The organism is Methanoculleus caldifontis (genome assembly GCF_032842345.1).
Classification (GTDB): Archaea; Halobacteriota; Methanomicrobia; order Methanomicrobiales; family Methanoculleaceae; genus Methanoculleus; species Methanoculleus caldifontis.
In genome coordinates this window covers 226,152-339,335 of record NZ_WBKO01000002.1, presented here as the reverse complement: position 1 = coordinate 339,335, position 113,184 = coordinate 226,152, and the positions used below count along the sequence as shown (strand labels likewise).

At 63.6% G+C, this 113,184-nt stretch carries 107 protein-coding genes, 1 tRNA gene, 1 other RNA gene and 1 pseudogene (2 of these 110 running past the window's edge); 60 read left to right on the top strand and 50 right to left on the bottom strand.

Features of this window, described 5'->3' with window-relative positions; translation table 11 throughout:
- Window positions 1-84 (top strand) — tRNA-Leu (locus F8E02_RS10475); it begins 1 nt to the left of the window's first position.
- Between the two features lie 121 nt (window positions 85-205).
- Here F8E02_RS10475 and F8E02_RS10470 read toward each other — a convergent pair.
- On the bottom strand, window positions 206-460 hold the full coding sequence (locus tag F8E02_RS10470) for a DUF2795 domain-containing protein (RefSeq protein ID WP_317065495.1): 255 nt from the start codon (window positions 458-460) through the stop codon (window positions 206-208).
- A 475-nt stretch (window positions 461-935) separates the two neighbouring features.
- The gene (locus F8E02_RS10465; RefSeq protein WP_317065493.1) at window positions 936-1,196 is read right to left on the bottom strand and encodes an RNA recognition motif domain-containing protein; all 261 of its coding nucleotides are present in this window, start codon (window positions 1,194-1,196) and stop codon (window positions 936-938) included.
- Between the two features lie 304 nt (window positions 1,197-1,500).
- Between F8E02_RS10465 and eif1A the strand changes: the two genes are divergently transcribed.
- Window positions 1,501-1,818 (top strand): translation initiation factor eIF-1A, encoded by a 318-nt coding sequence (gene eif1A, locus F8E02_RS10460; protein ID WP_317065770.1) that lies wholly within the window; start codon window positions 1,501-1,503, stop codon window positions 1,816-1,818.
- Window positions 1,819-1,893: 75 nt separating this feature from the next.
- Here eif1A and F8E02_RS10455 read toward each other — a convergent pair whose 3' ends face one another.
- Complete coding sequence (locus F8E02_RS10455) at window positions 1,894-2,466, bottom strand: MJ0548 connectase family domain-containing protein (RefSeq protein ID WP_317065491.1); 573 nt, start codon at window positions 2,464-2,466, stop codon at window positions 1,894-1,896.
- A gap of 383 nt (window positions 2,467-2,849) precedes the next feature.
- Here F8E02_RS10455 and F8E02_RS10450 point away from each other — a divergent pair, with 383 nt between their 5' ends.
- The 3 genes from F8E02_RS10450 (at window position 2,850) to F8E02_RS10440 (ending at window position 4,595) form a co-directional block, all read left to right on the top strand.
- On the top strand, window positions 2,850-3,278 hold the full coding sequence (locus F8E02_RS10450) for a HAMP domain-containing protein (protein WP_317065489.1): 429 nt from the start codon (window positions 2,850-2,852) through the stop codon (window positions 3,276-3,278).
- A gap of 96 nt (window positions 3,279-3,374) precedes the next feature.
- Complete coding sequence (locus tag F8E02_RS10445; RefSeq protein ID WP_317065487.1) at window positions 3,375-4,109, top strand: roadblock/LC7 domain-containing protein; 735 nt, start codon at window positions 3,375-3,377, stop codon at window positions 4,107-4,109.
- A gap of 186 nt (window positions 4,110-4,295) precedes the next feature.
- On the top strand, window positions 4,296-4,595 hold the full coding sequence (locus tag F8E02_RS10440) for a hypothetical protein (protein WP_317065485.1): 300 nt from the start codon (window positions 4,296-4,298) through the stop codon (window positions 4,593-4,595).
- Between the two features lie 12 nt (window positions 4,596-4,607).
- Here F8E02_RS10440 and glgP read toward each other — a convergent pair whose 3' ends face one another.
- From glgP to F8E02_RS10410, 6 genes are all read right to left on the bottom strand, one after another.
- Complete coding sequence (gene glgP / locus F8E02_RS10435) at window positions 4,608-6,845, bottom strand: alpha-glucan family phosphorylase (protein WP_317065483.1); 2,238 nt, start codon at window positions 6,843-6,845, stop codon at window positions 4,608-4,610.
- A 284-nt stretch (window positions 6,846-7,129) separates the two neighbouring features.
- A complete protein-coding gene (gene malQ / locus F8E02_RS10430) occupies window positions 7,130-8,626 on the bottom strand; it encodes a 4-alpha-glucanotransferase (RefSeq protein ID WP_317065481.1) in 1,497 nt (498 codons plus the stop codon).
- 13 nt (window positions 8,627-8,639) lie between these two features.
- Window positions 8,640-11,018, bottom strand: coding sequence for a DUF3536 domain-containing protein (locus F8E02_RS10425; RefSeq protein WP_317065480.1), 2,379 nt, complete (start codon window positions 11,016-11,018; stop codon window positions 8,640-8,642).
- Between the two features lie 3 nt (window positions 11,019-11,021).
- Entirely contained in the window at window positions 11,022-12,953 is a 1,932-nt protein-coding gene (glgB, locus tag F8E02_RS10420) for a 1,4-alpha-glucan branching protein GlgB (protein ID WP_317065478.1), read from the bottom strand.
- A gap of 23 nt (window positions 12,954-12,976) precedes the next feature.
- On the bottom strand, window positions 12,977-14,134 hold the full coding sequence (locus tag F8E02_RS10415) for a glycosyltransferase family 4 protein (protein ID WP_317065477.1): 1,158 nt from the start codon (window positions 14,132-14,134) through the stop codon (window positions 12,977-12,979).
- On the bottom strand, window positions 14,116-15,570 hold the full coding sequence (locus F8E02_RS10410; RefSeq protein WP_394357929.1) for an alpha-amylase: 1,455 nt from the start codon (window positions 15,568-15,570) through the stop codon (window positions 14,116-14,118). Before F8E02_RS10410 ends, F8E02_RS10415 begins: the two co-directional genes overlap by 19 nt.
- 181 nt (window positions 15,571-15,751) lie before the next feature.
- Here F8E02_RS10410 and F8E02_RS10405 point away from each other — a divergent pair, with 181 nt between their 5' ends.
- On the top strand, window positions 15,752-18,229 hold the full coding sequence (locus tag F8E02_RS10405) for an Orn/Lys/Arg family decarboxylase (protein ID WP_317065473.1): 2,478 nt from the start codon (window positions 15,752-15,754) through the stop codon (window positions 18,227-18,229).
- A gap of 297 nt (window positions 18,230-18,526) precedes the next feature.
- On the opposite strand, the pseudogene F8E02_RS10400 reads toward F8E02_RS10405, so the two are convergent.
- Window positions 18,527-18,901: pseudogene (locus tag F8E02_RS10400) on the bottom strand (MFS transporter); the annotation flags it as partial.
- A gap of 492 nt (window positions 18,902-19,393) precedes the next feature.
- Here F8E02_RS10400 and F8E02_RS10395 point away from each other — a divergent pair.
- Together F8E02_RS10395 and F8E02_RS10390 are read left to right on the top strand one after the other, a co-directional pair.
- A complete protein-coding gene (locus F8E02_RS10395) occupies window positions 19,394-19,828 on the top strand; it encodes a peptidase domain-containing protein (protein WP_317065472.1) in 435 nt (144 codons plus the stop codon).
- A gap of 83 nt (window positions 19,829-19,911) precedes the next feature.
- On the top strand, window positions 19,912-20,685 hold the full coding sequence (locus F8E02_RS10390) for a winged helix-turn-helix transcriptional regulator (protein WP_317065471.1): 774 nt from the start codon (window positions 19,912-19,914) through the stop codon (window positions 20,683-20,685).
- 104 nt (window positions 20,686-20,789) lie between these two features.
- Here F8E02_RS10390 and F8E02_RS10385 read toward each other — a convergent pair whose 3' ends face one another.
- Entirely contained in the window at window positions 20,790-21,482 is a 693-nt protein-coding gene (locus F8E02_RS10385) for a hypothetical protein (protein ID WP_317065470.1), read from the bottom strand.
- A 490-nt stretch (window positions 21,483-21,972) separates the two neighbouring features.
- Here F8E02_RS10385 and F8E02_RS10380 point away from each other — a divergent pair, with 490 nt between their 5' ends.
- Both F8E02_RS10380 and F8E02_RS10375 read left to right on the top strand, forming a co-directional pair.
- Entirely contained in the window at window positions 21,973-22,767 is a 795-nt protein-coding gene (locus F8E02_RS10380; RefSeq protein ID WP_317065469.1) for a hypothetical protein, read from the top strand.
- Window positions 22,768-23,174: 407 nt separating this feature from the next.
- Window positions 23,175-23,543: a hypothetical protein gene (locus F8E02_RS10375; RefSeq protein ID WP_317065467.1), complete on the top strand. Its 369-nt coding sequence runs from the start codon at window positions 23,175-23,177 to the stop codon at window positions 23,541-23,543.
- A gap of 270 nt (window positions 23,544-23,813) precedes the next feature.
- Here F8E02_RS10375 and gltA read toward each other — a convergent pair whose 3' ends face one another.
- Together gltA and F8E02_RS10365 are read right to left on the bottom strand one after the other, a co-directional pair.
- Complete coding sequence (gene gltA / locus F8E02_RS10370; protein WP_317065465.1) at window positions 23,814-25,157, bottom strand: NADPH-dependent glutamate synthase; 1,344 nt, start codon at window positions 25,155-25,157, stop codon at window positions 23,814-23,816.
- Window positions 25,150-26,010 (bottom strand): sulfide/dihydroorotate dehydrogenase-like FAD/NAD-binding protein, encoded by an 861-nt coding sequence (locus F8E02_RS10365; protein WP_317065463.1) that lies wholly within the window; start codon window positions 26,008-26,010, stop codon window positions 25,150-25,152. The genes gltA and F8E02_RS10365 overlap by 8 nt, the downstream gene beginning before the upstream one ends.
- Window positions 26,011-26,210: 200 nt before the next feature.
- Here F8E02_RS10365 and F8E02_RS10360 point away from each other — a divergent pair, with 200 nt between their 5' ends.
- Both F8E02_RS10360 and F8E02_RS10355 read left to right on the top strand, forming a co-directional pair.
- Window positions 26,211-26,387, top strand: a complete 177-nt coding sequence (locus F8E02_RS10360; RefSeq protein ID WP_317065462.1) for a hypothetical protein — start codon at window positions 26,211-26,213, stop codon at window positions 26,385-26,387.
- 3 nt (window positions 26,388-26,390) lie between these two features.
- Entirely contained in the window at window positions 26,391-26,714 is a 324-nt protein-coding gene (locus F8E02_RS10355; RefSeq protein WP_317065460.1) for a YbjQ family protein, read from the top strand.
- A 293-nt stretch (window positions 26,715-27,007) separates the two neighbouring features.
- Here F8E02_RS10355 and arcS read toward each other — a convergent pair whose 3' ends face one another.
- The 4 genes from arcS to F8E02_RS10335 are packed head-to-tail and all read right to left on the bottom strand — an operon-like array spanning window position 27,008 to window position 31,275.
- Window positions 27,008-28,645: an archaeosine synthase subunit alpha gene (gene arcS, locus F8E02_RS10350; protein WP_317065459.1), complete on the bottom strand. Its 1,638-nt coding sequence runs from the start codon at window positions 28,643-28,645 to the stop codon at window positions 27,008-27,010.
- Window positions 28,632-30,083 (bottom strand): tRNA guanosine(15) transglycosylase TgtA, encoded by a 1,452-nt coding sequence (tgtA, locus tag F8E02_RS10345; protein ID WP_317065458.1) that lies wholly within the window; start codon window positions 30,081-30,083, stop codon window positions 28,632-28,634. Before tgtA ends, arcS begins: the two co-directional genes overlap by 14 nt.
- A gap of 5 nt (window positions 30,084-30,088) precedes the next feature.
- Window positions 30,089-30,655, bottom strand: coding sequence for a TIGR00296 family protein (locus F8E02_RS10340; RefSeq protein ID WP_317065457.1), 567 nt, complete (start codon window positions 30,653-30,655; stop codon window positions 30,089-30,091).
- A 29-nt stretch (window positions 30,656-30,684) separates the two neighbouring features.
- Entirely contained in the window at window positions 30,685-31,275 is a 591-nt protein-coding gene (locus F8E02_RS10335; protein ID WP_317065456.1) for a hypothetical protein, read from the bottom strand.
- Window positions 31,276-31,450: 175 nt separating this feature from the next.
- On the opposite strand from F8E02_RS10335, the gene rnpB reads away from it, so the two are divergent.
- Window positions 31,451-31,793: RNase P RNA component (gene rnpB / locus F8E02_RS10330), an RNA gene on the top strand.
- Window positions 31,794-31,839: 46 nt separating this feature from the next.
- Here rnpB and F8E02_RS10325 read toward each other — a convergent pair.
- A complete protein-coding gene (locus tag F8E02_RS10325; protein ID WP_317065455.1) occupies window positions 31,840-32,103 on the bottom strand; it encodes a hypothetical protein in 264 nt (87 codons plus the stop codon).
- Between the two features lie 86 nt (window positions 32,104-32,189).
- Here F8E02_RS10325 and F8E02_RS10320 point away from each other — a divergent pair, with 86 nt between their 5' ends.
- Complete coding sequence (locus F8E02_RS10320) at window positions 32,190-32,744, top strand: CBS domain-containing protein (RefSeq protein WP_317065454.1); 555 nt, start codon at window positions 32,190-32,192, stop codon at window positions 32,742-32,744.
- A 197-nt stretch (window positions 32,745-32,941) separates the two neighbouring features.
- On the opposite strand, the gene tpiA is transcribed toward F8E02_RS10320, so the two are convergent.
- Both tpiA and F8E02_RS10310 read right to left on the bottom strand, forming a co-directional pair.
- Window positions 32,942-33,610 carry a triose-phosphate isomerase gene (gene tpiA / locus F8E02_RS10315; protein ID WP_317065453.1) on the bottom strand — a complete coding sequence of 223 codons (669 nt, stop codon included), beginning with the start codon at window positions 33,608-33,610 and terminating at the stop codon, window positions 32,942-32,944.
- A 100-nt stretch (window positions 33,611-33,710) separates the two neighbouring features.
- A complete protein-coding gene (locus tag F8E02_RS10310; RefSeq protein ID WP_317065451.1) occupies window positions 33,711-36,242 on the bottom strand; it encodes a DUF3656 domain-containing U32 family peptidase in 2,532 nt (843 codons plus the stop codon).
- 98 nt (window positions 36,243-36,340) lie between these two features.
- On the opposite strand from F8E02_RS10310, the gene F8E02_RS10305 reads away from it, so the two are divergent.
- The 3 genes from F8E02_RS10305 (at window position 36,341) to F8E02_RS10295 (ending at window position 38,423) form a co-directional block, all read left to right on the top strand.
- Window positions 36,341-37,141, top strand: coding sequence for a pyrroline-5-carboxylate reductase family protein (locus F8E02_RS10305; RefSeq protein ID WP_317065450.1), 801 nt, complete (start codon window positions 36,341-36,343; stop codon window positions 37,139-37,141).
- Window positions 37,142-37,194: 53 nt separating this feature from the next.
- Window positions 37,195-37,824, top strand: a complete 630-nt coding sequence (locus F8E02_RS10300; RefSeq protein ID WP_317065449.1) for a type I 3-dehydroquinate dehydratase — start codon at window positions 37,195-37,197, stop codon at window positions 37,822-37,824.
- Between the two features lie 185 nt (window positions 37,825-38,009).
- Window positions 38,010-38,423, top strand: a complete 414-nt coding sequence (locus tag F8E02_RS10295) for a type II toxin-antitoxin system VapC family toxin (RefSeq protein WP_317065448.1) — start codon at window positions 38,010-38,012, stop codon at window positions 38,421-38,423.
- A 201-nt stretch (window positions 38,424-38,624) separates the two neighbouring features.
- On the opposite strand, the gene F8E02_RS10290 is transcribed toward F8E02_RS10295, so the two are convergent.
- The 9 genes from F8E02_RS10290 to F8E02_RS10250 all read right to left on the bottom strand — a co-directional run bounded on the left by F8E02_RS10290 (window position 38,625) and on the right by F8E02_RS10250 (window position 47,324).
- Complete coding sequence (locus F8E02_RS10290; protein ID WP_317065447.1) at window positions 38,625-39,629, bottom strand: chorismate synthase; 1,005 nt, start codon at window positions 39,627-39,629, stop codon at window positions 38,625-38,627.
- Window positions 39,626-41,074: a shikimate dehydrogenase gene (gene aroE / locus F8E02_RS10285; protein ID WP_317065446.1), complete on the bottom strand. Its 1,449-nt coding sequence runs from the start codon at window positions 41,072-41,074 to the stop codon at window positions 39,626-39,628. The genes F8E02_RS10290 and aroE overlap by 4 nt, the downstream gene beginning before the upstream one ends.
- Window positions 41,071-42,339, bottom strand: coding sequence for a 3-phosphoshikimate 1-carboxyvinyltransferase (gene aroA, locus F8E02_RS10280; RefSeq protein ID WP_317065445.1), 1,269 nt, complete (start codon window positions 42,337-42,339; stop codon window positions 41,071-41,073). The genes aroE and aroA overlap by 4 nt, the downstream gene beginning before the upstream one ends.
- On the bottom strand, window positions 42,336-43,130 hold the full coding sequence (locus F8E02_RS10275; RefSeq protein WP_317065444.1) for a prephenate dehydratase: 795 nt from the start codon (window positions 43,128-43,130) through the stop codon (window positions 42,336-42,338). The genes aroA and F8E02_RS10275 overlap by 4 nt, the downstream gene beginning before the upstream one ends.
- On the bottom strand, window positions 43,127-43,951 hold the full coding sequence (locus F8E02_RS10270; protein WP_317065443.1) for a prephenate dehydrogenase/arogenate dehydrogenase family protein: 825 nt from the start codon (window positions 43,949-43,951) through the stop codon (window positions 43,127-43,129). The genes F8E02_RS10275 and F8E02_RS10270 overlap by 4 nt, the downstream gene beginning before the upstream one ends.
- Window positions 43,952-43,956: 5 nt before the next feature.
- Window positions 43,957-44,943, bottom strand: coding sequence for a 3-dehydroquinate synthase II (locus F8E02_RS10265; RefSeq protein ID WP_317065442.1), 987 nt, complete (start codon window positions 44,941-44,943; stop codon window positions 43,957-43,959).
- On the bottom strand, window positions 44,940-45,725 hold the full coding sequence (locus F8E02_RS10260) for a 2-amino-3,7-dideoxy-D-threo-hept-6-ulosonate synthase (protein ID WP_317065441.1): 786 nt from the start codon (window positions 45,723-45,725) through the stop codon (window positions 44,940-44,942). The genes F8E02_RS10265 and F8E02_RS10260 overlap by 4 nt, the downstream gene beginning before the upstream one ends.
- 4 nt (window positions 45,726-45,729) lie before the next feature.
- Window positions 45,730-46,521 (bottom strand): 2-amino-3,7-dideoxy-D-threo-hept-6-ulosonate synthase, encoded by a 792-nt coding sequence (locus tag F8E02_RS10255; protein ID WP_317065440.1) that lies wholly within the window; start codon window positions 46,519-46,521, stop codon window positions 45,730-45,732.
- Window positions 46,522-46,832: 311 nt separating this feature from the next.
- Window positions 46,833-47,324: a multiprotein bridging factor aMBF1 gene (locus F8E02_RS10250; protein WP_317065439.1), complete on the bottom strand. Its 492-nt coding sequence runs from the start codon at window positions 47,322-47,324 to the stop codon at window positions 46,833-46,835.
- Between the two features lie 57 nt (window positions 47,325-47,381).
- Between F8E02_RS10250 and F8E02_RS10245 the strand changes: the two genes are divergently transcribed.
- Window positions 47,382-48,620: a proteasome-activating nucleotidase gene (locus tag F8E02_RS10245; RefSeq protein ID WP_317065438.1), complete on the top strand. Its 1,239-nt coding sequence runs from the start codon at window positions 47,382-47,384 to the stop codon at window positions 48,618-48,620.
- A gap of 214 nt (window positions 48,621-48,834) precedes the next feature.
- On the opposite strand, the gene preA is transcribed toward F8E02_RS10245, so the two are convergent.
- From preA to F8E02_RS10230, 3 genes are all read right to left on the bottom strand, one after another.
- Window positions 48,835-50,034 carry an NAD-dependent dihydropyrimidine dehydrogenase subunit PreA gene (gene preA, locus F8E02_RS10240; RefSeq protein ID WP_317065437.1) on the bottom strand — a complete coding sequence of 400 codons (1,200 nt, stop codon included), beginning with the start codon at window positions 50,032-50,034 and terminating at the stop codon, window positions 48,835-48,837.
- A gap of 180 nt (window positions 50,035-50,214) precedes the next feature.
- Window positions 50,215-50,658, bottom strand: coding sequence for a DUF5804 family protein (locus F8E02_RS10235; protein ID WP_317065436.1), 444 nt, complete (start codon window positions 50,656-50,658; stop codon window positions 50,215-50,217).
- Between the two features lie 85 nt (window positions 50,659-50,743).
- Window positions 50,744-51,922 (bottom strand): proteasome-activating nucleotidase, encoded by a 1,179-nt coding sequence (locus F8E02_RS10230; protein ID WP_317065435.1) that lies wholly within the window; start codon window positions 51,920-51,922, stop codon window positions 50,744-50,746.
- 43 nt (window positions 51,923-51,965) lie between these two features.
- Here F8E02_RS10230 and F8E02_RS10225 point away from each other — a divergent pair, with 43 nt between their 5' ends.
- The 4 genes from F8E02_RS10225 to F8E02_RS10210 all read left to right on the top strand — a co-directional run bounded on the left by F8E02_RS10225 (window position 51,966) and on the right by F8E02_RS10210 (window position 54,757).
- Window positions 51,966-52,364 (top strand): DUF126 domain-containing protein, encoded by a 399-nt coding sequence (locus F8E02_RS10225; protein ID WP_317065434.1) that lies wholly within the window; start codon window positions 51,966-51,968, stop codon window positions 52,362-52,364.
- Window positions 52,364-52,801 (top strand): J domain-containing protein, encoded by a 438-nt coding sequence (locus tag F8E02_RS10220; protein ID WP_317065433.1) that lies wholly within the window; start codon window positions 52,364-52,366, stop codon window positions 52,799-52,801. The genes F8E02_RS10225 and F8E02_RS10220 overlap by 1 nt, the downstream gene beginning before the upstream one ends.
- Window positions 52,802-52,909: 108 nt before the next feature.
- Window positions 52,910-53,296 (top strand): rubredoxin, encoded by a 387-nt coding sequence (locus F8E02_RS10215; protein WP_317065432.1) that lies wholly within the window; start codon window positions 52,910-52,912, stop codon window positions 53,294-53,296.
- A gap of 357 nt (window positions 53,297-53,653) precedes the next feature.
- Window positions 53,654-54,757 carry an inositol-3-phosphate synthase gene (locus F8E02_RS10210; RefSeq protein ID WP_317065431.1) on the top strand — a complete coding sequence of 368 codons (1,104 nt, stop codon included), beginning with the start codon at window positions 53,654-53,656 and terminating at the stop codon, window positions 54,755-54,757.
- A gap of 11 nt (window positions 54,758-54,768) precedes the next feature.
- On the opposite strand, the gene F8E02_RS10205 is transcribed toward F8E02_RS10210, so the two are convergent.
- The 7 genes from F8E02_RS10205 to F8E02_RS10175 form a co-directional block, all read right to left on the bottom strand.
- Window positions 54,769-55,416 (bottom strand): DUF2284 domain-containing protein, encoded by a 648-nt coding sequence (locus F8E02_RS10205; protein ID WP_317065429.1) that lies wholly within the window; start codon window positions 55,414-55,416, stop codon window positions 54,769-54,771.
- A gap of 449 nt (window positions 55,417-55,865) precedes the next feature.
- Entirely contained in the window at window positions 55,866-56,993 is a 1,128-nt protein-coding gene (locus F8E02_RS10200; protein ID WP_317065428.1) for a sugar-specific transcriptional regulator TrmB, read from the bottom strand.
- On the bottom strand, window positions 56,977-57,963 hold the full coding sequence (locus F8E02_RS10195; RefSeq protein WP_317065769.1) for a homoserine dehydrogenase: 987 nt from the start codon (window positions 57,961-57,963) through the stop codon (window positions 56,977-56,979). The genes F8E02_RS10200 and F8E02_RS10195 overlap by 17 nt, the downstream gene beginning before the upstream one ends.
- Window positions 57,963-58,451 (bottom strand): ACT domain-containing protein, encoded by a 489-nt coding sequence (locus F8E02_RS10190; RefSeq protein ID WP_317065427.1) that lies wholly within the window; start codon window positions 58,449-58,451, stop codon window positions 57,963-57,965. The genes F8E02_RS10195 and F8E02_RS10190 overlap by 1 nt, the downstream gene beginning before the upstream one ends.
- A gap of 121 nt (window positions 58,452-58,572) precedes the next feature.
- Entirely contained in the window at window positions 58,573-59,289 is a 717-nt protein-coding gene (locus F8E02_RS10185; protein ID WP_317065426.1) for a DUF169 domain-containing protein, read from the bottom strand.
- A gap of 64 nt (window positions 59,290-59,353) precedes the next feature.
- Window positions 59,354-60,166 (bottom strand): NAD(+)/NADH kinase, encoded by an 813-nt coding sequence (locus tag F8E02_RS10180; RefSeq protein WP_317065425.1) that lies wholly within the window; start codon window positions 60,164-60,166, stop codon window positions 59,354-59,356.
- Window positions 60,167-60,172: 6 nt separating this feature from the next.
- Window positions 60,173-60,949: a bifunctional fructose-bisphosphatase/inositol-phosphate phosphatase gene (locus tag F8E02_RS10175; protein WP_317065424.1), complete on the bottom strand. Its 777-nt coding sequence runs from the start codon at window positions 60,947-60,949 to the stop codon at window positions 60,173-60,175.
- An 89-nt stretch (window positions 60,950-61,038) separates the two neighbouring features.
- On the opposite strand from F8E02_RS10175, the gene F8E02_RS10170 reads away from it, so the two are divergent.
- From F8E02_RS10170 to F8E02_RS10115, 12 genes are all read left to right on the top strand, one after another.
- Entirely contained in the window at window positions 61,039-61,416 is a 378-nt protein-coding gene (locus F8E02_RS10170; RefSeq protein ID WP_317065423.1) for a translation initiation factor IF-5A, read from the top strand.
- Window position 61,417: 1 nt separating this feature from the next.
- Complete coding sequence (speB, locus tag F8E02_RS10165; protein ID WP_317065767.1) at window positions 61,418-62,293, top strand: agmatinase; 876 nt, start codon at window positions 61,418-61,420, stop codon at window positions 62,291-62,293.
- 571 nt (window positions 62,294-62,864) lie between these two features.
- Window positions 62,865-63,326, top strand: coding sequence for a Na+/H+ antiporter subunit E (locus tag F8E02_RS10160; RefSeq protein ID WP_317065422.1), 462 nt, complete (start codon window positions 62,865-62,867; stop codon window positions 63,324-63,326).
- The gene (locus tag F8E02_RS10155) at window positions 63,319-63,582 is read left to right on the top strand and encodes a monovalent cation/H+ antiporter complex subunit F (RefSeq protein ID WP_317065421.1); all 264 of its coding nucleotides are present in this window, start codon (window positions 63,319-63,321) and stop codon (window positions 63,580-63,582) included. The genes F8E02_RS10160 and F8E02_RS10155 overlap by 8 nt, the downstream gene beginning before the upstream one ends.
- Window positions 63,570-63,884: a monovalent cation/H(+) antiporter subunit G gene (gene mnhG, locus F8E02_RS10150; RefSeq protein ID WP_317065420.1), complete on the top strand. Its 315-nt coding sequence runs from the start codon at window positions 63,570-63,572 to the stop codon at window positions 63,882-63,884. Before F8E02_RS10155 ends, mnhG begins: the two co-directional genes overlap by 13 nt.
- On the top strand, window positions 63,881-64,126 hold the full coding sequence (locus tag F8E02_RS10145; protein ID WP_317065419.1) for a hydrogenase subunit MbhD domain-containing protein: 246 nt from the start codon (window positions 63,881-63,883) through the stop codon (window positions 64,124-64,126). Before mnhG ends, F8E02_RS10145 begins: the two co-directional genes overlap by 4 nt.
- Window positions 64,123-64,398, top strand: a complete 276-nt coding sequence (mbhE, locus tag F8E02_RS10140; RefSeq protein WP_317065418.1) for a hydrogen gas-evolving membrane-bound hydrogenase subunit E — start codon at window positions 64,123-64,125, stop codon at window positions 64,396-64,398. Before F8E02_RS10145 ends, mbhE begins: the two co-directional genes overlap by 4 nt.
- The gene (locus F8E02_RS10135) at window positions 64,395-64,826 is read left to right on the top strand and encodes an MnhB domain-containing protein (RefSeq protein WP_317065417.1); all 432 of its coding nucleotides are present in this window, start codon (window positions 64,395-64,397) and stop codon (window positions 64,824-64,826) included. Before mbhE ends, F8E02_RS10135 begins: the two co-directional genes overlap by 4 nt.
- Window positions 64,823-65,200, top strand: a complete 378-nt coding sequence (locus tag F8E02_RS10130) for a cation:proton antiporter subunit C (RefSeq protein ID WP_317065416.1) — start codon at window positions 64,823-64,825, stop codon at window positions 65,198-65,200. Before F8E02_RS10135 ends, F8E02_RS10130 begins: the two co-directional genes overlap by 4 nt.
- Window positions 65,197-66,687 carry a monovalent cation/H+ antiporter subunit D family protein gene (locus F8E02_RS10125; RefSeq protein WP_317065415.1) on the top strand — a complete coding sequence of 497 codons (1,491 nt, stop codon included), beginning with the start codon at window positions 65,197-65,199 and terminating at the stop codon, window positions 66,685-66,687. The genes F8E02_RS10130 and F8E02_RS10125 overlap by 4 nt, the downstream gene beginning before the upstream one ends.
- Before the next feature lies 1 nt (window position 66,688).
- Window positions 66,689-68,173: a proton-conducting transporter transmembrane domain-containing protein gene (locus F8E02_RS10120; protein WP_317065414.1), complete on the top strand. Its 1,485-nt coding sequence runs from the start codon at window positions 66,689-66,691 to the stop codon at window positions 68,171-68,173.
- Entirely contained in the window at window positions 68,170-69,969 is a 1,800-nt protein-coding gene (locus F8E02_RS10115; RefSeq protein ID WP_317065413.1) for a proton-conducting transporter transmembrane domain-containing protein, read from the top strand. The genes F8E02_RS10120 and F8E02_RS10115 overlap by 4 nt, the downstream gene beginning before the upstream one ends.
- A 414-nt stretch (window positions 69,970-70,383) precedes the next feature.
- Here the strand turns inward: F8E02_RS10115 and F8E02_RS10110 are convergent, their stop codons facing one another.
- Entirely contained in the window at window positions 70,384-71,055 is a 672-nt protein-coding gene (locus F8E02_RS10110) for a hypothetical protein (protein ID WP_317065412.1), read from the bottom strand.
- Window positions 71,056-71,417: 362 nt separating this feature from the next.
- Between F8E02_RS10110 and F8E02_RS10105 the strand changes: the two genes are divergently transcribed.
- The 17 genes from F8E02_RS10105 to F8E02_RS10025 all read left to right on the top strand — a co-directional run bounded on the left by F8E02_RS10105 (window position 71,418) and on the right by F8E02_RS10025 (window position 87,353).
- Window positions 71,418-72,002: an archaellin/type IV pilin N-terminal domain-containing protein gene (locus tag F8E02_RS10105; protein ID WP_317065410.1), complete on the top strand. Its 585-nt coding sequence runs from the start codon at window positions 71,418-71,420 to the stop codon at window positions 72,000-72,002.
- A gap of 13 nt (window positions 72,003-72,015) precedes the next feature.
- The gene (locus F8E02_RS10100; RefSeq protein ID WP_317065409.1) at window positions 72,016-72,579 is read left to right on the top strand and encodes an archaellin/type IV pilin N-terminal domain-containing protein; all 564 of its coding nucleotides are present in this window, start codon (window positions 72,016-72,018) and stop codon (window positions 72,577-72,579) included.
- Window positions 72,580-72,594: 15 nt separating this feature from the next.
- Window positions 72,595-73,179, top strand: coding sequence for an archaellin/type IV pilin N-terminal domain-containing protein (locus F8E02_RS10095; RefSeq protein WP_317065408.1), 585 nt, complete (start codon window positions 72,595-72,597; stop codon window positions 73,177-73,179).
- Window positions 73,180-73,731: 552 nt separating this feature from the next.
- Window positions 73,732-74,499, top strand: a complete 768-nt coding sequence (locus F8E02_RS10090; protein ID WP_317065407.1) for a hypothetical protein — start codon at window positions 73,732-73,734, stop codon at window positions 74,497-74,499.
- 3 nt (window positions 74,500-74,502) lie between these two features.
- Window positions 74,503-75,006 carry a flagellin gene (locus F8E02_RS10085; RefSeq protein WP_317065406.1) on the top strand — a complete coding sequence of 168 codons (504 nt, stop codon included), beginning with the start codon at window positions 74,503-74,505 and terminating at the stop codon, window positions 75,004-75,006.
- A complete protein-coding gene (locus tag F8E02_RS10080) occupies window positions 75,003-75,476 on the top strand; it encodes a flagellar protein FlaF (RefSeq protein ID WP_317065405.1) in 474 nt (157 codons plus the stop codon). Before F8E02_RS10085 ends, F8E02_RS10080 begins: the two co-directional genes overlap by 4 nt.
- 3 nt (window positions 75,477-75,479) lie before the next feature.
- Window positions 75,480-76,223: an ATPase domain-containing protein gene (locus F8E02_RS10075; RefSeq protein WP_317065404.1), complete on the top strand. Its 744-nt coding sequence runs from the start codon at window positions 75,480-75,482 to the stop codon at window positions 76,221-76,223.
- A 6-nt stretch (window positions 76,224-76,229) separates the two neighbouring features.
- Window positions 76,230-78,083: a type II/IV secretion system ATPase subunit gene (locus tag F8E02_RS10070; RefSeq protein ID WP_317065403.1), complete on the top strand. Its 1,854-nt coding sequence runs from the start codon at window positions 76,230-76,232 to the stop codon at window positions 78,081-78,083.
- A 2-nt stretch (window positions 78,084-78,085) separates the two neighbouring features.
- The gene (flaJ, locus tag F8E02_RS10065) at window positions 78,086-79,687 is read left to right on the top strand and encodes an archaellar assembly protein FlaJ (RefSeq protein WP_317065402.1); all 1,602 of its coding nucleotides are present in this window, start codon (window positions 78,086-78,088) and stop codon (window positions 79,685-79,687) included.
- Window positions 79,684-80,784: a hypothetical protein gene (locus F8E02_RS10060; RefSeq protein WP_317065401.1), complete on the top strand. Its 1,101-nt coding sequence runs from the start codon at window positions 79,684-79,686 to the stop codon at window positions 80,782-80,784. Before flaJ ends, F8E02_RS10060 begins: the two co-directional genes overlap by 4 nt.
- 49 nt (window positions 80,785-80,833) lie before the next feature.
- Complete coding sequence (locus F8E02_RS10055) at window positions 80,834-81,640, top strand: CheF family chemotaxis protein (protein ID WP_317065766.1); 807 nt, start codon at window positions 80,834-80,836, stop codon at window positions 81,638-81,640.
- Between the two features lie 69 nt (window positions 81,641-81,709).
- Window positions 81,710-82,072, top strand: a complete 363-nt coding sequence (locus tag F8E02_RS10050; RefSeq protein WP_317065400.1) for a response regulator — start codon at window positions 81,710-81,712, stop codon at window positions 82,070-82,072.
- Between the two features lie 2 nt (window positions 82,073-82,074).
- Window positions 82,075-83,094, top strand: coding sequence for a chemotaxis-specific protein-glutamate methyltransferase CheB (gene cheB / locus F8E02_RS10045; RefSeq protein ID WP_317065399.1), 1,020 nt, complete (start codon window positions 82,075-82,077; stop codon window positions 83,092-83,094).
- A gap of 10 nt (window positions 83,095-83,104) precedes the next feature.
- Window positions 83,105-85,063, top strand: coding sequence for a chemotaxis protein CheA (locus F8E02_RS10040; RefSeq protein ID WP_317065398.1), 1,959 nt, complete (start codon window positions 83,105-83,107; stop codon window positions 85,061-85,063).
- A gap of 12 nt (window positions 85,064-85,075) precedes the next feature.
- Entirely contained in the window at window positions 85,076-85,690 is a 615-nt protein-coding gene (locus F8E02_RS10035; RefSeq protein ID WP_317065397.1) for a chemotaxis protein CheC, read from the top strand.
- Between the two features lie 17 nt (window positions 85,691-85,707).
- Window positions 85,708-86,193 carry a chemotaxis protein CheD gene (locus F8E02_RS10030; RefSeq protein WP_317065396.1) on the top strand — a complete coding sequence of 162 codons (486 nt, stop codon included), beginning with the start codon at window positions 85,708-85,710 and terminating at the stop codon, window positions 86,191-86,193.
- Window positions 86,178-87,353, top strand: a complete 1,176-nt coding sequence (locus F8E02_RS10025; protein ID WP_317065395.1) for a ligand-binding sensor domain-containing protein — start codon at window positions 86,178-86,180, stop codon at window positions 87,351-87,353. Before F8E02_RS10030 ends, F8E02_RS10025 begins: the two co-directional genes overlap by 16 nt.
- Window positions 87,354-87,731: 378 nt before the next feature.
- On the opposite strand, the gene F8E02_RS10020 is transcribed toward F8E02_RS10025, so the two are convergent.
- Both F8E02_RS10020 and F8E02_RS10015 read right to left on the bottom strand, forming a co-directional pair.
- Window positions 87,732-89,504 (bottom strand): ribosome biogenesis/translation initiation ATPase RLI, encoded by a 1,773-nt coding sequence (locus F8E02_RS10020; protein WP_317065394.1) that lies wholly within the window; start codon window positions 89,502-89,504, stop codon window positions 87,732-87,734.
- Window positions 89,505-89,510: 6 nt separating this feature from the next.
- Entirely contained in the window at window positions 89,511-89,873 is a 363-nt protein-coding gene (locus tag F8E02_RS10015) for an EMC6-like membrane protein (protein ID WP_317065393.1), read from the bottom strand.
- 364 nt (window positions 89,874-90,237) lie between these two features.
- Here F8E02_RS10015 and F8E02_RS10010 point away from each other — a divergent pair, with 364 nt between their 5' ends.
- Window positions 90,238-92,568 (top strand): methyl-accepting chemotaxis protein, encoded by a 2,331-nt coding sequence (locus F8E02_RS10010; RefSeq protein ID WP_317065392.1) that lies wholly within the window; start codon window positions 90,238-90,240, stop codon window positions 92,566-92,568.
- Between the two features lie 13 nt (window positions 92,569-92,581).
- On the opposite strand, the gene F8E02_RS10005 is transcribed toward F8E02_RS10010, so the two are convergent.
- From F8E02_RS10005 to F8E02_RS09995, 3 genes are all read right to left on the bottom strand, one after another.
- Entirely contained in the window at window positions 92,582-93,607 is a 1,026-nt protein-coding gene (locus F8E02_RS10005) for an mRNA surveillance protein pelota (RefSeq protein ID WP_317065391.1), read from the bottom strand.
- A complete protein-coding gene (gene rqcH, locus F8E02_RS10000) occupies window positions 93,604-95,508 on the bottom strand; it encodes a ribosome rescue protein RqcH (RefSeq protein ID WP_317065390.1) in 1,905 nt (634 codons plus the stop codon). Before rqcH ends, F8E02_RS10005 begins: the two co-directional genes overlap by 4 nt.
- Window positions 95,509-96,160: 652 nt before the next feature.
- A complete protein-coding gene (locus tag F8E02_RS09995; RefSeq protein ID WP_317065389.1) occupies window positions 96,161-96,889 on the bottom strand; it encodes an FKBP-type peptidyl-prolyl cis-trans isomerase in 729 nt (242 codons plus the stop codon).
- A 286-nt stretch (window positions 96,890-97,175) separates the two neighbouring features.
- On the opposite strand from F8E02_RS09995, the gene F8E02_RS09990 reads away from it, so the two are divergent.
- Window positions 97,176-98,648 (top strand): ATP-binding protein, encoded by a 1,473-nt coding sequence (locus tag F8E02_RS09990; RefSeq protein WP_317065388.1) that lies wholly within the window; start codon window positions 97,176-97,178, stop codon window positions 98,646-98,648.
- 42 nt (window positions 98,649-98,690) lie between these two features.
- Complete coding sequence (gene cyaB, locus F8E02_RS09985; protein ID WP_317065387.1) at window positions 98,691-99,221, top strand: class IV adenylate cyclase; 531 nt, start codon at window positions 98,691-98,693, stop codon at window positions 99,219-99,221.
- On the opposite strand, the gene F8E02_RS09980 is transcribed toward cyaB, so the two are convergent.
- Together F8E02_RS09980 and F8E02_RS09975 are read right to left on the bottom strand one after the other, a co-directional pair.
- Window positions 99,208-99,849, bottom strand: a complete 642-nt coding sequence (locus F8E02_RS09980; RefSeq protein WP_317065386.1) for a metallophosphoesterase family protein — start codon at window positions 99,847-99,849, stop codon at window positions 99,208-99,210. The two genes, cyaB and F8E02_RS09980, sit on opposite strands and share 14 nt — an antisense overlap.
- Window positions 99,850-99,852: 3 nt before the next feature.
- On the bottom strand, window positions 99,853-100,962 hold the full coding sequence (locus F8E02_RS09975) for a TIGR04013 family B12-binding domain/radical SAM domain-containing protein (RefSeq protein WP_317065385.1): 1,110 nt from the start codon (window positions 100,960-100,962) through the stop codon (window positions 99,853-99,855).
- Window positions 100,963-101,097: 135 nt separating this feature from the next.
- On the opposite strand from F8E02_RS09975, the gene F8E02_RS09970 reads away from it, so the two are divergent.
- Complete coding sequence (locus F8E02_RS09970) at window positions 101,098-101,847, top strand: helix-turn-helix transcriptional regulator (protein ID WP_317065384.1); 750 nt, start codon at window positions 101,098-101,100, stop codon at window positions 101,845-101,847.
- On the opposite strand, the gene F8E02_RS09965 is transcribed toward F8E02_RS09970, so the two are convergent.
- On the bottom strand, window positions 101,817-102,587 hold the full coding sequence (locus tag F8E02_RS09965) for a UbiA prenyltransferase family protein (protein WP_317065383.1): 771 nt from the start codon (window positions 102,585-102,587) through the stop codon (window positions 101,817-101,819). The genes F8E02_RS09970 and F8E02_RS09965 overlap by 31 nt on opposite strands.
- Before the next feature lie 194 nt (window positions 102,588-102,781).
- Between F8E02_RS09965 and F8E02_RS09960 the strand changes: the two genes are divergently transcribed.
- The 5 genes from F8E02_RS09960 (at window position 102,782) to uvrB (ending at window position 111,679) form a co-directional block, all read left to right on the top strand.
- Complete coding sequence (locus F8E02_RS09960) at window positions 102,782-103,966, top strand: PAS domain-containing protein (protein WP_317065382.1); 1,185 nt, start codon at window positions 102,782-102,784, stop codon at window positions 103,964-103,966.
- A gap of 324 nt (window positions 103,967-104,290) precedes the next feature.
- Window positions 104,291-104,680 (top strand): PRC-barrel domain-containing protein, encoded by a 390-nt coding sequence (locus F8E02_RS09955; protein WP_317065381.1) that lies wholly within the window; start codon window positions 104,291-104,293, stop codon window positions 104,678-104,680.
- Between the two features lie 496 nt (window positions 104,681-105,176).
- The gene (gene uvrA, locus F8E02_RS09950; RefSeq protein ID WP_317065380.1) at window positions 105,177-107,987 is read left to right on the top strand and encodes an excinuclease ABC subunit UvrA; all 2,811 of its coding nucleotides are present in this window, start codon (window positions 105,177-105,179) and stop codon (window positions 107,985-107,987) included.
- Window positions 107,988-108,200: 213 nt separating this feature from the next.
- On the top strand, window positions 108,201-109,754 hold the full coding sequence (uvrC, locus tag F8E02_RS09945) for an excinuclease ABC subunit UvrC (RefSeq protein WP_317065379.1): 1,554 nt from the start codon (window positions 108,201-108,203) through the stop codon (window positions 109,752-109,754).
- Entirely contained in the window at window positions 109,751-111,679 is a 1,929-nt protein-coding gene (gene uvrB, locus F8E02_RS09940) for an excinuclease ABC subunit UvrB (RefSeq protein WP_317065378.1), read from the top strand. The genes uvrC and uvrB overlap by 4 nt, the downstream gene beginning before the upstream one ends.
- Window positions 111,680-111,817: 138 nt before the next feature.
- Here the strand turns inward: uvrB and F8E02_RS09935 are convergent, their stop codons facing one another.
- A complete protein-coding gene (locus F8E02_RS09935; RefSeq protein ID WP_317065377.1) occupies window positions 111,818-112,042 on the bottom strand; it encodes a PspC domain-containing protein in 225 nt (74 codons plus the stop codon).
- A gap of 80 nt (window positions 112,043-112,122) precedes the next feature.
- Window positions 112,123-113,184: the 3' portion of a RecQ family ATP-dependent DNA helicase gene (locus F8E02_RS09930; RefSeq protein WP_317065376.1), read on the bottom strand. Its footprint extends 210 nt past the window's final position; the window shows 1,062 of its 1,272 coding nt (coding positions 211-1,272); its start codon lies off the right edge, out of view — the gene reads right to left on this strand; the stop codon is at window positions 112,123-112,125.

Below are 113,184 nucleotides of genomic sequence, written 5' to 3'. Positions count from 1 at the left end.
CGAGGGTTGCCAAGCCAGGTCAAAGGCGCTGGATTCAGGGTCCAGTCTCGAAGGGGTTCGAGCGTTCAAATCGCTCCCCTCGCATCATCACTTATTCTGTTGTTACGACGTATCTCGCCGCGATACGGTCGTCGTTCGTGTATCCTGGGATAGCGCGACGGCAGGTCCCGCGGAAGGCGTGCTCTTGGTTCTAAAAAAGTTGGGGTTATTTAACCCTGCCGAACTCCTGGCTCACATCTGCCGCGGAGTGGAAGGTCTTGTCCTGAAACATCTCAAGGACCTGGATCACCGCGTCGGGCGCGTTGTTCTTTCTGGCGTGGCTGATCAGGTCCTGCTTTCCGGCAGGATAGTCCATGCCTCCGAGGAACTTCTGGAATGCGGATGCACTCAGCTCCTCAACGGAGGCACTCTGCGCTGCGGATGCCATTCCGCCTCTGACCGAGGGTCTCTCTTCTGCCATGGTTCTCATCACCTTCTTGACTTGCGTCCCACATGCGGGGCACAAGCCCGCCACATAGCTCACGTTGGATAAAAATGTTGCTGTGCCCTTAGGCCAAAAGGGCTGTAATCTAAGAATGGATCAATGCGCGCAGAGGATGATGCCGGCTGCGGTCGGGAGGTGCATCCGTCCGATCGATCTCTTAAGGTGCCGCTTGCCGGGAAGCGTTCCGGCCGGTAATGTCTCCGGCAGCCCCGCGCGCCCTTCACGGGTCGTTCGGCGGCAGAGCTGCAGGGCCCGGAGGAAGTCCGGGTACCTGAAAGTCCCCGTCACAGCGGTCGACGTCGTCGGGCCCTCGTGAAGCCGGGCCTCCTTTCGTCGGATACCATGGGCGTCTTCGGACGACGGGCCTTACCGGCCAGTCCGGAGATGAGGCTCTCTCGAACCTCTGTAAAAATAAGAAGATATTCTGGTTGCTGACCTTCCGCGTAAGGTATTAATACCGGCGGAAGTCGCTTCTCGGTCTCGGGGGCCGTGCCTCGTCGATCTTTAAGGTGCGGCCTTCGAATACGGTGTCGTTCAGGCCTTCTTTTGCCTGCTCAGCCTCTTCGGGGCTGGACATCTCAACAAACCCGAACCCTTTGCGCTCAATGACTCTGACGTCAGTCACCGTCCCGTACCGGGCAAACAATTCTTTCAACTGCTCTTCATTTACCGAGTAGGTGAGGTTTCCGACGTACAGCTTGCTGCTTTCCATTCAAAGGTCCTCGTCACACATGTACGCTCAAACTTTAACTATGCTTCGGCGGTGGCCCGGGGCGGCGGTCGGGGGCATCTCGCCCGGATGCCGGGGGAAAGCCGCCGTACCGTCTCCAGTGTCTCGTCGATGCGGCCCCCTCTTCGGGGGGGCCGGCGCCCGGGGTGCCCGGGCTCCCCGCTGGATTCTGCGGTCGGCAGGTCTTCCCATGACAGATACATTAATAGTGACCCGAAGCCTTTGTATACACGCCAGGCGAGAGTCGCAGGTGTATCCCATCCCCACCTGTCATGGAGTTGATTAACTGACGAATACACGAGGAACCCAGAACAACGAAAGTGAAGAGATCGTACGGGTACGGCTGCCGAAGAAGCGGAACCAGGAAATATTTGCCAGAGCCGACCTGATGCTCGGGGCAAACCACATCCGCGTCCGCTGCGAGGACGGCGTCACGCGTACCGGCCGGATCAAGGGCAAGATCAAGAAGCGGCTCTGGATACGCGAGGGTGACCTATTAATCGTCGTTCCCTGGAGTTTCCAGGACGAGAAGTGCGATATCGTCTATCGCTACATCAAGCCTCAGGTTGACTGGCTCAAGAGGCATAACTACCTCAGCCAGTAATAACCCACGTGCGTTTTCTGTGCTGCGGCCGAAGCGCCATTGCCGGCCGCCGGCAGGCTCCGTATCAAGGAGGTATCACCCCTCACGGCTGACGGCATCAGCGAGGTTGGCCGCGAGATCGGTGTGTACCAGTACGAATGTCCTGCTCACCGACGCCGTCATGCCGGCCGCCGCCTGCATGATGAACATGATGATCCGTATGGCGTCCTGGAGCGTTCCCCCCTCCCACGCCCCCTGGATAAACTCGTTGGCGACCCTCTTTGTGACCTCGTTCCCGAGCACCACGAAGTTGCCTGACATGCCCTTCTGCATCACCCGCTGCCGGGAGTCGACCACCTCCGCGATTGCATAGCTCCCTCTCGTGGCGTACAGCCTCTTCTTTGCGATCTTCAAACCCTCAGACTCGGTAACCTCGCCGATGAGGACCCCGTTCTGCTGGGTCACCTTGACCTTATCGTCCCTGACCCTGATCGTCACGCCGATCTCTTCGGCCCGTCTCTGCAGGTCGTCGTCGGTTGTGATCGAGCCGCTGTAGAGTTCGCGTTCGAGCTCCTCGATGCGGGCGTCATCGCCCTGGAACGCGATCTCCCGCATATCCCCTGCCATTACGGCGCCCTTGTTGCCGATGAATGCGATCACGAGAGTCATCTCTCCCTCCGTATCCGGTTGCACGAGCGTGACGGTATGCTCACCCCCACTCCTCCGCACGCAGTATCAATCTGTCGATGCCTCTAGGATGCCTCTGCCGCGCCGGGAGACGGGCCTCCGGGGGCTCCTCCCGGCGGGCTGTCCGGGTGAATAATAATCATATTCTGCAGCAGGCCCGTGAATGTTTGTGATGCAGGGTTTTTATCCGGCCCTTCGCTGTAAATGACATCCCGTTTATCTGGGTAAATTATTTTGAAATTTGGATAAAATGTGCTTTAATGAGGATAATAGGGTTTCTTCTCGAGCAAAAAGTGATATAATCTATACTAATCGTGATTCGATAAAGAATAGTTTGATATACTTGGATTTAATAATAATCTCTCATGGCTGAAATCTTCCCCCAGGAGGTCGGGATACGGCGGGACGGGCTCGTCATCCAGATTCCGATTTTCTACAAACTTATGGTGAGCATGCTCACCGTCGCAGTCATCCCGGTCTTCCTGCTCGGGATCGTCTCGGCGGGGGACGCCGGGAGCGTCATCGCCACGCTTGGTCTGCAGAACGGGATCATCATCCTGACGCTGCTCACGCTCTCCGTGATCCTGATGTGGAGCTTCTACCTCGCAAAGAGCATCACGGCCCCCATCGAGCAGCTCTCGGAGGTTGCGACCCGGGTGAGCCAGGGCAACCTCGCGAATACCGAGATCACGGTGACGAGCAACGACGAGATCGGCGAGCTTGCAGTCGCATTCGACCGCCTGATCAACTCGTACAGGATCCTCGATACGCTTGCGAAGGACGATGCCGAGTAGGAGGGACGGCACGGTGAGAACCGTTCTCTCCGATATCCCTTCTCTCCCGTCTGCAGGAGATGAGGGGCGGGGACGAGAGCAGCAGGAGACCGGATGATGGAGAGATTACCTGAGGGAAAGGCCATCGGGGAGATGCAGGCATCGCTCCAGTGGATCTTCACCCACACGTCCCGCTTTGCCGGGGCGGTGCGGATCACGGCACAGGACGGCGAAGGCTTCCTGCTGGTGCAGAAGGGGGAGCCGCTCGCTGCCTACTTCAAGCACCCGTTGAAGTCCCTCGCCGGGCCGCCTGCGCTGAAGTACTTCGGGAGTCAGCCCATCCTCGACTTCGGTCTCCGGAAGTACGGGCCGGAGGAGTTGCAGGAGGCTCTCGCCGTCTCGAGAGAACTGCAGGCCCTCCTCCAGCCCGGTTGCGACTCCCCGGCGGCCGGTCCTTCCGGCGAGGAGAGCGGCAGGAGCAACGGCACGGGCACGCCCCTCCCCGCCGGCAACGCCCCTCCCCGGCAGGAATCCGGCCCGCTCGCGGCGGTGCTGCAACAGCCGGGAGTGACTGCAGTGGCCTGCTTCGCCGACGGCCTCTGCGTCTCTTCCGCCGGAGCGATCGACGCCGAATACACCGTCGTCTTTGCCGAAGAACTGCTCCGGTGGGCAGAGAGCCTGCAGTCGGCCACGCCGGCATCGGGAGCGTTCATGCAGATGACGATCTTTTATCGCGGCGGAAACGTCATCATCGCCCCCCGCGGAGACGAGTATCTCTGTATCTTCACCACGCCGGACGTGCAGTTCGGCCAGGTCCGGCGGATGATCCGGGACCTGCAGGAAGGGGCGTGAACGGCGCCGGCGGCCCGGCACATCCCGTTCTCCGGTTGCGTCCCGCTGCTCCGGGACGGGGCCGGCATTCTGCAAACATTTATCTTATTCTGCGCTGGTGTCCGGTGTCGCGGGGATAGGGGGCGGCGTAAGCCGGGCGTGAGCGCGCGTCCGGCAGGACGCCCGCTGTCGCCGGAGGGTCGGAGCATGGCCGGAGAGAAGAAGAAGGCGGGGCGCGGTCTCGCCGCCGCAGACGAAGCGACCCGGAAGCGTGTCGCGAGGACCGGCGGTCTCGCCCCGCACGCAGAACGAGGGCTCCAGGCGGCTTCCCGCGAGACCCGGCGCCGGGTCGCGAGGGCCGGGGGCAGGGCGCCGCACGGGGCGAGGGGTCTGCAGGCAGCGAGCGCCGAGACCCGGAAACGTGTGGCGCAAGCGGGCGGACGGTCTCCGCACAGCGGGCGTGGTCTTCAGGCGGCGCCCGACGAGGGCCGGCAGGAGCAGGAGTGAGGGAAGCGGCCCTCAGGCGCCCTCTTCCCGGGTCTTCTCCTGCGTCCGCGGATTCCAGGCCTGCTTCCGGGGTTTTGCTGCGGCCCCGGTCCGGGCAAACTCCCCGCCGGCACCCTTCAGGAGGGACGGGTAATACCGGGTGACATACTCTTTCACCATCCGGCGGGCCGAGAACCGGGGACCGTTGCTCTTGATCGACTCCTTCATCATCCTCACCCACCCGTGGGGGACGTCGTCGATGGAGCGGTCGTAGTAGAGCGGGACGACCTCCTTCTCGAGCAGGTCGTAGATCGCCGAGGCGTCGGCGCGGTCTCTCCCCTCGCAGCCGGTCTCCTCGTTGCCGAACGCCCAGCCGTTCCTGCCGTTGTAACCCTCGATCCACCAGCCGTCGAGGATGGAGAGGTTTAAGACGCCGTTCAGCGCGGCCTTCATCCCGCTCGTGCCGCTCGCCTCCATCGGGGGGAGGGGGTTGTTCAACCAGACATCGACGCCGTGCACCAGGTACTGGGCCACCTGCTCGCCGTAGTCCTCGACGAAGGCGATCCTTCCAGCGAACTCGGGCTGCTGCGCGTAGCGGTAGATCTTCTGGAGCACCCGTTTCCCTCCGTCGTCGGCCGGATGGGCCTTGCCGGCGAAGACGATCTGGACGGGGTACCAGGGGTTGTTCAGGATCCTCTTCAGGCGTTCCGGGTCCTCGAAGATGAGCTGCGCCCGCTTGTAGGTCGAGAACCGGCGGGCGAACCCGATCGTCAGGACCGAGGGGTTGAGGAACGCTCCTCCTGCCGCCCGGTCCGCTCTGCCGCCGCTGTGAACTGTCCACCTGACCCGCTCCCGCTCCCGGAGCCGGGAGATCAGTTTTGCCTTCAGGTGGAGGTGGAGGCGCCAGAGTTCGTCGTCGGGGATCTCGTCGATGAGCTCCCAGACCGCCGGGTCGTCGTGCTCCGAGAGCCAGCCGGGAGAGATGGGCCCGATGTAGCGGTCGTAGAGGTTCTTCATGCGGGGGTTCAGCCAGGTCGGCACGTGGACGCCGTTCGTGACGTGGTCGATGGGCACCGTCGCCCCTGCCGTCCCCGGCCAGAGGCAGCTCCACATCTTCCGCGTGACGGTCCCGTTCGCCCGCGAGACCCCGTTGTGGTGTGCCGAGGCGCGCAGGGCGAACGCGGTCATGTTGAACCCTGCGCCGGGGCTCTCTGGATGGACGCCGAGCTGGAGGAACCGGGTCCGGTCGATGCCGAGCGCCGGGTAGTAGGTCTTGAAGTAGCGGTCGATGAGGTCGGCGGGGAAGACGTCGTGGCCCGCCGGGACGGGCGTGTGCGTGGTGAAGACCGACGTCGCCTGCACCTCGCCGAGTGCCGCATCAAAGTCTATCCCCCGCTCGACCCGCTCGCGGATCCGCTCGAGGAGGGCGAATGCCGGGTGGCCTTCGTTTAAGTGCACCGCCGAGTACTCGATGCCGAGCGAGTGAAGCACCTTTCTCCCCCCGATCCCGAGGACGATCTCCTGGCGGAGACGCTGCTCCTGGTCTCCCGTATAGAGCCGGGACGAGATCTCCCTGTTGCCGGGGCTGTTGCAGGCGACGTTCGTATCGAGGAGATAGAGCGGGATCCGGCCGACCCGGACCTTCCAGACGGCGACGTAGATGGGCGGGTCGATGTGCGGGACGCGGACCACCAGGTCTTCGCCGGCAGCGTCGAGCACCCGGGTGATCGGGGCCGCGTCGCGGTCGACCGGTTCGGTGATCCCCTCCTGCCAGCCGTCGGGGTTGACGTGCTGGTGCAGGTAGCCCTGGGAGTACATGAACCCGACGGCGACCATCGGGAGGCCGAGATCGCTCGCTTCCTTGAGGTGGTCGCCGGCGAGGAACCCGAGTCCTCCCGCGTAGAAGGGAAGCGAGTGGTGGAGCCCGTACTCGGCCGAGAAGTAGGCGATGGAGAGCGGAGGGCGGCCGGGGTACTCCTCGGAGAACCAGGTCCCGGTGGCGTCCATGTACTTCCTGAACCGGTGCATGATGACGTCGTAGCGGTGCAGGTACGCGGGGTTCTCCGCCGCCCGCTGCAGGAACTCCGCCGGTATCGCGCGGAGCATCCGGACCGGGTTGTGGACGCTCTCCTTCCACGCCTGCCGGTTCAACTGCTTGAAGAGTATCCGGGCCTCCGGATTCCAGCTCCACCAGAGGTTGTAGGCGAGGTCGACGAGCCCGGAGATCCGTTCCGGGATGTGGGTAAACTGATCGCGTGGTAAATCCCGCATGAATTCTGTCCCCTTTTAAGTGGTGTACTGTCCGTGTTTATTATTATATATGTCTACGGATTTTTGATTTACTTGGATATATTAAAAAAATTCGCCAAATAATGGGTTTTCCCGGTGGCGAGACTACTGAGAAACAGATACGGCGCACAGCATGCCGGGCGCCCGGCAGATGCCCCGAACCGGAGAGTTCCATCCTCTTCCGGGACCGGGAGCCTCCCGGACTGCTGCTGCAGGGGTGCCGGCGCGACGGCGGTCGGTGCGGTGGAAACGAGGGGTGCGCCCCCTCACCTCCTCCCGTAGATCCCCGTCACCTCGGCGAACTCCCGCGTGACCTCCTCTCCTGTCTGCTCCGGCCGGAGCCGCCACTCCCAGTTCCCCTCCGTCGTTCCCGGCCGGTTCATCCGCGCCTCCTCGCCGAGGCCGAGGATGTCCTGCATCGGGACGATGACGGTGTCGGCGGGGGAGAGCATCGCGAGACGGATCAGGATCCGGTGTATCTGGTCGGCGCTCACCGGCCCCCCGATATAGCGGAAGACGAGGTCCTTCTGGTCGCTGGAGGTCTCGTGCTCGAACCATCCCCGGACCGTGTTGTTGTCGTGCGTCCCCGTATAGGCGACGCAGCTCTTCGTGATGTTGTGGGGCGCGTGGGGATTTGTTGCGACGTCGCCGTAGAAGCCGAAGGTCAGGATCTTCATCCCCGGAAACCCGAAGTGGCCCATCAGCTCGTGGACGTCGGAGGTGATGTAGCCGAGATCCTCGGCGATGAACGGGAGGCACGACCTGCTCCGGGTAAGCATGGTGAAGAGCTCCCAGCCGGGCGCGTCGACCCAGCGCCCGTTCCGTGCGGTCTCCTCGCCGGCCGGGACCTCCCAGAACTGCGCGAACCCCCGGAAATGGTCGAGGCGCAGCCGGTCGACGAGGGTGAGGGTGCGGTCGATCCGGCTCTCCCACCACGCAAACCCACTCTCCCGGTGCGCATCCCAGTTGTAGACCGGGTTTCCCCAGAGCTGCCCGGTCTCGCTGAACGCATCCGGGGGAACCCCCGAGATGGCCGCCGGCTTCTTCTGGTCGTCGAGTTTGAAGAGCCCCGGGTTCGCCCAGACGTCGACGCTGTCGTAGGTGAGGTAGATCGGGATATCCCCGATGATCTGGAGATGGCGGGCGCGGCAGTGGCCTTTCAGCGCCCGCCACTGGCGGTCGAAGACGTGCTGGAGGAACTTCTCCCGGAGGATCCGGTCGGCAAGCTCGGCACCGTACTTCCGGAGCGCCTCCTCGTGCCGGTCCCGGATCCCGGCCGGCCAGTCGCCCCAGGCCTTCCCCGAGAACTCCGCCTTGAGGGCGACGAAGATGGCGTAGTCGTTGAGCCACGACGTATTCTCGGCTGCGAACTCCCTGTAGCGGAAATCCGGGCCGTCCTCTTTGAACCGCTCAAACGCCTTATCGAAGAGGCCGTTCTTGTAGTCGAGGACCGCCTGGTAATCGACCCGGTCCTCCGGGAACTCCGGCGGGTTCGCGATCTCCTCCGGGGCGAGGAGATCGTCTGCGACCATCTGCTCGGGGCTGATGAGCCAGGTGTTTCCGGCAAACGCCGAGGTGCTCTGGTAGGGCGAGTTGCCGAACGCCGGGCATGTCGGGTTGAAGGGAAGGATCTGCCAGTAGCGCTGTCCGGCATGGCTGAGAAGATCCGCGAACCGGTGCGCCGCGGGTCCCAGGTCGCCGATCCCGTATGCCGACGGCAGGGACGTGATGTGCAGGAGAACCCCGCTGCCCCGCCTGTTCATGCCCCACCCCTCCTTACGTCACCCTCACGCCAAGACATGCCGCCGCTCTCCTGAAGGCTTCCGCCCATCGCTCCGCATTCCGGTCACCCCGGCCAGCCTGCTCCTGCATCCCGGCATACCGCCCGCGCATCGCGATGCAGAGGTTCTGGCTCTCCCATAAGGTGAGCGGGAGCGCAAATACCTTTGCACACCGAAAAACACGGACGATCTCCTCAAGCGGCTCCGGGTCCTCCGGTCGGGCGGCCGCTTCGCGGAGAGAGCCTTCGATCCGCCTGCTCGCCGCCTCACCGAGGGCCACCGGATCCGGTCTCCCCCCCTCCGCCCGTATCTCCCCTGCGAGCGCCAGGAAGCGGTCCGGGTCGGGGCACCCGCGATCGAGCATCGAGAGCAGCCGCACCGTGTCGGCGTGTTCTCCGAGGAGCGCGGCGCTCCCCGGCACGGGGATCCGGAGATCCTCAAGCACCCCGATCAGCGCTGCCACATCGCGGTAGACGGCGCAGACGGCCGACCCGATGGAGGGAGCGAGCGCTCGTGCGATCGCCCACCGCTCCTCGTCGGAGAGGTCTGCTGCCGTGTAGACCCGTGAAAAAGTTCCAGTCGGGTCGGCGTCCACCATCGTCTCCCACACCGCCCGGAGCCCCTCCTCGCCGTGGGATTCGCGGATGCCGAAGGCAACCCGGTCCATCCCGGCAAAGGACGCGGTCGCGTCGAAGAGCGCCTCCTCCCCGGTCGCCCGGCACCGCACCCGGACGGTCCCGAGAAGGCTCCGCCGGCCATCGGTCTCCGACCGGTACTGCCAGTCGCCGCGGACGGCATACATCCCCGACGCGGCCGCAGGGTGCTCGAGGTCGAAGAGGGCGTAGAGGGCGGCCCCGGCCCCGATCCGTGCGAGGTCGGCCGCCGCCGGCCGGACAAAGGTCTCATAAGCGTCCGCGCCGGTCGGATACGCCGGATCGTTCGGCTGCGCACGGCGGAGGATGGCGATGAACGCCGGCTCGAGGTCGAGGCCGAGCGCCTGCCGGGCAAGGTCCATCGTGCGGGACGCGTGCCGCATCACCTGGACGCTCCCCGGCTCCGTGATGTCGTCGAAGAACCAGCCGCAGCTCGTCTGCATCAGCATCATCTGCCGCTCCATCTCGAGGAGCGAGAGGAGCCGCCGTTGCTCTTCGGGGGCGATGCCGGCCCTCGCATGCCGCGCGAAGAACGCCGCCGCGGCCTCGTCGGACCACCGGGAAAGGACGAGGCCGACAGCGTCCTCGTGGGCCGCTCCGGGGTCACGGACGAGGGCCGCGAGCGCCTCCGCGGACCGGGGAGCGAGGGCGTCGCGGACCATGACGACCGCCTCCCGGAGCGGCTCGCGCCACGCCTGCGACCAGTCCGGGTGCGTTCCGCTTCTGCACCCGCACTCCCCCCGCCAGCGCTCGAGGCCGTGGAGGCAGCTCCACGACGTTCCCTCCGGGACGGCGGCCTCGTGCGTGGGCGGGTGGGCGTCGAGGTACTCGCCGTAGACCGTGAGTCGGACGTCCTGGCGTGCCTCGACGGCGCGGAGGCAGTAGGCAAGCGCCATCTCCCCGAACTTCCGGTGGTGGCCGTAGGTCTCCCCATCGGTCGCGATGTGCACGAGTTCAGGGCGCTCCTCTCCCGGGGAGAACGCTCCGGTCAGCCGTTCGGCGAAGCGCCGCCCGTCGGCGAGGAGGTCGCCGAACGCGACGTCGCGGGCGATAGCCCCGTCGTAGAAGAAGACTGCGATGCTCCGCCCGGAGGGGAGGCGGCAGAGGTAGGGTGAGGTCGTATCGACCCGGCCGCCGGAGACGTCCGTCCAGGCTCCTCCCCCGATCGCCCGCACCCGGCCCGCCTGGTGGGGGGCGAGGACCGTGAACCGGATCCCTGCCTCCGCCATCAGGTCCAGGGACTCGATATCGACCGCCGTCTCCGGGAGCCACATCCCCTCGGGCTCCCGGCCGAACCGCGCCGCAAAGTCGCGGACTCCCCAGGCGACCTGAATCCGCTTCTCCTCGCGGGTCGCAAACGGCATGATGAGGTGGTTGTAGCAGCAGGCGATCGCCGATCCGTGGCCGGCGTAGCGTACCCGGCTCTCCCGGTCTGCATCGAGGATCGCGCGGTAGACCGCCGGGCGGTGTTGCTCCAGCCAGGCAAGGAGCGTCGGCGCGGCGGTGAAGCTGATCCGTGAATAGGTGTTCACGACCTCCTCGATCAGCCCCTCCGGGTCAAGGATGCGTGCGGCGGTGTTCGGTCCGTAACATTCCGCGGCCACCCGCTCATTCCAGTCGTGATCCGGCGCCACGGACCGCTGGACCTCGACCTCCCCGGTCCAGGGGTTCTCCCGCGGCGGCTGGTAGAAGTGGCCGTGGATGCAGACGGCGCGCCTCATCGGTCACGCCCCCTCGGGAAGAAGGATGACCGTCCCGAGCGGGGGCAGGGTGAGCGGGAGCGACCACGGCCGGCCGTGGGCCGGGACCTGCTCCGCCTCCACCCCGCCGAGGTTCCCGACGCCGCTCCCGCCGTACTCGGTCGCGTCGCTGTTGAGCGCCTCCTTCCAGAACCCGCCGAACGGGACGCCGACCCGGTAGCCGTAGCGCGGCACCGGGGTGCAGTTGCAGGCGACCAGGACGACCTCGTCGGCCGACCGCCCCCGCCGCAGGTAACTGACGATGCTCTTCTCGACGTCGGAGAAGTCGACCCACTCGAACCCCTCCTGCTCGGCGTCCCGCTCGTGGAGGGCGGGCTCCCGCCGGTAGAGGTGGTTTAAGTCGGCGACCCACCGGAAGATCCCCTGGTGGGAAGGATGCCGCAGGAGGTGCCACTCCAGCCCGGCGTCGTGGCTCCACTCCGACCGCTGCCCGAACTCCCCGCCCATGAAGAGGAGTTTCTTCCCCGGGTGCGTGAACATATACCCGTACAGGAGGCGGAGGTTCGCCCGTTTCCGCCAGTCGTCACCGGGCATCTTCCCGATGAGCGAACCCTTCTCGTGGACGACCTCGTCGTGGGAGAGGGGGAGGACGTAGCGCTCGGAGAACGCGTACCATATGCTGAACGTCAGGAAGTCGGGCCGATACTTCCGGAAGACCGGGTCGAGCACGAAGTAGTCGAGCGTATCGTGCATCCAGCCCATGTTCCACTTCAGGTCGAACCCGAGCCCCCCGGTCGCGGTCGGCGCGGTCACCCCCGGCCAGGAGGTCGCCTCCTCGGCGATGACGAGGACGTCGGGGTAGTTCGCGTGGACCGTCTCGTTCACCTTCCGGAGGAACCCCACCGCCTCGAGATTCTCCCTCCCGCCGTGGACGTTCGGCGTCCACTCCCCCGCACTCCGCGCATAGTCGAGGTAGAGCATCGAGGAGACCGCATCGACTCTGAGGCCGTCCGCATGATACCGCTCGAGCCAGAAGATGGCGCTGCTCGTGAGGAACGACCGGACCTCGTTTCTTCCCAGGTTGAAGACGTAACTCTTCCACTCCGGGTGGTAGCGCCTGCCGGGGAGGGCGTGCTCGTAGAGGTAGGTGCCGTCGAAGTAGGAGAGGCCGTAGCCGTCGGAGGGGAAGTGCGACGGCACCCAGTCGAGGATCACTCCTATCCCGCGCTGGTGGAGGCGCTCGACGAGGTGCATGAAGTCCTGGGGGGTGCCGTACCTGCTCGTAGGGGCGAAGTAGCCGAGCGTCTGGTAGCCCCAGGAAGCGTAGAACGGGTGCTCCATGACGGGGAGGAACTCGACGTGCGTGAACCCCGTCTCGATCAGGTAGTCGGCGAGTTCGGCCGCGAGCTCTCTGTAGTTCAGGGACCGGTTCTCCTCCGCCGGCACCTTCCGCCACGACCCTGCGTGCACCTCGTAGACCGATATCGGGGCGTCGGGGGTGTTTGCCTCTTCCCGGCACCGTATCCAGGCCCGGTCCCGCCAGGCGTATGAGAGGTCCCAGACGACCGACGCGGTCTTTGGAGGGACCTCCCAGGTGTACGCGAACGGGTCGCCCTTCTCCACGCGGTAGTCACCGTACCTGCTCCTGATGTGGTACTTGTAGATCGTCCCGTGGCCGATCTCCGGGATGAATCCTTCCCAGATCCCGGAGTCGTCGCTCCGGATCGAGAGGGGGTGGTTGCCTGCCTTCCACTCGTTGAAATCCCCGACGACCGAGACCTCCGCCGCGTTTGGCGCCCAGACCGCGAAGTACGTCCCCCGGATGCCGTCGGCGATCGCGGGGTGCGACCCCAGCCTCTCGTACAGGCGGGCGTGGTTCCCCTGCCGGAAGAGGTAGACGTCGTACTCGGTGAGGAGGCTCCCGGTCTTCGTGATGTCGGGTAAGGTCTGTTGCACGCTCTCATCCCTCCCGGGCGCCGTCACCGCGGGCCGCCGGAGAGAAGTTTCTCGTAGACGCCGAGCATCCGTTCGGTGACGACGCTCCACCTGAACTTCTCCAGAACCTTTCTCCGGCCGGCTCTTCCCAGCCTCTGCATGTAGGCAGGGTCGTCGATGAGGTGGCAGATCCCCCAGGCGATCGAGTCCGGCCGGACGGGGACCTTGATCCCGTTCACGTAGTTGTCGATGTTCTCGGCAAGTCCCCCGACTTCGGTCGCGACGACGCAACGCTCCGCGCTCCAGGCCTCCGTCAGGACGAGCCCGAACGGCTCGTTCCGGCTCGGGATGACGACGAGGTCGCAGGCGTTCAGGAGCCGGTTATGCTCCTCGTCCGCGACGTAGCCGAGGAACTGCACGGGAAGACCGTTTGCCGCACTCTCCAGGTAGCCGCGCATGTCGCCGGTGCCCGCGAAGAGAAACTGCACGTCCCAGCGTTTGGCGAGGATCCGGGGTATGGCCTGGAGCAGGAGGTCGGCCCCCTTCTGGTAGGTGAGGCGCCCGACGAAGAGGACGACGGGTGCAAGGGGATGGATGCCGTAGTGTTTCTTCACCTCGCCGGGGTCGACCGGGATGCGGTAGGCGTCGGGGTCGATCCCGTTCGGGATGACGGTTACTTTCCACCCGGGGACGTTGTAGAGCCACATCACCTCCGTCTTCGTCGAGTTCGAGACCGTCGTGACCGCTTTCGCGATGTAGCCCCCGTACCACTCCTTGCCAGAGATCTCCTGGAACTCCCACCAGCCGCCGAAGTTCCCTCCGTGCCGCCCGTACTCGGTGGAGTGATAGGAGAGGACGGTGTTTTTGTCGCGGAGGAGGTGCATCGCCTCGACGAGGTGCCAGTCGTGGAAGTGGAGGATATCGAACGGCGGGGTGTCGTGAGCGCGGAAGGCGTCCACGAGCATGTTGCTCATGGTCCTGCAGTAATCGACGATATTGTCGCCGAACGGCAGGCAGTAGTGGTAGTGGACGCCGTCGATCAGGGCATCGCCGGGCCCGTCTCCTCGCGTGAAGAAATGGACCTCGTGCCCCTTCCGGGCCATATTCTCGGCGAGGTGGGTCGTCGCCGGGGCGAGACCGCCCACCTTGAACGTGGAGCCAAGCGACTCCCAGCAGAAGAATGCTATCTTAAGCGTTTCCATAGTTTGTCGATCCTTTTCTGTATCGTCGAGCGGAGTTCGTTGCGGTCGGAGGTGCCCTGAATCTTCCCGGCAAGTTTCGTATCGCCGATGACGAGATCGATCCAGCGGGAGAAGTCCTCGCGCTCGACGTGGTAGCGGATGACGTCGTCGGGGGCGAACTCGAGCATGTTCACGAGCTCCTGCAGGCTGTGGGCGGCGTATCCGGCGGGCCGCTCGTGCGACGAGAAGTAGAACGCCTTCTCGGGCGGGACGCAGCGGAGCGAGAGGACGGCTTTCGGGGACCGTGCGCTGGTCGCGGACCGCTCCTCGAAGTCCGAGAGGATCCGCATGAAGGAGGCGAAGTGGTCGTGGGTCGCCTGGTGGCTGACGGCGTGGAGCGGCCTCCCGCACGAGGCCGAGCGCATGGCCATCCGGCGGATGTGGTCCGTCTCGAGAAGGCAGCGCCAGGTATCCCGGTCTGTAACCAGGCCGCCGGCTCCCTCGAGCGCCTCGAGGGCGGACTGCTGCATGATGGTCCTCTGCAGGGCCTCGGGGCCCGGGGTTCTGTCACCCACCTCGATCTCCCCGTGCGGCGGGAGTGCCGCGGCATCCGCCGGGCGGACGGTCTCTATCCCCTGCCCGGCGAGGGCGGACGGGAGCGTCCGCAGGAACTCGAGGATACCGGTCTCGGGGCCGATGGCGTCCCCGAAGACGCGGTAGTCGAGGAAGAGGGTGATGCAGTCGCCGGGGGATACGGAGAGCCACTCCGCGTACCGGTCGGCCATCAGCGGCCATTTGTCCCACCCTCTCCAGGGGAACCGCACGGCGATGTCGTCGGCGAGGTCGCAGTGGGTGACGAGGACCGGGAGGCCGAGGTAGGTGTAGACGTGGTTTTGCTCGATCTCTGCAGCGATACCGTTGCTCCCCTCGACGACGGCCGCCCGGATCCCGGATTCCATGAGCATCTCCGCGGTGGCGGGGGTGATGGGGTAATCGGTATGTGCAAACGTCGTCGGCACGACTGAGAAGTGCTCTTTCATCAGGTCGCGGTGCATGAGGAGTTCGGCCTCGAACTCCTGCAGGTCCGTAAACTGCCCGGCAACGCTGTGATAGTAGGTCTGGGCGAGGACCTCGGCGTTCCGGTGAGTGGCCGCACGGGAGAGAAGTCCGAGCGTCTCGGGGTACCACTCCTCAAGGTGCTCCACGACCGCCCCGGAGATGCTGAAGGAACAGGCAAGCCCGCCGTCGAGGAGGTCGAGGAGGATCTCCGTCGCCGGCGTAAAGGAGCGCTCGATGACCCCTCCGAGATCTTCCTTCATATGCGGGTTGAAGTAACTGTCTCTTACGTTTCGCTTTCCCTTTACCATACCTGGCCTGAACCCGGGATTGAGATAACAGGGATAGTGAATATCGAATCCCAGGCAGACCTTTGGTGGATTTGAGCCCTCGCCTGTCATCCGTGGTAGATGGCCGTTCCCGTATATAAATGTCGTCAACGCGGAGTATCTGGCGACCTTGAACGGCTCAAAAGTGCCTGTTCTACCTTCAACCCCCGGAATGCGACTCCGGTGACGATCGCGGCGATCCCGGTGCGGAAGGGAGCGTTCCGCCGTCGTCGCGCTCGCCCGCCGGTGCAGCATGGTCCCGGTCTTTGAGACGGCGCGGATCTGCACGAAGACCGTTCCCGGACCGTCACCCGGCGGGATCTTCGGGGTGACGCCGTTTGAGTCCGGCCGAGAGGTTCGCATCCTGCTCCCGGACCGCAAGTTACAAGAGGGACGTCCGGGAGATCTCCTTCTGGAGGGGCGTGGCCGCATGGATCATCTGGACGAGTTTCCTGTCATCATCATCGACGACGAGCTGCACTCGGATACCGCAGAGGGCCGGGCGTCGCGGGAGATAGTGAAAGAACTAAAAGGTGACGATTTTTCCGTCATCGAGGCGCTGACCGCCCGCGACGGCGTTCACGCGTTCCTCTCGCACCCGCATGCGAGCTGCATCATCATCGACTGGGAACTCACGCCGGAGGCCGCGGACGGGATGCGGACTGCCGCAGACGTCATCACCCTCATCAGGGAACGGAACCCCAAAATCCCGATCTTTCTGAATACGGAGAAACTGGCGATCTCCGCGATACCCCTCGGCGTCATATCCCGGATCGACGGCTACATCTGGAAGCTCGAGGACACCCCCGGTTTCATCGCCGGCCATATCAAGCGCGCGGCGCAGGACTACCTCGCCGACGTCCTTCCGCCGTTCTTCAGGGGGATGATGGACTACGTCGAGGAGTACCGCTACTCCTGGCACACGCCGGGGCATATGGGCGGCGTCGCCTTCCTCAAGAGCGCCGCCGGCCGGATCTTCTACAACTTCTTCGGCGAGAACGCGCTCAGGGCCGATCTCTCTGTCTCGGTGCCGGAACTCGGTTCGCTCCTCGACCACTCCGGTGTCGTCGGCGAGGCGGAGCGGAAGGCCGCGGAGGTCTTCGGGGCGAACCGGACCTACTTCGTCACCGGCGGCACCTCGGCCGCGAACAAGATTGTCTGGCTCGGGACGGTCACTCCCGGCGACATCGTCCTCGTGGACCGGAACTGCCATGCGTCCGTGATGCACGCGATCATCATGACCGGCGCCGTCCCCGTCTACCTCATCCCGTCCCGGAACGGGTACGGGATCATCGGCCCCATCATGAGCCGCGAACTCCGCCCGGAGGTGATCGCGGAGAAGATCCGGGCATGCCCGCTCGTTCCGGACCCTGCGTCGCAGGCGGTCCGGATGGCCGCGATCACGAACTCCACGTATGACGGGATCTGCTACAGCACCGAGATGGTCGAGGAGCACCTCCGCGGCCGTGTCCCGTACCTCCACTACGACGAGGCCTGGTTCGGCTACGCCCGGTTCCACCCGCTCTATGCCGGCCGGTTCGGGATGCACGCAAGAGACGAGGTCGGCCCGACGGTCTTTGCCACCCAGTCGACCCATAAGGTCCTCGCCGCCTTCTCGCAGGGCTCGATGCTTCACGTCAGGCAGGGCCGGGGGCCCGTCGACCACCCGCGGTTCAACGAGGCGTTCATGATGCTCACCTCGACCTCCCCCCAGTACACCATCGTGGCCTCGCTCGACGTCGCGACCAAGATGATGGCCGGGCATTCGGGGAGGTTCCTGGTCGAGGAGGCGATCGAGGAGGCGATCGTCTTCAGAAAGAAGATGGTGGCGGTGGCGGAGGAGATCCGGGCCGGTTCCCCGTCCGGGGAGGACTGCTGGTGGTTCACGGTCTGGCAGCCCGACTGCATCACGGACCGGGAGACCGAGATGTCTCCAGAGGAGGCGGACGACCGGCTCCTCCTCGACAACGCCGGCTGCTGGCTCCTGGACCCCCACGATGCGTGGCACGGTTTTTGCGGCATCGAGGAGGGTTACGCCATGCTCGACCCCATCAAGGTGACGATCCTCACCCCCGGCATCAGCCCGGGGGGTGGGATGGAGGAGTGGGGGATACCGGCGGCCGTCGTCACGAAGTACCTCCGGGAGAACGGGATCGTCGTCGAGAAGACCGGGTACTACTCGTTTCTGGTCCTCTTCACGCTCGGTATCACGAAAGGTAAATCCGGCACGCTGCTCGCGGAGCTCTTCCGGTTCAAGGCGCTCTACGACGGCAACAGCCCGCTCGAGGAGGTCTTCCCCGATCTCGTGCGGGAGCACCCCGCCCGGTATGCCGGGCGGGGCATCGCCGACCTCTGCCGGGAGATGCACGATTATCTCCGGGAACGGCCGATCGCAGACGTCATGCGGAAGATCTGCGCGGCGCTGCCGGAACCGGTGATGACGCCGGCGGAGGCCTACCGCCGCCTGGTGCGGGGCGAGGTGACGCCGGTGCCCGCGGGCGAGCTCGAGGGGAAGACCGTCGCGGTGATGGTCGTGCCCTACCCGCCCGGTATTCCCGTCATCATGCCGGGGGAGCGGTGCGGGCCGGCCACGCGGGGGATCGTCGAGTTCCTCGTCTCCCTGCAGGAGTTCGACAACCTCTTTCCGGGATTCGAGAACGAGGTGCACGGGACGGACGTCGTGACGAGGGACGGGCGCCGGGTATACTACGTCTACTGTGTTCTGGAGTGACGGCCGGCCGTCGCCCGTGCACCCTGCCGCGGACGAGCGAGGCGAAAATCTCCCGGTACAGAGGGCGGCCGGGTTGGAGAAGGCGAACGCCCGGTTCGACGCGAGGAGTCGGGCGTTCAGGACGGCAAGGAGCATCGCGCCGTAGAAGACCGAACCGACGAGATCGAACCGCTCCTCGCATGCGTCGACCCACTCCCCGGCAAGGTGGCGGCGGATCAGGTAGACGATATAGATGTCGAGCGGGATGTTGGTGAGGAAGATGTTCCGCCAGGTGGGGGAGCCGCCGAGGAGCGGCCTGACGGAGAGGCCGATGTAGACGGCGGTGACGTTGATCCCGAGCGCCCGCCCCCGCTCCTCGGGCGGGAAGACCGACGTGATCATGGCGATCCCGGTGCCGTAGATCATGGTGCCTCCGATGCCCTCGATGAACCGGAAGAGGATGAGCACGGGCCCCGACGTCGCGAGCGCGGAGAGCAGGGCCGATGCGGTGAAGACCGCGACCCCGAGGGTGAAGATCCGTTTGCGCCCGTAGATGTCGGCGCACCGCCCGAGTGGGACGAGGAAGATCGCGGTCGCGATGAGGTACGAGGAGGCCACGTAACTGAGCGAGACGGCGTCGAGAGCGAACTCGGCGGCGATGGACGGGAGCGCGATGTTCACCGCCGAGCCCATGAACGGGGTGAGGAACGCGGCGAGTGCAGGGTGGTTGGGATGATGCCGGATCACCTGCCGGGGGGGTACGGTGCCGGGCAGGAACCTGCCCGGGAGAGAACAATGAAGAGGAGAGGAGCGGGTTAGCCGGTGGTACTCTTTAGATTAACCGACAACAGATGCAAATTATTTACACGTCCGGGTTGTGTTGGAGAAAGAACCCTGGTTCCGTCGTGAATAATCTCTTGCTTCAACGGTTATCTTTCGGAAAAACCCCTTGAGGCGGGGTTTATTATTCCGCGCAACATCTTTCCCGCATTGTGCTTGTCCTTCAGAAAGGTGCAGAGTGAACGATTCCCGGCGAAATGCCCGTGATCCTGCGTGCTATTCCGGAGACGCTCGGGGATCCCTCACGCGCCGAGATCGACGTACTGCTTGCGTATATAAAACGTGTAAAGAAATTGGACAGAATTTTTATACGGAGGTCTTCCGATGTCTCATCGGTGGATTCTGATGAAGATCAGTCACATTATAGGACTTCTGGCTGCCGTCGCCTTCATCGTGCCGATGGTTTCAGCTGCAGGTATCGGAAACGAAAATGACGGAGTCGCGGGACTTCTCTCGCAGGCGGACTGGTATGAAACCCGTGAGTATTTTACGATCACACAAGGGGAGACTGATACTCATCTGCTCAATGTACCAGCCGGTATGTCCTTACTGAATGTTTACTTAAACTGGTTTACCCCGGACCACTCCCTGAGATTGGAGATCTACAGACCGGATGGGAGCCTGTATGGTTCGTACCGTGACAATTATGGCGGACGTCTGGATGGACAGATTCGCATAGATATAAGCAGCCCTGCATCAGGTACCTGGAGACTTAAAGTGTATGGCGAGAGTGTGACAGGAACCATTCCGTATATTTTGAATTGCAATGCTTATGCTTAAATGATGACCTCTCACACGCTTTCAACAAAGCCGAACACCTACCAAACCAAACCTTTTTACTGATACCGGTTTTATATAAATCCATGGTCACGCGGGTGCGGATTGCCGGAATCGCTCTGGCCATCTTCTGCCTCGCACTGCTGCCGTCTGCCGCATGTGCTACTGCCGTTCAGGACGCATATCCGGAGAGGGTGCCTTTGGATCCGATGCCGGTGTACGTCTGGAATATCCCCCTGGATATTGTTATTCTCGGACTCGTATCCGTATTTGTTCCGGTGCTCTTTGTCCCGATGCAACTTGTATTCTCGCTGCTCGCATGGCTGCATTTCGGCCATAAGAGGATCCTGCGCAATAACGTCCTTGAGAACGAAACCCGGAATGCAACGTACCTGTGCATACGCGATAATCCGGGAATCAATACAAGCTCTCTCTCCCGGTTGCTCGGGATGAATATCGGAACCCTCCGCTACCACGTAGAGATGTTATGCAGGATGGGAACGGTCGTCCCCGAGCCGAACTGCAGAGGCATGAGATATTACGTCAACACGGGCGCCTGTCCCGGTCTGGAACGAAAGGTGGCGGGATATCTCAACGAGCAGTCAAAGAGTCGGATACTCAATATCGTTTTGCAATACCCGGGAAGCACGAGAAAAGAGATCGCGTCCCGGCTCATAATGTCGGGTGCGAACGTCACCTGGCATATGAAACCGCTGCTCCGGGATGGTATTGTCAGAGACGAGAAGAAAGGACGGTTCGTACGCTACTACCTCTGCGCCGATGCGAAAGAGTGTGTACAAGCCCACGGATCGTGGAAGCCCGCGATCGCCGGGGGGCGTGTGTCCGGCACCGGTATCTGATTGCCGTTCGGCAGTTCTCCATAACTACACCGTTTGCCCCTTTTCCCGGATCACCCCGTGGCTTATCGAGGATGCATTCAGAGTCTCCGGGCGCCGCCTGCACGTCATGCGTGGACGACGGAGTCGGCCCGGGCGATCTCCTGTTCGGGGAAGAGGATGATGCGATCCGATATGCTCTCTGCGGTCGTAATCTCGCCCGACTGCCCGATCTCCGGAAAGATCTCGATCATATGCCGGGAGGCTTCGGAAGAGAACGTGGCCTCCTTCAGGGGACGAAGCGATCCGTCCGCGAAGGCGTACAGGTCGCCGTTGGTTTTGTTGTAGGTCATTGGACCGTCGTGTTTGAACGTCGTGAGCGTTATGTTGTATTCTCCGTGAGTGAGATCGTCAAACTCGATCCTGTCGACCTCGCGTAATATGGCGAGGGGATGTACCCCCTGCATGGGGAAGTCAAATATCTGGTCGTTATAATATACGTTGCCGCTCTGGTGGACATATACCTCGTACGCGTGCTCCTCCCCGTCTACGTAGCCGATCCAGTGGAGTTCGGTGCACTGCACCGTTCCGTCTTTGTCGATATACTGGTTCAGCTGGATGAGCACGGCCGACTCGTTCGAAAACGCCTGCTCCTGTACAAGCGTATTCCAGAGGTCAACCAGGTCGGGTCGGCACTCCCGGGAGTCGAAAGAGATATGCATCTCTCCCCTGGTGACCTTGGGCTGCTCGGGCATGTAGAAATAGTGCACGAAGACGAGAGCGATGAGGACGCTCCAGATGACAATCTGGCTCTTTTTCATGGGACCTCCGGACAGGAGCTTTCTGGTTTCGACGGGTTTTTGTACAGGTTGAAGGTACTGTCGCTCATGGCTGATACGGTTTACGCAATCGGCCGGCAGGCCTGCCTGTCCATCGACAGAACCCAATAGTTCGGGTGCAGGGCGCGCGCAAGTGCGGCAGTCAGAGGCTGCTGCGTCCTGTACGGCATATACCACCTTGAGAATAGGTTCTCTCCTGTGCCTTCGTCTTCCGGGGAGGGTTCTCTCCGTTCACTTTCGGCAAATATCTGCGAACGTGTAAATGAATCTGACAGAATTTCTAAATAGATCGCCGCTCATGTCACTGTGTGGATGCTTCAGAGCGGCGTCCGCAAAAGATGTGGGGCTGCCCATCCCTGGTTGACGACCGGATGACGCGCCCTGCATGCCCGGAGGCAAAGGGAGCGTATGCGTTCTACATACTTAAATGTGTGTCTCTTTTGCCTCCGGGTCACCACTGGAGGAAAGAAAAATGAATGGAAAGAACAGGACAAGAAACGTGGGTCAAACAGTTGGAATCCTAATAACATTGTGCATATTTGGCGCAATGCTTGTTCCTATGGCAAGTGCACATGGTAATGGTGAATATGCCGCCTTGGACACATCTGATCTATCAGAGGAAGATTATTACAGGGAGTTAATCTCCAACCTTGTTGGGAAAGATATCACTTACGCGGAATTCTACGAAGCAGTCTATCCCGGTGAGATGGAGAAACTCACAGAAGATCTTCAGAAACTCTATAAGTCCAGTAAAATTCAATGGACTGCTCCCGGAGAACAAATGCCAGAACCTCTCACAGAAGAGGCGATGAGTGAGATCAGGTCGAGGGCATCTGATTCGAAATCCAGTCTCAGCAAAGTCCCGTCTGCGGAAGAAGGTGTTGTAGTTCTTCAAAATGTAATGAACAATAATAATAGCGCATCGAGGGATAGCGATTTAGGCGTTGCTGGGTTATCATGGGCTTTTCATGGAAACAGGGTTGTCGACTATTATTCTTCAAGTCAGGCACAGCCTGCTATATCAATACCCTACATGTCGACGAAAACACGATTATTCATGTTCATCGAGCCAGCGTGGGTGGAGATCGCAAACAAGGAGAAAATTGGGATTCTTGTTACATCCCAGACCGTAATGGGGCAAAAATCCGTAGATGGAGGCTATTATTACCAGGTGCTTGGTGACCACTATTGTGTCCCGCCTCTAGGTTATGTTGTAGTAGGGCCTAATCCGGCGTATAGCACGAGCCAAGTATTTTACGTTAGTTGATAATGAACTGTTGGACAGAAAACCGATTTCTTTTTTGAACAAGTCTTTCTCAGGTCAGTGGGAACTTTAGAGAACATATAGTTAGTGAATTATGATGAAACTATAAATCATAACTCTTAGCGCTACTCTTTTGGATTTTGAGGACCCTCAGCAGTCATGGGTTGGGCATGAACAGATCGTGTTCATGAAGCACGCTTCTAATTCTGTCTTGAAAAACGGATCAAACAGTACAAGGAGCCACCTGAGGTGATGCCACACCCTCCGTTTATCCATCGTGTATATGGGAGTAAGCATCGTCAAAGGCAGCAGATGCTGTCGGCAGGTTGAGGACCTTCAAGGTTCCAAAGAGTAGCGCCAAGAACTATATATCCGAGAATTTAAGTAATGAAGAAGTAAGTGTATACATAATGGTACATAGAACATTACCCCACCTTTCAGTTATATCAGTTACATTCATCCTCATTTTAACATTGCTCTCAAGCGGTTGCACTGATACAGGAAAAATCGATGAAGAGACCGTCATCGGAACAGTCGTACACGTCGAAAACGACAGTGGAGTATATATCATACAGGCGGAAAACGGAACCTGTTACGCTCCTGTTAATCTGGACGAAGCCTATCGGGTAGATGGCATGATGGTAGGCTTCCGGGGGGTCATTCCGGAGAATGATGGTGTGCCAGAATCGCCGTGTATTCCTATCGAAATTCACTATATCGGCACATACGTTCCGCCCGGAGCAAACGCCACATTCACACTTGAGAAGCTTTTGCCGTAAGGCGAACCCGTATCCGTCAACCCGAGTGAGAGATTCCCCTGCATGAATTATTCTTTTGTAGGAGAATGCGTCCCTCACTCAGGTATGTCCGCGCTCCTTCCGGCTCAAGAGGGAGCATCCTGCCCAAAGATCTGTGTCCCTTCCGAGCTCCGTCCTGCGGAGAGTTAACTCGCATACATGGTGCTCACGCTCCGACGGCACATCTGAAGAATCGGTTGGACCCGGTCTTGTCCCGGCAGAATTCCGGGCCAACCCTTGGAAAAAGAGTGATTATTCTCCCTTCAGCATCGCGTCGATCGCCGCCGCCGCCTTCTTCGCCGAGCCCATCGCCTCGATCACCGTCGCCGCGCCGGTGGCGATGTCGCCGCCCGCGTAGACGTGGGGGATCGAGGTCCGGCCGTTCTCGTCGACGACGACGTTGCCCTTCCGCCCGCGCTCGAGGCCCGGGATCAGGGAGACGAGGAGCGGGTTCGGGCTCGTGCCGATCGCCTGGATCACCATGTCCACGTCGAGGGTGAACTCGCTCCCCTCGATCGGCTCCGGCGACCTGCGGCCGCTCGCGTCAAGGCCGCAGAGGGACATCTTCACGCACTCGACGCCGGTGACGCACTGCTCGCCGAGGATCTGCGTCGGGTTCGTGCAGGTGTAAAACTCGATCCCTTCCTCCTTTGCGTGGACGACCTCGGCCCTCCGTGCCGGCATCTCCTCCTCGCCTCTCCGGTAGATCAGCGAGACCTTCGCGCCCAGGCGGCGGGCCACCCGTGCGGAGTCCATCGCGACGTTGCCGCCGCCGATCACCGCGACGCGGGCCCCGTGCAGGACCGGCGTGTCGTACTCGGGAAACGCGTCGCCGTGCATCAGGTTCACCCTTGTGAGGAACTCATTTGCCGAGTAGACGCCGTTCTTGTTCTCGCCGGGGATGCCCATGAACGCGGGGAGCCCCGCGCCGGTCGCGAGGAAGACCGCGTCGTAGCCGAGGAGTTCGTCGGCGCTGACGCTTCTCCCCACGAGGTGGTTCTTCTTCAGCCGGACGCCGAGGGCGAGCACCTGGTCGATCTCCGCTTTGACGACATCCTTCGGGAGCCGGAACGCGGGGATGCCGTAGGTCAGGACCCCGCCCGCTTCGTGGAGCGACTCGAAGATCGTGACGGCGTGGCCGGCGCGGGCGAGCTCTGCCGCGGCAGTCAGTCCCGCGGGGCCGGAACCCACGACCGCCACGCGCTTCCCGGTCGGCTTTGCCACGTCGGGGAGGCTCGGGTCGTTCGCCCGCTCCCAGTCGGCCACGAACCGCTCGATCGCGCCGATCCGGATCGGGGTCTCCTTGTTGCCGAGGACGCAGACGCCCTCGCACTGGGTCTCCTGCGGGCAGACCCGTCCGCAGATGGCGGGGAGCATGTTCTGCTCCTTGAGCGCCCGTGCGGCTTCGGGGAAGTTGCCTTCCGCGACATGCCCGATGAAGGCGGGGATGTCGATGCAGACCGGGCAGCCCCTGACGCAGAGCGGCTTCTTGCACTGGAGACAGCGCTCCGCCTCGGCGATCGCCTCGCCGGGGGTGATGCCGGAGTCGACCTCCCTGAAGTCCTTGACCCGGACGTCGACGGCCCGGTCACTCATGGTGGTGACCCCCTTCGCCGCACCGGCACCGGTGCTCCGCGAACCGCTCGAGCGAGGCCTTCTCCTGGCCGGTGTAGATCCGCTGCCGCTGCATCAGTTCGGCAAAGTCGACCTGGTGGGCGTCGAACTCGGGACCGTCGACGCAGGCAAACTTCGTCTCTCCCCCGACGGTGACCCGGCAGGAGCCGCACATCCCCGTCCCGTCGACCATGATCGGGTTGAGGCTCACGTAGGTCTTGACGCCGTAGGGCACCGTCGCGCCGGAGGTGACCTTCATCATGATGGCGGGGCCGATGATCCAGACCCGGTCGATCTTTCGCTCTGCGAGCAGTTTCTTCAGGACGTCGGCTGCAAAACCGTGGACGCCCTTGCTCCCGTCGTCGGTCGTGACGTAGAGCTCGTTGCAGGCCTCCCGCATCTCGTCCTCGAGGATGAGGAGATCGGCGTTGCGCGCCCCGATGATCCCGATGACGTGGTTGCCCGCTTCCCTGAGTTCTTTGACGATGAGGGGGGTGCTCGCGATCCCGACACCGCCGCCGATGACGCAGCAGGTGCCGTAGTTCTCAATCTCGCTCGGTTTTCCGAGCGGGCCCACGACGTCGCTGATGCTGTCGCCGGCCCGGAGGGTCGCCAGCTCCTCGGTCGTCTTGCCGACGGCCATGAAGATCACCCTGACGGCGTCTCCCCTGACGGCCGAGATGGTGAGCGGTATCCGCTCGCCTTTTTCGTGCAGGCGCAGGATGACAAACTGGCCTGCGCGTGCGTGCTGCGCCACCTGCGGCGCACGTATCCAGTATTCATAAACCCGGTCGGCGAGTTTATTCGCCGTTTCCACCTTATACAACCGCTTCACTCCTGATGATGTTGGTCGATCTGAACGTCAAAAGGTATCCAACGTTTCATACCTATTGTGGCTCCAGCCTCTTTAGTGCAGCTATCGCAGACCGGATCCTGCGCGCCGGCGCCGGGTGATTTCCCGTATACCCGCGAGGTGAACCGGGATCCGGGGCGAGAATCCGAACGGTTATCCCCGACTCCGTCGCAGGGATAAGTATGCGGAGCCAGGTCCTCTGGGGGATCGTCCTGACCGCCCTTGGCGCGGTGATCGCGGCCATAGCGATAGCAGGGCCCGTTTTTCTCCTCATATACGCCCTCCCGCTCATCCTGATCGGCCTCGCGCTGATCGTCTGGCGGAGGCGCGAGGAGACCATTGAAGCAATCAGGGAGTGAAGAATGATACTGACGACGACTCAGGAAGTGCCGGGCTACGCCGTGGGAGAAGTCCTCGGCGTGGTCTTCGGGAACACCGTACGGACGAAGAACGTAGGAAAAGACGTCATGGCGGGCTTAAAGAGCCTCGTCGGCGGCGAACTCGAGGAGTACACCTCGATGCTCGCAGACGCCCGGACCGAGGCGACCAACCGGATGATCAACTCGGCGCGCGACCTTAAGGCCGACGCCGTGCTGAACGTCCGGTTCACGACGTCTCAGACGATGACGACGGCAGCGGAGCTCCTCGCCTACGGGACGGCGGTGAAGCTCGTTCCGAAGAAGTAGGGTTTGGGTTTTAGGGGCAGGAGATTCTGCCTTTCTTTTTTATTTGGGCTCGCGTTGCCTGCTTCCCATCGTGTCCGTCCCGCTTTTGCGTGAGGATAGGTCATAGCCCCTCACTCTGCCTCACGCGAAGTCGCGAAAGACGCGAAGAGAAGTAGTCAAGAGTCATACAAGCTTCGCGCTCTTCGCGGCTTCGCGCGAAATTCGTTTGCTGTTATTGGCAGTCCCCTTTACGTCTTTGTGTGAGACTGCGTCACCGCCCGAGCGCCGCAGGGCACGAGCCCGGGGAGGACCGCTCACTCCCCGAGCTTCTTTACCTTCCGCACCCGGATCGCCACGCCGCGCTTCGACCGGAGCATCTCGTCCGCACCCATCAGCGCCTTCCCGGTGGCGATCGCGAGCGGCCCTTCCACGAGCACCTCGTCGCCCTCCCGTATCCGGGGGTCGCAGGCGGTGATCCCCGGCGCGAGGACGTCGCCCTGCGGCACGAAGGCGTCGATCCTGACCCGGTAGCCCTCGGGTATCAGGTCCCAGCCCTCGAACGTCGGGCGGAAGAGCCCGGTCCCGGCGTCGATGCTGAAGAGTTGCTGCTTCCCGCGCAGAACCGCCATCTGCATGCTCCTGCCCCGGATCTGGAGGCCCTTGGAACTGATCTCCGTTCCGAACTGCCAGGATACCGTTCCCCGGACGATGTCGGTCTGCACCCGGCGCTCGCCCTCGAGGGCGGCGTTCAGGGCACGCAGAGACCCCGGCGCCGTCGGGTGGCCCTGGCAGGTCACCTCGAGGTCGATCCCGCAGGCTTCCGCCGCCATCTCCGCGACGGTGAGCGCTCCGCCCTCGAGGTGGGCGATAACCCGGCGGTAGGGGTGCGCCGCGAAGTAGCGGGTGAGGATATCGGCGATGAAGGCGCACTCCTCGCGGTCCCAGTAGCCCGTCACCGGCACATCGTAGTGGCCGGCCGGGTAGATCCGCTCGAGTTCGCGGGGGACGAGGCCGAGGGGCGAGGTGACGATCAGTTCGTGCGCCCGCCGGTCGACCGTGTTCATGAAGAGCTTGTGGCTCCTTGAGAGCGAGTAGGGTTTCCGCGCCGAGCAGGGGAGGAGGACCGCGACGTCGGTCCGGGTCGGGACGAACCGCTCGATCACCCGGTCGGCGAACCGCCGGATCTCGGCCCGGTTCTGTGACTCGGCGGTGTTCGCCCGCATCGGCACCGCCCGGACAACCGGGAGGAAGCGCTCCATGAGGGCGTAGTTCCGGTCGAGGAACCGGAGGATGCCCACCTGCGCGGCGTCTGCGCGGCACCGGGACTCCATCAGTTCACGGAGCCGCCCGGCCTCGATGTAGTGCCGGACGAGGGCGATCTCGCGGTCGAGTGCGAGACGGTTGTGCCGGACGAGGTTCCCCTCCCGGCAGCCCTCGCACCCGCAGGCCCCGGTCTCCATCAGCGAGGCGGGGAACTCGCCTTCGGGGAGACAGAACTTCTTCTGCGCCGAGGCGAGGTCGACGGCCCGGTAGTCGAAGAGGTCGAAGCCCGAGTAAATGAGGAGGCAGGCGGTCGAGGGGAGCGCCGACGCCGGGGCGTACCACGCGGTGTCCGGGGGGACGCTCTCTTTTAAGGCCGCAAGCCATCCCGTGTAGTTCCGGGGGTTCCTGAGTGCCGTATGCCAGTTCGCGACCAGGGCGCAGTCGCCCGACTCCGCCTTCGGCTCTGCGAGCGGGTGGACGGCGACCGGCTGCCCTTCGCCGGGGGAGAAGTAGTCGCGGACGAACCCCTCGTCCGCCGAGAGGGGGACGTTCGAGAGCAGACGCTCGCGGAGCGTGGGGAAGACATCGTCCGTATCGAGGGCGGCGGGGAGGGAGACGCTCGTCCCTTCGTGCTCGAAGGCGCCGATCCGTGCGAGGCCGTCGTGCTTCTGCGTCTCATACCTGCTCACGGTACACCTCCGCGTCGGGGACCTCTTCAAGGACGAGGCGCACCCACTCTTCGCCGCACCGGACGGCAAACCGGCTCTCCGGGTGGGCCTCCATAAGGGCCCGGATCCCGGCGCACCCCGACCGGACCATATCGTCGTCCCATTCCGGGACCTCGCTCTGGCCCACCGGGAAGGTCTCCGCGAGTTCCGTCGGGTACGGCCCGAAGGGGGGCTTGAAGTTCAGGACGGTATCGAATCCCGGAACCTCCCGGCCGTCGAATGAGACCAGCACCCGCTCCCCAAGGGGGATGCGGGGGATGACCTCCTGGTAGCGGATAACCTCCGTCCTCCGGCAGCTCTCCGAGCCCCGGTAGAAGAACCGGCGCTTGGAGACAGGGTCGTCGCGTTCGAGTTCGGCCGCGTGGGCCAGAAGTTCCCGGTAGCCGTCGAGCAGGCGCGGGTGGCTCCGGCACCGCTCGTCGACGAGTTCCCAGAGGGTCCCGTCCTGGATCGCCTGCCGGATACGGGCGATCTCCGCGAGGGTGACGTGGAGGTTGTGGAGCGCGAGCAGCCGCTCCCGGTCCTTTGACTGCCGGAGTTCCTCGGCGGTCATCGAGCGGCAGACCCGGCAGGCGCAGGGGAGTTCCGCGAGCTCGTCGATCTTGAGGCTCCCGTGCGTGGTGATGTAGCGCCCTTCACGGGCGAAGAGGGCGTATGCGGCCGAGTCGAAGAGGTCGCAGCCCATCGCGACGGCGAGGGCGAACATCGACGGGTGGCCCGCACCGAAGAGGTGGACGGCGGTCGCCGGGGAGAGGCCGCGTTTGGCCGCGAGGACGACCTGAACGAGGTCTTTGTAGCGGTAACTCTCCATCAGCGGCACCACGGCCCCGACCGGGCAGAAGGTGAACCCGAACTCCTGGACGGCCCGTCCGGCCTCCTCGCGGAGGTCGGTGAAGATGCCGCCCTGCACCGGACCGACGAGGTTCGCGTCGGGGAAGAGTTCGCGGGCTTCGTGGATCCGGTCCATCGTGACCACGAGTTCACGCTCGGCCCTCTCCCTTCCGGCGTCCGGCGGGGTGGGGATGTCCAGGGGGACGATGATATCGCTCCCGATCGCCTGCTGGAACTCGATCGTCTCCTGGTTGCTCACCTCGACCTCGCCGTAGACGGAGAGCTGGAACGAGCCGGAGTCGGTCATGATCGCGCCGTCGAAGTCGAGGACCTTATGAAGCCCCTCTGAAAGTGCCCGGTCGCGGTACTCCGTGCTCCGCCTGAAGATGTAGGCGTTCGTGATCAGGGCCTCGACGCCCATCTCCCGCATCTCGCGGGGGGTTACCAGGGGGAGGTGAGGGTTGACGACGGGGAGGAGTGCGGGCGTCCTGACTGTTCTGTCATTCACCCTGAGTTTCCCGACCCTTCCCGCGATATCTTTGTGGATGACTTCAAACGTAATTGCCATTCGGGTTAAACCGCCTTTTCTTCGAATATCTGACCCTCGAACGTCAGTACGGCGACGTCTTTACGCTTCCAGCAGCCGGGCGAAAGCCCGGCCTTGACGCAGGTCTGGTCGAGGAACTCCCGGCTGCTCCAGCCGTACTCGGCCGGGACCTGCGGGAGGAGGAGGCCCCCGGTCCCGAGGCCGGTGACGATCAGGCCGTGCCGCCCGACCTCGACGCAGCCGGGACGTTCTTCCGGCGGGCAGTCGAGCGGTCGGGGCTGTGTCAGCACCGTCACCTCGAGATCGAGGTCGGCGAGCTCCGACCGCGAGACCGGCGGGAACCGCGGGTCCTCGAGGGCTGCCGATGCGGCCGCTTCGACGAGCGCCTCGCCGAGCGGTTTTACCGGGTACGGGAGGCCGATGCAGCCGCGAAGATGCCCCTGCCGCTTGATCGTGACGAAGACGCCGCGCTTCTCGCGAAAGATCGCCGGGAGATCGGGCAGCGCCGCCCGTTCGCCGTTGAGGGTTTTCTCGATGGCGCTCCGTGCCAGACGAACTGCCGTTCTGCCTTCTTCCGGGGTCAGCATTTCCATCAAAATGGGTCGTAGGATGTTGAATACTTTTAGTCTTCCGGAGAAGAGGAGACAGCGGTGCCGGCGACGGTATCGACGCCGGCGGTCCGGGCCTGCGCCGTGATCGTGCAGGGCCTGTCGCCTGCAAGGCGCACCCTGACGGTCAGAGGCTCCCCGGCAGGTACCGGGCGGTCAAGGCGGATCCGGACCGTGCACTCCTCTCCTGCCCGGAGGGGTATACTCCCGTCGTCGTTCCGGGGCAACGACGCCGTCCAGGTGCCTGCCGGATAAAGTGTGTCGGACCGCCTGAGAATCTTGAGATAGTCCCCCGCCGCCACCGTCACGGTGGCCCGGGAGAGGTCGACGGCCCCGTCCTCCCCGGTGTTGACGACGGCGAAGGTCAGGATGTCAACCAGAACGCCGGAGAACTCCGGGACCGACGAATGGCCGGCGATCCCCCCGACCGGTGCAAGGTGTGGCTCGCCCGCGGCGAGGACCGGATACGTGCCCGTACCGGTCGCGACCCCGCCTCCCATAGCGCTTGCCCCGATCGAGACAAACGAAAAGAGCGTTGTGATGGCGACGAACCCGACGAAGATTGCCGCCAGCTCTAACTGTGTCGATACCTCACTTCCCCCCATGGTAATAACGCCACTGGTAAGACCAGTGACCCGGTATATAAATCTATCCGGTATCCGGGGGGTATGCGCGGCCGGCCCGGGGGCCTCCGCGGAAGCCCGCAGCGCCGGGTGGCGGCAGGGCCGCCCGGGCGGGTACCCGTACTGATTTATATTCTTAGAGGCGGATATTATATAGGAGAGGGAGAGTGCGGCCGACGGTGGCACTTTATGTGCTGCTGAGGAAAGTCCTCCCACCTGCCAGACACGCAGCCGCATGCAAGTGCGGGTGGCGAGAGTCACGGCAATGACACAGAAACGACACGGCCCGCCGTCAGTGATGAAACGACCGAGCCTCCTCTTCGGGGGCGAGTCGCGCGGGTTTCCGCGCACCTCGTTGAACGTAACGGCGGGATACGATGAAACGGTGAATCCCTGCGGGTGCAAGCCAGAATAGGGCAGATGGATAGTCTGGTATCCGCCCAGGTATGGCGCTCAGCTGAATGCCGCACAGAACAGAAGGAGGCTTACTCCTCCCACTCCTGCTATCGGAACGCTCTTCTCGCTAAAATTCCTCCTGTCGCGACCTCAGGCCTTCCCCCGCGGCTGGAGTTCGATCTCTTCAAACGTCACGACATGCGAGTCGAAGACCTCGCCCCGTTCGTTCACGGAGAGCTGGACGAAGACCTCCGCAGGCGCATTCTCCATGGAGACGACGTCTGCGTGCTCCGCCCGGACCTCGAAACCGAGATTCTCCAGTTCGCTCTGGACGGCGTCCTGAGTGTGGTAGGTCGAGAGGATATCCCTGACCTTCGCGAGGACGCTCTGCTGCAGATCATTGTTCGCGGCCATACTCCCCGATACGCCCCGGCCTATATTAATCTCTCCGGGGGAGGCGGGGCAAACGTATAAGTGAAAAAATTACTTATAGTAATAATATGGAGATCCCCACCCCGGCCGAACTGCGGGAGAAACGGATTCGCATGGGCTTAAAGCAGGCAGATGTAGCCCGTATGGCTGGAATCAGTCAATCTATGGTCGCGCGGATCGAGGCGGGCAGCGTGGACCCGAGGGTGAGTACGCTCGCAAAGATCGTGGAAGTCCTGCAGGCCGCGGAGCACTCGGGCGTAACGGCCGCGGACGTGATGAGCGCTCCCGTCCTCTCTGTCGCCCCGGATGATCCCGTCGGCCGGGCCGTCGAGATCATGGGCCAGAACGGGATCTCTCAACTGCCGGTGCTCGAGAACGGGATCCCCATAGGATGCATATCCGAATCCGCGATCATGAACGCCATGGAGACGGGGGGGCTTCACCAGACGCACCGGAAACTGGTGAAGGATTATATGGAGCCGGGCTTCCCGACCGTTCCCCCGACGGCGTCTGTCGACACGGTCGTCCGCCTCCTGCACCACAACCACGCCATCATCGTGATCGAGAAAGGGAAGGTGCAGGGTGTCATCACCAAGCACAACCTGATATCGCTGATCACCTGACACCCCCTTCGCGATCTTCGCGGCTTCGCGTGAGGGCTGGTTTGTATATCTGTACCGCCACCTCACGCGAAGCCGCGAAAAGACGCGAAGTCCAATAAATGCTTCTTTTGTCTTCTCTTCAGGGTCTTTGTACTTCCGTGCGAGGCCATGTGCCTCAGGTTTCTGTTTGAGGGTGTACACCTGCGCCTGGGGGTCTTCTAGATCAGGGAGACGAGATCCCGGAGGACGGCTTCGGGGTTCTCGGCCTTGACGACGCTTGAAGCCAGAAGGACGCCGCAGGTGCCGAGGTCGACGGCGATCCTGACGCATTCGCCTGACTGGATGCCCGCCCCGGTCAGGACCTTCACGTCCGGGTTCACCGCCCTGACGGCGTTGACGGACCGCTCGATGATCCCCGGGTCGGCCTTCGAGACCGAGACCCCGCTCCCGATCAGCTCCGGGGGCTCGATCGCCACGTAATCGGGCTTGAGGGCAGCGGCGGCGGCGCTGGTGGCGTCGTTGTTCGTGCAGACGACCGACTCGAGGTGGAGCCTCCGTGCGGCCTCGACGCAGGCGCCGATATCGGCGAGAGTGAGGCGGCGTTCTGAGTGGTTGATCAGGGTGCCGCGTGCGCCCGCCGACCTGACCGCCTCGGGAAGGATATGGCCGGTGTGGGCGCCGGGGGTGATCGCGTCGATGTGCTGGGCAAAGACCGGTATCGCGTAGTGGTGGCTCATCGGGTGGAGTTCGGTGAAGGCCGGGGCGATGCCGATGACGGCCCCGCTCTCTCTTGCCACGGTCTCGGCCGCAGCGGCGATCCGGTGGGCGTTGCTGCCCATACCTTCCTTGTAGGTCTTGAGGTTGACCAGAATAAAGGGTGAAACCATATTCCTCACGTCCGCCTGATAGGTTGCCCCTCCTGATATTAACTCTGATGGCGGGGGCAGGGAATCGGGGACGGCAGCCGGGACTAATACCGGCCCGGGCTCATTCCTCAAGTCCCCTGACGAAATGCCCGCCGGTGATGCCGCCGAGCGCTCGCCGCTTCACCTCTTCTTTGAGCGCGGCGAGGGTGCGGGAGTCTCCCCGGCCCGCGGCGTCGATCCCCTCCCGGTAGAGCCGGGCCATCTCCCCGGCGTAATGCGGCCCCCGCCCCCGTGCATCGATGGCGACGGCGTCGATGCCCATCCCGGCGATCCGGGGCAGCCGGTCGACGAGGCAGGTCTCGACGGCGTTCGCGATGTAGGTCCGCCCCTCGCCGTCGTGCCTGAGCGGGAAGACGCGGTTGCGCTGGTCTGCGAGCCCGAGGAACCGGTCGCCGGGTTCCTTGCCGGAGACCGCCGCCACCAGCCGGTCTTCGGTCACGAGCGCCTCGATGTTCCCCTGCACGAGGACCTCGAGTTCGGGAGCCTCCCCGGCCGCTTCTGCGAGCCGGGCAAGATCGGCGGCCGGGAGTTCGGGGGAGGCCGTGCACCGCAGGAAGAGCGGTGCAAGTTCCCGGGCGGTCCTGTGGTTCCAGAGGTTCAGCCCGGCGGCGCCGTAGAGCGCCATCCGGGGCTCGGCCTGCCTGACCGCATCCGCGACCCCCATCCCGCTCACCATGACACCGCGGACGCCCGCGTCGTAGAGTGAGGGGAGGAGGGGCGCCGCCGCATCGAGGAACCCGCGCCGGGTGATCGACGGCCACTTCCAGACGAGGTCGGCACCCCCCTCCCGACAGACGGCGGCGGCCTCCGCGAGGATACCGGTGGCCGGGGGTTCGAGGTAGACAGTCCGTGCGCCGCTCCGGGCCGCGGCCGCCGCTTCGTCAAGGGTGCCGGCGTAGACCGAGACCGGGAGAGGGCGAGGTGCGCGGCGTTGTTCTGTGGAACATTCCATCCCGGCGATCGCCGCCTCGACCCTCTCGCGGGCGGCATCTACCGCATCCTGCCCCGGGCGCCGGGCGGCGAGGACGGCCTCCCCGACCCGCTCTAAGAATGTCCGCCGGACCCGGTTCAGCTCGCTTGCCGGCGCAAAGAGCCCGCCGGGGTACCGCAGATCCATTCTCCGGACCATAAACGGCGTCCCCCCGGTCTTCCCGAACTGCTCGGCGATCTGCTCCGCGGCGAGCGGCCGGCTCCGTGCTGGCTCCATCACGAGGTCGGAGCGGTAGCGCACCAGGAGCGGCTCGCCGCCGTCCACCGGGACCGTCGCCTCCAGGCAGGGCACCCCGTCCTCCCAGGCGGCCGAGATGTCGATGGGGATCTGCGGCAGGGGTTTTGTCATGATCCGCTTCGCCCGCTCCTCGAGATCCGCGCTCTTCGTCAGGAAGACCCGGGCGCCCTCCCGTACCTGCGCGGGGACGGAGAGGCGCACCGTCCCGCTCCTCGCGGTCGGGGTGCCTCTGACGACCGCGCCCGTATCCTCCTCCGGATCGTCCGTGCAGAATGCGAGTCCGTCGCCGGAGCGGGGTAAGAGGTCGCCGGCGAGGCGGACGGCCGCCTCCCCTCTCCGCGGGTCGTAGCCGGTGACCGTGCCGAGCAGGATGCCCCGGTTTCCGGGCCGGTCGCGGGCCATGATATCGCGGGCGCCGAGGATGTAGCCCTCCGTGAACTCCCGGTTGAACGCGAGGGCGAGGTCCCGCATCTCTTCCTTCGAGGGCGACCAGGGGTTGCCGGCGGCGATCGCGTCGAGGGCGCGCCGGTAGATGCTCGTCACCGTGGCGACGTACTCCGGGGAGCGCATCCTCCCCTCGATCTTGAGCGACGCCACCGGCGTACGCGCGAGCCGATCGAGATGCGGGTATACCGCGAGGTCCCGGGTCGAGAGGAGGTAATGGTCCTCCGCGGGCACCTCGCAGAGCTCCTTCGGGCGCCCGTACCCGTCCTTCTCGCCTGTCACCAGCCGGTAGGGCTTCCTGCACGGCTGGGCGCACATCCCCCGGTTCCCGCTCCGCCCCCCGATGACCGAGGAGAGGAGGCACTGGCCCGAGTAGCAGTAGCAGAGCGCCCCGTGGGCGAAGACCTCGATGCCGATCCCCCGTGCCGCTGCCTCCTCTCCGATCCCCTCGATCTCGGCGAGGGTGAGTTCCCGTGCCAGCACCACGCGCGAGAACCCCTCCCGCGCCGCCCGGCCCACGCCCTCGCGGTTGTGGACCGTCATCTGGGTCGAGGCGTGGAGGAGGAGGTCCGGCACGGCCTCGCGGGCGAGCGAGGCCACCCCGGCATCCTGCACCAGGACGGCGTCGACCCCCGTCTCGTAGAGCCAGAGGAGGTAGCGGGCCACATCGGCGAGTTCGTCGTCCCGGACGAGGGTATTCACGGTGACGTAGACCCTGACGCCTCGGAGGTGCGCGTAATCGACGGCGGCGCGAAGTTCCTCGTCGGAGAAGTTCGCCGCGTAGTGCCGGGCCCCAAAGCGCCTCCCGGCAAGGTAGACGGCGTCCGCGCCGGCGGCGACCGCTGCGGCCAGGGCCTCCGGCGACCCGGCCGGCGCAAGCAGTTCCGGCGACCCGGATACCTGATGGTGATTGTGCGGCATCTGCTTCGTACCGTTCGCCCCGCCGGACTATATACTCACCCGCGTGGTGCGGGTACTCTTTTTGGGAGAGAGAGCGATGTGGTGAGAAGGACTGGATTATGGACCGGGTAGGAGTTATCGGCTACGGGCACATGGGCAGCATGCTGGTGAAGGGTTTCCTCGCGTCCGGCGTGCTCGCCCCCGGCGAGGTCGTGGTGGCATCGAGGAGCCGGGGGAACCTGGACGCCTGCGCCGCCGCATGGCCGGGGATAGCGATCGCCGCGACGAACGCGGACCTCGCCCGGCGGTGCCGCACGATCGTCATCGCCGTCAGGCCGCAGGAGACGATGGGAGTCCTCCGGGAGATCGTGCCGGTGATGGACGGGAGCGAGCATCTCGTCTCGCTTGCCGCCGGGATCGGCCTCCATGACCTCGAGGAGATGTATGCAGGCCCGGTCAGCCGGGTCGTGCCCACGGCCACCTCCGCGGTCGGGGAGGGGACGACGCTGGTCTGCCACGGGCAGTGGGTCGGCACGGACGAGGCTCTCATGGTCGAGAACCTCTTCTCTGCCGTCGGGAGCGTGATGCCCGTCGGGGAGGAGGACCTTGCGGCCGCAACGCTGCTCTCGAGCTGCGGGCCGGCGTTGCTCGCCGCCATCATCGGTGAACTTGCCGGGGCCGCGGCCCGTGCGAGCAGCCTCCCGCCGGACCGGGCGTTGGTGCTCGCGACGGATCTGCTCACGGCCACGGCCGCCTACCTCCGGGAGACCGGCAGGACGCCGGAAGACCTGATAGGAGAGGTCGCGACCCGCGGCGGCGTCACCGAGGTCGGCGTGCAGGGATTCCGCGATCGGCTGCCGGGGGTCTTTGACGGGGTATTCGCGGCCATGCTGGAACGCTACGGGGGGTTGAGGAAGTGATGGAGAGAGCGGGCAGACTTTTAAGTGGTGCAGGGATGATACCTCCGGCAGGTATGAAGATCGTCGTCTCTGTGGAGGATGTCGGGGTTATCGATGCGGTGATGGAGTACAACCCGACGTTCATCGAGATCCGGCTCGACCGGATGGAGGGGGACCTGCAGGAGCAGGTCCGCGCGATCCGCGAGAAGACCGCCGTCCCCCTGATTGCTACCCTGAGAAGCCGGGAGGAAGGAGGCAGGTTCGTCGGCGATGCCGACCTCTGGGTCCGGATCGTCGGGCCGATCGCACGGTATGTCGACTTCGTGGACGTGGAGGCCCGTTACCGGGACCAGGCGCCGTTCATCAAGAGCCAGGGCGTCCAGATCCTCGCATCCCTCCACACGAACGAGATGCCCACGCAGCCTGAACTGGGGAGGATCGAGGAGATGCTCCGGTCCTACGGCGACATCCCCAAGATCGTCGTGAAACCCCGGACCCGCGACGACCTCTTTACACTCATCGCGTTCACCCACCACGCCCAGAAACCCATCTGCACGAGCATCATGGGCGCGGAGTTCCGTTACGCCCGTGCCATCCTGCCGCTCGTGGGGTCGGAGTTCACCTTCTGCCACGCCGGGACCCCGACGGCTGAAGGGCAGTACCATATCAGGGAGATGCGGCAGCTCGCGGATCTGTTGAAGTAATGAGGGTCTCATGATCCTCTTCACCAATGGTCAGGACGATCCCGCATGGCGGGACCGAGGTTCGCACCTCCATCAGCAGTCGGTAAGGAGAAGACGCAAGACCCGGCTCCTGGAACGGGCACGGGAAGTCCATCGCTCGCTGGGCGAAGGGGCCCCTGCCGCAGACCTGATCCGGGAGGATCGCGATGCCCGATAGCGTTGTGCTGGACTCGTGCATCATCGCAGCGATCTTCTTCCCGGAGGGGATCACGGAGAGAGCAATCGAGATCGTGGAGAGCCACGATTGTACCACAGTTGATCTCGCATACGTCGAGGTTGCAAATGTTGCCTGGAAGCGGGTCCCCCCTTTTGGCCAGGACCAAGGCATCATCAGATCCGGGCTGGCCGACTCTCAGGCATTTATCCGGGAGACCTGCCATGTGGTGCCGGCCCGTGACCTGATGCCCGCGGCGTACGATCTGGCATGCAGCCACGGGATCACGGTCTACGACGCTCTCTTTCTTGCCGCCACGGTCCGATGCGGGACCAGCCTGGTGACCGGCGACGGCAGGCTCCACGACGCGGCAAAGAAGGTGGTGACCGCGCAACTGGTTCGTTGAGCACCGGGCCGGGGAGTCCGTCCGGGAGGAAGAGCCGCGAGGTCGGTATCATACATGCGCGACCATAACCTTCCTTTCGCGTGAGACCATGTTGCTCCTGCGCTATGCCTCACGCGAAGCCACGAAGCCGCGAAGCCGCGAAGAATGACGGACGGGACGTCCGGAGTTCGAGCACCGAGAGGTGCGAAGTGCGACGGCCCTTCAGCCCGTCGCACCCAGCCCCCGGTACTTCGCCTGCTCGAGCATCGCATCCATGATCACAAGCGCGAGCATGCACTCCGCGACCGGGACAATCCGCGGCGCGATGCAAGGGTCGTGCCTCCCCCCGACCGAGATCTCCTGCTCCTCTCCGGCGATATCGATGGTCTGCTGGACCCGGCGTATCGAGGGCGTCGGCTTGACGGCAAGCCGGACGACGATCTCCTGGCCGGTGCTGATCCCGCCGAGGACGCCGCCCGCATGGTTGCTTGCAAACCCGGCCTCGCCGATAGGATCGTTCATCTCGCTCCCGAAGAGCCGGGCGGCAGCGAAGCCCTCGCCGATCTCGACGCCCTTCACCGCGCCGATCCCCATCATCGCCCCGGCGATCGCGGCATCGAGTTTCCCGAAGACCGGGTCACCGAGGCCTGCCGGGCATCCGACGGCCCTCACCTCGACGATCCCGCCCACGGAGTCGCCGGCATCGCGGGCGGCGATGATTTCCTCCTCCATCGCTGCCGGCTCCGTCGCGCCGTGGATCTCGACGACCTTCCCCCGGATACTGATGCCGTAAGGCGCAAGGCAGCGAATTGCGACGGCGCCTGCCGCGACCCGCGCAAGGGTCTCCCGGCCAGAACTCCGCCCGCCGCCCCGGTGGTCGCGGAGCCCGTACTTCGCCTGCCAGGTGTAGTCCGCGTGCCCCGGCCGGAAGACGTCCCGGAGAGCGTCGTAGTCCCCCGACCGGACGTCCCGATTCGAGACGACGAGCGCGATCGGGGCGCCGGTCGTCTTCCCCTCGAATGTCCCCGAGAGGATCTCCACCCGGTCGGCTTCCTGCCTCCCGGACTCGAGCGGGCTCTTTCCCGGCCGCCTCCGGTCGAGGTAGGGCTGAATATCCGCCTCCGCGAGGGCGACCCCCGGCGGGCAGCCGTCGACGACCACGCCCACCGCCTTGCCGTGGCTCTCTCCGAACGTGGTGGACCTGAAGTTTCTCCCGAACGTATTCATGCGAGCATCTCCCGAATCAGCGCAGGCGTCACCGCGATCCCGGTGATCAGCCGGAACTGCTCCGCCGCCTGATGTACGAACATCTCCGTGCCGGGTATCGTCTCGCACCCGGCCTCCTTTGCCGCCCTGATGAGGGGCGTCTCCGGCGGCGTGTAGACGAGGTCGAAGACGGTTGTCTTCCGCTCGAGGTCGCAGGGGGCAAGCAGGCTCCGGGTATCGGGCTCCATCCCGACCGGGGTCGTATGCACCACAACATCGGCGTCGCTCCCTCTAAAGTCTTCCAGTGCCCCCCACCGGCACCCAAACCGGTCGGCGAGTTTCTGCGCCGCGTCCGATCTCCGGGCGAGCACCGTCACGTCCATATCGAGCGAGAGGAGGGCATAGACCGCCGCGGCCGCCGCACCCCCGGCGCCGAGGACGACCGCCCTTCCGCCCTGCCGGTGGGCGAGCGGCGAGCGGACACCCAGCCAGTCGGTGTTATGGCCGTATGCCCTTCCGCCGCACCGGACGACGGTGTTCACCGCCCCGATCGCCGCCGCGTGAGAGTCCACCTCGTCGAGGTGGGGGATGACATCGGCCTTGAACGGGATCGTGACCGAGAGCCCTTTTACGGGGAGGAGGGCCGCGAGGCGGAGGATCGTCTCTGCGTCCGGCCACTCGAAGCGGGTGTAGTGGTAGTGCATCTTAAAGTGCGCAAAGAGCCGGTTGTAGAGGAGCGGGCTCTTGCTGTGGGCGCACGGGTTCCCGGCGATGGCGCAGACCCGGAGGTCCGGGTCCCGGTCGAGCAGATCCCGGACGGTCGTAAGCCCGAACCGCTCAAGGAGAGCGTCTCGTTCACGTTTTCGCGTCTTCGCGCCTTCGCGTGCGATCGAATCGCCATCCCCATATTCTTGCTTCACGCGAAGCCGCGAAAGTCGCGAAGGTTTCTCGTCCGGGGAGATGCCGGCCTCCCCCCTGATCTCCTGGAGGATTATATCTGCGATCTCCCGGGGCGGGCGGGTGCCGGCATCGATGCAGGCATCGGCCGCACCGAGGTAGGCGTCCTTCCGCCGGGCAAGGAGCGTCCGCACTTCCTCCTCTTGCGAGAGACCGGTCAGCCCGGGCCGGTCGCTCCCGGCGATCCGGTCGAGGATGACGCCGGGGGCGGCGGAGAGGAGAAAGACCCGGCCGTGCCGCCGGAGATCCGCGATGTTTGCCGGGTCCGTGATCGCCCCCCCGCCGGTGCTGATGACCCCTTCCGCGTCCCGGAGCGACGCGATCGTCTCCCGCTCGAGGGCCCGGAAGCCTGCCTCGCCCTTCTTCCGGAAGATCTCCGGGATCGGCATCCCTGCCCGGCGCTCGACCATCGTATCGGTATCGAGGAACGGCAGTCCGAGGCGATCGGCGAGGATCCTCCCGACCGAGGTCTTCCCGGTCCCGCGGAAGCCGATAAGGGCGATCTTCACAGCAGCCCCTCCGCATAAAGCGCTTCCCAGAAACCGGGGAAGGACTTCTCCACGCATCCGGGGTCCCGGATCGCCATCCCCCCGACCGCGAGGCCGAGGACGGTGAACGCCATCGCCGTCCGGTGGTCGTCGTGCGGGTCGACGGCGACGCCGTGGAGGGGCGCGGGCGTGATCGTGAGGGAGTCCTCCGTGACCTCGACCCCCGCACCCATCCTCCGGAGGGTCTCCGCCGTCACCCCGACGCGGTCGCTCTCCTTGTACTGCAGGTGCGCGGTCCCGGTGATCGTCGTCGGCGACGTTGCGACTGCCGCCACCGCCGCGAGCGTCTGGACGGTGTCGGGGGAGGAGGACATATCCATCTCGATCCCGTGGAGGTCCCCTGTCCGCTCCACCGTCACGGCATCGTCGCCGGCGGTGACAACGCAGCCCATCGCCTCGAGGGCGTCGAGGAACCGGCGGTCCCCCTGGACCGACGTTGGGTTCAAGCCCCTGACCGTGACCTTCCCGCCGCAGACAGCCGCGACCGCGAAGAGGTAGGAGGCCGACGAGTAGTCGCCCTCGACCCGGTAGTCCCGCCCCCGGTAGGCTGCGCCGCTCTCCACCCGGAACCAGTCGTAGCCCCGCCGCTTGAGCCTTGCACCGAACCGGAGCATCACGTCCGCGGTCACGTCGAGGTAGGACCGCGAGGCCGGGGTCGCCGGGAGCGCGAGCTCCACGTCCTCGTCAGCGTAGGGCGCCGCCATCAGGATGGACGAGACGAACTGGCTGCTGATGCTCCCGTCGATCTCCGCCTTCCCGCCCCGGAGCCTGCCGGAGACCCGGATGGGCGGATAGCCGGGCGCACCGGGAAACGCGATCTCGCCGCCGAGTGCCTGGAGCGCACCGGCGAGCGGGCCGACCGGCCGCTCGAGCATCCTCTGGTTCCCCGTCAGCACCACCGGGTGCCGGGAGAGGAGGGCCGCCGAGGTGAGGAGCCGGAGGGTCGTCCCGGAGTTTCCGCAGTCGATGACGACCTCGCCCGCCGCCGGGAAGGTGCCGCCGCACCCGGTGACGGCGATCTCTCCCGGCAGCCACTCGAGCGGCACGCCGAGGCTCTCCAACCCCCGGGCAGTCAGTTCCGTATCGGCCGCCCGGAGCGGCCCTGCGATCCGCGATCTCCCGGAGGCAAGCGCCGCCGCGATCAGGGCCCGGTGGGTGTAACTCTTCGAGGGCGGTGCCTCGAAGGTTGCGTCGACCGGACCTGTCTGCGATACCCTGACGATCATATTCCCGGCACCTCCATCCGTGCGTAACAGCCGAGTTCTTTGACGGTCGTCATCGTTTTGAGTTCCTCCTTTGCCTCATGCCAGCCTTCGGAGACGTTGATATCGATGAAGAAGATGTACCTCCCGATCCCCCGCCGGGACGGCCGCGACTCGATCCGGGTCAGGTTAACCCGGCGTCGGGCGAAGACGCCGAGGATATCGGCGAGGAGTCCGACCCTGTCCGTCTGTGGGTCCACGAGGATGCTGCACTTCGTGCAACCTGCACCCCCGCGGGGGACGGCGGATATCTCCACGAACCGTGTGGTGTTATCCAACCTGTTCTGGATATCCCGAACAGCTATCGGGAGGCCGTAGATCGCTGCCGCCGTCTCCGAGACGACCGCGCCGGCGTTCTCTTCGCGCTGCATGGCGACAGCGCTCGCGGCGTTGCTGCTCGTGTGCACGACCTCGACCCCGAGGCCGTCGAGGAAGATGGAGCACTGCTCGTGCGTCTGCGGGTGAGCGTAGATGACCGAGAGGCGTGACGGCTCCCCCCTGGCCGCGAGGTGGTGCCGGACGGGCATGTAGGCCTCTCCGGTGATGACGACCCCGGACTCCGCGAGCCCCTGGAGCGTCTCTCCCACGCCGCCGGCCTCCGAGTTCTCGATCGGGACGAGCCCGCGGGACGCGCTGCCGGCCACCTGCTCGATGATGGCGCGGATGGTCGGCAGGAGTTCGACCTCGTCACCGTAGAGCCTGACCGCGAGCTCGTGGCTGAACGTCCCGGCCGGGCCGAGGGTCAGGACGGTCATCGGCCCACCGTGTGGTTGATGAGATCGTCCGTCTCTTCCGTCGCGGTGCGGAGGAACGAGGCGTAATGGCCGGCGTTCGCGGCGAAGAACGCCCGGAACCGCTCGTCGTCCCCGGACTCCACGATCTCCCGGAGCGCCCGGACGGCCTCCTCGAAGGCTGCGAGGACCTCCGGGACCGCCGGGTTCATCTGCAGGATATCGCCGTAGAGCCCGGCGTTCTGGGCGAGGAGCCGCCCGACAAACCCCATCTCGATCCGGTAGACGGGGCTCGTGAACGCGAGGGTCTCCCCGACATCGGCGCCGGTCCGGCGGATGGCTTCCGCCTTCGCGAGCGTCCCGAAGTGGGTCAGCCCCTGGATCACCGCCATCATCCGATCGTGGTCTTCGGGTGTCGAGAGGGTGATCGCCGCTCCCTGGTCGCGGAAGACCGAGAGGAGGCCTTTGAGGGTCTCCGGCTTGCACCGGGCCGGGGTCGCGACGATCGTCTGGCCCCGGAGCGATACGGCACCGGGCCCGAACATCGGGTGGAGGCCGATCACCTCCGCGCGCGATTCGAGCATTGCACGGACGGGTTCGGCCTTGAGTGACGTCAGGTCGCAGAAGACCTGCTCCTCCGAGAGGAGCGGGGCGATCTCCCGGATCACCCCGACGGTGGCGCGGATGGGGACCGAGACCATGACGAGGTCCGCCATCTCCGCGACGTCGGGGTTGGTGAGGGGGGTTTTCGTCCCCGAGACGATCACTTCCCAGCCGGCCGCCTCAAAGACCCCGGAGAAGAACCGGCCCATCTGCCCGGTGCCGCCGATGATGCCTGCGAGCATTCTCTTCATTTCTCCCGGATCGTCTCTTTGACGGCGATCCCGAAGTGCCGGCCGCCCTCCGCGATGCTGCCGAGCACTCTGTCGCCGACCGCGAGGGCGGCGACCGATACGGCCGTGCCGTCCTCCCGGACGAGCCGGATCGTCTCGGCGTTCTGGAGGACCAGGCTCACCGTTGCGTCGCCGGCCTTTGCCTCGACGAGGAGGAGCGGGCGGCGCTCGATCTTCACCCTCCCGACGACCGCGTCGTGGGTCGCGCCGGTATGCTCCGCGACGAGGACCTTATCGCCGGCCGCGAGGTCGGCGAGGTAGGCCGTCTTCCCGCCGGGGAGGAGGATGTAGGCGTGGACCGCCCCGGCGTTCACCCGGAAGGGGCGCGGGGCCACGTAGGGGTTCTCCAGGGTCTCGGGGTGGACCATCAGGAACGCCGAGGAGGTGTTGCCGACGAGCATCCCCTCACCGTCCGTGAGGATCGAGCAGGTGTCGACGCAGACCCGGTCACCCATCCCGACGGGGGCGATCCGGGTCACCTCGAACGTGGCGAGCGGGACCTCTGCACCGGCGCCGGCGACCGTCTTTGCGGTCCGCCGGATCTCCGCCGGGTCGTCGGTCGAAAGGAGAATGCCTGCCGTCCCGCGTTCGAGGACGGTCAGGGCGACCGCCGCCTCGTCTGCGTTCGCGACCGCGGCGATGATCCTCTCCGATTGCGCGACGAGGTTCTCGAGCGGGATGACCGTCCAGTCCTCTGTCCGGACGACGGCATAGCCGGTCCGAGAGAGCCGGAGCGCCTCTTCCTCGGATGCCTTGTCGACGATCGCGACCTCGAAGACGTCTTCTCCGGGGACGAGATCGCCGTTCTCCGCGACGGTCGTCACCCGGCCGAGTTCACGCACCCGTTCGGCATCGTCGACGACCAGGACGTCCGCGCCGCTCTCGATCGCGGTCGTCGCGAGGTCCTTTCTCCACGGCCTGATATCGACCCAGAACTGTTTCATCGCTCCGTCCCCAGCGCCTCGGCCGGGCTCGCTTCCTCGTGCACCACCCGGCAGATCGACTGGATGAACCGGGCCGGGTCTTCGCGCTGGAAGGCGTTCCTGCCCATGCAGACGCCCGCCGCGCCCGCCCCGATAGCGTCGCGGATGGTCGCGAGCGTCTCGAGATCGCCTCCCTTCTCGCCGCCGGCGATCATCACCGGGACCGAGCAGGCGGCCGTGATCCGGCGGAACGACTCCGGATCGCCGGTGTAGACGGTCTTGATCAGGTCCGCGCCGAGCTCTTCCGCCACCCGGACGCAGTGCCCGATCGCCTGCGGCGAGGTGGGGTCGATCCCCTTGCCGCGGGGGTAGATCATGATCAGGAGCGGCATCCCCCAGCGGTTGCAGTCCCGCACCACCTCGCCCGCCGATTCGATCATCCGCGATTCGTTGGGCGCGCCGAGGTTGATGTGGATCGAGACCGCATCCGCGCCGAGCGCGACCGCCTCCTCCACGGTGCAGACGATGACCTTATCGTTCGGGTCCGGGTTCATCGAGGTGCTCGCGGAGAGGTGGACGATGAGGCCGATATCCTTTCCGCGCTTCCGGTGCCCTCCCTTCACCATCCCCTTGTGGAGGACGATGGCGTTCGCCCCGCCCTCGCTCACCGCGTTGACGGTCTCGGTCATATCGCGGAGCCCCTCGATCTGGCCCAGGGTGAATCCGTGATCCATCGGAATGATCACGGCACGGCCGGTGTTCCGGTCCATTATCCGCTCGAGGCGGATCTCTTTTCCAATCATCTTCTCACGTCCTCAAAATTTCCATCGCTTCTTCTGCCGACCTGCCTTCGTGGATGATCAGCGCCGCGGCGCGGATCAGCCGGTCGGGAGCCGGGTGCTGGAAGGCGTTCCTCCCGATCGATATCCCTGCGGCGCCTCCCTCCATCGCGCCCTCCACCAGATCGAGGATCGCGCGCTCGTCGGTCTTCGAGCCTCCCGCGACCACGACCGGCACCGGGCACCCTTGCGTCACCTCACGGAATGAGTCCGCGTCGCCCGTGTAGACGGTCTTGACGATATCGGCGCCGAGTTCCGCCGCCACCCGCGCCGAGAGTTTGACGCTCTCGAGGTCGTGCTCGTCGACGACCTTCCTGCCCCGCGGGTACATCATCGCGAGGAGCGGCATCCCCCATTCCATGCACGCGACCGCGACCCTGCCCAGGTCTTCGAGCATCCGTGCCTCGGAGTCGGCCCCGACGTTGATATGCACCGAGACGCCGTCGGCGCCCATCTTCAGGGCGTTCGTGACGGTGTTCACGAGCACCTTGTCGTTCGGGTCGGGGCCGATGCTGGTGCTCGCCGAGAGGTGCATGATCAGGCCCACATCCCGCCCGTGCCCCCTATGCCCGTGGAGCGCAAGCCCCACGTGGCCGATCACCGCGTTCGCTCCCCCCTCGGCGACGAGGTCGATGGTCCTCCCGACGTCGACCAGGCCCGGGATGGGGCCGAGCGTCACGCCGTGGTCGAGCGGCACGATGATGGTCCTGCCGGTGTTCCGATCCATAATACGTTCCAGACGAATCTCTTTTCCTCTCATGATCATAATCCTCCCGGGTTTGGACGGTGCTGTCTTCCGGGAATGTTAAAACCAGGTAAAATACCGGGTAAACTGGCTAAAATAGCGATAGAACGCTGCCGCTCCGCTGTCACGGATGTCGGCGGTCAAAATCTGTGAACTTACGTCTGCGAGGGCGGCTACTCCGTTAACCGAGATAAAAGCGGTCACCGGCGAAAAAACATTCACCACGCATTGTGTATACCGTTATGTGTTATTGTATAAAAGTATGCCGGGTTGCCGCTCAGAACGTGAATCCGGGGCAGGGGATCAGGAAAAGTATGGGAAGGACTTTACTTCCGGCTTTTCTTGAAGGAGATCACGTCGCCGACGGTCATGGTCACCCGTCCCGGCCCGCCGGTGGAGGTGCTGTCGTCGCCTGAGTCGATCAGCCTGATGCCGAGCGCTTTCTCGAGTTTCTTCCGGACGTCGTCCTCGGGGATGAGGTCTCCCTTCTCGATCTTCTTGACCAGGATCTCACGCTCCTTGATCGCGTGGGCGAGGTCGAGCGTGGACCATTCTCTCTCTTCGCGGGCGATCCGGATTTTGTCGGCGTAGTCGTCGACGATCTCGCCCTCCATCAGGTCAAAGACGTCCCTCGGCTTCCTCCGGACCTGCGGGACGGCGACTCCCGGCTTCGTCTGCTGGGCGGCACTCTTTCGTCGCGGTTGCTGGACTTCTGTACCATGTTTTGCGCATCGGGCACAGACACAGAGTTCTGCACCTTCGATCTGGATTGTCTTCGACGGTCCCTGGATAGAAGCACCGCATAGTTCGCACTGCATAAGTCTCGCAAACAACTTTATATTCATTTTACCCTATATAATTATTCGAGGAGACCTATGGGAGATATCGCTCGGCAGGCACCAGAGAAGGATACCGGTGAAGACATCTACCAGTATCTCCTGGAACGGATTACGAACCTCGAAAACCGAAACCTGGAGCTACGCGAGCAGTTCCGCCAGATGGAGTCCGAGAAACGATACATTGAGACGCAGAAGATCCGCTACGAACGCGAGCTGCGGAAACTCAAGAGCGAGATTGAGCAGCTCAGAAGCCCTCCTCTCGTGATCGGGACAGTTACGGACGTTATCGACAACAGCCGGGTGATTGTGCGAAGCAGCGCAGGGCCGCGATTTTTAGTCCGTACATCGCAACTTATCGACCCCGATCTCCTCAAACCGGGGGTCCGGTGCACGCTCAACCAGCAGTCTCTCGCCATCGTGGACGTGCTCCCCACGAGCTACGACGCGCAGATCTACGGCATGGAGCTGGTCGAGTCGCCCGATGAGACCTACGAGAACATCGGCGGCCTCGAGGCGCAGATCGAGGAGGTTCGGGAGGCCGTCGAGCTCCCTCTGACGAAGCCGCACCTCTTTGAGAAGGTCGGGATCTCCCCGCCGAAGGGCGTCCTCCTCTACGGCCCGCCGGGCACGGGGAAGACGCTCCTCGCGCGGGCGGTGGCGCACCAGACGAACGCGCACTTCCTCCGCGTGGTCGGCTCGGAACTGGTCCAGAAGTACATCGGCGAGGGAGCCCGTCTGGTCAGGGAACTCTTCGATCTGGCGAAGCAGAAGTCGCCGTCGATCATCTTCATCGACGAGATCGACGCCATCGGCGCGCACCGGAACGACTCGACGACCTCCGGCGACCGCGAGGTCCAGCGGACGCTGATGCAGCTCCTGGCCGAGATGGACGGCTTTGACAACCGCGGCGACGTCAAGATCATCGCCGCCACGAACCGGATCGATATCCTCGACCGCGCCCTCCTCCGCCCCGGCCGGTTCGACCGGATGATCGAGATCCCGCTCCCCGACCACCTGGGAAGGCTTGCGATCCTGAAGATCCACACCCAGCACATGAGCCTCAGCGAGGACGTCAACCTCGCCGAGGTGGCCCGGCTCACCGAAGGCAAGAACGGCGCCGACCTCCGGGCAATCTGCATGGAGGCGGGGATGTTCGCGATCCGGATGGAGCACGATTCCATCGGTCAGGACGACTTCATGAAGGCGATCGACAAACTCTCGGTGGACTTCGACCGCCACCACTTCCACACCTCCTTCGGCGAGATGTTCGCCTGAAGGCGGGATTTCTTTTTTTCAACGGTTTTCTGAGCCCCGATTCTGCGGAGTTCGACTATCTGCCAAACCGGACCTGCGGGTATCGACACGCACCGCTCCCGTCCCCCCGGTGTTGCTTGAGGAGTGCCGCAGCGCGGGCGCGGGTGGGGGAGACACCTCTCAGAGATCTGGTCGCCTCGTGCTCCCCTGATCACACAGCGAAACCTTTCGGCCTTCACGCGCCGGGCAGCATCACGATCACGCCCCCGGGGCAGACGTAGGAGCAGAGGCCGCACCCGTCGCACCGTTCCCTCTCGATCGTGACCTCTCCACCCGCTATCGAGATGGCATGATACCCCCCGTCGCGGCAGGCCGTCACGCAGCGGCCGCATGACGTACACCGCTCCGGGGATTCTCTGGCTGCAAAACGGCGATCTTCGCGGGAGAGGGCTGCATGCGTTCCTATGCGGGGGAGAGCCCGGCCCCTGAGCGCCCCTACCCCCGAAAAGCCCTTCCCGGCGAGGTATCCCGACAGGCCCGCGTTCATCCCGCGGACGATCCCGGCCCCCTCCCACATCACCGCCGTGCAGACCTGGACCGCCGACGCCCCGGCGGCTATGTACTCCGCAGCGTCCTGCCAGCGGGAGATGCCGCCGATACCCATGAGGGGAACCTGGAGTTCCCGGGCGATCTGCGAGACCACCTTCAGGCCGATCGGCTTCACCGCGGGCCCCGAGTACCCCCCGTAGGTGCTCGACCCCGCAACCGAGGGGCGGGGCTCGAGTGTCTCGAGATCGATGCCCATGAGGCACTGGACTGTGTTGATGGCCGAGAGGATATCCGCCCTGGCCTGGACCGCGGCCTCTGCGGCGGGCAGGATATCCGTCACGTTGGGGGTGAGCTTCACGATCAGGGGGACCGCGGCGACCTTCCGGACCGCCCGGGTCACCCCGCCGACGAGATCGGGATGCTGCCCGATCGCCGCACCGACCCCCCGCTCCGGCATCCCGTGGGGGCAGGAGACGTTCAGCTCGATCGCGTCCGCCCCTGCATCCTGCACGGTCCGGGCAAGGTCCTGCCACTCCCCGGGTTCGGACGAGGCCATGATGCTCGCGATGAGGACCCGGTCCGGGTAGTCTCTCTTGATGGCGGCGATCTCGGCGGTCCAGTAGGCCTCGTCTTTCCTGCTCAGGAGTTCGATGTTCTCGAAACCGAGAAGCTCGGCTTTCTCGTCCTTCCAGGCCGCAAAACGGGGCGAGACGTCTTGGATCTCCATCGTGTCCGGGGTGATGGTCTTCGCGACCGCACCCGCCCAGCCGAGCCGGAACGCGTGCCGGATCTGTTCGCCCGAAGCGGTCGGGGGACCGGAGGCGAGGAGGAACGGGTTCTTGAGCGCGAGCGGGCCTACGGTGGTCTCGAGGGAGGGGTCGGACATAGGGTATCTCCTGATCTGAGCTGTGCCTGACTGCCTTATGAGTTTTATTGCCCGGCAGGCTCCGGATCGGGATTTTGAAGGATGGGGCGTGAGGATGGCCCCCTCGGGGTGCGGCAACGGCGCCTGGGAGTTTCAGTATGGCTCTGCCGTCGGGCAGCGGCGGTCCGGTCCTGCCTGACCTTACCTTGCCGGGTACTCGCTCTCCGTGCACCAGACCTCGAGCACCGTATCCTCAGGCTCCGTCCGGCCGGCATATGCCTCCGGCGTCGCGCCTTCGTCCATCCAGATGGTATCGACCATGTGGTCGGTGGCGATCCGGTAGAGGCAGCGATACCTCCACGGGGATGCGGGCTTCGCGTCCCGCTCGTAGATCTGCCGGGCAAGCCCTGACGAGCAGTAGATACCCTCCCCGGTCTCGAAGAGGACCTCCTCGACGTAGCGCTGGATATACCACCGGAGCTCGGAGGCGAGGGCAAGCGCGCTTCCAAGCGAAGCCGTCCGGATGCGTATACCGTATGCGAGCCTGCTTGGGCGGTAGAAACGAAGAGCCTCCCTGCTGGTCTCGGATTTGAGCAGGGTGGCGTAGAGGTCAACCCCCTCCGGCTGAATGAGGAGGACGTTCATCGCATAGTTGTGGGCGGGAAAGGTCGATAAGGTTTCCTTCGTGACGGGGACGCGCGGGCAAAAACGGTGGGGGGAGGAGAGGTCCTCAGATATACATGCGGGTGTCGGCAGGGGCCGCCGGCGCCTCGCGCTTCACCTTCTTGATCGCCGAAAGGAAGTCCTCGCGGTAGACGGCATCGGCGTCCCGCCGGACCGCCATCATGCCGGCCTCGCGGCAGATCGCCTGCAGTTCCGCGCCGGTGGTGCTCCCGGCGAGGTTCGCGAGCTCGACGAGGTCCACGTCCCCTGCGAGCGTCATCTTCGCGGTGTGGATCTTGAAGATCTCAAGGCGCGCCCCGTCGTCGGGGAGCGGGATCTGGATGACCCGGTCGAACCGGCCGGGGCGGAGGAGGGCCGGATCCAGCATATCGATCCGGTTTGTCGCTGCCATGATCCGGACGTTGCCGCGGTTCCCGAAGCCGTCCATCTCGGCCAGGAGCTGCATCAGCGTCCGCTGGACCTCTGCGCTCCCGGAGGTCCCGTCGTTCGTGCGCATGCTCCCGACCGCGTCGATCTCGTCGATGAAGACGATCGCCGGAGCCCGCTCCCGGGCAAGGATGAAGAGCTCCCGGACGAGTTGCGCGCCTTCGCCGATGTACTTGTGGACGAGCTCGCTCCCGGACATCCTGATGAACCGGGCGTTGGACTGGCGGGCCACCGCCTTTGCGATCAGGGTCTTCCCCGTTCCCGGCGGGCCGTAGAGGAGGATGCCCTTCGGGGGCTCCACGCCGATGCGCTCGTAGATCTCGGGCTTCGTGAGCGGGTACTCGACGGCCTCGCGGACCTCCTCGATCTCTTCTTTCAGGCCGCCGACCTGCTCGAAGGTCACGCTCGGCTGCTCGTCGAGTTCCATGACCCGGACCCGTGCGTCGTAGATGTTACCGATCGTCTTGACGATAGAGAGCGTATTGTTCACCGCCACCTTCATCCCGGGCTTGAGGGTGCGGTGGAGTTTCTCGTTGACCGCGGTAACGTATTCCTGGTTGTTGCCCTGCTGTCGGAGATACACTTCGCCGTTCTCGAGCACATCGACCACAGCGGCAACAAACAGCGGCACCCTCTTTAACTGAGCGTTCTCTTTCCGGAGCTGCTGGAGCTCTTTTTCCAGCAGCTCGTTTTTGAGTTTGTAATCCAGGATCTGAGCCTTTAAATCCTGGATCTGGAGGCTGAGCATGTCGTGCTCGCTGCCAGGGGTGTTGCCAATGGTTTCGTCCATGTCACTCATATAGTTGGATCTCCAACCTCATTATAGTGTGGTGGCATTGATCGTGAAAGGCAGAAGCATATCCCGGGGTATCGGGAGCGGGGACCTCCTCGTTTCGCCCGAGCCCATATCCTTCCTCTCCGGCGTCGACCCGGAGACCGGTATCGTCGTCGAGCACGGGCATCCGCTTGAGGGGCAATCGATCGCGGGCCGCGTCCTCGCCTTCCCGCACGGGAAGGGCTCGACGGTCGGATCGTACGTGATCTACGCGCTAAAGCAGAACAATCTCGCTCCCGCCGCGATCATCAACACGGAGGCCGAGCCGATCATCGCGGTCGGGGCGATCATCGCGGGGATCCCCATGGTCGACCGCCTCCCGCCGGCGTTCTCCCGCCTCGCCCCCGGCACTATGATGACGGTGAACGGGGATACGGGCGAGGTATCATATGACGAGACCGCGTGATGCCTGTTGTGCAGACCTACTATGAGGTCCTGGGTGTCGCTCCCGACGCGACCCCCGAGGAGATCCGGGCGGCCTACCGGAGACTTGCGAAACTGTACCATCCCGACGTCAACTCCGACCCGGACGCAGGCGAGCGGTTCATCGCCATCCAGCAGGCCTACGAGACGCTGAGCGATCCGGAGGCCCGGGCGCGCTACGACCTCTCTCTCCGGGGAGGTGCGGGTCCCGGGCAGCACGACCCGTTCTGGTCCCGTCCGGCCGGCGGGGCAGGGCAGACGATGTGGACGCGGGGCTACACCTGGAGAGCGGAGACCCCCCGGTCCGGGGGCGGGTGGTTCGGCCTCATGGCGTTCATCCTCGTCTGGGCCGTGGCACTCGTCTTCATGCTCGTCTTCTCGCTCCTCTCCCGCGCGATAGCGGGCGGCAGGCGGGAGTAACCCCTCGGTCGCCCGGGGGGTCCGGAGCCGACGCCGCGGCGGATCACGCGAAACCTTATCTGGTGGAACCGCCACTCACCACTCTATCCCTGAGGAGGCGTGATCGGCATGGAGAAGGTGAAGCGATTCCGGTGCAAGTACTGCAACTACGTCTACTCCCCGTTGCGGGGAGAGCCGCATCGCGGAATCCCCGCAGGTACCGCGTTTGAAGACCTGCCGGAGGATTACCTATGCCCGGTCTGCGGTGCGACCGGCAAGGGTCCCATAGGATCGTGGGGGTTCGAGCTCTGGGAGCCGACGAAGTACGTCTGCAAGATCTGCGGCTACGTGTACGACAAAAACCGGGGTGAGCCGCTTCGCGGCTACCCGAAAGGCACCGCGTTCGAAGATCTGCCGGAGGACTATACCTGCCCCGTCTGCGGGATGGACCCACAGATCACAAGTTTCCACGGGCCGGTCGGCAAGTCGCAGTTCGATCCCATTCTTGATGTGTGACGGGAAGCGGGGGCGTAACCGGCCCCCTTCTCCCCGCTCTGTCCGAGGCTTTCCGCGGGTTTGAGACCCTGGAGGGCCGGTCCGTCCGCCGATCCCTGACGATATAGCGGTCTTTAGTTCTCACTCCCGCGGCCCGGCAGGGGAGCCCTTCCTGCCCCCGGAGAGATCCCGGCTCCGGGTCGCTCTGCAGGGCACGGGCTCGCCGGTGCTTCCCGAACAATACCCTTATATTTCCCGCTCGGTATTATAGTCGAAAACGCAACTGTCCCAACAGCTGCGGCTTCTCAACGAGCCGGGCGCGCCCGTCCGCAGAGGCGGCCGCATCCAGCAGGATACTGAATCTACCGGGGGACTTTCGTGGACTCGATCAGGATTGCAATTGTTGGTGTCGGAAACTGTGCCAGTTCGCTGCTTCAGGGGATCGAATACTACCGGGGAAGGAACGAGGCAGACGCAATCGGACTGATGCACTGGGATCTCGGCGGCTACCTGCCCTCCGGGATCGAGGTTGCCGCAGCGTTCGATATCGATGCGAGGAAGGTCGGGAAGGACGTCTCCGAGGCCATCTTCTCCCCCCCGAACTGCACGACGATCTTCTGCCCGGAGATGCCGAAGACCGGCGTGACCGTCCGGATGGGACGGGTGCTCGATGGGTTTCCCGAGCATATGCAGGGCTATAAGGAAGAGAACAGGTTCGTGCTCGCCGACGAGGAGGAGGCGTCCCGCGAAGAGATCGTCCGGGCGCTCGAGGAGTCGGGCGCCGAGATGCTGCTCAACTACCTCCCCGTGGGGTCCGAAGAGGCAGTACGGTTCTACGCCGGGTGCGCTCTCGAGGCGGGTATCGGTTTCATCAACAACATGCCGGTCTTCATCGCGAGCGACCCGGCCTGGGCCGAGAGGTTCCGCGAGCGTGGTCTCCCGATCATCGGCGACGACGTCAAGGCCCAGCTCGGCGCGACGATCACCCACCGGGTCCTCGCCGACCTCTTCCGGCGGCGGGGCGTGAAGCTGGACCGGACCTACCAGCTCAACACCGGCGGGAACACCGACTTCATGAACATGTTGAACAGGAGCCGCCTCGCCTCGAAGCGGCAGTCGAAGACCGAAGCGGTGCAGTCGGTCCTCGAGGTGCCGCTCGACGACGACGACATCCATATCGGGCCGAGCGACTACGTCTGCTGGCAGAAGGACAACAAGGTCTGCTTCCTCCGGATGGAAGGGAGGCTCTTTGGCGATATTCCCATGCATATCGACCTCCGCCTCTCCGTCGAGGACTCGCCGAACTCCGCCGGGATCGTCATCGACGCCATCCGGTGCTGCAAACTCGCCCTTGACAGGGGTATCGGCGGCGTGCTCACGGCCCCGTCCGCCTACTTCATGAAGCATCCCCCGGTGCAGGTCAGGGACGACGACGCCTATCACATGACCGAGGAGTTCATCCGGGGTCTGCGGCGCGACTGAAGCACGGTCCGTCACTCGATGAGGACGAGACCGACAGAGGTGATCTTGCCGTGGACGATCTTCCCGTACTCGAGGTCCCGGCAGGGGATGACGTGCAGGTCCAACCCGGCCTTCCGGGCGGTGGCAAAGACGTCGATTCCTGCGCCTTCCATCGTCGGGCGGACGAGGTCCATGTGCCGGCAGAGCCTCCGGATGCTCTCGTCGACGATCCCTTCGTGCTCCTCGGCGACGCAGTGCTGGTGCTCGCAGTAAATGCAGGGGTATCCCCCAAACCCGAAGGCCTTCGGGAAATCGTCGTAGAAGGCCGTCTTCTCGAGGAGGTGGACCGTCGAGTTCACCCAGAGGATGAGGTCGCGGAAGAACGGGTGAAAGTCGAGGGGGATCTCGTCGGGCTTCAGGTCGGGATGTCCCGGCACGCCCTCGAACCGCAGAAGGAGGGCGGTGCCGTACTCGGAGAGCAGCCGCCGGGTCTCGGCAGGGGTCGGGGCGTAGGGCGGGCAGGACATATGCTTCCCGTATCCCTTGCACCCGAACCGGCATTTGAACCGCACCCACTCCGCGACGACGACGTCGTGTGCCGCTATCTGCCGCGCCTCCGCGCCGCGCTCCCGCGCAAGGGCGGAGAGCTTCTCGATCTCTTCCTCGAGTCTGCCTCTCACCGCGCTTCCCCTCGATGAGAGGTGTCTCCCGCCTCCGGATATTTATGTGTGGTTGTGAGAGGGGCCGGCAGAGTGGGTGGCCAGACGGTATCCATAAGTAGACAGGCTCACGCGAAGCCGCGAAGAACGCGAAGAATGGTAGATGGGTATGATACTCCCCTTCGCACCTTGACGGTGCTCAAACTCCGGCCCTTCGGCCCATCGTCCTTCGAAGCCTGATGGCTTCTCATGCTCGCTTTGCTCGCAAGTCGCACCTCCGGTGCTCCAACTCCGCTCCGCAGGAGCGTCGTTCTCCGCACCTGAGGGTGCTCAAACTCCCTCCCCATCGGGGAGGTCGTTCTTCGCGGCTTCACGCTCTTCGCGTGAGGCCGTATTGTTATCTGCTCCCGTTAGCTCGCGCGAAGCCGGAACATCACAGGCCGTGCCTTATCGAGCTCCGGGACTTGCCCTCACCCCGCCGGCTCTATCCCGGCGCAGACATCCCGTCCAGGGTCGAGGAGGACGTCGTGCGGGAGCCCGATGAGCGCGACCGCCGCGAGCGCCCCGATGACGCCCCGGCCGCCGTGAAGGTGCGCCCTAAACCGTCCCGCGGTCGCTTCGGCCTCCTCCCGGCTGAGCACTGCCTCTCTCGCGCTCCTCCCGAAGGCCCGGAGATCCCGGGGTACCCGGAACCCCTGCCGGACGGCGACACCCCACTCCGGGGATGCCGCCTCGTCCGCGACGAACCGCACGGCGGCCTCCTCAACCTGCGGCACGAGATCGGGCTCCACCGCGAGTTCGATGCAGCTGCAGGAGTTCCCGGCGGTCCGGCACTCGAGCCGGGGGTTGAGCATCGCGACGCGATGGCCGATCGGCATGACGCCGTCGAGTTTCTCGAGGTGCTGGAGGAGGGCGAGGGCGAGGGCGAAGGTCGCGCCCTCGCTCGCGGTATCGGTGTCGTCGATCCCGATAGCGACGTAGGCGAGCGCCCGGGTGATCACCTCCCCCTCGACGACCGGGCCTTCGCGGTGGAGGGTGACGCCGCAGACGCCCTCGGCAAACGACATCATATCGGTGAGCGAGTAGGCCGGGCCCCCGATGCACCGGATCTGCTGGCGGATGTGGCCGTCGTCGTGGAAGACGCCGACGATCCCGACCGCCGGTGCCGGATCGAGCCCGACGGCGACCTCCCGCCGTCCGACGACCGCCCGCTCCCGGAGCAGGGTCCCGTCCCGGCGGACCGACCGGAGGGCGCCGCCGGCGCGGGCATGGTGGAACTCGCAGAAGGCCGCGCACCCCCCACTCATGCACTCGTGGTAGATCTCGACCTCGTCGCCGTCGACGGTGGTGAAGACCCGGCGGCAGGCGCTCTCGGGGATCACGCTGCTTGCGGCATACCGGGCCGCATGCCGACCCCGCTGCTCCTCCGTGACGACGACGCACCCCTCCTCGATGAGGCGGTTCACCCAGTCCTGGACGGTGCTCCGGGGGGTGTCGGTGGCCCCCGCGATATCGGCCACCGTAAAGTAGCCGTGCTCGAACGTCGCCTGACGCATCAGCCGCAGGTAGCCTTTCCGCCGTTCAAGAACCCTGGACATGCCTGCTCTGGATGTAGAGGAGGTCGCCGATCACGGCGCTGGCGGTCTCGGTGGAGCCCGCGCCCTTCCCGATGAACGTCAGATCACCGGCGAGGTCCGTCTCGACGGTGACGGCGTTGAGCGTCCCCTCGACGACGAGCGGGTGTGTCTTCGCGATGATCCGCGGGGAGACGCGGAGCACCCCGGCCTCCGGGACGATCTCGCCGATCAGCCGGATGGTGCAGTCCTGGTCCTCCGCAAGCTGCAGGGCGTCGGGCGTGAGGAGGCTGATCCCCGTCCTCTCCACGCTGTCGAGCCCGGTCCGCATATCGAGGATGGTGTTTGCCAGGATGACCAGTTTGATCGCCGCGTCGATCCCCTCGACGTCGTAGGTCGGGTCCGCCTCGGCGTAGCCGAGCTCCCGCGCCTCCGCGAGGGCCTGCTCGTAGGTGAGGCCCTCTGCCGCCATCCGGGTGAGGATGTAGTTGCAGGTGCCGTTGAAGACCCCGTAGAGCCGGGAGATGGTGTTGCCCGCAAGCCCCTCCTGCATCGCGTGGATGAGCGGGATTGCCCCGCAGACCGTCGCCTCGTACTTCAGGAAGACCCCGTTCTCTTCCGCAAGAGCGCGGAGTTCGGGGTAGGCGAGGGCGATCGGACCTTTGTTCGAGGTGACGACGTGTTTACGCCGCCGGAGCGCCGCCCGGATATGCCCCAGCGCCGGTTCGCCGTCATCCACGTTCGTCGGGGTCACCTCGACGAGGACGTCGTAGTCCGCCTTCGCCACCACGTCGGCGGGGGTGACACCTGCGTTGCCGCAGGGACCGCCGTTCTCCTTCCGGGCGAGCGCCGCCGCAAGATCGATCCCGGCGGCGTCGATGATGCCGCTCTTCGAGTCGGCAATCCCGGTGACGGTGATATCGAGGTCTTTTGCAAGGATCACGCGGGCGATGCCCCGGCCGACGGATCCGAAGCCGAGAAGGGCTATCCGCATCATGCATCCTCCAGGGGCTCGACGATCAGGAGCTCCTTCTGTTGTGCGACCTCGCGCAGGAGCCGGATCGCCTTCTTCATCTCCGGTCGGGTGGTCGAGCGGATGGTGATGCGGGCCGACGAAGGCGAGTTGATCGCCGGCATGACGAGGGAGAGCTCCGTCACCTCGGCCGAGCCGGTCCGGTCGATCCGGTCGACCGTGTCGGAGATGTCCGTGTGCATCAAGTGGCCGATCATGATCAGCGTGCACTCGTAGAGAAGCCGCTCCTCGCCGATACGCACGACGCTGACGCCCTGCTCCCGGAGCAGCTCGAGGAGGTTCTCGAGGCGTCCCTCAGGGAGTTCCAGGACGATCTGGACGTCCAGCGCTTCTGCGGGCGTCGTGGCCTCTCTCTGGTGGATGACCGCGATGATGTTCCCCCCGACTGCCGAGATCGGTTTGAGGGCGGCGACCAGCTGTCCGGGCTGGTCCTTCATCTCGAGCTTCATGGATACCTGCAAAAAACCACCTGCTGAATTGTTGACCTGCCGGAGAGATAAGCCTTATACTCTAAAACCTGCCCGTCGGCAGGGAAGGGCCGCAAAAAGTGGAAGGGGTGGGGCGGTACCTCTAGCGCACCGAGCCGGGTGCACCGGTGATGATGGTGAGGGCCCGGGCGAACTCCGGCAGGATCTCGCCGGGGATGCCCATGACGAGCTCGTTGTCCTCGATACCGGAGAACCGGCGCGAGCCGTCGCAGCCGAGGGAGTAGTTGATCCTGCCGGTCAGGTAGGGCAGCGCGGTCGCGTCCGCGCAGACCGACTGGATTCCCGACATCGTCGACTCGATCCGCCCGCCGAGATGGTAGAGCGTGGTCTGCGCGAGTTTCAGCATCGTCCGCGGTTCGGCGACGATGACGACGACGTGCGGGTCGAACGGCGTCTTCTCGAGCGGCGCGTAGACCGTCGCGTAGGTCTCGAGCTCGGGGACGTGGGGGACCTGCTGGATGGTCCGCATGCAGGCGGCCCAGCTCTCGAACTTGCCGAGCTTGTAGTAGAACTCCCCTGAGCGGAGGCTTTTGGTGAGTTCTTTCAGGCCGAGGGACCAGCCGCCCCCCATGCAGACGTGTTTGTCGGCGGTCGCGTAGAAGATCTCGCCGTCCAGCCGGGCCCTGCTGATCATCTGGCAGTGCCGGACCGTCTCCTCGATCGGGCCGACCCCTTCGGGGATGCCTTCGGGGCTCTTTGCAAGTTTCACCGCGACCGGCGATCCCCTGAGGTCCAGGGTCGTCTTCAGCAGTTCTGCGATCTCCGCGTAGGGGATCTGCGTGCGCATCTGGTCTTCCATGATCGTGCTCACTCCTCTGTGCAGATAATCCCCGCGGTCACTCATAAAATCTCGGGTAGCGGTATCAGAGGTTTCGGAGCTTGTGGTTCACCTTCTCAAAGAACGGCTTGCCGGTGGCGACGAAGAGGGCGGGGTCTTCCGACATCTTCACCGTGATCGTGGCCTCTCTCTCCAGTTCAAAGGTGCTCTGGCCGTCAATGACGAGGTGCGCCGGCTTCTCGGTCTCGAGTGCTATCTCCAGGTTCCTCCGGGTGCTGATGAGGTGCGGGCGGGACGAGAGCATGTAGGGCGCGAGCGGCACGAGGAGGAACCCCTCGATCTGCGGGTCGACGATCGGCCCGCCCGCGCTCATGGCGTAGGCGGTCGACCCGGTCGGGGTGGATATGAGCAGGCCGTCGGCCCTGAACCGCTCGGCGGACGTCCCGTCGACCCAGACGCAGAACCGGAGCATCTTCGCCGGCCGGTCGGTGACGACGACCGCCTCGTTCAGGGCGTCCCCGATCCACGTCCCGTCGACGGAGAGGCTGATCCGCATCCGGGGTTCGACCTGGAGGTTATCCTTTCGGCCGGCAAAGAACGCGCGTGCCTCGTCGGGCTCGAGATCCGCAAGGAACCCCACCTCGCCCCAGTTGATCCCGAGGACCGGGACCTGCTTCTTCATCTGGTGGACGGTGAGGAGGACCGACCCGTCGCCGCCGACGACAACCACGAGGTCGCCGGCGATCTCCTCAAACGGGATCCCCTCCCTCCCCAGGTGCCGCGCCGTCCCTGCTTCGAGGGCGACGCCGTGGCCGAGGGATTCGAGGTCGCGGGCGAGCGACGCGGTGTAGTCGAGCGCCTCCGGGTCGTCGAGACGGGATACGAGTACGATCTTCATCGCGGCCTACCTCAGGTACTCGATCACCTTGTTGTGCACGACCCCGTTCGTGGCGACGAGGCTCCTGCCGACGGAGACCTCGTCGGGGAAGATGAGGGCGTTCCCCTCGAGGTCCGAGACGGTCCCCCCGGCCTCCTCGCAGACCAGCATCCCCGCCGCCGCATCGGTGACGCGGAGCGTCCCCCGCACGTCGACGAATCCGTCGATGCGGCCGCACCCTACGTAGCAGAGCTCGAGCGCCGATGCGCCGAGGAGGCGCCAGCGCCGGATCTGCCGGTTGATCCCGAGGACGCGGGTCGGGTCGAACTTCCGGCCGTAGACGCTCATGGCGCACTCTTCGAGGAGCGAGACCTGCGATACCCGGATGGGGTGTCCGTCGAGGAACGCGCCCTGCCCGCGGACGGCGTGGAACGTCTCACCTGTCGCGAGGTTCCGGACGTATCCCTGCCGGACGATGCCGTCTTCTGCGTACGCGATCGAGAGGGCATAGAACGGTATCCCGACCACGGCGTTGTAGGTGCCGTCGATGGGGTCGAGGAATATGGTGCCGTTCTCCCCGCCCATCTCGGCGCAGCCGAGTTCCTCGCTGATCAGCCGCCGGCAGAACGGGTGGCACCTGAAATAGTCCACGATGATATCCTCCGCGACCTGGTCTATCAGTTTGGTGGGCGTGCCGTCCGCGCCCATCTTCACGTACTCCCCTGCTTCCGGCGTTCCGACCATGCCGGCTACTGCGTCCCAGACGGCCCCCGCCACATCGTCGCATGCCCGGATGAACTCCATAAAATCTCCCTGTACCTACCCTCGTTCTACGGTGTATTTATGTACTGCAATTCAGATACATTAATCACGCGTTTACCGAGTGAGACAATATGAAGGAACAGACAGAAGTTGGGAAGCTGAAGGAAGGACGTTACGTCGTCGTTGAAGATGAGCCTTGCAAGATTGTCTCCATCGCTACCTCCAAACCCGGGAAGCACGGGGCTGCGAAGTCCCGGATCGACTGCATCGGCATCTTCGACGGCGTCAAGCGCTCGATCGTCCAGCCGGTCTCGGCAAAGACTTACGTCCCCATAGTGGAGCGGAAGATGGCGCAGGTCATCTCGATCGCCGGCACGACTCTGCAGCTCATGGACGTCAAGGACTTTGAGATGTTCGAGCTCACCGTGGCCGAGGAGCAGGCCAGCGGTCTCGAGCCCGGCCAGGAGATCCCCTACATCTCGTCCATGGCCAAAAAGAAGCTTGAGTGACGTGTTCTGGCTTACTAAGACGGGCATGCACGAGCTTGCCCACCCCCATTTTGCCGATGCGGATGCGTCCTACGAAGACGCCCGCTACGTCGTCTTCGGCGTGCCTTACGACGGGACAACGTCGTTTCGGCCCGGGACGCGGTTTGGGCCGCGGGCGATCCGGGACCTCTCGTTCAACTTCGAGTCCTACGACCCCTCGACCGGGATAGACTTCTCCGAGGTGCCGGTCGCGGACCTCGGCGATCTCGCGGTCTCGCGGCTGCCGGAAGACCTGGTCAACCAGGTGGCCGACGTCGCGGGCGATATCGTCGGCGACGGGAAGGTGCCGGTGATGCTCGGTGGCGAGCATACTGCGACGGTGGGGGCGGTCAGGGCTGTCCGGCCTGAGGTCTACGTCGTCTGCGACGCGCACCTGGACCTGCGGGAGGAACTCGACGGGACGCCCTACAGCCACGGCTGCGTCACCCGGCGGGTCCTCGAGACGGTCGGAGACGTCGTGATCATCGGCGGCAGGAGCGGGGACCGTGAACAGTTCGAGGTCGCGGCGGAGAAGACGAGACTGTATACTGCGGATATGGTGCGCGACATGGGGATCGGGGCCGTCCTCGCCGAGGTTATCGAGCTGATCGGGGGGAGGAGGACCTACCTCTCGATCGACGCCGACGCGATCGACTGTTGCCTCACCCCCGGCCTCGGGACGCCCGAGCCGTTCGGGATGACCCCGCTCGATATCCGGGAGGTCGTGCGGACCCTGGCGCCGCAGGTCGTCGGCTTCGACTACGTCGAGGTCGCTCCGTTCGATTCCGGGCAGACGGCGGCGGTGGCGGCGCAGATTGTGCGGGAGTTCATCGCACGGCATTGGGTTGCCGGGCGGTGAAGGGGCCCGGGTTCTTTTTTCTGGCGCTCGGTGTTACTGCCGGCTCATGTGAAAAGCGGTGAAGATCTCTCATACTGCTCTGATCGAGAGCACCCTCGGGTCCGGGAGGGCGGGGGTTTATTCGGGTGAAAGCGCCCGCCCCCTGTTGCCAGGAGTTTTATCTTCCCGGAACCTGTGAATCTACCTTGCGGCCGGAGGGCCACGCCCGACGGACAAACTGCGCGCCACCGTATCCCGCACCGGAACGACCCCGTTTCAGATCTTTGCGGAGATGGGAAGGTTAACAAAATTTCCATGCTCACACAGGGTACACGGCAAAACATCGCCCCGGTGTGCCCAAAGGAACAAAACACCCCCCATCTTTGCAGGTATTTTAAATACGCGCTCATAGGTCCCGGATGGAGAATCCCGGAAAATAATAGTGATTTCGATGCTGCAGCATCCCGATACACAAATTTATAGGTAGCCTCCCCCAAGCTTGAGTGAATCAATCGTGCCAAGAGGGGATGCGTTGTCTTCAGGTAATAAAGAGCCGTCGGTATCTCAATATATTCTCATATTCGCGATACTGATGGCTTTCTGGTATATGCTTTCAGGACAACTGGATCCGTTCTACCTGGGTGCCGGGATCATATGTTGCGGTATCATAACTCTTATCTCCGGGGATCTCGTCTTCAGATCCAACACAAGCGTCTTTCGATCCGCACGGACATTTGTCAGGTTCGTCCTCTATATCCCCCGACTGATGGTGGCTATCGTCTACGCCAACATCGATGTCGCGTACCGGATCCTTCACCCGAAGATGCCGATCGATCCTGCGCTCATCACCATCGAGACACCGTTTCGAGACGATGTCCTGAGAACATCGTTTGCGAATGCGATGACCCTGACGCCCGGCACGGTTACGGTCGACGTCACCGGCGGAACATTCATCGTGCATGCCCTCGTGCGGGAGATGGCGGAAAAAGACCTCCTCGAAGGGAGGGACATTCAGAACCGTCTGGCACGGATCTTTGGTGAGAGCGATGATTGATATCTTCTACGCCAGCGTGATCGTGCTGATCCTGACCATCTTCCTCTGCCTGTACCGGATACTCGTTGGGCCGGGAGTGGAGAACCGCCTGATCGCCGTCAACACCGTCGGAACAAAGACGATTGTCCTGCTGGTTCTCGTCGGTTTCATCCTTGAACGGCCGATCTTTCTGGACATAGCAATAGTCTATGCAATGATCAACTTCATCGCGACGCTTGCGATCGCCAAGTACCTCGGGAGGGGATGCATCTGCTGAATACACTGGCCCTGATCTTCATCGTAATCGGCCTCTTCTTCATGGTCGTCGGTGCCGTCGGCCTTGTCAGGCTGCCTGACTTCTATACCCGCGCCCATGCAAGCGGCAAGTGCGACACCCTCGGAGTGGGGATGATGCTCATCGGTTTCATCCTGTACGAGGGGGTGAGCCAGGTTGCGGTGAAACTTCTGCTCCTCGTGATCTTCACCTACATCACGTTACCGACGGCGATCCACGCCCTCGTGCACTTTGCCCGCGTTTGCGGGGTCGAACCGTGGAAGAAGGGGGATGCACGGCGGTGATCTGGGAACTCGAGTTTGCCCTCCTCCTGTTTATGATCATCTGCGCGATCGCGGCGATCACGGTCCGCGATCTCCTCTACGCAACGGTCATACTTGCTGCCTACTCGTTGATCATGACGGTGCTCTGGTCGGCGATGAATGCCGTCGACGTCGCCTTCACGGAGGCGGCGGTCGGGGCCGGGATAACCACCGTACTCTTCATTGCAGCCATAGCACGAACCAGAAGGAGTTCATCAGATTGAGGGCTAAAGCTCTGCTTGCGGTTCTTTTCATCGGCATCATCCTCTTCTGGACGGTCGAGGATATGCCGGCGTTCGGCGATCCACAAGCTCCGGCCACGCAATACACCGGAAGACTATACGTCGATTCGGTCCTTCCCGATATCGGGATCGACAACATCGTCACTGCAATACTTGTCAGTTACCGTGGATTCGATACGCTCGGGGAGGTCATGGTGATCTTCACCGCGGGGTTAGCGGTCACCCTCCTGCTCAGACGGGGTGGGCGGCTATGAGAGAGAACGTCGTCATCAGGACCGTATCCCGGCTTTCGGTGCCGTTCATCCAGGTTTTTGCGCTGTACGTCATCGTTCACGGCGCACTGGAGGCCGGCGGAGGATTCCAGGGGGGGGTGGTCTTTGCCGCATCGTTCATCCTGATGCTCATCGCCTTCGGCCGTGCCAGCGTCAGAAAACGGCTCGCTGAAAGATGGATCGTGATCTACTCGGCTCTCGGTATCACCATCTACGTCGGCATCGGGCTTCTCTGTCTCCTCGTGGGGGGCAACTTCCTGGAGTACGGGGCAATCGAGGCGTTCCTCGGCATACCGCACCTCCAGGTCTACCTCATCGACGGAATCGAGATCGCGATCGGGATCACCGTGATGGCGGTGATGACGTCGATCATCTGCGATATGGCCGATAAAGGGGGTGAGTCTTCATGATCGAGGCGTTCTACGAACTCTTCCTCTCGCGGTACAACTACTGGATGGCAATCATCCTGATGCTGATCGGGCTCTACGCATTGATTGCAAAGCAGAACCTGGTGAAGAAACTCATCGGACTCAACATCTTCCAGACCGCGATATTCCTCTTCTACATCTCGTTTTCAGAGGTGCGGGGAGGCACCGCTCCGATCTACCTTCCCGAAGGGGTGGACGCCCTCTACGTCAACCCGCTTCCGCATGTGCTCATACTGACCGCGATCGTTGTCGCGGTGAGCATAACCGCGGTCGGGCTTGCGCTCATCGTCCGGATCTACGAGGAGTACGGGGTCATCGATGAGGACGACCTGATGCAGGTGGTGAGGGGGCGATGATAGACCATCTTCCGGCCCTCCTGATCGCCGTCCCGTTCTTTTCGGCGCTCCTGATACTTCTGGCCGGCTGGTACGACCGGAGGTTCTGCTACCCCATATCGCTCATAACGATCCTTCTCCAGTTCGGAGCCGCGATCGCCCTCCTCTCTGAGGTGATGCGGGAAGGCACGATCCGGTACCACCTCGGCGGATGGCCGCCGCCGCTCGGGATCGAACTCGTCATCGACAGTTTCAACGGCTACATCCTGGCGATAATCCTGTTCCTCTCCGCAGCGACGGTGGTCTATGCCCGAAGAAGCGTTGAAAAGGAGATAGACCCGGAGAAGAAGGTCTCGTTCTACGTGCTCTTCCAGCTCCTCGTAACCGGCCTTGCCGGCATGACGATCACGGGGGATGTCTTCAATCTCTATGTCTTCCTTGAGATCTCATCGATCGCCACATACGCCCTGGTTGCCTCGGCCGGAAGGCCGCGCTCGTACGTAGCAGGCTTCAACTATCTCGTCCTCGGGTCGATTGCAGCAGGGTTCATCCTGCTCGGTATCGGGAACCTCTATGTCGCGACCGGGACGCTGAATATGGCAGAACTCGCGGTCCTGCTCCCTGCATCCTACGACCTTGCAACAGTTCATTCTGCGTTCCTCTTCCTGATCATCGGGTTCTCCATCAAAACCGCGTTCTTCCCGCTTCATCTCTGGCTGCCCGATGCGTACGCAGAGGCGCCGTCGGCAGTGACGGTGCTGATATCGACCGTGATGGCAAAGGTGAACGTCTATGCGCTGTTCCGGATCGTCTTCACGGTCTTCACGACGGCGTATGTCGTCGAGACCTTCCCGGTGACCGGGCTCATCCTCTTCATCGCGACGGTTGCGGTCATTGCCGGAGCGATACTGGCCATCGCACAGAGCGATCTCAAGCGGCTGCTCGCGTACTCGAGCATCAGCCAGATCGGGTACATCATGTTTGCACTCGGTGTTGCAAACCAGCTTGCCCTGGAAGGCGGCCTCCTGCACATCCTCGGCCATGCCGTGATGAAAGGCTGCCTCTTCATGGCCGCAGGACTGATCATCTACCGGATGGGAACGTCGCGGCTCTCCGACCTCAAAGGAGTCGCGAAGACGATGCCGATCTCCTGCGCTGCGTTCGCTCTTGCCGGAGCGTCGATGATCGGCATTCCCCCCACGATCGGGTTTGCGAGCAAATACTACCTCGTCCTCGGGGCGATCGAAGCGGGCCAGTGGGGCTATGCAGCTGTCTTCCTGCTCGGCTCGCTCCTTGCGGTCGGGTACATCTGGCGGTTCATCGAGATCGCCTACTTCGGGGACCACCACGGCGAAGACCACCATCCGGCCGCGGCACGCGAAGGCCCTGTCTCGATGCTCGTCCCGATGGTCGGCCTCGCTCTCCTCTGCCTCTTCCTCGGCGTCTTCGTCGAGGTCGTGATAGAGGCCGTCAGGCCCGCGGCGATGCTCCTCCTGGGGGGTGCCTGATATGGACATGAGTCTGCTTCCGGCGGTGACCATAGCCATCCCGCTCCTGGCGGCGGTGCTGATCCCGATCGTCGGAAGGCACGAGAATATACGGGAAGCGGTCACGATAACGGCCGCGGTGGCGATGCTCGGCTCCGTACTTGCGATGCTTCCCGCGGTCCTCTCCGGCAGCCGGATCACGATCTCGCTCCTCCCGATGGTTCCGGGCGGGGACCTTGCTCTGCGGGTGGATGCCTTCGGGATGGTCTTTGCCCTCACTGCCGCCGTTCTCTGGCTCCTGAACTCCTTCTACGCGATAGGTTACATGCGGTCGCTGAAGGAGCACGCGCAGACGAGGTTCTTCTTCTGCTTTGCCGTTGCAATCGCTGCTGCGGTAGGGATAGCCTTCTCGGAGAACCTCCTGACGCTCTTCGTCTTCTACGAGATCCTGACGATCATCACCTATCCGCTCGTCGTCCATGTCGAGACGCCGGCGGCGATGAAGGCGGGGAGGAAGTACCTCGCGTACCTTCTCGTCGGGGGGATCGCCCTCCTTGCCGCAGTCATCGTGACCTATGCCCTCACCGGGACAACCGTATTTGTTCCCGGCGGGTTCCTGGCGGGATCGGGTTCCGCGCTCATCCTGCAGGTCCTCTTCCTCCTCTTCATGGTCGGGTTCGTGAAAGCGGCGTGGATGCCCCTCCACGGCTGGCTCCCTGCGGCGATGGTCGCCCCGACGCCGGTGAGCGCGTTCCTCCATGCGGTTGCCGTCGTCACGGCGGGCGTCTTCGGGGTCGTCCGGATCGCCGGGTGGGTTTACGGCATGGACCTGATGGCGTCGCTCGGCCTCGGCGTCTTCCTTGCCGCGATCGCCTCGTTCACGATCGTAACCGCGTCCCTCTTCGCCCTGACCGAGGACAATCTCAAGCGGAGGCTTGCCTACTCGACCGTGAGCCAGCTCTCCTACATCCTGCTCGGCGTCTCCATGCTCTCGGTCGCCGGGATGACCGCGGCGATGGTGCATATCCCGATCCACGCGTTCCTCAAGATCACGCTCTTCCTTGTTGCAGGAGCGGTCATCGTCTCTGCCGGGAAAGAGTGTATCTCCGAGATGAAGGGGATCGGCAGGAAGATGCCGGTGACGGCCCTGATGTTCTCGGCGGCCGCACTCGGGATCTGCGGTCTGCCCCCGCTTGCGGGTATCATCAGCAAGATCTACCTCGCGCTCGGCGCGGTCGAGGGGGGTATGCCGATCCTCCTGCTGGTGATCATCGCGAGCACCGTCCTGAACACCGCCTACTTCCTCCCGATCATCCACACGATGCTGCTGCAGCGGCCCGACGACGAGCGGTCGCTCGACTCCGTCACCGAACCCCCTCTCGTGATGCTCATCCCGATCGTCCTGACGGCGGCGATATCCGTCTGGATCTTCCTCTCCCCGTCGATGCCGTTTATGGACCTGGTTGATATTGCAATTGCAGAGATTACAGGATCGGTGATCCCATGATCGCGATACCTCCGGCGTTCGTCTATCTCCTTGGCCTCCTCCTTCTCCCCGTTCTTACCGGGCGGGTCAGGAAGGTATGGGCACTGCTTGTCGGTGTTGCAGGTCTTCTCCTGACCGTCTCGCTCCCGTCCGCAGCACCGGACCTGACGTTCGGGTTCATCCCCGGTGTCGAGACGGTTCTCCTGACGGTCGATCCCATGCGGCACCTCGCGGGCGGTATCTTTGCCGTATCGGGGCTCGCAGCCCTCATCTATGCTGCATACCGGGATATCCCGGCAGCGGAGACGATCGGCATCTTCGCGTCGGTCGGGGCGACGATGGGGATCGTCTATGCAGGCGACTTCATCACGGTCTTTCTCTTCTGGGAGCTCCTCGCCCTTGCGTCGCTCTCGATCATCTGGTCCTCCAGAGCACCGGAATCGTCGGGTGCAGGTTACCGCTACCTCCTCTTCCACATCTTCGGGGGCGCCTGCCTGATCGGCGGGATCGCCTGCACGATAGTGGCAACAGGGAGCGCCGCGGTCGGCCCGGTGGCGGACGGAGCCGGTCTCCTCCTCATGCTGGTCGGGATCGGCGTGAACGCCGCGTTCATTCCCCTCCATACCTGGGTGCCGGACGCCTACCCGAGGGCGTCCGTCGTCGGGTCGGTCGCCCTCTCCATCTTCACGACGAAAGCCGCGGTCTTCATCCTCGCTGCAACAGGGGGGTGGGGGGTTACGGTTGCATACATGGGCGGAGCGATGGCGCTGTATGGTGCCGTCTTTGCGCTGATGCAGGACGATATCCGCCGGCTCCTCGCCTACTCGATCGTCAGCCAGGTGGGCTACATGGTCGCGGCCGTCGGGACCGGCTCGGTTGCCGGGATCGATGCGGGGCTCGCCCATATGGTCAACGACATCCTCTTCAAGTCGCTCCTCTTCATGGTGGCGGGCGCGGTCATCCTCAAGACGGGCCTGCATCGGCTCTCGGATCTCGGGGGCCTTGTAAGGACGATGCCCGTGACCACCCTCTGCGCCGTCATCGGCGGTCTCGCACTTGCGGGGCTGCCGGGCCTGAACGGTGGGGTCAGCAAAGGGATGACGCTCGAGGCGGCGGGCGCGGTCCCCTACCTCGCACCGCTCCTCCTGGTATCCGCCGTGGTGACCGTCACCTACGTCTTCCGGTTCCTCTACCTCGGTTTCCTCCGGCCGGTTGCCGGAACGCGGGAAGGCCACCTCCCGAAGGACCCGCCGGTCCCGATGCTGGCTGCAATGGGGATCAACGTCTTCTTCTGCCTTGCGATCGGGCTCTTCCCGCACCTCCTGACGGACCTCCTGCCCGGCGGGACCGCCGCCCACGTCTTCGACCCGGTGCACCTGCTGGAGTCGGCGGGCATCTTTGCTGCGGCAGGAGCCCTCCTGCTCCTGGCCCCTCCCCTCAGGCACCCTCGCGACGGGGTCGAAACCGACGTCGACGCGCTCTACATCCGGGCCGGGCATGGGGTCGTCTGGTTCTCGTCACATCCGCTCGTACATGCCGCGGATGCGATAGGGTGCGTGATCGAGCGCGTGGTGGGTTGGTTCAGGCACATCTCGGCAAACCCGGCGGTCACCTTTCAGATCGCAGGTAAATCCGTCGCTCTGCCGTTTGTGCGGGCGTTTTCCGGTTCGGAAGAGTCACGGGCGTATGAAGAGGAGCTCATGTTCCTGAGAGATCACTATCCGGACGTTCAGACGACCATCTGGGGCGGCGGACACGGGCTCATCTTCATCAGTATCGTTGCGTTCCTGTACTTCATCTTCAATATAACGAGGTAGGGGCCTCCCCCTCACCTCAAGGACCGGGTTACGCCCGGCATATGCCGTCCGGATCGGGCGCTACATCGTCATCGGGGACGCGGACAACACCTACGGCTTTATCGAGATCAAGCTCCTGATCTCGCTCGATGCCGGCGCCGACATGGTCCTCGGCTTCCGGCTCCGGGGCGAGATCCGGCCCGGAGCCATGCCCGCCCTCCACCACTACGTGGACAATCCCCTGACTCTTCGCTCCTGTGCACGGGCAGATATGATGCCTCCGGCCCTTCTTTCGCAGAAGAATGAAATGATGAAAAAGATGAAAAACGCGCGATGAGATATCTCGCCCCTGGACTCCTTTTGATGCGATGAACGCGGGGTTCGCATGTAAGGATCGTGGGTTTTCCGCCGTTGCCGGGAAGAGCCGTGCCCGTATTATCTGCCCACGTACGCCTCCGGCACCTGGATCTTCAAGGTGTAGGAGTCGATACACCGGGTGTTGATGACGAAGTAGTAGTCGTGGTTCCCCTCGTAGAAGGTGCTCGTCCACTGCTCCTTCTTGAGGTCGGGCCTCTCCTTCATACCGAGGAAGTCGGCGAAGTTGAGGGTGATGATCCTGACGAACCGGTTCGGGTCCTCGGCATCCATCACCTGGCAGTTGAACCGCGGGAGCTCGTCGTTTGAGGTCGTGATCTCGGAGTAGTCGAGCCGCCACCGGGGGAACGGGATCCGGACGATCCCGGTCGTCCCCGACCACTTGCCGTCGATCGTCGCGTAGGTCACCCACCGGGTGGCGCCGGAGGCGTTCACGGGCGGAGGGATGGTCAGGTTCGGGCGCGTCTCTTCGGCCGGGACCTGGTAGGCGCCGGGGTCGACGAACCCGATCGCCTGCGGCTTCCCGTTCCAGGTGGGGACCGGTGTGGGGGTCGGGGTCGCCGTTGCCGGGACGAACGTGGGCGTCCACGTCGGGGTGACCGTCGGCTCCGGCTCCCCGCCCCACCGGATGCCCGCCGGCTCGCCGGTCGCCGCCGGCTTGACGATCAGGGCTATTATGAGGACGATCCCGATTGCCAGAACGACATATAAGAAATCCTGTTTCTCCGCCATACCCTGCTCATCTCTCCCGGTCGGTCGAACTCCGTCGGTGCGGCTCCGGCCCCTGCTCTGCCCTCGCCGGCCGGGAGATCCGGAACGGATCTCCGCGGGGAAATAATATTTCCACAAACCGGCGGCCGGCCGCACCGCTTTTTCGCACTCTGTATGTTTGCACCTTCGATTACAAATACCTGTCTGAGGCCGGTTAGCGGTGTCAACCGTCCGGTTCTGCATATTTATTCCCAGAATGCGAGGATATAATCCCCGCCTTCGATTGAATACTTTTTTATACAAGATGATGCATATACTCCAAAGAACCGAAATGGTCCGGCTGAGGCGCTCATCCGGACTCCGGTAACAGGAGGAAACGTTTCATGAGTAAATTCGTGAGAAACGAAGATGCATTCACCGGCCTCGAGGCGGCGATCGTGCTGATCGCGTTCGTCGTCGTCGCGGCGGTGTTCTCGTACGTGGTGCTCGGCGCCGGGTTCTTCACCACACAGAAGAGCCAGGAGGTTGTGCACACCAGCGTATCGCAGACCAGTTCCAGCATGGAAGTGGTCGGGGACGTGATAGGTGTCGGGGCCGCTAATAAACTGACTTCCGCCACGATCACCCTCGGTCTCTCCGCGGGCGGAGGCACAGTCGATTTCGAGAAACTTGTCGTGACCTTCTCGAACAAGACGACGGTCCAGACGCTTACCCAGGCCGACCCCTTCTACGACGAAGATGCTGATGCGGCTGAAGGGGAGTGGTCGATTTCAAAGAGGATGAACACTGACGGTGATACGGGCAACCTCCTTGAGGCTCGCGAGCAGTTTACTATCTCTGCAGGATTCCCCGGTGCCATCGATCCGAACGGAGAGTTCACCATTGAGGTGAAGCCTGTCGTCGGATCGTCTCTGGCCATCGTACGGACGGCCCCGGAGCAGATCGATGCGATCAACAGGTTGTTCTGAGGAGGAGCGAAGCATGTTAACTATAAAGTCGGATAACGCATTCACCGGTCTGGAGGCGGCGATCGTGCTGATCGCGTTCGTCGTCGTCGCGGCGGTGTTTTCGTACGTGGTGCTCGGCGCCGGGTTCTTCACCACCCAGAAGAGCCAGGAGGTCGTCCACACCAGTGTCGGACAGACGAGTTCGTCACTCGAGGTTGTCGGGAACGTCTACGGAGCAAAGAACGCAAACGTCATCGATACGCTCAGGTTTGATGTCGGCCTCACGGCAGGCGGCTCGCCCGTCGACATGTCAAAAACTGTGCTGACGTACTCGAATGCCACGAATCTTGAGTACCTCGCATTCAAAGACGGAGGCGGTGAACCGGGCGCTGGACAGTGGACCGTTTTTGCGAAAGCTGGCGGCGACACTGACAACCTGCTTGAAGCCGGAGAAATCTTCACGCTCAAGGCAAAAGTCACCACCGGGTTCCCGGTCAACGACAAGGCCAGGCTCGAGCTCAAGCCCCCGGTCGGTGCCGTGCTCGGACTGCAACGGACTGCGCCGCCGCAGCTCGACACCTGGAATGTGCTCAAGTGAGGGAGGAAGGAAACCATGAGACTGATTCAGAAAGATGATGCATTCACCGGCCTCGAGGCGGCGATCGTCCTGATCGCGTTCGTCGTCGTGGCTGCGGTCTTCTCGTACGTGGTGCTCGGCGCCGGGTTCTTCACCACCCAGAAGAGCCAGGAAGTCGTCCACACCAGCGTCGGCCAGGCAAGTTCCAGTGTTGAGGTCATCGGAGATGTGTACGGAAGAGATACCGACGCCGATAGTAAAATCGACAGGCTTGAATTCACGCTCGGTCTGACTGCCGGCGGCAGTGTCGTCGACATGAACTCAACCGTGCTGACATACACTACCTCGACCGAGTATAAAATCCTGACACGGGATGAAGAACACTCCCCGGGAGGCTCTCCGGGAGCGGCAGGTCAGTGGACCATCTTCTCTGTGAAGAACCCCACTACGGCGGGTTCTGTTCTCGAGAAGGGCGAACAGTTCGTTATGCAGGTCGATGTCCCAACATCAATCGATAAGAACGAGCAATTCACCCTTGAGGTGAAACCTGCGACGGGCGCGACCCTCTCGATCACGAGGACCGCACCTGCCGAGATCGACAAGATCAACGTGCTGTACTGAGCGAAACGCTCAAACTCTTTTTTTCGCTCGCAACCCTCTGGAAACGTCGGCAACTCCGCCATGCAGTGTTGTTTCGTCGTCGTCCGCCCTCCTGTCGACCGGGTGGCCTTGTATGTACCCCGGAACGTCAAACCTGCTGCACCCGGCACCGTCATGACGGGTGTATTGCCCGCGGGCGTCTTATGACTCCAACTCGACCGAAACGTCTTGATCGATACCGCTATCCCTTACACCCCTGGGCTACCCTTTCGTCTGACCTCCCGCCCGGGGCTTCTGTTGCACCTCTCTGGTACTCACAGGGGCTGGACACGCAGGGCGACTCTGGCTGTTGTTAACTTATCTGTGACCCCGGTAGCATAGAAGTTGGAAGCCTTTCTTTTCAGGAGGCCGATCGACTACTCTTCTTGATATATCTCTGCCTGCTTCATCTCTTGCGTCACCCCCAAACGCCAACAGCCCCCCCATAACCAATAGAACTTACTAAAGCGACAGGAAAACAAGTATTGATACCCCAAAGATTTATTAATCATGACACTGATATAATTCAATATTATGGTGGGGGTAGACCAGGCTCAGATCGATAAAATACTTGCCGGGGCATCTTCCGATGACCCGGAAGCCCGTCTCGACGCCCTCGAGAAGGAACTGGACTTCGTCAAGACTTCAATCAAGCGGCTGCTCATCGACCTCCGGGAGCGGATGAACGAACTGGACAACCCGTTCACGAGCGCCGCCGCATCCTATGGCAGGAGCAGGGCCGATCTGCCGGAGATCGCTTCCGACGACGGGGACGCCGGCGATGAACTCCCGGCGCTCGACGCTCTCTCCGCCGGCCTCGACGGAGAGGCGAACCCCGGGGCCCAGGGCATCGGTAACGGGTTCTTCCCGGCCGACCTTGGCATCCCCGCGGGCGGCATGCCGGCCCTCCCTGAGGGGAAGCCCGCAGGAAAACTCAAGCTCCAGAAGGTCCACCGGCTCTTCGCATGGGTGCACCAGGGGTGCGGCAAGTACGGGCACGAGCACATGACGATCATGATCGACGCCTACCGGTCGATGGGCTACATCACCGAAGATGTCGCCGACCAGATCCGCGAGATCATGCGGATGGCCCCCGAGACCCGGGGCGACGTCGCCGAGATCGGCCCGAACGAGTTCGTCTCCGAGCTCTACGTCCTGAACAGGATCCTCGACCCCGAAGACGCGACGATGGACCGGGACATGATCGAGGTGCTGATGCTCGCCCGCAACCGTTCCGGGGAGCAGGGCTCGCCCTCGCGGGATGCCGGCGACACCTGGATCGAACTGCTGGACAGGATATGATGGATGTCGAGCGAAACCTTCACCACTGCCATGTTCCTCATGGCCGCCATCATATCGGCCGGCGTCCTCATTAACGCAGTCTTTCCCGTCATCTACACCCTATCGGGCACGATCGCGTCCTCCTCCCATAAGGTGGACGAGCGATTGAGTACGGACGTGAAGATCGTCACGACCTACGCGAACGGTGACGACAAAAACGCTCGCATCTGGTTGAAGAACGTCGGCACCGGCCGGATCGCCGAAAACGACATCCGAAAAGCCGACGTCTTCCTCGGCGGCCAGGGCGACTTCGAGCGGCTGGCGTGGGCGGCAGCGCTCGCAGATGAGAGATGGACTCACGAGATCCTTGAGGAGACCCCAAACAACTACTGGGACCCGGGGGAGACCCTCTCCATCACGGTAAAGACCGGTAAGGTCCCGGCAGAGGAACGGATCGTCTACTTCCAGTTCGTCCTCCCGACGGGACTCTCCCGGACGACCACCTTCACCGCGAGTGGTAATCCATGAGCGCGGGCCCCCTCATCGCAACCGGGATCGGCGTCCTCCTCCTGGTCGCCACCACCTACGTCCTGGTCGGCGGCGCCCTCACCACCACGGAGGTGCTGGTCGAGGCCCAGAGCAACCTCGCCGTCAACCAGGAGGTCAGGATGCGGACGGCGATCGCGGTCCAGAGCACCTGGATCGACACCGGTACCCTCTATGTCGAGGTGAAGAACACGGGAAGCGAACCGATCGTCGATATCAGGTCGATGGATGTCTACCTCTACACCGATGGCACCCCCGCCTACACCCCCTTCGGGAGCGGCGTAAACACCTGGAGCAAGGAGAACATAACCCCCGACGCCGTCCACCCCGGCGAACTCGACCCCGGCGAGACCCTCACCCTCGCTGTCGGGTTCGAGGGCGAGAACCCCCAATACGTCCAGGTCGTCACCGGAAACGGGGTCAGCAGTTCGGCGTACATAACAGGTGAATGAACAATGGCTTCAAGCGACGACGCAAACAGCAGCATCCTCGATATGCCCGACAAGACGATCCTCTCGACCGGGAACTCCGAGCTCGACAAGAAGCTCGCCGACGGCCTCCCGCTCGGATCGCTCAACCTCATCGAGGGCGAGAACGACACGGGAAAGAGCGTCCTCACCCAGCAGATCATCTGGGGGGCCCTGAAGCAGGGGTTCAACGTCGACCTCTTCTCGACCGAGAACACGAGCAAGAGTTTCCTCTCGCAGATGGAGTCGATGAGCCTCGATATCTCCGACTACTTCGCCTGGGGCTATCTCCGGGTCTTTCCGATGCACGTCGTCGGGTTCGAGTGGACCAAGGAGAAGATGCAGGGGACGCTTGAGCGGATGATCACCTACATGGAGCAGAGCAAGGCGCAGGTGATCGTCATCGACTCGCTCACTCTCTTCACCGAGTACGCCAAGCAGGACACTGTCCTCACGTTCTTCACCAACTGCAAGAACCTCGTCGACCACGGCAAGACCATCCTGATCACCCTGCACACCTACGCCTTCGTCGAGGACTCCCTTGTGCGCATCCGCTCGATCTGCGACGCCCATCTCTTCATGAAGAAGGCCCTCGTCGGCGGCAAGTACGTCATGATGCTCGAGGTCGTCAAGGTCCGCGGCGCGCGCAAGACCACGGGGAACATCATCAGTTTCGAGGTCCACCCCGGCTACGGTATCAAGATCATCCCGATCTCGGTCGCGAAGGTGTGAGGTGAGATGGGCTCGGCGCTGGAAGCAACCGTCACCCTCCCGTTTGAACCCGAGTTCATCGACGAGGGGAACGACTGCTATAACAACGTCGAGTCCTGCGCCCTCTACCGGATGCTCCCGGCAAACGCCCGCGAGTACGTCAAGGCAAGCCCCCACCTCCTCGAGTACCTCCATATCCTCCCGGTCAACACCGTCGGGATCCCGCTCTTCCTCTCGGAATTGAAGCGGGACTTGAAATCGATGGAGAACCCGAACATCATCTACCCGGTCAACGACACGACGTTCGTCCATATCTTCCCCGACCCAAACGACGTCAGGAACTGGTACATCCCGATCGAGCCCTCGTTCCTCCACTCCGTCAAACTCCTCCTCCCGGTGATCGAGGGGAAACTGATCGATATGATCGACGCCCTCGACGAGGAGCCGGTCACCGAGAAGGCGCGGATCGAGGTGCTCAGGAACTTCATCAAACAGCTCGTCTACGTCAAGCAGCCGGAGGAGGAGATCGATCCCTCCCTCCTCGCCGGCGGGGGCGCAAAAGACCTGATGGGCCGGATCAAGACCTTCCTCACCTCCGATATCGGCGCCTCGGCAAAACCGAAGAACCCCGGCCTCCCCGAACTCACCGACGGGCGGGTCGTCCTCTCCCAGCAGGAGTACAAGGCGCTCGAGTACCTGATGATCCGCGACAAGATCGAGATGGGGACGCTCAAACCGTTCCTCTCCGACTCATACATCGAGGATATCACCTGCGACGGCGTCGGGCCGATCTTCATCGAGCACAAGATCTTCAAGGGCCTGAAATCGGTCGTCGGGTTCCATGACTCGGCGGAGCTCGACGCCTTCGTCGTCAAACTCGCCGAACGGATCAAGAGGCCGCTGACCTACCGGAGCCCCATCGTGGACGCGACCCTCCCGGACGGTTCGCGTATCAACATTGTCTACGGGACCGAGATCAGCAAGCACGGGAGCAACTTCACCATCCGTAAGGTGAACGAGGTTCCCTTAAGCATCCTCCAGGTCATCGAGAGCGGGGCGTGCGACTACCTGATGGCCGCCTACCTCTGGATCTGCCTCGAGTACGGGATGTCGATGTTCGTCTCGGGAGAGACCGCGAGCGGCAAGACAACGACGTTGAACGCCCTGACGACCTTCCTTCCGCCCGAGAACAAGATCGTCACCATCGAGGATACCCCTGAACTGACGGTCCCCCACCGGAACTGGACCCGCGAGGTCGCGAAGGCCAAGGGGAAGGGCGAAGGGGACGGCTCTGAGATCACGATGTTCGACCTCCTCAAGGCCGCCCTCCGTCAGCGCCCGAACCAGATCCTGGTCGGTGAGATCCGTGGTGTCGAAGGCTCCGTCGCCTTCTCCGCGATGCAGACCGGCCACCCGGTGATGAGCACCTTCCACGCCGCGTCGGTCGAGAAACTGATCCAGCGTCTCTGCGGAGACCCGATCAGCATCCCCAAGACCTACGTCGACAACTTAAACCTGGTCATCATCCAGAGCGCCGTGAAACGCCCCGGCGGCGGGACCGTCCGGCGGATGCTCAGCGTCAACGAGCTCGTCGGCTACGACCCCGAGACCCAGGGGTTCTCCTTCATGGCAGCGTTCATCTGGGACCCCGCGACCGATAAGTTCACCTTCACCGGGAGAGGGAGCAGTTTCCTCCTCGAGAACAAGATCGCGACGATGCTCGGTATCCCCGAGAACCGGCGGGCCGACATCTACGACGAGGTCGATAAGCGGGCGAAGATCCTCGAGCGGCTCCATAAGGCCGGGTATACCCAGTTCTGGGACCTCTTCCACATGACCACGAAGATCAAGAAGCAGGGCCTGCTCACCATCGAGGTGTGACGGTGTTTGAGGGTGTAGCCGAGCGTCTGCGGGCGGCAAACCAGGGGACGATACCCTTCGAGGAGCAGTTTGAGACGCTCCTCGAACTCCGGTCCTACATCCTCGAGAACAAGAAGATGGAGCAGGACCTGCTCCTCATGTACACCTACATGGCCGCGATCACCACGGCATCCGTGACCCGGCCGGAGATCTTCCAGTTCACCTCCGAGCGGTTCGAGTACATCCCCTCGCGCTACATCGCGAAGGTGCAGCGCCTGGTCGGCGGGTGGGGCCACAGCTACGCGGGAGCGCTCCGGGCGGTCGCCGAGCGGTGCCGGAACACCACCCTCCGGAGCATGCTCAATCGCTACGCGAACTCGATCGACTCCGGCGTCCCGGACGACGACTTCATCGGCACGGAACTCGGAAGCATCCGGAGCATCTACCGGAACTCGTTCGAGCAGGGGATCGAACTCCTGAAGAAGTGGGGCGACGCCTACATCGCGATGCTCCTCTCAGGATCGCTCGTCGCGATCATCATCATGATCTCGGTCGCGATCTACGCCCCGGATGGGCTGGAGTCGACCCTGAACACCTCCTACGCGATCATCCTCCTGATCTCGATCTTCGGCATCACCATCATGTACCGGGCCGTTCCCGACGACCCCCGGACGCACGGCCTTGCCGAGATCTGCTCAAAGGAGCAGGGCATCATCAGGAGGCTCGAGCGCCTCATCGTTCCGATAACCGCCGTGATCGTCCTCCTGCTCGTCCTCCTCGGCGCCAACATGGGTATCGTCTTCCTCCTCGCGGGCCTGCTCCTGATGCCGCTCGGGGTCATCGGCTACATCGACGACGTGAACGTTATCAACCGCGACGCCGACTTCGCCACGTTCATCCGGAGCCTCGGTTCGGTGATGGGCGGCAAGGGGATCACCACCGGCGACGCGCTCCAGGAGATCGACAGAAAGTCTCTGGTCCACCTGGAGCCGTTCATCGACTCGGTCTCGTCGAAGTTGAACCTCGGCCTCGACGAAGCCGGGAGCTGGCGGAAGTTCATCGGCGAGAGCGGGAGTTACCTGATCTACAAGTACATGAACATCTTCCGCGACGCGGTAACGCTCGGCGGCTCGCCCGACCAGATCGGCAAGATCGTCGGTTCGTCGATGCTCGAGCAGGTCCTGCTCCGGAGGAAGCGCGACATGATGGTGAAGGGGTTCGTCGTCCTGCTCGTCCCGATGCACGGGGCGATGATCGGGATCTTCGTCTTCCTCTTTGAGATCCTCCTCTCCATGTCCCGGGCGATAACGGACGTGATGGCTCACTTTGCAGAGACTTCGGCCGCGTTATCGGGAAGCTCGGCCACGGTCGGCGGTGGCATGGCAACATCCTTAAACATCTTCGTAAACTTCCCCGAAGACACGATGCGGACCTACGTCGTGACGATCCTCTTAATGCTGACCGTCGCAAATATTCTTGCAGGAAAGATCGTCATGGGCGGCGACCGGTACATGTACTACTTCTTTGCAAGCCTGCTCTCCGCGGTCACCGGGGTCATCTACATCGCAGCCCCGATCATGGTGAAGGCATTCTTTACTATTCCAGCAGTTGTGGGGGTAACATGAGAGAGAGACTACGTCGTCCGTTGCTCTTCCTGATCACCGTCGGGACCGGCTCCCTGATCATCATCTTCGATGCCCCGGTCGAGGTCATCGTCGCAGGCACCGTACTCGCGGGATTCCTCGCGCTCGTCATCACCGGGGCGCTCGACCTCGCGGAGCTCAGGCCGTCGCGCCTGCGCTCGGCGCTCAGAGAGCGTAAAGACGCTCCGAAGGCGGCAGCGACGAAGCCGCCAGCAGTCGCGGCGGAGAAACCGTCCCGCCTGAGAGGCTTCGCCTCAAAAGAGATCGACCTCTCCGGCATGATCGGGACCCTTGCAGCCTCGATCCGGGAGACGATCGCGCACGCCCGCGCCCCGGAAGGCGAGAAGAGGAGCCGGATCGAGAGTATCGACGCCATGCTCGATGCGGCGGTCGACGGCACGGTCCCCGGTCCGGCGACACCGGTCCCGCCGAAGGCCGGCGGGAGCGCGGCCGACCCCCTCGCCTCGCTCGCGGACCTCGATCTCGACTCGCTCGACGCGCTCGACCTTGACGGCGAGTCATCCGGGACCGGGACGGCGTTTGACCCCGACCAGATCACCCTCCTCTCCGGGGAGGACGCGGACGCCGTATCGGCGATCCTCAGGGCGCACCAGAACGACCTCGACGACCTCGAACTCCCGTCCGGGATCGAGATCCCCGGAGATGCCGGCGAACCCGCCGCAGCCCTGCCGCCGATGGCCGCAGACGTTCCGGAACTCCCCGGAGGCGACGGCATGCCGGACATGAGCGCGCTGGGCGACGACCTCTCCGCGCTCGACGATCTGGATGCCGGCGAGATCGAGATCGAGGGCGAGGAGCCGGATACGGAAGAGCCCGAGCCGGAAGACGAGATCGCGGAAGAGGCGGAGATCGCGCCGGAAGAAGACTTCGATATGGTCTCCTTTGCGTCCGGGGGGGCGGCCGACGACGACCTGATCTCCGCGATCAAGTCCGACTCAAAGAAGAAGAAGTTCGTAGAGGATATCAGTCTGGTCCGCGAGCTGAGAGGGGAGAAGTTCGCGGCAAGAGACCTCGCCGCGGATCTCGAGGATATCGTCGCGACGATGAAATCACAATGATGAAGGTGTAGTAAAGGTATTTACTCTGAAAGGAGGTGCGGAGGTGGAGATGAAATCGGTTCCGGTGAAGGTCGAGCATGAGGGCAGGTGGGTCGCGACGACGATGGGTATCGGTGAGGACCGCTTCCGCATCGATGCCCCCCTCAACCGCGAGATCCTTTACAAGTCCGTGGTCGATCTCGAGGAGAAGAAGAACCAGGTGGTGGTCACCGCCGGCGCGAACGGAGAGGTGGTCTGCCGCATCGCGTCCGTCGAGAAGGTCCTCACGGTCCTGAAGAAGTTCATCGTTACCCAGGCGAGCGCCTATCGGCTGAACGCCTTCTTCATGTCGCCCGCAGTCCGCGGGGGGGTGCTGATCCAGGACGCGAAGTGGGAGAAGGGAGCGATCGCCGTCATGAAGACCGGGATCTGGTTCGTCAGCCAGGAGAGTCAGGTCTGTATCCCCATCGAGGACGTTGCCGGTATCGAACTCACATCCCGCGAGATCCAGGAGAAGGACCTCAACGTCGTCAAGATCGACCACCTCGCCGAGAACGAGGTCGTGACGAGTTTCGTCCTCTGTCCGATGACGACGCTCCAGGTCCTCTACAACTTCCTCAAAGAGGCGACGCAGGACTCCGAGGTCCGCGAGGAGATCGACCCCCTGACCGGGCAGGTGGCCATGCTGGTCTACAGCGGGATGGACTCGAGCGCCATCGAGAATATGCTCAAACTCTCGCACAAGGACCTCGACGCCATCTACGAGCGCCTCCTCGGCATGGGGCTTGCCGAAGTACTTTACGTGAGAAAAGAGGTTCAACTGACCGCGAAAGGTGTCAGGTACATCTCTGACTCGGTAAAATCACCAATAAATTAACGGCCATACTTATTTAAAATACGAAAATCTATATAGCGCACTCTCCAAATAAACATTGAGTGGTGTTCGATGGGGAGAATCCTGATCGTCGATGACACAATGTTTATGAGAACGCTGCTGAAGAACATCCTCTTCTCCGGCGGGCACGATATTGTTGGCGAGGCCGCAGACGGAGCGGAAGCCGTCGCCAGGTACCAGGAGCTGAAGCCCGACCTCGTCACGATGGACGTCGTCATGCCGAAGATGAACGGGATCGAGGCGCTCAAGGCAATCAAGGCCGCCGACCCGGCGGCAAAGGTCATCATGTGTACGGCGGTCGGCCAGGAGCAGATGGTCAAACTTGCCGTCAAGACCGGGGCGAGGGGCTACATCGTCAAACCGTTCCAAGCCCCCAAGGTCCTCGAAGAAGTCAAGAGCGTTCTCAGTGCTTGATCATGATACGGGTTCTGATCGTTGACGACTCGCTCTTTATCCGGACAATCCTCCGCGATCTGCTCAAGGACTGTCAGGACATCGAGGTCATCGGGACAGCGGTCAACGGGATCGACGCCCTTGCAAAGATTGCGGACTTAAAGCCGGACGTCATCACGCTCGATATCGAGATGCCCCGCATGGGCGGCCTCGAGGTGCTCGAGGCACTCAGGGAGAGAGGATCGGGACCGAAGGTGATCGTCCTGAGCACGCTGACGTCCCGGCATGCCGACATGACTCACCGGGCGCTCCGGCTCGGGGCCGACGATTTCATGCTCAAACCGAGAGACGTCCCGAACGTCCGGGGTATCGAGCGGGAACTCATCCAGAAGATCAGAAACCTCGTCGCGCTCCCGACGGTCGTGAGAACTCCCGCAGCGAGGAGGAGCGAGGCCGATGCGGTCGTGCTGATCGGCTCGTCGGCCGGAGGCCCGCCGATGCTCGACGCTCTCCTCTCCGCCCTCCCGCCGGACCTGCCGGCAGCGGTCGTCGTCACCCAGCACATGCCCGAGGGGTTCACCGCATCGCTTGCCGAGCGCCTGAACCGGGTCTCGCCCCTGCCGGTGAAAGAGACGGAGAACGGGGAGATCCTCCAGACCGGCTCGGTCGTGGTCTCGAAGGCCGGGCACCATACCGTGGTCTCGGGCATCCTTGCCGGTGCAGGGAGGGCCCACGGGCGTGTCGTCCACTCGAACGCCCCGCCCCTCCACGCGGTCCGTCCGGCTGTCGATACGACGTTTGCCTCCGCAGCGCGCGTCTTTGGGCCGCGCACCGTCTCGGTGATCCTCTCCGGGATGGGGAGCGACGGCGGCGAGGGGACGCTCGCGGTGAAGGCCGCGGGCGGTACCACGATGGTCTGCGCCGAAGAAGACTGTCTCGTATACGGGATGGCGCGGTCCGCCCTTGCCAGGAACTGCGTCGACAGAGTTGTTCCGCTTGCACACCTCGCGCGGGAGATCGCGCAGGCTGTCAGCCGGCTTTGAGGTGATATCCATGTTTGATGAAGAGGTATACCGGAAACTGTTCGTTGAAGAGTCACGGGAGAACCACGAGAACATCGTGACCAATCTCCTTGCTCTTGAGAGCGGGGAAGACCAGCAGACCGCCATCGACGAGATCTTCCGGTCCGCGCATACTCTCAAGGGGATGTCCGCATCGATGGGCTTTGAGGCGATGGAGCACCTCTGCCACTCGATGGAGGACGTCTTCTCGCTCATCCGCAGCGGCCGGCGCGAGGTGACCGCATCTCTCACCGATCTCCTGCTCACCTGCACCGATACGATCGAAGGGATGCTCGACGCGATCGAGGCGGGAGAGGCCCCCTCAAACGAGCAGTCCACGAGCCTGGTGCAGGAGCTCCGGGCGTTTGCGGAGGAGGAGCACACGGACGAGCAGAACGCTCGGGAGGCCGCAGCCCCCGCCGTACCGGCAGCAGAAGCCGACGGCCGGCCGGTTTACAGACTCCTGGTCGACGTCGACCCGTCCTGCACCATGAAGGACATCCGGGCAATGCTGCTCCTGCAGAACCTGGAGGGTATCGGGACAGTCCTCTCGACGACTCCCTCGCGGGACCTTCTCGAGGACGGGAAGTTCGACGGCCCGTTCGAGATCCTGATCGAGAGCGAGGCAGGCGAGGACGCGCTCCGGACCGTCGCCTCCGGCACCGAGCTCTCCCTTCTCGCTCTCTCGCCCTCGTCATTCCCGCCCTGTGCGATGAAGACGGCAGAGGCAATCCCGGCGGTCCCGGTGCTCGAACCCGCTTCGATACTTGAACCCGAACCGGCGCAGGTGCAGAGGGCGGTGAAAGCCGAGAAGAGCCGGGAGATCAAGAACATCCGCGTCGACATCCAGCGGCTCGACCGCATGATGAACCTGGTGGAGGACCTGGTGATCAACCGGGGCAGGCTCGAGCAGATCGCAAAGAAGCACGGCATCAAGGAGTTCGACGAGGCGCTGAACATGGTCGGCCGTTCGGTCTCCGACCTCCAGAACCTCATGATGGGGATCCGGATGATGCCGCTCGAGCGGATCTTCAACCGCCTCCCCCGGGTCGTGCGGGACGTCGCGAACCACGACGGCAAGGAGGTCGAGTTCACCGTCGAGGGCGGCGAGACCGAGCTTGACAGGAGCATGATGGACGGGCTCTCCGACCCGCTCCTGCACATCATCCGGAACGCCGTGAACCACGGCATCGAGACGCCGGAGGTCCGCGAGGCCGCCGGCAAACCCCGGAAGGGAACGCTCAGGCTCGCGGCGCGGAGGGATAAAGACAACGTCGTCATCGACATCGAGGACGACGGCGCCGGGATCGACCCCGAGAAACTCCGCAGGAAGGCTGTGGAGAAAGGCCGCATGACGGCCGAGGCGGCGGCCGCCGCAACGAGAGACGACCTGATCGGCCTGCTCTTTGATGCTGGGTTCAGCACCGCCGAGACGATCACCGACATCAGCGGCAGGGGTGTCGGGCTCGACGTGGTCAAGAAGACCATCGAATCCCTTAAGGGAACGATCAAGGTCGAGACCCGGATCGGTGCCGGGACGAAGTTCGAGCTCGTGCTCCCCCCGACGATGGCGATCATCGACGTCATGATGGTCCACATCAACGGGATGCGGTGCGCTATTCCGATCAGCAACGTCGTCGAGGTGGCGCAGACGAGGTCGGAGGCGGTCCACCGGATCGGGAACAGCGAGGCGATCCTGCTCAGAGACCAGATCCTCCCCATGCACCGCCTGGAGGATATGTTCGGCCGGGCCCAGAAGAGCGATACGCTGGTCGTGCTGCAGAATAATGGCAAACGGTGCTGCATCGTCGTCGACACCGTCGACGGCCAGCAGGAGGTGGTGGTGAAACCGCTCTCCCGGCTTGCCGGGAACTGCCGCGGGATCAGCGGGATCACCATACCCGGAGACGGCGACGTTGTGCCGGTGCTCGACGTAAATACAATGATTTAAGTGAGGTATTCCATGGAACTGGATCCGATTCAGAAAGACGCGCTCTCGGAGTTTGGGAACATCGGTGCAGCGCACGCAGCAACAACACTCTCACAGATGCTGATGAGCCCGATCGAGATGACGGTACCCGAAGTGCAGGTCGTCGATATCGCCGAGATGCACAACTACATCGGCAGCGAGGTCTCGGCCATGGTCGTCTTCCAGATTCAGGGAGAGGTCGCGGACGGCGGCTACATCGTCGTCAGCATGCCCAGGGAGACGATCATCCAGATGACGAACATGATGCTCGGGACCACCGGTGCCGACCGTGAGATCAACGAGATGGACCAGAGCGCCGCGATCGAGATCGGAAACATCATGATCTCGGCGTTCCTCGATGCGACCGCGGAGCTGCTGGGTATCGTCATGCTGCCGTCCCCCCCGGCGCTGGCGATCGATATGGCGCATGCGGCCTTCGAGTCCATCGTCGCGCAGGTGGCCTGCGACGTGAACGACGTCCTGATCTTCAACACCGTGCTCACGAGCGACGCACCGCCCGTCCACGGGTGCATCTACATGCTCCCGAACGCAGATCTCATGCGGCAATTAATCCTCATGCTGGAGCAGCTGATGGGGCCGCTCTCCTGACCTGTCTTTGGGATACCATGAACAACTTCTTCGGGGAGGGAGCAGCCGTGATCCTCGGTCTCGGGGAACACCGGGTCGGAACATGCCCGATGGGGACGATCGGGCTTGGTTCCTGCGTCGCGCTCATCCTGCACGACAGGAAACGATCGCTTGCAGGACTTGCTCATATCATGCTCCCCGAGAGCCGGGGGACCACCGACCGTCCCGGAAAGTTCGCGGATACCGCCATGAACGTCCTCCTTGAGGAGATGGCACGGCTCGGCAGCACGAGGTTCTCGATCACCGCGATCATCGTCGGGGGGGCGAGCATGTTCGAGTACTCGGCGAACTCCCTGAATATCGGGGAGAGGAACATCACCGCGGTCAGGGATCTGCTCCAGGCCCAGGGTATCAAGATCGAGTATGAGGAGATCGGAGGAAAGGTCGGGCGGTCCGTGTATTACTGGCCGGAGAAGGGCCGCCTTGTCGTCAAGAGGGCGGACGGGACATGCACCGAGTTCTGATCCTCTCTGTTGTTGCGGCATCGCTTTTTCTTCCTCCCGCATCGGGCATCTACGTCGGCGTGCCCGACTATTATTCCGGTATCGCGTCCGCCGGCGTGACGGACGCGATCAACGGCCGTCACGGGGACGTCATCTTTGCGACCGATTACGGGATCTCCGTATACACGGCGAACGGCACCTGGTACTCGGTCAACCCGAGGCATCCGGGCGAGACGGCCTATGGCACGCTCGAGCCCCTCGACACCATGGTGACCGCGGTCGCCCTCGACCACGAGGGCCACCTCTGGATCGGCTACCCCGGCGGGCTACAGATCGGGGATGGGAAGGGATACAGGGCTATCCAGGACCTGGATCTCCTCAAGAACCGCAACATCAACTGCATGGTGCGCTGGGGGGACGAGATCTGGATCGCCACCGGGCGGGCGGGTCTCCACCGCTACTCTGAAGGAGCCTGGACGTGGTATAAACCGCTCGGCGCCGAGGGCCTCGCGTGCTACACGGTCGCAAGCATGGCGGTCGATGCCGCGAGCGATACGCTCGTCATCGTCTCCGAGCTCGACGGCGTCCAGGTCGTCTCGAACGGGGCCGGGGCGATCCGGTTCGAGCCGGTGATCTCCGGGGGCGAGCCCGTTCGGGGGATCGCCGGGGTCCGGGCCGACCCGTTCGGGGGCGTCTACCTCTTCAACCGCACGGCGGTCCTCCACTACACCCCCGGCGGGGAGGTGGTCCCGGTCCTCGACGTCGGAGACCTGAGCGCGTTCCCGGTCGCCATCAACGATCTCGCTGCAACGCCGGAGGGGATGCTTCTGGTCGCGACGGATAGCGGGATCTACGGCTGGTACCTCTCGGACGTCGTCGTGCATATCACCTCGCGCGACGGTCTCCGCTCGAACTTCGTCAAGAAACTCTTCGTCGACGCCGACGGTCGCTGCTGGTTCGTCGTTCCGGGGAACGTGGGCTACATCCCGCCGATAACGGAGCCGGCCACCCTCACCCTCTCCGCCGTCCCGGTAGAGGTGCCGGATCTGCCGGCGACACCCGCGCCCCCGACCCCGGCACCGGACGCGACGCCCGAAGAACCTGCCGGAATGCTCGAGAGCATCCGGGCGTCGCTTGCGGCGTGGGTCGGGTCGGTGAGCGCCCGGGTAGCCGGGGCGTGAAACCCGGAGCGGAACCGGCACGGGGAAAATACAACCATTTTATAGGGTCCGAGAGGGGCCATGCCTTGTTGCTTTACGCGAAACGTGAACTCAATGAGCGTGAGACCCGAAGGTGCAACCTTCTCCTTTCTCTTCGCGTGAGCTAACCCGTGAGGATGGTATACGGCCTCACGCGAAGCCGCGAAGCCGCGAAGAACGACACCTCCCCGAAGGGGAGGGAGTTTGAGCACCGCAGGTGTGAAGTGCGACTGCCTGCAGGGCAGGAGCATGAGCACCGTCAGGTGCGAAGTTCGTGTGTAGTTGCCGGCGGCCCCTGCCGGCGATACGGCTCCCTGGCGGGAGACCCTGGAGAACCTAAAAAGAAGTAACCTGCCGGCCCTACGACTTCGAGATCTCGGCGTAGTAGTAGGACCCGGCCGCCATCTGCTCCCGGTCCAGGAACGAGCCCGGCTTGTTGATCCGCGGCCTCCCACTCTTATCCCGCCGGAAGGTGATCCCGAGCGCCTTCAAAAACCGGTTCATGCCCGCCGCCATATCGAACGGCCCGGCGGCCTGGCCGCGGATCCCCGGCTCGCCCTCGAAGACCAGGATCCGGTCGCTGATCATGTCGATCAAATAGATGTCGTGGTCGATCACGAGCGTGCTCGCTTCCCGGCCTTCGGCGTGCTTCCGGATCATCCGCGAGATCTTCACCCGCTGCTCCACGTCGAGGTGCGCGCTCGGCTCGTCGAGGATGTAGAGGTCGGCATCGCGCGAGAGGCAGACGGCGATCGCCACCCGCTGGAGTTCGCCGCCGGAGAGGGTGTTCACCGGCGCCTGGAGGAGCTGCGAGAGGGAGAGGGGCTCTAAGATCTCGTGCTGGTAGAACGAGGTGTCGAACTTCGTCGTCGCCCGCCGGAGGAGCTCCTCGACGGTCGCCTCCGTATCCCCTTTGATGTACTGGGGCTTGTAGGAGATGCGCACCCGGGTATCCATCGACCCGGTATCGGGTTCGAGCACCCCGGCAAGGAGCTGGGCAAACGTGCTCTTCCCGATACCGTTCGCCCCGAGGACACCGAGGACCTCGCCGCTCCGGATATCCCCCCCCTCGACGGTGAGCGAGAACTGCTCGAAACCCTTCTTCATCGACGGGAACGCGAGCAGCACCTCCCGGTCCGCATCGGCGGCGTGGGCCCGGGTGTCGAACGTCACCGCGTACGTCCTGAACCTGACGTTCTCCTCCGGGAGGAAGCCTTCGAGGTACTGGTTGATCCCTATCCGGACGCCCTTCGGGTGGGTGATGACACCGAAGACCGCCGGCTCTCCGTAGGCGACATGCACGGTGTCCGCGAGCATATCGAGGATGGCGAGGTCGTGCTCCACGATCACGACCGGCCGCTCCTGGGCGAGTTCCCGGATCAGGTCTGCGGCGGCCATCCGCTGGTAGACGTCGAGGTAGGGCGTGATCTCGTCGAGGAAGTAGAAGTCGGCGTCGCGGGCGAGGCAGGCGGTGATCGCCACCCGCTGGAGCTCGCCGCCGGAGAGGGTGCCGATCGGCCGGTCGATGATCGCCCGGAGCGAGAGCCGGTCGATGTAGTAATCGAGCCTCCCGCGCTCGTCGGTCGTCCTGAGAAGGTCGCGCACCGTCCCTGAGAAGACCTTCGGGATCTGGTCGATGTACTGCGGCTTCACGGCGACCTTCACGTTCTTCTGCGCGAGTACCTGGAGGTAGTCGAAGAGCTCGGTCCCCTGGTAGAGGTCGAGGACCTCCTTCCAGGCGACAGGCGCCTCGGTCCTCCCCAGGTTCGGGACGAGCGTGCCCGAGAGGATCTGCACCGACGTGCTCTTCCCGATACCGTTCGGACCGAGGATACCGGTGACCTTCCCCTCGACAGGGATCGGGAGGCCGTAGAGGACGAAGCCGTTCTTGCCGTAGCGGTGGGTCGGCTGGTCGAGTTGTTCGGGGAGGTTGACGATGTCGAGGGCCTCGAACGGGCACTTCTTCACGCAGATGCCGCACCCGACGCAGAGTTCCTCGGATATGACGGCTTTCTGGTCCTCGCCGATGACGACGGTCTCGTCGCCGGTCCGGACACGCGGGCAGTAGAGGATGCACTCGGTGCCGCACTTGACGGGGTGGCACCGATCACGGTGTACAACAGCAATACGCATGGGAGATCACAGAACGGTGGTGGTCAGGAGGAGCGTCCAGGTGATGAACCAGAGCGCGAACGTCATGAAACTCTGGTAGAACCAGTCCTTGCCGGTCAACTCCATGTAATCGAACTGGAGGAGCATGAAGATGTGCTTCTGGAAGACGACGCCCGCCATCAGGAGAAGCACGCCGATGATAGCGTTCTGCTGGAGCCCGGTCGCCGGGTCTGGTGTGCCGGAGAGGTAGAACGAGATCGCCCCGGTCAGGATACCCATGAAACAGGCTACAAGCGTTCGTTTCAACCGGTTTCTGTGCTCGACCTGTTTCTCGGCACGTGTCCTCGGCCGTGTTTTTTGAACCTCTTCTGCTACCGCATTATCGCTCATCGTGACACCAGTGTCGCGCCGTTCCGGGAAGGAAGCCTCCGTTGCGACGGCGGCCCCGGCAAAGAAGAGGCTTCCCGGCCGCTCCCCGGATTGACGGAATTACTACATTATAGGGCGTTCTCCATTTATAAAGGTAGGTACCGCCCGCACGGCAGCCCCCGGATCGCCCCCGCCCTCTCGTCAGCAGGAAGCCCGCAAATATCCGATACCCGGCCAAAAGGAATCTGCCTGCCGCATGATTCGCAGAACCCGGGCAATACCTGAGTCGCCAATTATGGGAAGTAATAAATGCTGCTAGGTGGAAGATTACTTCCACCAACTGCTCTCGCTTCACGAACACAGATCTGATCAACCCGGGATAAGAATGAACATAGAGATCGAGGGATCCCCTGCGGATCGACCAACCACCTGCGGCCATGAGGAGAACCTCTACCGCTCCCTCATTGACCTCACCTACGACTGGGAGTACCTCCGGGGAGAGAACGGGAGATTCTTCTACTCTTCCCCCTCCTGCGAGCGGATCACCGGCTACCGGCCGGATGAGTTCCTCTCCGACCCCGTGCTTCTGGAGAAGATCCTCCTCCCCGCAGACCTTCCGGCCTTCCGCGAGTACGAGGCCGCGATCAGGGACGGCCGGGACGTCTCGACCGTCGAACTCAGAATCCGGAGGAAGGACGGTAATGTCAGGTGGATCGGGCACCTCACGCGCAGCGCCGGGATAGAAGAGTACGGAACGGCGTACCGGAGCAGCAACCGCGACATCACGGAGGACGTTGTGGAGAGGGAGCGCAACCTGGAGAAGGAACGGCTGTACCACGCGATCATCGACGCCACCTACGACTGGGAGTACCTCCAGGGCGAAGACGGCCGTTTCATCTACGTCTCCCCTTCCTGCGAGCGGATCACCGGATACTCTCCCGGCGACTTCTACGCGAGGCCCGGCCTTCTCGAGGAGATCGTCCACCCGGAAGACCGGCCGTACGTGCTTGAGTACTTCAGGAACGTCCGGGCGGGAGGGGAGGCCGCACGGGCCGTCGAGACCCTCGAGTTCAGGGTCGTCAGGAAGGACGGCAGCCTCCGCTGGATCGGCCACCTCAGCCTCAGGGTAGACCTCCCGGACGGGCGGTTCCTCGGATACCGTTCGAGCAACCGCGACATGACGCCTGACGTTGCCGAGCGCGAGAAGAAGATGCGAGCGATCGCGAACCTCCAGAAGAAGGCCGAGCTGCTCAACAGGACCTTCATGCAGGAGAACCCTCTCGCCATGGCGATCCTCGATCCGGAGCGGAGGATCCTGGAAGCGAACGCCGCCTTCGAACACCTCTTCCGGCGTTCCGGAGAGGAACTGCTGCAGAGACCCCTCCAGAGTCTTGCCGTCGAACGGGAGAGCGGCGACGACCTCTTCGCGGTCTATGGGTCGGGGAGGAAGTCGCAGGGGGAGTACCGCTTCGCCTGCGGGGACGGGAGCACCCGATACGTCCTCCTCGACGCCATCCCCTTCCTCGACGACGCCGGTCGCCTCGAGATCTCGCTCTACGTCTTCCGCGACGTCACGGGGCAGAAGAGGCAGGAACGCGAGATCCGGGAGATGATGGCGAGTGCGGAGGAACGGGCGGAGGTCCTCGACCGGAGCGCTGCCGGTCTCGGCTCTGCCATACGGTCCCTCTCCGGAGGGGACCTGACGGTCAGGGCCCCGATGGCCGACGACGATCCCCTCGTGGACGTCAAGCAGGACTACAACGCTGCCCTCGGTGCCATAGAAGGGCTGGTCGGGGACGTCGAGAGGACCATCGGGAGCCTCGAGGGGCACGTCGCCCGGACGACAGGAAACATCGAGGAGATCAGCGATGCCCTCCTCACGGTCGCGGAGAACAGCAGTAACTCGGCCGGAGAGGCGGAGAGGCAGCTTGAGGCGATCGAGGGGGCTCACGGCAAGATCTCCTCGATGCTCGACTCCATTCAGGAGATTGCGGAGACTGCGCGCTACGTCCGGAAGATCTCCGCCGAGACCACGACCATCGGGGATACGGCGGCGGCCATCGGGAAAGAGACGACCCGGAAGATGCGGGCGGTCGAGGATACGTCTCGCGAGAGTATGAACGACATCACCCGCTTAAACGAAGAGATGGTGAATATCGAGGCGATCACCAGACTCCTCAACGAGATCACGGCGCAGACCCGGCTTCTAGCCCTCAACGCGGCGATCGAAGCGGCCCGGGCCGGGGAGCACGGGCGGGGCTTCGCGGTCGTCGCCGACGAGGTGAAGAACCTCGCCGACCAGGCGAAAGGGGCGACGCGGGAGATCGACGACCTGATCGAGAGGATCCAGAGGGACAGCCGGAGGACGTCGGAGAAGATGCGCCACGCCTTCGACGAGGTGACCGGCGGGATCGAGATGGTCCAGGAGATCATCGGCATGCTCGACGCCATCATAGGAAAAGCGGGGGAGAGCGCGGAGGGGATCGCGCAGATTGCACGGGGGACAGAGGAGCAGGCCCGGATCTCGAACAGCGTAATGGCGACGATGGATGAGGCGACGGCCATGACGCGGACGGCCCGGCAACTCGTGACGAAGAACGCCGGCCTGGTCCGGGACGTGAGCGGGTCGGCCGGGGCCGTCGCGGAGGGCGCACGGGAGATGAACGCCCTCACCCTCTCGCTGAAGGAGAAGATGGGCCGGTTCACCGTCCACTGACGGCCGCCCGGCCTCACTCGATCTTATACCGCAGGAGCGCCGCGGCGCCGCCGAGGGCTGCGAGGCGTTCTCCCGGCTCGAACTCGGTGCTCAGCACCACGACCGTTGCGTTGACGTGCTCGGCCTCCTCGATGACGCGGGTCGCCCCTTCGTCCCGGAGAAGGGTGTCGGCGACCAGCACCGTCTCGGCCGCACCGTAATCGACCGCCTTATGCACCTCGGCGAGACCGTAGGCGACGGCTCCTTCGGTCGCGATCCGGAGGAGGACCTCGTCCATCAGCCGGACCTCGCGGGCAAGGTGGAGGTCGCCGAGCAGCCGCTCGAGGATCCCCTGCCCGATCACCTCCTGCACGGCGCCCCGTCCTATGCGCCGGGTCTCGACGACGACCATCCGCTCGGCGAGCCCGGGCGCACGGGCCTTCACGTAACTCGCGAACTCGTCCTTCACGAACCCCGGCCCCGCGACGACGAGAGGGCCCGTGACCGCGGCGAGCGGTTCGAGCGTCCTCTCAAAGAGCGCTGACCGGGTGCCGACGTCCGCGCCCTTGCTGCTCCCGGCCGTGATCGTCGTCACCCATTCCGGGCCGAACTGCCGCAGGCGGTAGATCTCTGCCTCCCCCTCCTCGACGCTCACGACGTGGACCACGCCGTACGCGGAGGCATCGATCGCCCGCCGTATCCGCTCGCAGTCGACGGGCCGCCACTGTTTGACGACCGAGATCTCGAACCCCGATTCGACGTTGAGAGTGTGATGCAAGGCGACGTCCACACCGCTCTCGATGATCCCCCCGATACGGAGCCGGTTCGTGTGCTGGTGAAACTCCACCTTCTCGACCCGGATCCCGAGCCGGACCGGCCGCTTCTCGATCTTCTCCGGGCGGAGTTTGTCGGCCGCCCCTTCCACGCTCCGGAAGGTCGTGGCAAAGACGAGGTCCCCCGGCCCGACCAGGTGGGAGAGGTGCCAGATGTCGTCGAGCGTCTCGGGGAAGAGGCGTATCTCCCCGAACAGCCTGCGCAACTCCTTGACTTCGGCCTTCATGGTTCTACGATATCCGAGCCTCCCGGCGGGACGAACGCGGCGACCGCCTCGGTGTTCAGCGCGTTCTTGAGTCCCTTGAGGTCTTCGGTCGGGAGTTTCTCCCTGAGTGTTCGGACGACCTTCTTTGCGGTGTCGTTCGGCTCGAACTGGCCGGGGCGGAGTTCCACCCATGCTTCCACGCGCCCGGTGACGGCTTCCGGCGGGCCGCCGATGACGGCGACCGCGGGCGCCGTTGCAAGACCGATCGCGACCCCGAGGGGGACGTTCCTGAAATACTGCCGCTCTCCCCGGACGATGAAGGCGCCCCGGGCCACGTACTCGCCGGACTCGGCCGTCTTGCTCACCTGGTCGGGGCGGGCGGCGTAGACGTCCGCGGTGAAGTGCCCGACTTTCCATGCGTTGGAGTAGGAGGCGGCGAACCGCACGGCCTCGTCCAGGCGCTCCGTCGCGCCCTTCACGATGACGACGCTCCCGCCGTGGACGTCGGCGTGGACGAAGAGGTCTCCGCCCTCCATGTACTTCTTGACGAGCTCCTCGTTCTGGGAGGCGTCCCGGCCGCCGATGACGAGGACGCCGTCGGAGGTCGTGAACCAGCGGAACCGGTGGTACCACCGCTTCTTCTGGAGGGCAAGGCTCTGCTTCTGCCGGGGCTTTGCGGCGATCTGCTTCTCCATGGCCGCGAGCGCGCCCGTCTTCTTCTTCTTGAACTTCCGGATCTGGTCGTAGTAGCGGCCGATGTTCTGCTCGATCGTCTCGTGGACGTAGATCTTCACCCGCTCGCCGGATAGATCGACCTCCACCGCCGCCTCCGCGGGGTGGACCGCGCGGACCATCTTCGCCGCCGGGTTATCGCCGCTCGATTTGAGGATCCGCTCGATCTCCTGCCAGGAGCGGGTCTTGCTCGCGGCATCGAGCGTCGTGATGATCCCGGTGACAGGCGTGTAGTTCTCGTAGAGCACCTCGACGAACCGCTCGTTCCGCTCGATCTTCTTCTCGAACCCCTTGATGGCCTCCGCCTGGCGGAGGCGGATCACCTCTTCCTGGGAGAGGCGGGGTTTTCCGGCTGCGGCCTCCTCTTCCTCTTTCTTCCCCACGATCTTCGGGTAGAACGCGTCGAGAGCCTCGCTGAAGGTCGCAAACCGCTCGCGGACCTCGTCGCCGGCAAGCACCACCGGCCAGCAGCCCGACCGGGTGATCACCGGCTCGGCCCGCCGCGAGACGTCGGCCATCAGCCGGTCGAACGCCTCCCGCAAGGGCTCTGCGTCCACTTCGGCGGCAGGGGCGCTTTTCTCGACGCCCGCCATCCGGCAGACCTCCTCGGCATACGCGCCGCCGAGCATGCACCCGACGGCGAGCGTCCGGACGATGTCGCGGTCGGACCCGCCGAGCATCTTCTGGAACTCTTCCGGCGGAAGCGCCGAGCAGTCGGAGCCCTCGAAGGCGTAGACCACGCCCGGGACCACCTCCCGGTTCTTGAACCGGTGGTGCCAGAGGGGCTTGACGATCGTGTAGCCCTCGTCGCAGAGGACCGCGTTCCCCTCGTCGAAGAGCTCGATGATGAGGTGGTAGGTCGTCTCCCTCTTCCCGATATCGATGCTGAAGGTGCGCTCGATCCCGAGCTGGCGGATGCCGAGGACCTTCCCGCCCTCGAGGTGCTTCCGGAGCAGCATCGCGAAACTCGGCGGGTTCTTCGGGGGCGTGGGGAACTCCGCGACGAAGTGGGCGCGCCGCCCGGTCTCTATGAGGAACTGGTATTTGGCCCGGTCTTCCCCGTTCAGCCTGATGCCGAGGGTCTTTGCATCGAACTGGTAGATCTTGCCGACCCAGAGCGGGAGGCGATCGGCAGCCTCCGCTACCAGCGCCCGAAGATCGACCCCGCTCATTCCCTGTAATGTCGCCATGGGTTCCAGAATACATTCGGCCCGGTACCTAAAGAAGAGTACTGCCGGGCGGATACGGTCGCTTCGGGGGTCGTGCTCCAAAACGCTTTGAACATTCCCACACTCCTGCTGAACAATCCGCTTCAGTCAGCGGTGGATCTACGGGCACGGATTTCCACCGGGTATATCGCCACCACTGCCCCCGCCCCTCGGGGCGGGGTGCGACGGGCCATGGGGCCGGGGCATGAGCACCGCAGGTGCGAGCGAGGAGGCCAAGGCCGGGCGGGGTGGGGGTAACAGGTGCCTCAGGATATGGCGGAGACAGGGGAGGGGCTTGCCCCCTCCCCTGAAACCCCACCCCCAATGGCGATATCCCCACGGTCCAGTGTATGGGGTTTTGTTCTCGAACTCCGGTTCTACGAACCGCCGCACTTCGCGCCTTCGCGCCTTCGCGTGAGATCGTATGAGCAGGAGCACGGTCCCTGCCGACTTACTGCATCGGGATTTCCCTATGGTCGCTTTCAACCGCCACACTCTCACCCGTCACGCAGCGTATCGGACAAACAGCGGACCAGAGTGGGACAGAGTGCTCAAGACAGCAGCAGCCCACATCCAGAGGCACCGCTCAGCGCAAAAACCCTTCAAAAAAACAAAAAATCGGAACCGGGGAGCCTTACTCCTCGGTCGTCTCTTCCGCCGTTTCCTCGGCCTCAGGGGCCTCGGCCGCAGCCGCCGGAGTGGCCGGGCGCGGGAACGTCTCCTTCATGACGACGTTCGTGACTTCGGGGTTGTATTCGAAGATCTCGCGGACGAGCGTGCCCCGCCAGACCATCCACCGGCGGTCGTAGGTGATCGCCGCGGGGAGCGCGAGTTCCGCGGTCCCTTCGGCGATGGTGATCCCGATGTCGGACCGGCCCGCGTAGAGCTTGATGAGGCCCTTGATCTGCTCAATCGGGTCCTCGACCTTCTCGACGATCGTGTAGGAGTAGTGCAGGGTCTTTCCCGCCAGCGGGTGGTTGAAGTCGACGACGGCACGCCTGCCGATGATATCGACGACGAGTCCCTCGCGGCCTTCGATCTCGACCCGCATTCCCTTCCTCGCCTTCTCGCGGAACTGCGTGACCGGGACGGACCGCACTTCCTCGTTCTCGTGTGCCCCGAACGCCTTCTCGGGCAGGACGTCGACCTCGCCCTCGGCGCCGACTTCCTTGCCCATCAGCTCGTCTTCAAGGCCGACGATGACATGGTGGCTCCCCAGGCGGATAGTGACCGGGCCGTAATCCGCCCGCGGGTTGTAGATCCCCTCTTCCTTTGCGCGCTCCTCATCCGTGGTATCGAAGATATTCTCACCGAAGCTGCCGGTGTACCTGAGCCTGATAAAATCTCCTTCCTGAAGTGCCATTCCATTCACCTTGTTTTGCAGATTGCGTTGCGGTTCCCGGTACGCCTCCCGTGCCGGTCCGCCGCACCCCTGCGTCTCGTTGTTCCAATTTATTTGGATGGATTGGTATTTATAGTGTTTACCGTGGCCCCCCGGCGGCCATCCGCGGTGGAGCCGGACCTCTCCTGCCCGGGATCGAGCGATTCGACGAGCGTTGCCGGGGTTTCCCGCTCATGGCCCCCCGTAGTCTCCCGGCCATGCCGGCCCAAATGTTGAAGTAACCCGGGGTTCGATCGGGGGCAGGATCATGGACGAGGTGCAGCAGCAGACGGTGGGGGTCTCCTACGCCCCCTGTCCGCCGGAAGAGTTCTGCGGCAGAGTTGAGGAGCGCGAGCGGCTCGGTGCCATGCTCGCCGGGGCAGGAGAGCGCGGGCAGGCGGTGATGATCTCCGGCCCGCCCGGCATCGGGAAGAGCTCTCTCGTCAACCGGCTCGCGTACGACGTGCGGGAACTTCCCGGGGGGCTGCAATCCCCGGTTCTCAGGGCGGAGGTCTTCGATCTTCCCGGGATGATCTTCTCCGCGTTCCGCGGACTCGTCGGCGACCTCGCGCGGTGCGCCGCGTCGGGGAGGTTTAAGGAGACCCTCGATCACGAGGGTATCCGGGAGGCGATCCGGTATGCCGACGACGTGCTCGAGAAGTACGCCGCCCCGGTGGAGCCGGTCGGCCTCCTCTCGAAGTCCGGGGAGGAGGTCATCGGCATCTTCGCCCGCTCGCCCGAGGTCGGGTACGACAGGGTGCGCCAGGCGTTCCTCGAGCTCCTCCGCGAGCTAGGAAGACGGGCGAGCGGGACAGGGCGGGTCGCGGCGGTGCTGCTCGAAGACGTCCACCTCGCCTCGGCCCTCGATCGCCGGCTCCTTGGCGACATCGCGCACGACCTCCCGGCCGGCATCCTCCTCGCCTTCACCTGCCGGACAGGAGATGGGGCCGGCCGTTTCGAAGAGATCGGCGCCCCCGACCTTGTGGAACTGCCCCTCCAGGGAATGCGGGGAGACGAGATCCGGGAGCTTGCGCGGAGGCGGTTCGGTCTCGCAATCGACGAAGCAGCCGCCGACCTCCTCGAAGCGGCCAGCAGCGACCCCTTCAGCCTCATGGCCTGCTTCAACGCCCTGCGCCGCCGCGATCTTGCTCCCACCGCAGAGACGATCGCGGATCTCCTCGCCGGGGCGCCGGACCCGGCAGCGCTCGCCTTTGCCACGCTCTCCGGCCCTTATTGCGCATGGGCGGAGAACCTCTGCGTCTTACATCCCCCGTTCCCGGTGCCGGTCATGGCCTGCATGCTCGATCCGGAGGGGACCGGCCCGGCGCTGGTGACGGAACGGCTGCAGGAGAGCGGCATATTCCGGAGGCTTCCGGGCGGAGAGTACGCCTTCGCCCACCCCCTCCTGCAGGAGCACTGCAGGCACGCGCTCTCCGCGGACGCGAAGATCGCGCTGAACGCCCGTGCGGCGGGCTGCTTCGAGCGCTCCATGCACCGCCTCTCCGGCAGGCTGCACGTCCTCCTCTCGCTCGCCTGCCACTTCTTCCACGCGCGGGACCACGCGAAGGCCGCGGACCTGAATCTCGAGCTGGGCCTCCGGTTCTACCATCGCGAGGATTACGGCACGGCTCTCGTGATGACGGAACGGGCGGTCGCCTCTGCGGAGCACCTCGGGGACGACGCCCTTCTCTCCGCCGCGCGGCGGCAGCAGGACCTGGTCCGCCGGAAGGCCGGCCGGTGAGGGTTTATCAGCGCTCAAAAGAGACAGACTGATGCGATTGGAATGTTCGAAGTAGAGGCAAAGTTTGCGGTCCCGGAGCCGGGGGACGTCAAAGACCGGCTCGAGCGGCAGGGAGTGCGGATGGCGAAGAGGCAGCAGGAGCGCGACGTCTACTACAATGCCCCCCACCGCGATTTCGGGGAGACCGACGAGGCGTTGCGGGTCAGGTACGACGATTCCGGGTCTACCGTGACCTACAAAGGGCCGAAGGTCAGGGTCGGGAGCGCAAAGGCCCGCGAAGAGTTCAACCTCGGCGTGGCCTCGGGCGAGGCCCTTGAGGAGATCCTCTCCCGTCTCGGCTTTAAGCGGGCCGCCGTGGTCTCGAAAGTCCGGGAGTTCTACGAGATGGGAGACGTCACGGTGACCCTCGACGACGTCGAGGGTCTGGGGACCTACATCGAGATCGAGATCCTGACGGACGGTGCAAACGAGGATGCTGCCGAAAGGATCGGAACGATCGCAAAAGAACTGGGTGTAGAAGGTCCACCAATCTACACCTCGTATCTTGAAATGCTGCTCTTTAAACAGAGATAAGATCGATATGGATATCTTTTGGCTCTTTTCCGAAGTGGATGAGAGCCCCGTACCCCTCTGAGGCGGGTCCGGGGTTGACGACGGTGACGCCGTCGACCTCGGTGATACCCCGTGCCTCATGGATGTGGGCACAGCAGACCAGATCGAATCGGGTCATGTGCTTCCGGATGCTCCGGCTTCCGACGTGTTCCTCCCCGACCATATCCAGCGCTTCGTAGGGCGGAGCGTGGCAGAGGAGGACGTTGTGGATGTTCTTGTCCATGTGGTCGACGATCCGGGTGAGCTTCCTGTCGATCTCCTCTTCAGGCAGCTCGAACGGCGTACCGAAGGGGGTCTTGTTCGAACCCCCAAGGCCGGCGAGCGTCACCTTGCCGAGGGCAAGCCACGAATCATGGAGACAGATTGCCTCGGACCGTTCGAGCACATCGATAATCTCGCGGGGATCGCAGTTCCCGGGGATCGCAAAGCATGGTACCTCGAAATTCGAGAGTACCGAATCTACAGGTTCGAGTGGACCAAAGTTGGTGATGTCGCCTGCAATGATGACTGCATCATAGTCGTAGCTGAGAAAAGCGTCAAGCTTCCCGTAGTTACCGTGCAGATCTGCTAGGAGTAGCACATCCATCATGCTCTATAGATGAGAAGTGTGTCTAAAAAACCTTATCTCATGATCCATCCAGGAGCCGGTTATCCTGCCGCCGAGTGCCAGTTTGCCGAGAGTTTTTTCTGTTTCCAGAAGGAGCCTCCGGGGGCGGCCGTTCTGGAGCGGGGTCCCTGGCAGCGGCATGAAGTAGTGGATGTGCGCCTTCCCCGCCCGGGTGACCATCTTCACGAGGCCGAGCGTTGCGCGCTGGTCGTCGTCGCTCTCAAACGGCAGCCCCAGGATGAAGTCGACGACCGGGACGAGCCCGTGATCCCGGCAGAGGTCGACGGCGCGGACGACGTCCTCGACGGTATGCCCCCGGTGCAGGCGGCGGAGCACCGCATCGCTCCCTGACTGGGCCCCGAAGTGCAGGCGGGTGTTCGCGCAGTAGCCGGTGATGAGCTCGATGGAGCGCTCCGTAACGCACTCCGGACGCACCTCGCCGGGGAAGGTGCCGAAGTAGACGCGGCCGTCGAGGCTCCGGAGGAGACGCTCGATCTTGTCGAGTCTGAGGTGGACGCCGTCGGAGCCGTAGGCAAAGGCGTTCGGGGTGACGAACCGGATATCCCGGTAGCGCGAGGCGTAGCGGGCGATCTCGTCGATCGCGCGGTGGCGCATGCACCGCCCGAAGAGGCGCGGGGTCTGGCAGTAGCCGCAGGAGAACGGGCATCCCCGGCTGATCTCGACAAAACCCTTGATCTGTCCGAACGGCGGGTAGCCGTCGAGGAGGACGGTGTGGTCGGCGGGCGTGTAGCCCGCGGCGGTGGCGACGCCGGGAGGCGGGTCCCTCCCCTCCTCGATGGCGGCAAGGAGGGCGGGGAGGGTGTACTCCCCCTCCCCGACGACGACGTAATCGGCGTACTCCGCCACCTCGCGGTAGCAGGCCGAGGGGTGAGGCCCTCCGGCAATCGTTACGCAGTCCGCCTCCGCGATCTCGTCCCGGTACAGGCGTTCGTTGATGGAGTTTAGGCTGTAGACGGTGACATCGGGGAGCGGCTCGTCGGTGACCTCGAGGTGATAGCCGTGGGATTCGCACGCCGCAAAGAGGGCGGCCAGGGTGTTGTTCGCCTGGGGTATGGCTCGCCAGTTGACGTTCATGGGTTTAAGAGCAGTCCTCGTCTGCCGTGATGGCGGTCCCGCTCCGATCGCCTGCGGGCATCACGGCGTATTCCTTATACCGTCTCTCAAAGAAGAAGATTAATCTGACGCTATCGACGAATTATTAAAAGATACATGAAGATTACCGATTTCATGAAGGTCTTCTCGAGCGAGCGCCGGATCGAGGTTCTGGATGCACTCCTCCGCCAGGAGTCCAAAGACGAGATCAAGAGGCATATCCCGTCCTCGACCTACGCGTTCACCGTCAACTCCCTCAAGAAGGTGGGTTTTGTCAGGGAGGCCGACGGCGAGGTCCTGCTGACCGACAGGGGACACGCCTACCTCATCATCTTCGAGAGGTTCAAGGAGAGCATCGACACCCTCCGGATGCTCTACGAAGCCTTTCCGGACCACACCATCACCCTCCCGGATGAGTTCGCTCTCCGGCTCTGCGAGATCAGCGATGCCCGGCTCGTCGCTTCGGAACCGTCCGACATCCTAAAACCGCACCGGGTGTTTATTGATCACTTAAAAGGCACGAGGGAGATCTACGGTGTCTCGCCGATCCTCTTCCCCGATTATCCCGAGTTTTTTCTGACCCTTGCAGAGAGTGTTGAGACGATCTCACTGGTGGTTACGCAGGAGGTCTTTGATATCGTTTCGGCCTACCCGCTCAGGAACTACGGTAATATTGAGATGTACCTCGCCCCGGAAACCCCCGGGATCGCTGCCACCGTCACCGACACTTTCCTCTCAATCGGATTCTTCTATAAATCAGGAAGTTACGACTTCACGCGGGATCTCATCGCAACCTCCCCTGAAGCAATAAAATTTGGGAAGGATCTCATCCGCCACTATAGGGCGCAGTCTCGCAGGATCGTGTAACCTGCATAGATGATCCATTCCCCGTCGACGAATGCGTTCCTGAACATCTCGAAGTGGTTGCAGTAAGCGACGATGTAGAAGGAACTGTGGATCAGGCTGATGAAGAGGACGTCGATGCCCGCGATAAGGCCTGCAAAATACGCTCCAAAGACCGCCGTGTGGGCGATGAGGCTGAGGCCGAGCAGCAGGGCGGTGACCTGTACGCGGGAGAGGATCGTCGGGATCGTCAGAATTCCTGCGGATCTATCCTTCTCGACGTCGCGGACGTCATAGATGACGGTGTTGACGAAACTTTTGCAGAAGAAGAAGAGGCAGACCAGCATGACGGGCAGGCTGAAGGTGCCGAGGAAGATCAGGATGCTAAGCGACCAGGTGAGGGCGACGATACAGTTCTTCACTCCCATACTTCCCTTCAGCCTGTAACCTCCAATGCCTTTCGCATACAGGTACGCGACGAGGAAGGGCACGAGAAGGGCGGGGTTCGGGTAGAGCGCGAAAGCGCCGATTGTGGCGAGAACTGCCGTCACCAGGAGCGCTTTCCTGAATCCGCTCCCCCGTTTCTCATCTTCTTTATTCTCCACGCCGCGGTCGAACGCATAGGCTGCATATGCGATGAGCGCTATGGCGAAAAACTCGGTGATCGGCACGTGATCGCCGAGGAATCCGTATGCAAACTGTAGTTTGAGCGCTCCGGAGAGCGTAACTACAAGTATCGACACAATGAGTTGTTGGGGTTGCATATGTACACGATCCAGAACGGGCGAAATATTCCATTCTGACCGAAATTGTACAGTACTATTGTACGGGCTCCAACGGCGTTGTAATCCTGCAAAAGAACTGTATTCTTTCGGCGAAACCGTAAGAAAGCCATTTATACCGGATATTTTCAATGTATACCTGGGGAAACGAACACATTATCCGGGGGGCGGCAGGTATGGATTGCAACAGAACCGGAAGCCGGAAATCCGAACTGGAGCAGGTAGCCGGGATACTGCTCTATTACGACAGTTGCTGCGCACAGGGCAAGTCCCGCGTTGCGGCAGGATCTGTCCGGGATCTCCTGGCGCTGCTGCTTGAGAGGCTCGATGACGGGATCGTCGTAATCGGGCCTGACCAGACCGTCGCATGGGTGAACGATGCTATGGAGGGGCTCTTCGGGGTAAGCCGGTACGAAACTATCGGCATGAATGCCGTGGAGTTCGTCTCCCGCTGCATCTCTCCCTGTCTCCTTGAGGGCGAGACTCTCAAAGAGGATTTCATCGTATCCTGCTTCTTTGACGAGGCGATCCCGGCCAGGCGGTACTGTATCGCCCGCACCCGGGAGAGAAGGGTCTGGGTGGAGTACTCGAGCACCGTGATCCCCGACGGGCCGGGCCGGGGCGCGCGCCTGGACACCTACCACATCAGCCCTGATTGCAGCCGCGGGGAGGCGGGCCTTCAGGATTGCCGGCGACTGTATGGCGTTCTCGCTGCCGTCTCCTCCGACCCGGTAATATCCCTCGATCCCGACCTCATGATAATGTCGGCAAGCCCCCCCGTGCGGCACCTCCTCGGCTATGACCCCGACAGTCTGCCAGGATTACACCTCTCTTCCATTATGGCATCGGATTCCGTTGTCGAGTTCCAGAAGGCCTGTTTCCGGGGTCGTGCCTCCGACGGTGAGATGGGGCTGGAACGCCCCGCCGGGGATATGCGCTCGATGGAGGTGACCTTCCTCGATGCGCAGAACCGGCCTGTTGCCGCGGTCGTCGCGTTCTTGCCGGTCGACGACGGTGAAGGCGGTTTCGCCGGGATCGTCGCGGCCGTGCACGATGGGGCCGGCGGCGACCTGCGGCACGGCGTCTGCGCGCAGCTTGACGAGAACATCGAGCACCTCGCCTGCCTCGGCGACCGGATCAAAAACCCGCTCGCCGTCATCCTCGGGCTTGCTGGCCTGGAGGACGGCGAGGTTGCCAGGAAGATCGCGGATCAAGCGCGGATCATTGACGGCGTCCTCACGGAACTGGACCGGGGGTACGTCGCATCGCTGAGCGTCAGGGAGTTTCTCCGGAAGCACTACGGTCTCAAAGGCGACGACCGGCCAGGTGCATCCGATGACTCCTCGATCGATCGCAGGTGACGTTGCGGTGCCCCGGCACCTTTTCATATCCAGGACTATACCCGCACGCGTCGGCGTGGGTGAGACCGTTCTGTCGTAACGATACGGGCACCGAAGGCCTGCTCCTGCCGGAGAGAGAACGACTCCACGGACCGGGAGGCGGAAGAGGCAAAGCACTGGTTTTACCGGAATTGGGATTCTTCCGGGGCGGTTTTTCACAGAAGGCGATAATGCAGGATTATACTAGGAATAAAATACCTCGTCGGAAATATTAAATATTGCGCGGCCTGTATTGACTCTCTTGCCGTGGGACACCCTGTCCCACCAGATACGGAGATGATACACATGAGAGGAGTTACCACACAGACAGAGGTGCGGGATTTTATACGGGGAAAAGATCTTGCGGACTACTCGGTCAGGAACCCGCGGGGCGAGGACCTCGGGAACATCAAGGACGTCATGATCGATATCAACGAAGGCTGCATCGCCTATGCCGCCCTCTCGTTCGGGGGCTTCCTGGGGTTCGGGGATAAACTCTTCGCCATCCCCTGGGAGGCACTGCAGTACAACCCGGGGAACGACTCCTTCACCCTCGACGTGACGAAGGAGCGGCTGGAGAACGCGCCCGGCTTCGACAAGGGCAACTGGCCGACGACCGCCGAGCGCGGGTGGCTCACCGGCATGTACAGCCACTACGGGTATACACCCTACTGGGAGCGCCGCGCGGAGCGGTGAGCCTCCCGGAAGAACCAAGATGAACGTCGGTCCGGGGCCCGGTACGGAGAGCCGGGCCCGTGGCCGGGGATGCCCCGCACTGCGCTCAAAGAGCCTGTTTTCGCACATTGAATCCCTACTTCGCGTGAGTTTGTGAATGGGGATAGCGATACTGTCTCATGCAAGAGACGCGAAGCTGCGAAGGAGAGTATCATATCCATCTACCATTCTTCGCGTCCTTCGCGGCTTCGCGTGAGCTGACAGTTTATGAGCGATGACGCGGCCTCACGCGAAGAGCGCGAAGCCGCGAAGGAGCGTTGCACATCCATTTACCGAACTTCGTACTCTTCGCGGCTCGCACCTAGCGGTGCTCACGCTCCGGTCCTGAGGGACCGTCGCGCCCTACAAAAACCCCGGAAATCCGCCGGCGCTCACGCCTCCAGTTCACGATTTTATTTAAAGTTTGGCATCGGCAAACGGCTATGAGGTAGCAGGACAAACATATCTCCGCGCACCAATGAAGAAGATCGTCATCAAGGGGGCGCGGGAGCATAACCTCAAAGACATCACAGTCGAACTCCCGCGTGACAGTCTCATCGTCCTCACCGGCGTCTCCGGATCGGGGAAATCCACGCTTGCCTTCGACACCATCTACGCCGAAGGGCAGCGTCGCTACGTGGAGTCGCTCTCCGCCTACGCGCGGCAGTTCCTCGGATTGATGAGCAAGCCGGACGTCGACAGCATCGACGGGCTCTCGCCCGCCATCTCCATCGAGCAGAAGACGACGTCGAAGAACCCCCGGAGCACCGTCGGCACGGTCACGGAGATCTACGACTACCTCCGGCTCCTCTTCGCCCGGATAGGGACGCCGTTCTGCCCGGAGCACCATATCCGTATCGAGGCACAGTCGCCGGAGAGGATCGCCGATCGCATAGCCTCGGCGATGGCCGGGACGGTCACGATCCTCTCCCCCATCGTCCGGCAGAAGAAGGGGACCTACCAGCAGGTCTTCAAGGACCTCGACCGTGAAGGCTACACCCGGGTCCGGGTCGACGGCGAGATCCACCGGACCGACGAGGAGATCGTTCTCGAACGCTACCGGAAGCACGACATCGACGTGGTCATCGACCGGCTCTCCGTCGACGAGCGCTCACGGCTCGTCGAGGCCGTCGAGAACGCCCTTGCGAAGTCCGAAGGCCTCGTCATCGCCGTCGATGCCGATGGGGACGAGGAGACCTTCTCGTCGCTCCTCGCCTGCCCGGTCTGCGGGATGGCGTTTGAGGAACTCCAGCCCCGGATGTTCTCCTTCAACAGCCCGTTCGGCGCCTGCGAGGAGTGCAACGGTCTCGGGATCAGGATGGAGTTCGATCCCGACCTGATCATCCCTGATAAGGAGAAGTGCATCGCCGACGGGGCCGTCGCCCTCTACCGGAACTTCCTCGACGGCTACCGGAGCCAGTATCTCGGCGGTGTTGCCAAACACTTCGGGTTCTCGGTCTTAACCCCGATCAAAGACCTCACCGGGGAGCAGTACAACGCCCTGATGTACGGCTCGCCCGAGCAGCTCCGCCTCTCGATGAACATGAAGAACGGGGACGCATGGTCGCGTTCCGGGACGTGGGAAGGGCTCGCCCCGCAGGCCGAGCGGCTCTATCACCAGACCCAGTCGGAGTACCGCCGCCAGGAACTCGAGAAGTTCATGCGGGTCCTCCCCTGCCCGAAGTGCGGGGGCAAGAGGCTCAAAGAGAAGGTCCTCGCCGTGAAGGTCGCCGGGAAGTCCATCGTCGAAGTGACCGACCTCTCCGTCACGGGAGCGCTTGCGTTCTTCCGGACGCTGGAACTGACCGAGAGCGAGCACGAGATCGCAAAGCAGGTCTTGAAAGAGATCGTCGCCCGGCTCGAGTTCCTCGCACAGGTCGGGGTCGGCTACCTGACCCTCTCGCGGAGCGCAGGCAGCCTCTCGGGCGGGGAGGCCCAGCGGATACGGCTTGCGACCCAGATCGGGTCGAACCTGACCGGGGTGCTCTACGTCCTCGACGAGCCCTCGATCGGACTGCACCAGCGGGACAACAGGAAACTGCTCGAGACCCTGCAGCATCTCCGCGATCTCGGCAACACCCTCGTCGTGGTGGAGCACGACGAGGACACGATCCGGAGCGCCGACTGGGTCGTCGACATGGGCCCCGGCGCCGGGCTCCACGGCGGCCATGTCGTCGCGGAAGGGACCCCCGACGCCATCGCCGCGAACCCTGCCTCGATCACGGGGCGCTACCTCTCAGGCGACCTGAGGATCGATCCGCCCGCCGAGCGCCGCCGGAGCGACCGGCTCATCCGGCTCTCCGGCTGCCGGGAGAACAACTTAAAAGACATCGATGTCGATATCCCCATCGGGGTCCTGACGGTCGTCACCGGGGTATCGGGGTCGGGGAAGTCGACGCTCATCTACGATACCCTCTACCGGGCGCTGATGCAGGACCTCCACGGCTCCCGGGAGTGCCCGGGGGAGCACGACAGCCTGGTCTTCGACGACGAGATCGACAAGGTGATCGTCATCGACCAGAGTCCGATCGGGAGGACGCCGCGCTCGAACCCGGCAACCTACACCAAGGTCTTCGACGAGATCCGCAAGATCTTTGCCGAGACGCAGGAGGCGAAGGTGCGGGGCTACAAGCCCGGCCGGTTCTCGTTCAACGTCAAAGGCGGCCGGTGCGAGGCATGCCAGGGCGAAGGCCTCATCAAGATCGAGATGAACTTCCTCCCCGACGTCTACGTCGAGTGCGAGGAGTGCAAGGGGACCCGCTACAACCGCGAGACCCTGGAGGTGAAGTACCGGGGTAAGTCCATCGCCGAGGTCCTCGACATGAGCGTCGAGGAGGCGATCGAACACTTCGAGAACGTCCCCTCGATCCGGGGTAAGCTCGAGACGCTCTCAAAGGTGGGCCTTGGCTACATCAAACTCGGCCAGAGCTCCACGACCCTCTCCGGCGGTGAGGCGCAGCGGATCAAACTGACCCGCGAGCTTGCGAAGAGGGCGACGGGCAAGACGATCTACCTCCTCGACGAACCGACGACCGGGCTGCACTTCCACGACGTGAAGAACCTGATCGCCGTCCTCGACGACCTGGTGGCAAGAGGGAACACGATGGTGGTGATCGAGCACAACCTGGACGTGATCAAGTCCGCCGACCATATCATCGACCTCGGCCCCGAGGGCGGGGACGCCGGCGGGGAAGTCATCGCGGCGGGAACCCCCGAGGAGGTCGCGGCGGTGGCGGGGAGTTACACGGGTGCGTTCTTAAAGGAGATCCTGGCAAAAGATGACACTTGATCTCTTCGCACATCCCGGCCTGCCCCCTCGCGCGAAATCATGTCAATGTCCCTATAACGGTTCGCTCACGCGAAGGCGCGAGATATCGGCTTTGTTGAATCCACCAGAACTGACTCACGCGAAAGCGCGAAGCCGCGAAGTTGGAAACAGTGTTAGCGGTTTCCTTCGCGTCTTCGCGTCTTCGCGTGCGATCCACCGCCCTGTCTCACACACATGATCGACCCGTCAACCCTGCCGACCGAGCCCGGATGCTATCTCTTCTCTGATAGCGAGGGGACCATCATCTACGTCGGGAAGGCAAAGAACCTCAAGCGGCGGGTCTCGAGTTACTTCTCCCGGCACGACCTCGACAGGAAGACACAGAAACTCGTCGCCGCGATCGCCGGGCTCGACTTCATCGTCACCGACACCGAGGTCGAGGCGTTCATCCTCGAGAACACCCTGATCAAGAAGCACCAGCCGAAGTACAACATCGATCTGAAGGACGCGAAGAGGTACGCCTACATCCACGTCACCGACGAGCCCTACCCCCGGATTCATACCGCCCGCCAGGCGGACGGGAACGGCCGATACTACGGCCCGTTCGTCTCCGGCCGGGAGCGCGAGGACCTTCTCCGGCTCTTGAAATCGCTCTTCGGCCTCCGGTCATGCCGCCGCCTCCCCCGGCGTCCGTGCCTCCGTGCCCATATGGGCTCGTGCAGCGCTCCCTGCACGGGGAGGATCGGCGAGGATGATTACCGGGAGCGGGCGAGAAGGGCCGAGGCGGTCCTGAAAGGGGATATCGCCGGGCTCATCCGGACGCTCCGCGAGGAGATGGCTGCGCACGCAGAGCGGCAGGAGTACGAGCGGGCGATGGAGCTCCGCAACCAGATCGCGGCTCTCGAAGGGCTGCGCGAGCGGCAGCACGTGGACCGGCAGAAGACCTACAACGAGGATATCGTCAACTATATCGTGAGCGAGGGAACCGTCTTTCTGATGCTCTTCAACGTCGACCGGGGAACGCTTGCCGGGAAGCACGAGTACACCTTCGACGAGACGGAGGGGTTTCTCGAGGAGTTCCTCGCCCGCTACTACGCGGAGAACGAGCCCCCTGAGGAGGTGATCCTCCCCGAACCCGTGGACGACGCGCTTCCCGGCTATCTCTCCCACCTCCGGGGCGGCAGGAAGGTCCGGACGGTCGTGCCGCAGCGGGGCGAGAAGAAGAACCTCCTCGACCTGGTCAGGAAGAACGTCGAGATCGGGTTCTTCGGAGACCAGATCAAACTGGACGAGCTGAAGCGCCGCCTGCACCTCCCCGACCTTCCCGTCGCGATCGAGTGCTTCGACATCTCCCACCTCTCCGGGACGGCGATGGTGGGCTCGATGGTCCGGTTCCTCCGGGGGAAGCCCGACAAGAAGAACTACCGGCGCTTTGCGATACGGACGGTCGAGGGCGTCGACGACTTCGCCGCCATCGCCGAGGTGGTCCGGCGCCGCTACTCGCGCCTCCAGAAGGAGGGCGGCGAACTCCCGAACCTGATCCTCATCGACGGCGGGAAGGGACAGCTTGCAGCGGCAACCGCGGTGCTCAGAGACCTCGGGCTCAGGGTCCCGATCGCATCCATCGCGAAGCGCGAGGAGGAGGTCTTCGTGCCGGGATTCTCGTATCCCCTGCCCCTTGAGAAGCACGAGAAGGCGTCGCTCTTCCTCCAGGAGATCCGCGACGAGGCGCACCGGTTCGCGATCACCTACCATAGAACCCTGCGGAAGAAGACGGTGGCACCATGACGGAATTTCATCTGAACGCGGATTTTAAACCCACGGGATCGCAGCCAGGGGCCATACGGGACCTCGTCGACGGGATTACTCGCGGCGAGCGGTTCCAGACCCTCCTCGGGGTCACGGGGTCGGGCAAGACATTCACGATAGCAAACGTCATCGAGGCGGTCCGGAAGCCCACCCTCGTCATAGCCCACAACAAGACGCTCGCAGCCCAGCTCTACAACGAGTTCAAGTCGTTCTTCCCGGAGAACCGGGTGGAGTACTTCGTCTCCTACTACGACTACTACCAGCCCGAGTCATACATCGCGAAGCGGGACCTTTACATCGAGAAAGACGCCCAGATCAATCCCAAGATCGAGCAGATGCGGCTTGCGGCGACCGCATCGCTCCTCTCCCGCCCCGACACCATCGTGGTCGCCTCGGTCTCCTGCATCTACGGCCTCGGCAACCCCGCGAACTTCCGGGGGATGGGGTTTGAGGTGAAGGTCCGGGACCGGATGCGGCGCGACGAGATTATCAGGAAACTCATCGAGATCCAGTTCGAGCGAAACGACATCGAACTGATGCCGGGGCGGTTCCGCGTGAAGGGGGACACGATCGATATCGTCCCCGGCTACTTCAACAACATCATCCGGATCGAGCTCTTCGGGGACGAGGTGGACCGGATCAGCGAGATCGATAAGGTCTCCGGCCAGCGGCTCGAGACGATGGACTACTTCTTCGTCTATCCGGCCCGCCACTTCGTCGCCCCGGAGGAGGAGAAAGAACGGGCGATCATCTCGATCCGGGAGGAACTCGAAGAGTGGCTCCCGAACCTCGGCATGCTCGAGGCGCACCGCCTGCGCCAGCGGACCCTCTACGACATCGACATGATCCGCGAGACCGGGACCTGCAAGGGGATCGAGAACTACTCCCGCCATTTCGACGGGCGGAAGGCCGGCGAACAGCCCTACTGCCTGTTGGACTACTTCCCGGAGGACTTCCTGATGGTGATCGACGAGAGCCACCAGACCCTGCCCCAGGTCAGGGGGATGTACCACGGCGACTACTCGCGGAAGAAGTCGCTCGTGGACTACGGGTTCCGGCTCCCGTCGGCCTTCGACAACCGGCCGCTGAAGTTCGACGAGTTATCGGGCTACATGCGAAACGTCATCTTCGTCTCGGCGACGCCGGGCGACTATGAGCTGGAGCGCTCGACCGTGACGGAGCAGATCATCCGGCCGACGGGGCTCGTCGACCCGGCGGTCGAGGTCCGGCCGATCGAGGGGCAGATCCCGGATGTCATGAGGGAGATCCGGGTCACCATCGAACGCGGCGACCGGATACTCCTGACGACGCTCACGAAGAGGCTCGCCGAGGAACTCTCGGAGTACCTGGCCGAGCAGGGGATCAAGACCCGTTACCTTCACTCCGAGATCAAGACCATCGAGCGGACGGAGATCATCCGGCAGTTCCGGCTCGGGAAGTACGATGTCCTCGTCGGGATCAACCTCCTCCGCGAGGGCCTCGACATCCCCGAGGTCGGGCTCGTGGGGATCCTCGACGCCGACAAGGAGGGGTTCCTCCGCGACGCGAGAAGCCTGGTCCAGACGATCGGCCGCGCCGCCCGGAACGTCAACGCGAAGGTGGTGCTCTATGCCGACACCATGACCGACTCGATCAAGAAGGCGATGGCCGAGACCGAGCGGCGGCGCGCGATGCAGATGGAGTACAACGCCCGGCACGGCATCACGCCGCAGACGGTCAGAAAACCGATCCGGGAGAGAGAGGTCGATATCACCGACGTCAGGCATGTCCCGAAACAGGAGATCCCGAACCTGATCATCGAGCTCGAGGCCGAGATGCAGGAGGCGGCCGAACGCCTGGACTTCGAGCGGGCGATCGCGCTCCGGGATACGATCAGGAGTCTGCAGGAAGGGGGGGCGCGGTAGAGGTACCGCGATGAGTTCGGGACCGATAGGATCACGCGAAGTATGGATGGCAACCGGGACCGCTCCACTATCAGGCAGTGGCGGTGCCCGGTTCCAGTCGGGCTGGAACCTTCCGAACCAATAGCACCGTGGGGAGTGTCAGACCTCAGCAGTCCCCCCGGTAGAATACATCGTCCCGCGCTGGGGCAGGATGATCCAGAGCAGGATGTAGACGGCAATGCCGGGAAGGAACCCCGTGAGTGCGGTGACGATAGCCCAGACCACGCGGATGACATTCGCGTCGATCTCGATATACTCCCCGATGCCGCCGCATACGCCGGCGATCCAGCGGTCGTTTCGTGAGCGGTATAATTTCTTCGCCATGAAAACTCCTCAAGGGCTCTCTTTGCTGTATGCATAATAGGTGTTTCGCCGGGGAGAGCCGGGGGAGAGATACCGGTGGCTCAGCCGGATGCCGGGCGAACGGCCCTGCGCTTGCGGTTCCCGGACCTGGTCCGGGCCTTCCCGGCCGGCCGGTCCGGGACGCAGGCGTCGCACCCACCGCAGGGGAGAGAATCGTAACGCTCCCCGAAGTAGGCGAGGATCCGCTCCCTCCGGCACCCCCCCGCGGTGCAGTAGTCCACCATGCTCTGCAGTTTTGCCCGGGCGACCTCGCGCTGGAACTCGGAGGGGAGGTCGCGGTCGATGAGGGACCGGAGGCGCTTTGCGTCGTCGTCGTGGTAGAAGAGGATGCAGTCGCTCAGCTCCCCATCCCTCCCGGCCCGGCCGCTCTCCTGGTAGTAGGCCTCGAGCGTCTTCGGCATATCGTAGTGGACGACGAACCGCACATCCGGCTTGTCGATGCCCATCCCGAACGCGCTCGTCGCGCAGATGAGTCCGACCTTTCCGCGGATGAACCGGTCCTGCGTCTCCGCCCGGGCGGCCGCCGCCATCCCGGCGTGGTAGGGGAGCGCCGGGATGCCGTCGGCCCGGAGCCTTGAAGCGAGCGTCTCGGTCCCCCCCCTCGTCGCGGCATAGACGATCCCGGCATCCTCCCTCCGGCGCCGGAGGAGGTCGCGGAGTTGCCCGTATGCGTCCTCTCCCTTCGGCACGACGGCGTAGCGGAGGTTCTCGCGGTTGAAACTCCCGACATAGACCGAAGGCTCCGCAAGGTGAAGCTGCCGCACGATATCCTCGCGGACGTCCGGGGTCGCGGTCGCCGTCAGGGCGACCATCGGCACCGCCGGGAACCGCTCCTTGAGGACCGCGAGCGACCGGTACTCAGGGCGGAACTGGTGCCCCCACATCGAGATGCAGTGCGCCTCGTCGACCGCGATCAGCGTAATGGGGAGGGAGGCCGCAAGAGCAAGGAAATCTTCGCCGACAGCCTTCTCCGGCGAGACGTAGAGGACCTGGACCAGGTTCTCCTCGAGGTCCGCGAGGACCCTCCGGGTCGTCGCATAGGAGCAGGCGGTGTTCAGGGCTTCTGCCCCGATCCCGCGGGCCTGGAGGTCGTCGACCTGGTC

Coding starts and splice junctions, on each gene's coding strand:
- F8E02_RS10470 (WP_317065495.1), bottom strand. CDS start 460: ATGGCAGAAGAGAGACCCTCGGTCAGAGGCGGAATGGCATCCGCAGCG.
- F8E02_RS10465 (WP_317065493.1), bottom strand. CDS start 1,196: ATGGAAAGCAGCAAGCTGTACGTCGGAAACCTCACCTACTCGGTAAAT.
- F8E02_RS10455 (WP_317065491.1), bottom strand. CDS start 2,466: ATGACTCTCGTGATCGCATTCATCGGCAACAAGGGCGCCGTAATGGCA.
- F8E02_RS10450 (WP_317065489.1), top strand. CDS start 2,850: ATGGCTGAAATCTTCCCCCAGGAGGTCGGGATACGGCGGGACGGGCTC.
- F8E02_RS10445 (WP_317065487.1), top strand. CDS start 3,375: ATGGAGAGATTACCTGAGGGAAAGGCCATCGGGGAGATGCAGGCATCG.
- F8E02_RS10440 (WP_317065485.1), top strand. CDS start 4,296: ATGGCCGGAGAGAAGAAGAAGGCGGGGCGCGGTCTCGCCGCCGCAGAC.
- glgP (WP_317065483.1), bottom strand. CDS start 6,845: ATGCGGGATTTACCACGCGATCAGTTTACCCACATCCCGGAACGGATC.
- malQ (WP_317065481.1), bottom strand. CDS start 8,626: ATGAACAGGCGGGGCAGCGGGGTTCTCCTGCACATCACGTCCCTGCCG.
- F8E02_RS10425 (WP_317065480.1), bottom strand. CDS start 11,018: ATGAGGCGCGCCGTCTGCATCCACGGCCACTTCTACCAGCCGCCGCGG.
- F8E02_RS10415 (WP_317065477.1), bottom strand. CDS start 14,134: ATGGAAACGCTTAAGATAGCATTCTTCTGCTGGGAGTCGCTTGGCTCC.
- F8E02_RS10410 (WP_394357929.1), bottom strand. CDS start 15,570: ATGACAGGCGAGGGCTCAAATCCACCAAAGGTCTGCCTGGGATTCGAT.
- F8E02_RS10405 (WP_317065473.1), top strand. CDS start 15,752: ATGGTCCCGGTCTTTGAGACGGCGCGGATCTGCACGAAGACCGTTCCC.
- F8E02_RS10395 (WP_317065472.1), top strand. CDS start 19,394: ATGAAGATCAGTCACATTATAGGACTTCTGGCTGCCGTCGCCTTCATC.
- F8E02_RS10390 (WP_317065471.1), top strand. CDS start 19,912: ATGGTCACGCGGGTGCGGATTGCCGGAATCGCTCTGGCCATCTTCTGC.
- F8E02_RS10385 (WP_317065470.1), bottom strand. CDS start 21,482: ATGAAAAAGAGCCAGATTGTCATCTGGAGCGTCCTCATCGCTCTCGTC.
- F8E02_RS10380 (WP_317065469.1), top strand. CDS start 21,973: ATGAATGGAAAGAACAGGACAAGAAACGTGGGTCAAACAGTTGGAATC.
- F8E02_RS10375 (WP_317065467.1), top strand. CDS start 23,175: ATGGTACATAGAACATTACCCCACCTTTCAGTTATATCAGTTACATTC.
- gltA (WP_317065465.1), bottom strand. CDS start 25,157: ATGAGTGACCGGGCCGTCGACGTCCGGGTCAAGGACTTCAGGGAGGTC.
- F8E02_RS10360 (WP_317065462.1), top strand. CDS start 26,211: ATGCGGAGCCAGGTCCTCTGGGGGATCGTCCTGACCGCCCTTGGCGCG.
- F8E02_RS10355 (WP_317065460.1), top strand. CDS start 26,391: ATGATACTGACGACGACTCAGGAAGTGCCGGGCTACGCCGTGGGAGAA.
- tgtA (WP_317065458.1), bottom strand. CDS start 30,083: ATGGCAATTACGTTTGAAGTCATCCACAAAGATATCGCGGGAAGGGTC.
- F8E02_RS10340 (WP_317065457.1), bottom strand. CDS start 30,655: ATGGAAATGCTGACCCCGGAAGAAGGCAGAACGGCAGTTCGTCTGGCA.
- F8E02_RS10335 (WP_317065456.1), bottom strand. CDS start 31,275: ATGGGGGGAAGTGAGGTATCGACACAGTTAGAGCTGGCGGCAATCTTC.
- F8E02_RS10325 (WP_317065455.1), bottom strand. CDS start 32,103: ATGGCCGCGAACAATGATCTGCAGCAGAGCGTCCTCGCGAAGGTCAGG.
- F8E02_RS10320 (WP_317065454.1), top strand. CDS start 32,190: ATGGAGATCCCCACCCCGGCCGAACTGCGGGAGAAACGGATTCGCATG.
- tpiA (WP_317065453.1), bottom strand. CDS start 33,610: ATGGTTTCACCCTTTATTCTGGTCAACCTCAAGACCTACAAGGAAGGT.
- F8E02_RS10310 (WP_317065451.1), bottom strand. CDS start 36,242: ATGCCGCACAATCACCATCAGGTATCCGGGTCGCCGGAACTGCTTGCG.
- F8E02_RS10305 (WP_317065450.1), top strand. CDS start 36,341: ATGGACCGGGTAGGAGTTATCGGCTACGGGCACATGGGCAGCATGCTG.
- F8E02_RS10300 (WP_317065449.1), top strand. CDS start 37,195: ATGAAGATCGTCGTCTCTGTGGAGGATGTCGGGGTTATCGATGCGGTG.
- F8E02_RS10295 (WP_317065448.1), top strand. CDS start 38,010: ATGCCCGATAGCGTTGTGCTGGACTCGTGCATCATCGCAGCGATCTTC.
- F8E02_RS10290 (WP_317065447.1), bottom strand. CDS start 39,629: ATGAATACGTTCGGGAGAAACTTCAGGTCCACCACGTTCGGAGAGAGC.
- aroA (WP_317065445.1), bottom strand. CDS start 42,339: ATGATCGTCAGGGTATCGCAGACAGGTCCGGTCGACGCAACCTTCGAG.
- F8E02_RS10275 (WP_317065444.1), bottom strand. CDS start 43,130: ATGACCGTCCTGACCCTCGGCCCGGCCGGGACGTTCAGCCACGAGCTC.
- F8E02_RS10270 (WP_317065443.1), bottom strand. CDS start 43,951: ATGCTCGCAGGCATCATCGGCGGCACCGGGCAGATGGGCCGGTTCTTC.
- F8E02_RS10265 (WP_317065442.1), bottom strand. CDS start 44,943: ATGAAACAGTTCTGGGTCGATATCAGGCCGTGGAGAAAGGACCTCGCG.
- F8E02_RS10260 (WP_317065441.1), bottom strand. CDS start 45,725: ATGATTGGAAAAGAGATCCGCCTCGAGCGGATAATGGACCGGAACACC.
- F8E02_RS10255 (WP_317065440.1), bottom strand. CDS start 46,521: ATGAGAGGAAAAGAGATTCGTCTGGAACGTATTATGGATCGGAACACC.
- F8E02_RS10250 (WP_317065439.1), bottom strand. CDS start 47,324: ATGCAGTGCGAACTATGCGGTGCTTCTATCCAGGGACCGTCGAAGACA.
- F8E02_RS10245 (WP_317065438.1), top strand. CDS start 47,382: ATGGGAGATATCGCTCGGCAGGCACCAGAGAAGGATACCGGTGAAGAC.
- preA (WP_317065437.1), bottom strand. CDS start 50,034: ATGTCCGACCCCTCCCTCGAGACCACCGTAGGCCCGCTCGCGCTCAAG.
- F8E02_RS10235 (WP_317065436.1), bottom strand. CDS start 50,658: ATGAACGTCCTCCTCATTCAGCCGGAGGGGGTTGACCTCTACGCCACC.
- F8E02_RS10230 (WP_317065435.1), bottom strand. CDS start 51,922: ATGAGTGACATGGACGAAACCATTGGCAACACCCCTGGCAGCGAGCAC.
- F8E02_RS10220 (WP_317065433.1), top strand. CDS start 52,364: ATGCCTGTTGTGCAGACCTACTATGAGGTCCTGGGTGTCGCTCCCGAC.
- F8E02_RS10215 (WP_317065432.1), top strand. CDS start 52,910: ATGGAGAAGGTGAAGCGATTCCGGTGCAAGTACTGCAACTACGTCTAC.
- F8E02_RS10200 (WP_317065428.1), bottom strand. CDS start 56,993: ATGTCCAGGGTTCTTGAACGGCGGAAAGGCTACCTGCGGCTGATGCGT.
- F8E02_RS10195 (WP_317065769.1), bottom strand. CDS start 57,963: ATGCGGATAGCCCTTCTCGGCTTCGGATCCGTCGGCCGGGGCATCGCC.
- F8E02_RS10190 (WP_317065427.1), bottom strand. CDS start 58,451: ATGAAGCTCGAGATGAAGGACCAGCCCGGACAGCTGGTCGCCGCCCTC.
- F8E02_RS10185 (WP_317065426.1), bottom strand. CDS start 59,289: ATGGAAGACCAGATGCGCACGCAGATCCCCTACGCGGAGATCGCAGAA.
- F8E02_RS10180 (WP_317065425.1), bottom strand. CDS start 60,166: ATGAAGATCGTACTCGTATCCCGTCTCGACGACCCGGAGGCGCTCGAC.
- F8E02_RS10175 (WP_317065424.1), bottom strand. CDS start 60,949: ATGGAGTTCATCCGGGCATGCGACGATGTGGCGGGGGCCGTCTGGGAC.
- F8E02_RS10170 (WP_317065423.1), top strand. CDS start 61,039: ATGAAGGAACAGACAGAAGTTGGGAAGCTGAAGGAAGGACGTTACGTC.
- F8E02_RS10160 (WP_317065422.1), top strand. CDS start 62,865: ATGGCTTTCTGGTATATGCTTTCAGGACAACTGGATCCGTTCTACCTG.
- F8E02_RS10155 (WP_317065421.1), top strand. CDS start 63,319: ATGATTGATATCTTCTACGCCAGCGTGATCGTGCTGATCCTGACCATC.
- mnhG (WP_317065420.1), top strand. CDS start 63,570: ATGCATCTGCTGAATACACTGGCCCTGATCTTCATCGTAATCGGCCTC.
- F8E02_RS10135 (WP_317065417.1), top strand. CDS start 64,395: ATGAGAGAGAACGTCGTCATCAGGACCGTATCCCGGCTTTCGGTGCCG.
- F8E02_RS10130 (WP_317065416.1), top strand. CDS start 64,823: ATGATCGAGGCGTTCTACGAACTCTTCCTCTCGCGGTACAACTACTGG.
- F8E02_RS10125 (WP_317065415.1), top strand. CDS start 65,197: ATGATAGACCATCTTCCGGCCCTCCTGATCGCCGTCCCGTTCTTTTCG.
- F8E02_RS10120 (WP_317065414.1), top strand. CDS start 66,689: ATGGACATGAGTCTGCTTCCGGCGGTGACCATAGCCATCCCGCTCCTG.
- F8E02_RS10115 (WP_317065413.1), top strand. CDS start 68,170: ATGATCGCGATACCTCCGGCGTTCGTCTATCTCCTTGGCCTCCTCCTT.
- F8E02_RS10110 (WP_317065412.1), bottom strand. CDS start 71,055: ATGGCGGAGAAACAGGATTTCTTATATGTCGTTCTGGCAATCGGGATC.
- F8E02_RS10105 (WP_317065410.1), top strand. CDS start 71,418: ATGAGTAAATTCGTGAGAAACGAAGATGCATTCACCGGCCTCGAGGCG.
- F8E02_RS10100 (WP_317065409.1), top strand. CDS start 72,016: ATGTTAACTATAAAGTCGGATAACGCATTCACCGGTCTGGAGGCGGCG.
- F8E02_RS10095 (WP_317065408.1), top strand. CDS start 72,595: ATGAGACTGATTCAGAAAGATGATGCATTCACCGGCCTCGAGGCGGCG.
- F8E02_RS10090 (WP_317065407.1), top strand. CDS start 73,732: ATGGTGGGGGTAGACCAGGCTCAGATCGATAAAATACTTGCCGGGGCA.
- F8E02_RS10085 (WP_317065406.1), top strand. CDS start 74,503: ATGTCGAGCGAAACCTTCACCACTGCCATGTTCCTCATGGCCGCCATC.
- F8E02_RS10080 (WP_317065405.1), top strand. CDS start 75,003: ATGAGCGCGGGCCCCCTCATCGCAACCGGGATCGGCGTCCTCCTCCTG.
- F8E02_RS10075 (WP_317065404.1), top strand. CDS start 75,480: ATGGCTTCAAGCGACGACGCAAACAGCAGCATCCTCGATATGCCCGAC.
- F8E02_RS10070 (WP_317065403.1), top strand. CDS start 76,230: ATGGGCTCGGCGCTGGAAGCAACCGTCACCCTCCCGTTTGAACCCGAG.
- F8E02_RS10060 (WP_317065401.1), top strand. CDS start 79,684: ATGAGAGAGAGACTACGTCGTCCGTTGCTCTTCCTGATCACCGTCGGG.
- F8E02_RS10055 (WP_317065766.1), top strand. CDS start 80,834: ATGAAATCGGTTCCGGTGAAGGTCGAGCATGAGGGCAGGTGGGTCGCG.
- F8E02_RS10050 (WP_317065400.1), top strand. CDS start 81,710: ATGGGGAGAATCCTGATCGTCGATGACACAATGTTTATGAGAACGCTG.
- cheB (WP_317065399.1), top strand. CDS start 82,075: ATGATACGGGTTCTGATCGTTGACGACTCGCTCTTTATCCGGACAATC.
- F8E02_RS10040 (WP_317065398.1), top strand. CDS start 83,105: ATGTTTGATGAAGAGGTATACCGGAAACTGTTCGTTGAAGAGTCACGG.
- F8E02_RS10035 (WP_317065397.1), top strand. CDS start 85,076: ATGGAACTGGATCCGATTCAGAAAGACGCGCTCTCGGAGTTTGGGAAC.
- F8E02_RS10030 (WP_317065396.1), top strand. CDS start 85,708: ATGAACAACTTCTTCGGGGAGGGAGCAGCCGTGATCCTCGGTCTCGGG.
- F8E02_RS10025 (WP_317065395.1), top strand. CDS start 86,178: ATGCACCGAGTTCTGATCCTCTCTGTTGTTGCGGCATCGCTTTTTCTT.
- F8E02_RS10020 (WP_317065394.1), bottom strand. CDS start 89,504: ATGCGTATTGCTGTTGTACACCGTGATCGGTGCCACCCCGTCAAGTGC.
- F8E02_RS10015 (WP_317065393.1), bottom strand. CDS start 89,873: ATGAGCGATAATGCGGTAGCAGAAGAGGTTCAAAAAACACGGCCGAGG.
- F8E02_RS10010 (WP_317065392.1), top strand. CDS start 90,238: ATGAACATAGAGATCGAGGGATCCCCTGCGGATCGACCAACCACCTGC.
- F8E02_RS10005 (WP_317065391.1), bottom strand. CDS start 93,607: ATGAAGGCCGAAGTCAAGGAGTTGCGCAGGCTGTTCGGGGAGATACGC.
- rqcH (WP_317065390.1), bottom strand. CDS start 95,508: ATGGCGACATTACAGGGAATGAGCGGGGTCGATCTTCGGGCGCTGGTA.
- F8E02_RS09995 (WP_317065389.1), bottom strand. CDS start 96,889: ATGGCACTTCAGGAAGGAGATTTTATCAGGCTCAGGTACACCGGCAGC.
- F8E02_RS09990 (WP_317065388.1), top strand. CDS start 97,176: ATGGACGAGGTGCAGCAGCAGACGGTGGGGGTCTCCTACGCCCCCTGT.
- cyaB (WP_317065387.1), top strand. CDS start 98,691: ATGTTCGAAGTAGAGGCAAAGTTTGCGGTCCCGGAGCCGGGGGACGTC.
- F8E02_RS09980 (WP_317065386.1), bottom strand. CDS start 99,849: ATGATGGATGTGCTACTCCTAGCAGATCTGCACGGTAACTACGGGAAG.
- F8E02_RS09975 (WP_317065385.1), bottom strand. CDS start 100,962: ATGAACGTCAACTGGCGAGCCATACCCCAGGCGAACAACACCCTGGCC.
- F8E02_RS09970 (WP_317065384.1), top strand. CDS start 101,098: ATGAAGATTACCGATTTCATGAAGGTCTTCTCGAGCGAGCGCCGGATC.
- F8E02_RS09965 (WP_317065383.1), bottom strand. CDS start 102,587: ATGCAACCCCAACAACTCATTGTGTCGATACTTGTAGTTACGCTCTCC.
- F8E02_RS09960 (WP_317065382.1), top strand. CDS start 102,782: ATGGATTGCAACAGAACCGGAAGCCGGAAATCCGAACTGGAGCAGGTA.
- F8E02_RS09955 (WP_317065381.1), top strand. CDS start 104,291: ATGAGAGGAGTTACCACACAGACAGAGGTGCGGGATTTTATACGGGGA.
- uvrA (WP_317065380.1), top strand. CDS start 105,177: ATGAAGAAGATCGTCATCAAGGGGGCGCGGGAGCATAACCTCAAAGAC.
- uvrC (WP_317065379.1), top strand. CDS start 108,201: ATGATCGACCCGTCAACCCTGCCGACCGAGCCCGGATGCTATCTCTTC.
- uvrB (WP_317065378.1), top strand. CDS start 109,751: ATGACGGAATTTCATCTGAACGCGGATTTTAAACCCACGGGATCGCAG.
- F8E02_RS09935 (WP_317065377.1), bottom strand. CDS start 112,042: ATGGCGAAGAAATTATACCGCTCACGAAACGACCGCTGGATCGCCGGC.